This window comes from Kitasatospora sp. NPDC001309, assembly GCF_042896295.1.
Lineage (GTDB): Bacteria > Actinomycetota > Actinomycetes > Streptomycetales > Streptomycetaceae > Kitasatospora.
This window is the reverse complement of sequence record NZ_JBIAXC010000012.1, coordinates 1-112,200: the sequence shown is the minus strand read 5'-3', so window position 1 is coordinate 112,200 and position 112,200 is coordinate 1. Positions and strand designations below refer to the sequence as shown.

Here is a 112,200-nt window from a genome sequence, read left to right as displayed (position 1 = left end):
TCGGCGAGCACCACCACCGCCCGGCGGCAGGCTCCGGTGCGGTGGTACTCGGCGGCCAGCCGCAGGGCGGTGAAGGCCGCGGCGCTGCCCTGGTCGCAGACCGCGAAGGCCAGCGGCCCGCCGGGGACGGACCGGCTGAGCGCGAGCGAGGACGGTGCGCCGGGGCGCACGTCCGGGGTGTCGAAGGCGAGGATCAGGAGGTCCACCGGCTCGTCCTCGCCCACCGCCTCGCGCAGCAGCCCGGCGGCCAGTTCCTCGTAGGAGTGGCCGACGCCCTCGCGCAGCAGGTCCTCGCGCAGCGGCAGGCCGTACGGGCGGACCAGGTCGGAGACGAAGACCCGCAGGTCGGGGTCGAGCGAGGCCTCCGAACGGCCGTCGGAGCACCGGGCGAGGACCCGGGTGATCCGCAGTCCGGCCGGGGCGGGCGCACCGGTCGGAGCGGCAGGGCCGACAGGGGAACCGGGGGGACCGACGGGCACCCGGTCAGTCCTCGGCGATGAGGTGCCCGGCGACGTAGTCGGCCAGCTTGGTGACCGACCGCAGGTCGTCCTCGGTGATCTGCTCCACGTCCACCTGGATGTCGAGCGACTCCTCCAGCTCCAGGATGAGCTCGATGGTGCCGGCCGAGGTGAGGCCGAGGTCGTCGAACAGGCAGGCGTCCGCGGGGATCTCGGGCAGCTCGCGCTTGAGCACGCGTGGCAGGAGTTCGCCGATGCCGTGCAGGATCCGCTCGCGCAGCTCGGGGTCAGTGGTCTGGACCAGTGATTCTGACATGGGTGTCCCGTCCCGTCGTGCGTGGGAAGTGTGCTCTGGATTGACAACGTGGGAAACGCGCCCGGTGGTTCGAGCGGTCGACTGACGGAGCGTCAGTACTGCATCACCATCGCGGAGAAGGTGGCCCCGATACCGGCGGCGGCGATCAGGTAGTGGTCGCCGCGGCGGATCAGCCCCCGCGTGGTGGCGGTGTGAAGATTGATGAGGCTGTCCGCAGCGAAACTGTGCCCGACCGACAGCACGTTGTCCAGCACCACCTGGTCGAGCGGATAGCCGATCCGCCGCGCTATCATCCGCCACGACGCCTGGTTGACGTTGTGCGGAAGCACCGCGGCCAGGTCGGAGAGGTCCAGACCGGCCTGCTGGAGGGCAGCCTCGATCGCCTCCACCATGACGTTCGGGTACTCCCGCTGGTAGCGGGCGAGCAGCTCCGCGTCCTCGGCCAGCCGGCCGTCGAACTCCGGGCGCTGGCGCACCGCGAAGGAGCGCACCCGGTGCTGCGGCCCGTCCGCGCTGACCAGGCAGGCGGCCGCGCCCTCGGCGAAGATCCCGGTCTCCGGCACGACCTGGGCGTCCTTGGTGAAGGTCTTCTCCCCCGCCAGCACCAGGGCGAGGGCCTGCGGGTCGGGATCGCCGGCCAGCAGTCGGCCCGCCAGGTCGATGGCCAACAGGCCCACCGCGCAGGCGTGGTGGGTCACCGTGAAAGCGCTCGCGTGCGCCAGCCCACGGCCGGCGAGCACCTCGTGCAGGGGGTTGAGCGGGTAGGGCACGGCCACCGGCATGCTGCGGGCGTGGATCACGAAGCGGACGTGCTGTTCGCGTCCGCGCAGCTCCGGCAGGTCGTCGAGGGTTGCGTCGAGCAGGTCGGGCAGCGTCCCGCCCCGATCCAGCCGCAGCTGGTCCAGGCCGTGGAAGCGGCGGAAGAGACGGAGTTGACGTGGGGTCAGGCCGATGCGCTCGCCCACCGCCTCGATGGGCACGGCGTGTGGGGGGAGGTGAACGGCCACTGCCTCCAGTGCGGTCACCCGGGCTAGTATTCCGACGCCCGCCTGGTCGCACAAGTGATCTCGGGCGCTTCTCCTGCGCGACCGCCTCCTCGGGCGCCCTCGGAGCCGCCCTCCCCGGCCCCCCGCGCCACGCGCGGGCCGCTCCACCGGGGCCGCCGCGCCACCCCACTCCGCACCGCCCTTGCGCACGTCACCCCGCACGCCACTCCGCACCGTCGACCGGACGGGAGAACCTCCCATGTCAGACCGTGAACCAGCCCTCCCCGCGCAGCCGTTGAACCGGGTGTTGGCCGCCCTGCTGGCCGAGGTGGCCGGCGCGCCGCCCGCCTGGGCGGACCGGCTGGCCCCGGACGCCCGCCTGGACGGCGACCTGCTGCTGGACGAGTGCGAACTCGCCGCGCTGGCCGTCCGGCTGCCCGCACGCTTCGGCCCCGCCGCCGACCTGGCCGCTCTGCGGGCCGGACTGGACCTGGCCGCCCTGGAGGCGCTGACCGTCGCCGACCTCCAGGCCCTGCTCCCCGAGGAGGACCGCCGATGACCCGGTTCCTGCTGGTGATGCCGCCGCTCACCGGACACGTCAACCCGGCCGCGGGCATCGCCGCCGAACTGACCGCACGCGGTCACGAAGTCGCCTGGACCGGCACGGAGTCGGTGCTGCGCCCGCTGCTCGGCCCGGACGCGCGGGTGCTCGGCACCGGCACCCGGGCCTTCCGGGCCCAGGGCGGGCACGGCCTGGCGGCGCTGCGCTCGCTCTGGGAGGGCTTCATCGTCCCGTACGCCCGGTTCACCGCGAAGCCGCTGGACACCCTCGTGCGGGAGTACCGGCCGGACGTGCTGCTGGTCGACCAGCACACCCCGGCGGGCGCCCTGGTCGCGCACCGGCACGGCCTGCCGTGGGCGTCCTTCGCGCCCGGGGCGATGGAACTGGGCCACCCCTACCGGGCGTTGCCGCAGGTCGAGGCCTGGATGACCGGGCTGCTGCGCGGCCTGTGGGAGCGGGCCGGGCTGCCCGCCGAGGAGTACCTGGACCCGCGCTTCTCCCCCGCCCTGGTGCTGGCCACCACCGGGCCGGCGCTGACCGGGAGCGCCGCGCCGCCGCACCACGCGCAGGTCGGGCCGGTGCTCGCGCCGCGCCCGCACGATCCGGACTTCCCCTGGCAGCGGCTGCTGCCCGGGCGGCGGCGGGTGCTGGTCACCATGGGCACGCTGGCGGGAGAGCTGGGCGCCGACTTCCTCGCCCGGGCCGTCCGGGCGCTGGAGCTGTGCGGCCCGCAGGTGCAGCCGGTGTTCGCGGCGCCGCGCGAGCTGCTGCCCCCGCCGTCCGAACTCCCCCCGCACGCGGTGGCGGTGGACCGGGCGCCGGTGCTGGAGCTGCTGGCACGCGGCGAGCTGGACGCGGTGCTCTGCCACGGGGGGATGAACACCGTGGGCGAGGCGCTGGCGCACGGGGTACCGCTGGTGACCGCGCCGATCCGGCACGACCAGCCCTTCGTCGCCGCGCAGGTAGCGGCGGCCGGGGCGGGCCTGCGGGTGCCGTTCGCCCGGGTCACGCCCGAGCGGCTGGCGGCGGCGCTCACCGCCGTACTCGACTCCACGGAGCACCGGGACCGCGCGGTTCAGGTCGGCCGGGACCTGCTGGCGGGCGGCGGCGCGACGGCGGCCGCGGACCGGCTGGAGGCGCTGGGCCCTCGGCCTCAGCCCCCGGCGACCGCCCCGTGACCGCCCCTTAGCAGAACAGGTGATCACACGTCCATTGGTCTAGGCCATTGTCTCCGGGCCTGGTCCGCCTCTAGGGTGTCGCAGCAACACCGCCTTTCCCAGGCGCCGAGCCCGCCCTTTCCCGGGTGCCGTGGCAGCCCATCCCCGTACGGGAGTTCCGGTTGATCGAGACCGCGGGACTGCGCAAGTCCTACCGCAAGAAGACCTCCCGCCGAAGCGGCGAGGACTCCACCGTCGACGCCGTGCGCGGCATCGACCTGTCCGTCGCCGCCGGCGAGATCTACGGCTTCCTTGGCCCCAACGGCGCCGGGAAGACCACCACCCTGCGCATGCTGGCCACCCTGATCCGCCCCGACGGCGGACGGGCCACCATCGCCGGGGCCGACCTGTTCACCGACCCCGCCGGGGTCCGCCGCCGGATCGGCTACGTCGCCCAGGGCGGCGGCACCACCGACACCGTCAGCGCCCGCGAGGAACTGGTGCTCCAGTCCCGCCTGTACGGCGCGGGCAAGGCCCGGGCCGTACAGGCCGCCGAGGACGCCCTCAAGGCCTTCGACCTGGGCGACTTCGGCGACCGGCCGTGCGCCACCTACTCCGGCGGCCAGCGCCGCCGGGTGGACATCGCCCTCGGGGTCATCCACCAGCCGCAGGTGCTGTTCCTGGACGAGCCCACGGTCGGGCTGGACCCGGCCAGCCGGGCGTACGTCTGGGAGGAGATCCGCCGGCTGCGCACCGAGGGCATGACCGTGGTCGTCACCACCCACTACCTGGACGAGGCCGACGCGCTCTGCGACCGCGTCGCCATCGTCGACCACGGCCAGGTGGTGGTCGAGGGCACGCCCCAGGCGCTCAAGCGGGAGATCTCCGGCGACGTCGTGCTGCTCGGGCTCCTCCCGGGCGAGGACGTCGCCGAACGCGCCGCGGCGGTGCTCCGCCCGCAGCCGTACCTGCACCGGCTGGAGGCCAACGGCGACGAGGGGCTGCGGCTCTACCTGGAGGACGGCGCGGCCGCCATCCCGCGGCTGCTGCGCGCCCTGGAGGCGGCAGGCGTCACCCCCGGCACCGTGCAGCTCCAACGGCCCAGCCTGGACGACGTGTTCCTGGCCCGCACCGGCCGCTCGCTGCAGCAGTCCTGATCCAGCCCCACCGCCCTGCCTGCCCGACCCCCTGGGGAGACCGTGAAGCTCGCCCGCGACACCTGGCTGATCCTCCAGCGCCAGCTGCTGCTCATGATCCGCACCCCGATCTGGATCGCCGTCGGCATCATCCAGCCGCTGTTCTACCTGGTGCTGTTCGCCCCGCTGTTGAAGAAGGTGCTCACCCCGGACGGCTCCGGCAGCTACGCCGACACCTACCAGGTCTACGTACCGGGCCTGTTGGCCGTGCTGTGCATCTTCGGCGGGCTGTTCACCGGTTTCAGCCTGCTGGGCGAACTGCGGGCCGGGATCATCGAGCGCTCCCGGGTCACCCCGGTCAGCCGACTGGCGCTGCTGCTCGGCCGGGCCCTGCGCGAGATGGTGGCGCTGCTGGTGCAGGCCGTGCTGATCACCCTGATCGCGCTGCCGTTCGGCCTGCGGGTCAGCCCGCTGAACCTGCTGCTCGCCTACGTCCTGCTGGCCCTGCTGGCCCTGATGACCTCCGCGATCTCCTACGGGATCGCGCTGATGGTGCCCACCGACGCCGCCATGTCGCCGGTGGTGAACACCATCGCCCAGCCGATCGCGCTGCTCTCCGGGGTGCTGCTGCCGCTCACCCTGGCGCCGCAGTGGCAACAGCAGCTCGCCCGGTGGAACCCCTTCTACTGGGCGGTGGAGGGCATGCGCGCGCTGTTCTCGGGGCACGCCGGGGACCCCGCGGTCTGGCAGGGCCTGCTGGTGGTCGTGCTGATGACCGTCCTGGCGGTGTACTGGTCGGCCCGGCTGTTCTCCACCCGGGTGCGCTGACGCGGGTACGCCGACCGGAGGTACGGAAGGGGCCCGGCTCGCACCCGCGAGCCGGGCCCCGCTGCTGTCTCCGCCCCGCTCAGGAGCGGATGAACTCCGCCAACTTGGCGACACCGTCGATGATCTGGGCCTGCGTCAGCGAGCTGATCGAGAGCCGGAGCCGGTGCTCGCCGCCGCCCGCCGGGTAGAACGGCGCCATCGGCGTCCAGAGCACCCCGAACTCCCGGGCGCAGCGCTCCATGGCCGCGTCGTCGGCCCGGAACGGCACCGTCAGCACGGCGAAGAAGCCGCCCTCGGGCCGGTTCCAGTCCACCCCCAGCCGGCGCCGCTCGGAGGCCGGGAAGTGCCGGTCCAGCTCCCGCAGCAGGGTGTCCATCCCGGCCGCGTAGTGGGCCGTGGCACGGGCGTTGGCGGCCCGCAGGCTGCAGTCGTGGGCCAGCAGCATGCCGCCGATGACGGCCTGGCTGAGCGCGGGGGTGTTGACCGTCGTCATGCTCTTCACCTTGGCCAGTTCGTCGGCCAGCAGACTGCGGCGCCCGCCCGGGCCGGCCACCCGCTGGTCCGCGACCACGTAGCCGACCCGCGCCCCGGGGAAGCAGGTCTTGGCGAAGGAACCCAGGTAGACGACCTGGCGGCGGCGGTCCAGCGCCTTGAGGGTGGGCCGCGGGCCCGGGGTGCGGGCGAAGAAGCCGTACGGGTTGTCCTCGACGACCAGCAGGCCCTCCTCGGCGGCGGCGTCCAGCAGCCGGGTGCGGGCGGCGACCGGCATGCTGGTGCCCGAGGGGTTGGCGAAGTCCGGGACGACGTACAGAGCGCGCGGGCGGCGGCCCTCGGCCCGCACCTCCCGGGCGGCGGCGCGGACGGCCGCCGGGTCGGGGCCGCCGTCGGGGCCCTCGGGGACCGGCCGGGTGGTCAGGTCGAGCAGCCGGGCCGCCCCGGTCACGCCGACGTAGCAGGGCGAGCTGACCAGCAGCACGTCCTGCGGGCCGGCGCACAGGGCGCGCAGGGCCAGCAGCATGCCCTCCTGGGCGCCGACGGTGAGCACCACGGCCGCGGGGTCGACGGTGAGGCCCTCGTCGTTGGCGAGGGTGCGGGCGACCAGGTCGGCGATGATGCCCTTGGTGGGGCCGTACTGGAACAGCGCGGTGCGCACGGCGTCGCGGTCGAGGCCGCGGTCGGCCAGGTGGTCGAGGTAGCCGTCCAGGTAGGCGGGGACGTCCTCGGGCTCGAAGAAGCCCTCGTAGGGGCGGCCCGGGGCGAAGGAGACGGCGCCGGGGTAGCGGGTGGTGACTTCGTTGAGGAAGGTCATCGCGTCCAGCAGCGGGTCGGCGAGCGAGCCGTGCAGGTCGGCGAGGGCCAGGTCGGTCGGGTCGTCGGCGATCGTGCCGTCGGCGCTCCGGTCGACGCCGGTCGGGTCGTGGTCGGTCGGGTCGTGGTCGGTCACCGCAGGGCCTCCCGGAGGCGGGCGGCCGCGTGGGCCTGGGCCTCGGCGGCGGCGTCCAGGGTGCCGGTCATGGCGAAGAAGCCGTGCGGCATGCCCTGGTAGCGGCGCAGGTCCACCGGGACCCCGGCCGCGCGGAGCGCCTCGGCGTACCGCTCGCCCTCGTCGCGCAGCGGGTCGTACTCGGCGGTGAGGACGGTCGCGGGCGGCAGGCCGGACAGGTCGGCGGCGCGCAGCGGGGAGGCGTACGAGGAGGCGCCGTCGGCCGGGTCGGCCAGGTAGTGGCCCCAGTACCAGGCGGCCGAGCGGCGGTTGAACAGCAGCGGGTCGTCGTGCTCGCGCAGCGAGGGGGTGTCGGCGGCGTGGTCGGTGTTGGGGTAGACCAGCAGCTGGTGGCGCAGCGTCGGGCCGCCCTCGGCGCGCAGCAGCAGGGTCAGGGCGGCGGCGAGGTTGCCGCCGGCGCTGTCGCCGCCGACCGCGAGGCGGTCCGGGTCGATGCCGAAGTCCGCGGCCCCGGCAGCCAGTTGCTCCAGGGCGGCACGGCAGTCGTGCAGGGCGGCGGGGAAGGGGTGCTCGGGGGCCGAGCGGTAGCCGACGGAGGCGGTGACGCAGCCGACGGCGTTGGTGAGGCGGCGGCAGATCGCGTCGCTGGTGTCGACCGAGCCGAGCGTCCAGCCGCCGCCGAACAGGTAGAGCAGGGCGGGCAGCGGGCGGCCGGGCGGCTCGGGCCGGTAGAGCCGCAGGGCGAGTTCGCCGCCGGGGCCGGGGATGCGGTGCTCCTCGACGGCGGCGACCGGCTCGGGGGTACCGGACGCGGCGCGGATGTCGGCGAGGTCGGCGGCGCGGGCCTCGGCGAGGGTGAGGGTGTAGAGCGGCGGTGCGCCGCTGCGCGCGCGGTGGGCGCGGTAGGCCTCGGCCTGGGGGTGCAGGGGCATGGGTGGCGGTCCGTTCGGTGGCCCGGCCGGGGCCGGGCGGCGGCTCGGCGGGGGTTCAGCGGGGTTGCGGCGGGGTTGCGGCGGGCTGTGGTCGGCCAGGGGTTCGGCCCCGGTTCAGCGGTCGGCCTCGACGTAGACGGTCTCGTCGGTGCGGAAGGCCGTGTCGAGGTCGGCGACGTCCGAACGGAGGCCCTGGCGGTAGGCGCAGTGCCGGATCTGGTCGGGGGTGAACCCGGCCAGGGTCAGCACGTGCCGCAGTTCGTCCAGGTCGTAGATCCACTGGTGGCCGTAGTACCGGAAGATCTGGTTGACCAGGAAGGCCGGCCGGGCGGGCATCGGCGGGCCGAAGCCCAGGGTGCCGAGCCGGCGGCGGTGCTTGCCGAGGAAGCCGTCGCCGGTGGCGTAGCCGACCAGGTAGCGGGCGAGGTCGGGGGTGGTGAGGCGCAGGACGCCGCCGGGGCGCAGGATCCGGCGGGCCTCGCGCAGCCAGCCGACCGCGACGGGCAGGGTGACGTGCTCGATCAGGTGCTCGGCGTAGACCCAGTCGACGCTGGCGTCGGCGAAGGGCAGCGGGCGGGAGACGTCCAGTTGGGTGAACCAGCGGTCGCCGTCGACCCGGTAGAGGGTGCCGGGCTCGGTGGCGGGGCCGGGCCCGCCGTCGGCCGCGGCACCGCGCAGGGTGGCCAGGTCGGTGCCGAGGCCTTCCGGGTGGGCGGTCCGGAAGGCGGCGAACTCGATGCCGGTGAGGCCGAGTTCGCGGAAGTCGTGGTGGTCGTGCGGCAGGGCGCCGGGGCGGGCTTCGAGGGTCTTGCAGGTGGCGACCTGGGCGCTGAAGGCGTCCAGGCGGGTCTCCAGCCCGTCCGGGTCGTCCCAGTCCCAGCCGGGGAAGCGGTCGTCGGTCCTGCTCGTCGGTTCGGTCATCGGTTCTCCTTCTGGAGGAACGGGCTGCGGGTACGGCGCGGTTCAGCCGACCGGGCGGGGCCAGCGCGCGAGGGCGTCGCGGCCCAGGTCGGCGAGCCGGGGGCGGCCCAACAGGGCCAGGGTGTGGTCGAGTTCCTCGTGCAGCAGGCGGAGCACCCGGTGCACCCCGGCCTCGCCGTCGACGGCGAGGCCCCACAGGGCGGGGCGGCCGATCAGCACGGCCCGGGCGCCGAGGGCGAGGGCGACGGCGATGTCGGTGCCGGTGCGCACGCCGCCGTCCAGGAGTACCGGGAGCTCGGCGGGCACCGCGTCGACCACCTCGGGGAGGGCGGCCAGGGCGGGCAGCGCGCCGTCGAGCTGGCGGCCGCCGTGGTTGGACACCAGGAGGGCGTCCACGCCGTGCTCGACGGCCAGCCGGGCGTCCTCGGCGGTCAGCACGCCCTTGAGGACCAGCGGCAGCCGGGTGCGCTCGCGCAGCCAGGCCAGGTCGGACCAGCTCAGGGTGGGGTCGAACTGCTCGCGGGCGTGCTCGGCGATGCCGGAACCGCCGTCGGTGGCGCGGTGACTGGCGGACATCAGGGTCTCGTCCAGGTTGACCGCGCGGACGGTGGGCGGGACGGCGAAACCGTTGCGCAGGTCGCGCAGCCGGCGGCCGATCCTGGGCGCGTCCACGGTCAGCACCAGGGCCCGGAAGCCGGCCGCCTCGGCGCGTTCGACCAGGGCGGCCAGGGCGTCGCGGCGGCGCAGCCAGTAGAGCTGGAGCCAGAGCGGGCCGGTGGCGGCCCCGGCGATCTCCTCCAGGGTGCGGCTGGCGAACATCCCGGCGACCAGCAGGGCGCCGGCCGCCCCGGCGGCGCGCGCGGTGGCGGTCTCGCCCTCCGGGTCGACCAGCCGGTGGTAGGCCATCGGGGCGATGCCCAGCGGGATCCGCAGCGGGGCGCCGAGCAGGGTCAGCGCGGGGTCGCAGGCCGAGACGTCGACCAGGGTGCGCGGGCGCAGTGCATAGTGCCCGAACACCTCCCGGTTCGCCGTCAGAGTGCGTTCCGCACCGCTGCCGCCTTCGATGAAGTCCCAGATTTCCGGGGGGAGTCGGTCGCGTGCGGCGTGCTCGATCCCGGCCAGCGTGAGTGCTCCCACGGGCATCCTCGTTTCCCGGACGGCCACGCGCGGGCCGGTCCCGGTTCGGCAGCGTAGGAGCAACGAGCACATTGGTATAGACCTTGATTTGACCAAACGTCTGTGCCAAGGTCTGGCAACGGAATTGACCGTATTGGTTGAGAACGACGCCCATTGCGTCCATGTCAAATCCCCTCACTTGTTGTGGAGCCGCGTTGACCGGCTTTTCCCGCTTTTCCCTTCCGCTTTCCGCCCCGCCGCACGCCGACGCCCCGCAGGACTGGGTCGAACGGTCGCTGCTGGCCGGGCCGGGCGGCGAGGAGTGCCTGCACTTCGGCGCACCCCTCGACCGGGACGCCCTGCGCGCCCTGGTCGAGGACCAGTGCGACCGACTGACCGCCGCCGGGCTCGGCCCGGGCGGCACCGCCGCGCTGCGGCTGCCGCCCTCGGTGGCCTTCGTCGCCGTACTGCTGGCCTGCTGGCGGCTCGGCGCCCAAGTCGCACTGCTCGACCACCGGTTGACCGACCACGAAGTGGACGCGGCGGTGGCCCGGCTGGCTCCGCAGGTGCTGGTAGGCTCCGCCCACCGGCCCGCCGCGGCGCTGCGCGGCTTCTCCGAGGTCGAGCCGGTCGCCGTCCCGCTGCCGGACGGGCTCCCGGCCCGCACCGGGCACGCCCTGATCCAGCTCAGCTCCGGGTCCACCGGCCCGGCCAAGGTCATCGCCCGCACCGCCACCGACCTGCTGCGCGAACTCGACTGCTACCGCCGGCTGGTGGAGTTCCCCGGCGAGGGCGAGCGGGTCGTCCTGCTGTCCTCGGTGGTGCACGTGCTCGGGCTGGTCGGCGGGCTGCTCAACGCCCTGCACGCCCGGGCCGTGCTCACCGTCCCGGAGCGGATGACGGCGGCCGGCATCCTCGCCGCGGTCGCCGCCGACCAGCGGCCGACCACCGTCGTCGGAGTGCCCTTCCACGCCGAGCTGCTGGCGGGGACGGTCACTCCCCCGGCGCTGCCGCAGCTGCGCCGGATGGTCGTCGCGGGCGAACTGGTCCGCCCCGGCCTGCCCGCGCTGTTCACCGAACGGTACGGCGTACCGCTCGGCACCATGTACGGCATGACCGAGACCGGGGTCATCGCCACCGACCTCGACGGAACGCTGCACCCCGCCAAACGCCCCGTCCACGGCATGCGGATGCGGCTCGTCGCCGGCGAGCTGCAGCTCGGCGCCGCCACCTCCCCGTACCCGGGGCTGGACGACCCGGGCCGCTGGTCGGACGGCTGGCTGCACACCCGCGACGCCGCCGCCCTGGACGAGGCGACCGGCCTGGTCACCGTGCACGGCCGGCTCGACTCCCAGGTCTCGATCGGCGGGTTGAAGGTCGACCTCACCGAGGTCGAGCAGACCCTCGCCGCGCTGCCCGAGGTCCGCGAGGCGGTCGTCGTCTTCGACGACGGGGCGATCGAGGCGTACCTGTCCGTCGAGGCCGGGGCCGAACCCGCCCTCGTCCAGGACGGGCTGGCTCGCCGGCTCGCCGCCTACAAGCGGCCGCGCCGCCTCGTCCTGCTGCCCGCCCTCCCCCGCACCGCCACCGGAAAGCTGCTGCGCGACCCGGCCGCCCTGCGCGACACCGCCGCGGCCGCCGTGCGCTGACCGGACGCACCACCCGCCGGACACCCTCCGGACAACCCCGACAAGGAGCCCACTCATGCAGGACCGCATCCGCGCGTTCGTTCTGGCCGCCCTCACCGAGATGCAGTACGACGTCTCCGAGGTCACCGGGGACACCGACCTCGGCCCGGCCGGACTGGACCTCGAATCGCTCGCCCTGGCCGAACTCTCGGTGCAGGTCGAGGACGAGTTCGGGATCAAGTTCGACCTGGACGAGATGGAGACCACCGCGATGATGACCCTGGACGAGTTCACCGCCGACGTGGTCAAGCGGATCGACGCCCTCCCCGCCGCCACCGGCAGCGCGGCGTGAACGACTCCGCCCGCCCCGCGGACTCCGCCCCCGGGGCGCTCCCCGACCGGGCCGAGGTCCTGACGATGCTGGCGGCGTTCGGGCAGCGCGCCGCCGACACCGTGCCCGAGGAACTCGGCTCGCTCGAACTGACCTGGCTGATCGCCGAGTTCGAGCAGCGCTACGGAATCCAGCTGGACCTGGACGACGAGCACTTCGGCGCCGTGCGGACGGTCGACGACGCCACCGAGCTGCTGCGCTCGACGGTGCTGGCCGCCCGCGCCGGAGCGCGGCCGTGACCGGCACCGACACTGACACCGGCATGCCCGACCCGCCGCCCCGGCCCGCCGCGCCCGGGCCCGTGGCGGTCGCCGCCCGCCCGGTCGTCACCGGCGTCGGGGTGCTCAGCGCCGCCGGACGCGGGCTCACCGCGCTGACCGAGGCCGCCGCCCACGGCAAGGCCGCGTTCACCGAGGTGACCCGCTTCGACGTGACCGGCCGGCGCACCACCCGGGCCGCTCTGCTGCCCGGGACGGTACCGCTGGCCAGCACCTTCCCGCTGGCCAGGGCCGTGCTGGAGGCGATCGGACAGGCCGGCCGGCAGGCCGGGCTGACCGCCGCCGAGGGCGCCGCGCTGCCCGTCCTGCTCGCCCTGCACAGCGACGGGCGCACCCGCGCCACCGCCGACGCGGTGGCCGCCGGGGTCCGGGCGCACTGGGGCGCGCCGGGCGTCACCCGGGTGTACACCGGCGCCTGCGTGGCGGCCGCCACCGCGGTCGCCGACGCCGCCGCCCTGGTCGCCGCCGGTCGGCACGAACGGGTCCTGGTCGCGGCCGGCCACCTGGTCGAGCCCGGGGTGTTCGCCGTCTTCGACGCCGGACGCGCCCTGGCCCGGGACGGCGAACTGCGCCCGTTCAGCGCCGGCCGCACCGGCACCCTGCTCGGCGACGCGGCCGTCGCCGTCCTGGTCGAGTCCGCCCCGGCCGCCGAACGGCGCTCGGCTCCCGCACTCGCCCGGCTGGCCGGCTGGGGCCGGACCGGGGACGCCCACCACGTCTGCCGACCGGAGCCGGACGGCACCGGGGTCGCCCGGGCGATCGAGGCCGCACTGGGCCGCGCGGGCATCACCCCGGACCAGGTCGGCTACGTCAACGCCAACGGCACCGGTTCCGAGCTCGCCGACCGGGCCGAGGCCACCGCCCTGCACACGGTGTTCGGCCCGCACACCGACCGACTGCCGGTCAGCTCCAGCAAATCGGTGCACGGCCACGCGCTGGAGGCCTCCGCCCTGCTCGAACTCGCCGTCACGGTCGGCGCGTTGGAGAGCGGACTGACCCCGGTCAACGCCGGTTGGCTGGGCCCCGACCCCGACGTCCGGCTGGGCCTCGTGCTGGACGGCCCGCACACCACCCGCCCCGACTACGCGCTCACCCTCAACTCGGCCTTCGGCGGGGCCAACACCGCCCTGCTGCTGGCCGCCGCCTGACCCGGACACCCACACACCATGACCACCCCTGCCGCCGCCCCGCGCGTCCTCGCCGAGGCCCGCCGCCCCGGCCCGGACCTCCCCGGGCCCCCGCCACCGCTGCCCGGCTTCACCCCCGCCGGCCTGGCCCCGCTGATCGCCGACACCGCCGACCACTGCCTGCGGGCCCACCACGGCCCGCCGCCCGCCCCCGGGCGCACCGCCCTGCTGCTGGCCAGCGCCGGCGGCGACCTCGCCACCGCGCGCGCCATCGACCGGAGCGCGGAGCCCGGACACCGCCCGGCCCCGCTGCTGTTCTTCCAGTCCAACCCCAACGCCGTCCTCGGGCACATCGCCGCCCGCTGGGGCCTGACCGGCCCCGTCGTGGCGATCAGCCCGGTCGAGGCCGTACCCGGCACCGTCCCCGCGGACGCCTACGAGCTGGCCGCGCTGCTGCTGGCCGACGGGGACGCCGACCACGTCCTGGTGATCGCCGCCGAGCAGGGCCCCGACGGTGACCACGCCGTGGCCGTGCTGCTCGCCGGGCCCGCCGACTGAACCCGCGGGCCGGCGGCGCCCGTAGCCATCGATGAGGCCCGCCGCCTGACGCAGCCGTACCCGGCACACCAGCGACCCGCCCGGCCCACCCTCGCACCGCCGACGCCCCGCCACGGCCGACGCCCCACCCCCGCCCGGCCGCCGTCCGCGCCGGCCGCACCCCGACACCCGATCAGCCGCCCGGGCCGCCCCGGCCCCGAGGGAGGGATCCACCCCCGTGACCATCCGCAGTCTCCGCACCCAGCTCGCGGACGACCCCGACGTGGGCGCCGGCAACGTGCTGACCGCCCGGATCGCCCTCGGCCAGGGGCTCGACGAGCCGCTGCTCACCTTCGACACCCCGGTGGACGGCCACCCCGCCTGGCAGCCGCTCACCCTGCGCGAGCTCGACCGTGCCGTCCGGGCCCGCGCCGCCGCCCTGCACGGCCTCGGCATCACCCGGCGCGACCCGGTCGTGGTGCACGCGAGCGACGCCGCCGAGCACGTGCTCGCCTTCCTCGCCCTGGCCCGGCTCGGCGCCGTCCCCGCGCTGCTCAACCCCAACCTGGACGCCGAGCGCGCCGCCCGCTACATCGCCCGGCTCGGCGCCGTCGGGGTGCTCGCCGACCCGGCCCACCTGGCCGCCCTGGCCGAGTACGACCCGGGCGCACCGCTGCTGCCGGAGATCTCCACCCTCGGCGCGGGCGACCCGGACGCCGCCCCGGAGCCCTACCGGCACTGGTCCGGCGACCCGGTGGCGATCACCCACTCCTCCGGCACCACCGGCATGCCGAAGGCCGTCGTGCACTCCCACGCCGGCCTGTACGCGGCGATCCGCCACCGGCTGCGGCTGCCCCGCCCGCAGGGCCAGGACCGGATGCTCAGCGCCCTGCCCGCCCCGCACGCCGCGACCCTGATCGCGCTCAACCTCGCGCTCAGCTCGCACACCGAACTGGCCTGCCTGTCCGGCCAGTCCGGCGCCGGCGTGCTGGACGCGATCGAGCAGTGGCACCCCACCGGGGTGATCGGCTTCGCCGCCACCTGGGCGGACCTCGCCCACCACGACCTGGCCGCACGGGACCTGGCCTCCGTCGCACTCTGGTGGAACACCGGCGACTGCGCCCACGAGGTGCACATCCGCCGACTGATCGCCACCGGCAGCCGGGAGACCGTCACCCGGCAGGGCCGCACCCGGCAGCCCGGCTCGCTGTTCGTGGACGGCCTCGGCTCCACCGAGATGGGCCACTCGCACTTCTTCATCACCCACGGCCCCGGCACCGACCGCTACGGCCGCTGCGTCGGCCGCCCGCACGCCTTCGTCGACTGCGAAGTGGTCGGCCCGGACGGCGAACCGCTCGGCCCCGGCGAGGTCGGCGAACTCGCCACCGCCTCACCGACCCTGGCCCTCGGCTACTGGAACGACTCGGCCACCACCTTCCGCACCCGGCTGCGCGGCCGCTTCCTCACCGGGGACCTGATGTACCGGGACGAGGAGGGCTACTACTACCACGTCGACCGGGCCGTGGACTCGCTCGAACTCGCCGACGGCAAGCGGCTGTTCACCGCGATGTCGGAGGAACGGGTACTGGCCGCCCGCCCGGACGTGCTGGACTGCACGGTGGTCGCCGTCCGGGACGGCGAGCAGGTGGTCACCGACGTGCTGCTGCTCCTCGGCGAGGACGCCGACCGGGACGCCGCAGCCGAGGCCGACCGCGCCGAGGCCGTCGTCGCCGCCCTGGACGAGGCCACCGCCGCGACCGTCCGCAAGGTCCTGGTGGTCACCGGCGACGACATCCCGCTCGGCCCGACCGGCAAGGTCCGCAAGGTCCTGCTGCGTGAGCGCCACCTGGCGGCGGTGAGCGCCCGATGACCGACCGCGAAGCCGCCGTCATCACCGGCATCGGCCTGGTCTCCCCGCTCGGCCGGGGGCCCGCCGAGGTGTTCGAGGCGCTGGCCGCCGGCCGCTCCGGCCTGCGGGCCGTCCCCGAGGACCACCCCGCGCACGGCTGGCTGCCCGCCGCCGGGATCGCCCCCGCCGTGGACGGCCGCGAGGTGCTGCCGCCCACCGAGACCCGCTGCGTGGACCGCTTCGTGCTGCTCGCCCTGGCCGCGGCCGACGACGCGCTCGCCGACGCCGCCCTGGTGGTCGGCCGTGACGCCGACCCGCACCGCACCGCCGTGGTGCTGGCCACCGGGGGCGGCGGCCTGGAGACCTTCGAGCAGCAGTCGCACCGCCGGCTGGAGCGCGGCCGCCCCGGCGTCAGCCCGTACCTGCTGCCCGGCATGCTCTCCAACATGGCCGCCGCCCGGATCGCCATCAAGTACGGCATCCGGGGCTACAGTTCGGCCGTGGTGACGGCCTGCGCGGCCGGCGCCCAGGCGATCGCGGAGGGGCTGCGGCTGATCCGCGCGGGCGACGCCGACGTGGTGGTGTGCGGCGGCACCGAGTCCTCGCTGCACCCGACCATCGCCGCCGCCTTCACCAACGCCCGTGCCCTGGCGCAGGGCTGGGAGGATCCGGAGCAGTCCAGCCGGCCCTTCGACAGCCGCCGCAACGGCTTCGTGCTGGGCGAGGGCAGCGCCGTCCTCGTCCTGGAGAGCGCGAGCCACGCCGCCGCGCGCGGCGCCACCGGCTACGCGGACGTGCTCGGCTGGGGCGCCTCCACCGACGCCCACCACCCGACCATGCCCCGCCCGGACGGCGCCGGCGCCGCCGACGCGATGCGCGCCGCGCTCGCCAACGCGGGCCTGGCCCCGGAGGACATCGACTACGTGAACGCCCACGGCACCGGCACCAAGCTCGGTGACGTGGCGGAGACCGCCGCCCTGCACGCCGTCTTCGGCGCGCACCGGCCTGCGGTCAGCTCCACCAAGGGCTCCACCGGCCATCTCCTGGGCGCCGCAGGCGCGTTGGAGGCAGCGGTGACGGCCCTGGCGGTGGCGAGGGGGACGCTGCCGCCGACGCTCAACCTGGTCGACCCGGACCCGGCCTGCGACCTGGACCACGTCCGGGGCGCCGCCCGGTCCACCCCGGTGCGCGCCGCGCTGAGCAACGCCTTCGCCTTCGGCGGCCACAACCTCAGCCTGATCCTCGGCCCGGCCTCCGTCCGCCCCGTCGACGCCACGCGCTAGCTCCCGCGGGTCCTCGCCGGGCAGCGCCGCCCGGCAGCGCGCCGCTCCTCGAACCACCATCCCTCCGGGGGGAGATCCCGTTGTCCATCCAGACCATCGCCCGCGTCGAGTTCCACTGCGCGGACGCCGACAAGACCGCCGCCGAACTGCACGCCGACTACGACTTCACCGCCGCACCCCCGACCACCTCGGCGGACGGCACCCGCACCATCGACCTCGCCCAGGGCTCGATCCGGCTGCGCCTGACCGCCGCCGCCGACCCCGGCCACCCGGTGTCCGCCTACGTCGCCCGGCACGGCGACGGCGTCGCCGCGCTCGCCCTCGGCTGCACCGACCCGCGGGCCGCCCTGGAGCGGGCCGAACGGCACGGCGCCCGGGTGCTGGACCGGGAGGCCTGCCTGATCGCCGGATTCGGCGACACCGCCCTGCGGTTCACCTCGATGCACGCGGCCGGGGCGGACCGGGCCGACGGGGCGACCGGGAGCACCGGCCCCGGGCTGCTGGAGGCCCTCGACCACGTCGCGATCTGCCTGCCCGGCGGCGAACTCGCCGACGCCGTACGGTTCTGCGAGGCCGCGCTCGGCTTCCACGCGATCTTCGAGGAGTACATCGAGGTCGGCGAGCAGGCCATGGACTCCACCGTGGTGCAGAGCTCCTCCGGCCTGGTCACCTTCACCCTGATCGAGCCCGACACCGCCCGCCGCCCGGGCCAGATCGACGAGTTCCTGTCCGCCCACGGCGGCGCCGGGGTGCAGCACCTGGCGTTCAGCACCCACGACATCGCCACCGCCGTGCGCACCGCCCGCTCCCGCGGCGTGGAGTTCCTGACCACCCCGGGCGCCTACTTCGACGCGCTCACCGAGCGGCTCGGCGGGACGGCCATCCCGGTGGAGACCCTGCGCGACCTGCACGTCCTGGTGGACCAGGACCACGGCGGCCAGCTGTTCCAGATCTTCGCCCGCTCGACCCACCCGCGGCGCACCTCCTTCCTGGAACTGATCGAGCGCCAGGGCGCGGGCACGTTCGGCACCGCGAACATCAAGGCGCTCTACGAGGCGGTCGAGCGACAGACCTCCGCCGCCGCCCGCTGACCGCCCCCAGAAGGGAAGCACCACCGATGACCACCGCCACCGAGTTCCGCCTCACCGACGCCGAGCACGCCCTGCTGCCCACCCCCGAGGAGGTGGCGCACTACCGCGAGCACGGCTGGTACCTCTCCCGCCGGCTGTTCACCGACGAGGAGCTGGACACCCTCCAGGCCGCCACCGAGCTGTACTACGCGGGCCACCGGGACCGTGAACTGCCCGTCCGCCCGCCCCGGTTGGCCGCCTGGGAGCCCTCGCACGGGCCGGTCCAGCGGCACAACGACTACGTCCACCACGAGAGCGACGCGATCGGCGCGATCCTGCGCAAGCCGCTGGTCGGCGCGGTCGCCGCACTGCTCGCCGGGGCCGAGGAGATCCGGATCTTCCAGGCCACCCTGATCTACAAGCCCCCGGTGCCCGGGGAGCCCAGCAACCACGTGCCCTGGCACTTCGACAAGCACTACTGGCAGACCTCGACCTCCCAGTCCATGCTCACCGCCTTCATCCCGTTCCACGACTGCCGGGAGGAGAACGGCACCATCACCATGGTCGACGGCAGCCACCGCTGGCGGGAGATGCCCTCCGGCGAGGACTCCACCCGGCACTTCGCCGACCGCGACAACTCCGAGCTGGACGCCATCCTGGACGCCAACGCCGCGTTCAACGGGCAGCGGGTGCGGAAGGTCCCGATGCTGATCCCGCGCGGCCACATGTCCTTCCACCACTGCCGCACCTACCACGGCAGCGGCCCCAACCTGGCCTCCTTCCCCCGCCGGGCCGTCTCGCTGCACCTCCAGGACGGCGCCAACGAGTACCGGCGGCACGAAGGGCCGGACGGCGGCCCGGTGGTGTACAACCACGACGTGCTGGTGCGCCGCACCGCCGACGGCCGACCGGACTACGCCGACCCGGCGTTCTGCCCGACGGTCTGGCGGGGAACGCTGTGACGGCACCGCCCGCGGCCGCGATCGCCCCGCTGGCCGCCCCGGCCGAGCGCTACCGGATGCTGCGGCTGATCCGCGGCTTCGAGGAGCTGGCGCTCGGCCTGGTGAAGTCCGGCGCGATCCCCGGCGGCATCCACCCGTACATCGGGCAGGAGGCCGTCGCGGTCGGCGTCTGCTCGGCGCTCGGCCCGGCCGACCGGCTGACCAGCACCCACCGCGGCCACGGCCACGTGCTCGCCCGGGGCGCCGCCCCGGACCGGCTGCTCGCCGAACTCGCGGGCCGGGTCGACGGGTTGAACGGCGGCCGGGGCGGCTCGATGCACGCCGCCGACCTCTCGCTGGGCATCCTCGGCGCCAACGGCATCGTCGGCGCCGGGGCGCCGATCGCGGTGGGCGCCGCCTGGGCCGCCAAGCACAGCACGCACGCCACGCACGCCACGCACGCCGAGAGCGGGACCGAGGGCAGCCCGGTCGCGGTGTCCTTCTTCGGCGACGGCGCGCTCAACCAGGGCGTGCTGCTGGAGTCGCTCAACCTCGCGGCGATGTGGCGGCTGCCGGTGCTCTTCGTCTGCGAGAACAACGGCTACGCCACCACCCTGCCCGCCGCGACCGCCGTCGCGGGCACCGCCACCGGCCGGGCCGCCGCCTTCGGCATCCCCGCCGAGCAGGTGGACGGCATGGACACCGAGGCCGTCCGGGCCGCCGCCCTGCGCGCGGTCGAGCGGGCCCGCGCGGGCGGCGGCCCCGGCTTCCTGGAGTGCCGCACCTACCGCTACGAAGGCCACCACACCATGGAACGCCGGATGAAACTGCGCTACCGCACCCCCGAGGAGGTCGCGGCCTGGCGCGAGCGTGACCCGCTGGCCCGGGCCGCCGCCCCGCTGGACCGGGCCGCGGTCGCCGAACTGGACCGCTCGGTGGCCGAACAGCTCGCCGCCGCCGAGGAGTTCGCCCTGGCCTCGGCCCACCCGGACCCGGCCGGCGCGCTGGACCACCTGTACGCCGACGGCCTTCGGCCCCGGGCGGGGGTGTCGGCGTGACCAGGCTCTCGTACACCAAGGCGCTCAACCGGGCCCTGGCCGACGAACTCGCCGAGGACCCGGCGGTCTGCGTGTTCGGCGAGGACATCGGCGCCGGTCTGGCCGGCCCCACCCTGGGCCTGCTGGACCGCTTCGGCCCGGAGCGGATCGTGGACACCCCGCTCTCCGAACAGGCCTTCACCGCGATGGCGATGGGCGCCGCCCTGGCCGGGCGGCGGCCGGTGCTGGAGTTCCAGATCCCCTCGCTGCTCTTCCTGGTCTTCGAGCAACTCGTCAACCAGGCCCACAAGTTCTCGCTGATGACCGGCGGCCAGGCGGCCGTCCCGCTGACCTGCCTGGTGCCCGGCTCGGGCTCCCGGGACGGCTGGGCCGGGCAGCACTCCGACCACCCGTACAGCCTGTTCGCGCACGCCGGGGTGAAGACCGTGGTGCCCGCCACCCCGACCGACGCCTACGGGCTGCTGCGCTCGGCGATCCGCGACCCGGACCCGGTGGTGGTGTTCGCCCCGGCGGCCGCCCTGGCGGTGCGCGAGACGGTGACCTGGGAACTCGCCCCGGTGCCGCTCGGCCGGGCCCGGATCCACCGACCCGGCACGGACGTCACCCTGGTCGCCCTCGGACACCTGGTGCACGACGCCCTGGCCGTCGCCGAGGAGCTGGCACCGGAGCTCTCGGTCGAGGTGCTCGACCCGCGCACCGTCCACCCCTTCGACTGGCCGGCGCTCGCCGAGTCGCTGGAGCGCACCGGCCGGCTGGTCGTCGTGGACGACTCCAACCGCAGCTGCGGCTTCGGCGCCGAGGTGCTCGCCACCGCCGCCGAGGAGATGCGGCTGATCGCCCCGCCGCGCCGGATCACCCGCCCGGACGGCGCGGTGCTGCCCTTCGCCCCCGCCCTCGACCGGGCCGTCCAGCCCGGCCGCGAGCAGCTGCGGCACGCACTGCGGTCCGTCGTGAAGGCCCGCTGACCGCCGCCCCCGACACCCGCGGCCCCACGGCCACGACACCCCCGACCCGCCGTCACGGCTCCCCCGGCCACCACCGTGACGGCGGGTCGAGGGCATGCGCCGGGCGGGTGCCGACCCCCGCCCAGTGGCGGACCTCCTGGCGCCGCCGGGCGATCGAGCAGGCCTTCCGGGCCGCACCGGAGGGGCTCACAGCACCTTCGGCAGCACCGCCGCCGGGGCGGGCGGCTCGTCGCCCGCCAGCCGGAACCGGTGCAGCGCCGCCCGGCCGTCCGCCCCGCGGACCCGGGCGGCGAGCCGGGCGGGCAGCACCACGGTGCTGAGCCACCCCTCGCCGCGGTACCCCTCGATGGTCCAACTCACCCAGGGGAGCGGGTAGTTCGCGGCCGGACTGACGAACACCGGGGAGCGGCCCTGGAAGCTCACCCGATAGGTGCCGAAGCGGCTCCAGTTGGAGAAGCTGAACCGGCGCTGCTGCGGGTCGAAGCCCAGCGGCACGCACTCCCCCATCCGTGAACGGCCCAGCCCCGCCAGGAAGTCCAGGTTGGAGCGCAGGTTGAGGTGGGCGGTCGGGAACTCCTCGACCGCCGTCCGCAGCGCGGCCGCCAGCACCGCCGGGCCGTCCTTCGGCCGGTGCGGCACGTGCACCTCGCTCAGCAGGTTGCCCACCAGGGCGGGCGAAAGGCCCAGCCAGCGGCGGGCGTTGACCGGCACGGTGAGCATCCGCTCGGCCTGGTCACCGTCCAACTCCCGCAGGGTGGCGAGCACATGGGCGCAGAGCGCGTCCCCGGCGGAGAGCCGGCGCCCGGCGGCCGCCCCGAACTCCTCGCGCATCCGGTCGACCTCGGCCTCGGTGAAGGCGATCTGGACGGTCCGGTTGGCGCGCGGTCCGACCGCGACCTCGCGGGCCAGCTGCTCCGCCTCCGCCGGTTCCGGCAGCCGGAAGCCGGGGCGTCCGCAGTCCTCGGCCGGCAGTACGGCGGCCAGCAACGCGTCCTGGTCGTCGACGAGTTCGGCCTCCGGCAGCGGCTCGCCCTCGACCGCCGCGGACCAGATCCGCAGCAGCAGCACGAAGCTGTGCAGGTCCCCGATCGCGTGGTGCCAGGAGCAGCCGAGCACCGTCCCGCCGTCGGCGGTCCGGGTGATCCGCACGGTGAACAGCGGGGCACCGCCGGTGCGCGCGGCGACGGCGTCCACCGGGTCGACCAGTTCGGAGCCGGCCGCCACCACCCGGCCCATCGCCTCGGCGAGGGTGCCGTCCACGGTGTAGACCGCGAGCGGCACCCCGGAGTCGTCGCAGACCGCCCGGAGCGCGCCGTCCTCGGTGCGCAGCCGTCCGGCGAACACCGGCACCCGCTCCAGGGCGAGGGCGAGGCCTGCGGCGAGCCGGTCCTCGTCCAGCGGCCGGTCGAAGCAGAGCACGACGGAGACGGCGAGGTCGGCGAGCATGGTGTCCATCAGGCCCAGGCGCAGCACCCGGCCGTCGGCCCGGCCGGCGCGGACGGTCCGGGAGCTGCGCGGATGCGGCCAGATCGTCATGGGTTCCCATCCGGTGGTCCGGCCGGTGGTCCGGCCTGCGGGCACGCCGAACGATAGTGCTGCGCCGAGGCAGTGGTCCAGTCCAATGTCAGGATCCGGAAAGGCCGTTCGGGCCCGCCGACGATAGAATGCCGAGCATGGGACAGCGCCCCGGCGCACCCACCGCGCCGCCCCTCGTCCTGGTCACCGACCACGAATCCCGGCTGATCGACCCCACCCGGGCCTACCACCTGGGCCGGGACCCGACCAGCGAGATCGTGCTGGACGACCCCCGGGTCTCCTGGCACCACGCGGTGCTGCGCGCCACCGACGGCCACTGGCTGCTGGAGGACGTCGGCAGCACCAACGGCACCTACGACCAGGGCCACCGGATCGACCACGAGGACGTCGGCCCGGGCACCCGGCTGCGCTTCGGCGACCCGGCCACCGGCCCGTCCGCGACCTTCGCCGGCCTGCCCGGCCCCGCCCCCGGCGAGCGCACGGTGCTGCTCGCCCCGCGCAGCTCCGGCACCTTCCGCAGCCCGAGCGCCGTGCTGGAACTGCCCGGCCGCGCCCTGCGGATCGGCCGCGCCCCCGACAACGACCTGGTCCTGGACGACCTGGTGGTCTCCCGCCACCACGCCGAGCTGCGCGAACTGCCCGACGGCGGGCACGAGATCGTCGACCTGGACAGCCACAACGGCACCTACCTCAACGGCCGCCCGGTCCGCCGCGCCCCGGTCGGCCCGGCCGACCTGGTCGGCATCGGCCACTCCTCGCTCTGCCTGGCCGACGGCCGGCTGGTCGAGTACACCGACACCGGCGAGGTCTCGCTGGACGTCCAGCACCTGGTCGTCCGGGTCGGCCCGGACCACCGGGTGCTGCTGGACGACGTCGGCTTCCCGCTCGCCGAGAAGGCCCTGCTCGCGGTGGCCGGCCCGAGCGGCGCCGGCAAGTCCACCCTGCTCAACGCCCTCACCGGGCTGCGCCCCGCCGACGAGGGCACCGTGCTGTACGACGGGCGCGACCTCTACCGCGACTACGCGGAGCTGCGCCGCCGGATCGGCCTCGTCCCCCAGGACGACATCCTGCACACCCAGCTGACCGTCCGCCGCGCCCTGTCGTACGCCGCCGAACTGCGCTTCCCCGGGGACACCGCGAAGGAGGAGCGGGAGGGCAGGGTCTCCGAGGTGATCGGCGAACTGGGCCTGGAGGCGCGGGAGCAGCAGGTGATCGCCAGCCTCTCCGGCGGCCAGCGCAAGCGGGTCAGCATCGCGCTGGAGCTGCTCACCAAGCCCTCGCTGCTCTTCCTGGACGAGCCGACCTCCGGCCTGGACCCGGGCATGGAGCGCTCGGTGATGCAGTTGCTGCGCGGGCTGGCCGACGACGGCCGCACGGTGGTCGTGGTGACGCACAGCGTGCTGAGCCTCAACGTGTGCGACCGCCTGCTGGTGCTCGCCCCCGGCGGGCGGACCGCCTACTACGGGCCGCCGACCGAGGCGCTGGCGTACTTCGGCGAGGCGGAGTGGCCGGAGGCCTTCGAGGCCTTCGAGAACGACGCCGAGGGGCTCTGCCGGCAGCGCTTCCGCGCCTCGCCGCAGTACCAGCGGTACGTGGCGGCCGAGGCGGCGCACCCGGTGCCCCCGGCCCGCCCGCCGGAGTCGGCCGGGGCGGCCAGGGCGGCTGGGGCGGCCGCGCGGCCCGTCGGCCGGGAGAAGCCGCAGGGCTGGTTCTCCCAGCTGGGCACGCTGGTGCGCCGCTACGCCGCGGTGCTCGCCGCCGACCGGCTGTTCCTGACCGTGATGATCGTGCTGCCGTTCGTCATCGGCCTGATGTGCCGGGCGATGGCCGGCAGCCGCCTCACCGACGAGAACGCCATCAACTGCCTGCTCACGCTCTGTCTCGGCGGGGTGCTCACCGGCTCGGCCAACGCGGTGCGCGAGGTGGTCAAGGAGCGCGCGATCTACCGGCGGGAGCGGGTGGTCGGCCTGTCCCGGTCGGCGTACCTGGTGTCGAAGGTGGTGGTGCTCGGCGCGGTCACGGTGGCGCAGGCCGCGGTGCTGACGGTGGTCGGCCTGGCCGGGGTCGCGCTCACCGCGCAGCCCCGCCCGAACGCCCCGCCGCCGGTGACCACCGGTGTGCTGATGCCCCAGCTGCCGGAGCTGATCATCGCGGTCGCGCTGCTGGCGTTCACCTCGATGATGCTCGGCCTGGTGGTGTCCGCGCTGGTCGCCAAGGAGGAGACCACCATGCCGCTGCTGGTGCTCCTCGCGATCGTCCAGGTCGTGTTCAGCGGCCTGATGCTCCGGCTGCACGGCGTGCCCGGCCTGGAGCAGTTCGCCTGGCTGGTGCCGTCCCGGTGGGGCCTGTCGGCGATGGCCCGCACCGTCGACCTGAACCGGCTCACCGTACCGAGCCCGATCACCGCGGACCCGATGTTCCGCCCCGAGCGCACCGGCTGGCTGGTCTCCATGGGCGCGCTGGCCGCCCTCGCGGCGGCGTACGGGCTGGCGGTGCTCGCCCTGCTGCGGCGGCACGAGCCGAGCGTCATGCGCAAGTAGCCGCCCCCGGCCCCGCCGGTAGAGTGGGAGACGAACTGCGGTGCGAATGCCGCTCGCGACCCCTGCCCCCCGGCACCGGTCGGCGCGGCGGAGGGAATGTACCCGCCCATGGACGAGTTCGCGTTCCGCCCCACCCACGTCGCCCCGCCGGACGGCCTGGCGACCTGGACGGCGCCGGACCCGGCACGGCCCTCCGCCCGGCTCGACCCGCTGCTCCCGGTCCGGCTGATCGCCCGGCAGGGCGACTGGGCCCAGGTGCTCTGCTCCAACGGCTGGACCGCCTGGGTGGACGCCCGGCTGCTGGTCGTGCTCCCCCAGCCGCCCCCCGCCGCGGACGGACCGCCCGCCCGCACCGCCGACCCCCGGCCCGCCCTCGCCGAGGCCGGGGCCGCACTCGCCCGGCACCGCGCCCTGCTGGAGGACCTCGCCACGGGCGCCCTGGACCTTGAGTCCTTCCGGGAGCGGACCCGCGGCCTGCGGATCGGCCTGGTCGCGGACGGCGAGGCGCTCTGGGTGTTCGACCCGGTGCACGACCGCTGGTGCTACTGCGACGGGCTCCAGTTGCAGACGTACGCGGCCATCGACCGGCCACCGGCCACCGACCGGCAGGCAGCCGTCGGGTCCGCGGGCGCGCCGGGAGCGGCACCGGTGCCCGACCCGCAGACGCAGGGCCCGTACGCGCCCACCCGGACGGGTGAGCCGTGACCCCGGCCGAGCCACCCCCGGCCTCCGACCCGTCCTCGCCCTCGACCGTCGGGCTGCCCGCCGGCCTGGTCGGGCGGAGGGTGGCGGGCTACCGGCTGGAGCAGGAGATCGGGCGCGGCGGGATGGCCGTGGTCTACCGGGCCAAGGACCTGCGGCTCGGCCGGACCGTCGCGGTCAAGCTGCTGGCCCCCGAGCTGGCCCGCAACGAGGTGTTCCGGCAGCGCTTCATGCACGAGTCCGAGGCCGCCGCCGGCATCGACCACCCGCACATCGTCCCGGTGTTCGAGGCCGGGGAGCACGACGGCATCCTCTACCTGGCGATGCGCTACGTCGAGGGCGGCGACCTGCGCGCGCTGATCAACCGGGACGCCCCGCTCCCGATCGAGCGCGCCACCCGGCTGGCCCTGCAGATCGCCTCCGCCCTGGACGCCGCGCACGACCACGACCTGGTGCACCGGGACGTCAAGCCCGGCAACGTCCTGGTCGCCGCCGGCACCGACAGCGAGCACCCCGAGCACCTCTACCTGGCGGACTTCGGCCTCACCAAGAAGTCCCTCTCGCTCAGCGGGCTGACCAGCGTCGGCCAGATCGTCGGCACCCTCGACTACGCCGCGCCCGAGCAGATCTCCGGCCGGCCGCTGGACGGGCGCTGCGACCAGTACGCGCTCGGCTGCGTGGTCTTCGAGATGCTCGCGGGCACCCCGCCGTTCCGCCGGGAGAGCGACCTCGCGCTGCTCTGGGCCCACCTCAACGACCCGCCGCCCGAACTGCGCCGGCACCGCCCGGACCTCCCCGAGGCGGTCGACGCCGTGGTGGCCCGCTCGCTCGCCAAGACGCCCGGGGAGCGGTACGACAGCTGCCTGCAGTTCGTCGCCGAGCTGCGCGCGTCCACCGGGCCCGCGCCCTGGACGGCGGACGGCCCGCCCACCCGGGTCGTCCCGGCGGTCGCCCGCGCCTCCGGCCCCACCCCGGTGCCGGACCCGCCCGCCTGGGCCGGCCCGGTCGTCCACCCGCCGTACCGGGACCGTCAGGGCCCGTCCCAGGAAGCTCTGGAGAGCCGTCGACCATGAACGCCGTGAGCCAGGTCTTCGCCATGCTCGCCGCCGCGATCCACCTCGTGGTGTGGCCGCTGGAGAGCTACCTGTACGGGCACCCGAGGGTGCGCTACCTGCTCACCGGCAGCACGGCGGACGCCCCGGAGGTCCGGCTGTGGCGGTTCAACGTCGGTTTCTACAACCTGTTCCTGGCCCTCGGGCTGGTCGCCGGGCTGGTCCTGCTGCACACCGGGCACTCCGGGGCGGGGCGGCCGGTGATCCTCTACATCGCGGCCTTCCTGGTGGCCGGCGGGACCACCCTGTTCGTCTCGGAGCCGAAGCTGTGGCGCGGCGCGCTCGCCCAGGCCGTCCCGGCGGCGGCCGTCCTGCTCGCCGAACTGCCCTGAGGCCGGGGCGGGTACGGGTGTCCGCTCCGGGTTCAGCCGCCGGTGCCCGCTCCGGTACTCTCCGCGCCCTCCCCGGCGAGCTCCCCGGTGACCTCCCCGGGGTGCCGCACCCGGGCCGCCAACAGCGCCCCGAGCAGTCCGGTCAGCAGTCCCCAACCGGCCGCCAGCGGCACCGCCGTCCACAGCTCCGGGCGCAGCGTCAGGCTGCCGCTGCCCAGCGCCGACACCGGGTTGTCCCCGCCGAGCACCGCGCCGAGCAGGTCCCCCAGTCCGCCCTGGCCGAGGCCGACACCCAGCACGGACAGCCCGTAGTCGGCGTCCATCCGGGTCCACAGGCCCACCAGCAGCACGGTGACGGCGGTGGCCAGCGCGAAGCGGACGGAGTGCTGCCAGAGCCGGACGCGGCGCGGTGAGCGGCGGGCGGCGAGGAAGGCGGCGGCGGTCAGCAGCACGGCGGCCACCGGCAGCAGCCACCAGCTGCGCGCGTCGTGCTCGGCCAGGGTGCCGAGGTCGATGGTCGCCGACCCCCCACCGGGGGCGCGCAGCACCGCGCTGAGCGGTTGGGGCACGGGCAGGCCGAGCGCGCCGACCAGCCGGCCGTGCCAGACGGCCCCGAGGCCGAGGCCGAAGGCCAGCCAGACCAGGTCGGGCAGGGCCAGCAGCAGCACCGCCATGGTCGAGCGGGCGTTGCCGTGCACGAGCGCGGTGACGACCCCGGCCACCGCGCCGATCGCGACGTACCCGAGCAGGACCGTCCAGAGCGCGAACGCGGCCGGGCGGACGGCGAGTTGGTAGCGCAACAGGCCGCGCGGCAGCGGCGCCCGGCGGGAGACCGCGAAGACCGCGGCGAACACCAGCAGCAGCCAGGCCAGCCCGACGCCGATGGTGGTGGCGCCGTCCGCGTGGAAGCCGACCTCCGGGGTGAGCCCGAGCGCGCCGCCGATGGTCTCCACCAGGCTGCCGCCGAGCTGGATCACGAAGGTGTGCTTGGCGGTGACGGTGATCACCACCAGGGCGATCAGCCAGAGCACCACCGTCCGGGCGATCCGGCCCAGCAGTTCACCGCCTCCCGCGACCGCGCGGAAGCGCAGTTGACGCAGGAACACCTCGGCGATCACCACCGCGCCGACCAGCGAGACGCTCAGCGGCATCGCGCTGACCCCGGCGTCCACCGCCGCGAAACTGCCCGCGCCGCCGTCGAGTTGGACCGAGCCGCCGACGGCCAGCGCCAGCGTCGCGGCGAGCACCGGCGGGAAGCCGCCCTCCGGGAGGTCGCTCGCCCCGGCCAGCCAGAGGCCCAGCGCGGCCACCGCCGCCATCGCGACGAGTCCGGCCAGCACCACGGCGAGCGCGTCCAGCCAGCCGCGGACGGCTCCGGGCGGGCCGGCGGCCCCGGTGGTGGGCTGCTGCATGCCGCCTCCCTCTGCTCGAACGGGCCTGGTCCGTTCCCAGGGTGACCGACCGCCGCGGGGCACGCTCGGCGACGGCGGGGCCACCTGCTGTTGCGGCGAACGGGGCACCGGGGGAGAAATGGAACCCAGTGGCAGGAGCTTCCCGTGCCGACCGTTCCTGTCGGCCGCCTGCGAAACGGAGCCTCGATGAGTTCCCAACCGCCCCCGTCCGGCCCGCCGAGCGAGCCGCCCTACGGCCCGCCCTCCGGTCCCCCGTCCGGCCCGCTGGCCGGCCCCCCGTCGGGTGGCGGCACGGGCGGTGCGTCGTCCGTGCCGCCACCGCCCTCGGGCCCGTCGGGGCCCTCAGGACCGTCGGGGCCGTCCGGGGGCGGTGCGGGTGGCTCCAGCGCGGGCAGCGGGCGGGGTCCGCGCAGGCCGTGGTGGCGTTCCCGGACGGGGCTGTCGGTCGCGGCCGGCGTGGTGGCGGCGGCCGTGGTGGCGACGGTGCTGATCGTCAACAACCAGGGCGGCAGGAACGAGGCCGTCCCGACCGCCAACGAGGTCGCCCTCCAGGCCCCGGCCGACCCCGGACCGGCGCCGTTCACCCCATCGGTGGAAACCCAGGGCATGAGCGCCCCGGCCCCCGCTCCCACCAGCACGGCGGCACAGCCGGGCGGCACCCCCAGAACCAGCTCCCCGGCCGTCCTGCACAGCGTGCAGGGCAACTCGGCGGGCCTGTACGGCGGGACGATGAGCCGGTCCAGCTGCGACACCGAACGGCTGATCGGCATGGTGTCCAGCGGTGACGCCGGACGGGCCTGGGCCTCGGCCGCGGGCATCGAACAGTCCGCGATCCCGTCCTACCTGCGCTCGCTGACCTCGGCCTACCTGCGGGTGGACACCCGGGTGACCAACCACAGCTACAAGAGCGGCGCCGTGGTGGAGTACCAGTCCGTGCTGCAGGCGGGCACGGCCGTCCTGGTGGACGCCCAGGGCGTGCCCCGGGTGCGCTGCGCCTGCGGCAACCCGTTGAAGCCGGCGGTGCTGGTGAGCAACGCCAAGTACACCGGGAAGGCCTGGACGGGCTTCGAGCCGACCACGCTGATCGTGGTGGTGCCGGCCCCGCAGCCGGTGACCGAGATCATCCTGGTGAACGTCGAGACGGGCGGCTGGTTCTCCCGGCTGACCGGTCGGATCGAGGTGGTGGACAAGCGCGTCGAGCCGCCGAAGCAACTGGTGCCGGGCGTTCCGCCGCCCGTGCCGTGGAAGCCCACGTCGCCGACGGCGACGGCCTCGACCTCGGGCACGACCTCTTCGGGCGCGACGTCCAGCGGGGCGACCTCGTCCGGTGCCACCTCCTCCGGCGCCACCAGCTCGGGTGCCACCACCTCCGGAGCGACCTCGTCCGGCGCGACGGCCTCGACCTCGGGCGCCACCAGCTCCGGTGCGACGTCCTCCGGCGCCACCTCCTCCGGAGCGACGTCCGGCGGTACGACGTCCTCCGGCGCCTCCACCGGTACGGGCTCAGCCGCGGCCACCTCGTCGACCACGTCGGGCAGGCCGTCCGAGAGCACCGCGACGACGCACTCCTCGTCCGCCTCGACGCTCAGCGAGGCACCGACCAGCAAGACCAGCACGACCGGGGCCGGCGCGACGGGCGAGGGCACCACGACCTCGGCCGGTGCCACCTCGGCCGGCGCCCAGACGGCGACGCCGATCTGCAAGCAGCCGGGACCGACGGGCACGGTCACGCCCTGCCCGCCCGCGACCCCCTGATCCCACCGCCCCGCCGCCCACTGCCCCACCGCCCCGCCGCCACCGGCCGTCTCGAACGCCGGTGGCGGTGGCACGTCTCAGGGCAGCAGCACCTTCGCGTCGTCCGGGCCGAGCGGCCGCCCGTCCGCCGAGCGCACCTCCACCGGGGCGACCGGGGCGCCCGAGGCGCGGTCGACCAGCCGGGCCCGGGGCTCGCCCTCGGCGAAGAACCAGTCGTCACCCCACTGCCGCAGCGCGGTGATCACCGGGAACAGCGCGCGGCCCTTCTCGGTGAGCAGGTACTCCTGGTAGGGGCTGCCGTCGGCGGCCGGGGCGAGTTCGAAGACGCCATTGGCGACCAGGTTGGTGAGCCGCGCCGACAGGATGTTCTTGGCCAGCCCCAGGTTCTTCTGGAACTGCCCGAAGCGGCGCAGCCCGTCGAAGGCGTCCCGGACGATCAGCAGCGTCCAGCCGTCGCCGACCACGTCGAGCGGGCGGGCGACCGGGCAGGTCGACTCCTCGTGCGTGGTGCGTTTCGGCACTCTTCCCACCTCTCGACCGGTCGGCGGCCAGCGTACCGCCGAACGTGTGGTTGCTTATTGAAACCAGGATATGCCAGGGTGACGCGGTAGCACTTTGAAACCACTGCTGCCCGTCGAGGGGTTCCCGCTCATGACCTCCCCCGCTCCCACCGGCCCACCCACCACCGACGCGACGCGCGCGGCCACGCCGCCGCGCGGCCTGTCACCGGCCGCGGCCTGGCTGCTCTCCGTCGCGTGCGGCCTGGCCGTCGCCAACGTCTACTACTCCCAGCCGCTGCTGGACCTGATCGCCCGGGACTACGGCATCGACCCGGCCACCATCGGCCTGGTCGGCACCCTCACCCAGGTCGGTTACGGGCTCGGCCTGCTGCTGCTCGTCCCGCTCGGCGACCACGTCGACCGCCGCGCCCTGACCACCGCCCAACTCGGCCTGTCCGTCCTCGCCCTGCTCGCCGTCGCCGTCGCACCCTCCGCTCCGCTGCTGCTGGCCGCGATGGCGGCCGTCGGGGTGCTGGCCGTCGTCGCCCAGGTCGTCGTCGCCCACTCCGCCTCGCTCGCCGCGCCCGGCGACCGGGGCCGGGTGGTCGGTACCGTCACCAGCGGCATCGTGGTCGGCATCCTGCTCGCGCGCACCGTCGCCGGGGCGGTCGGCGACCTGGCCGGCTGGCGCGCCGTCTACCTCGCCTCCGCCGTCGCGACCGGCGCCATGGCCTTCGCCGTCGCGGCCGTCCTCCCGCCCGACCGCCGCGGCCCGACCGGGCGGATCCGCTACCTGCGGCTGGTCGGCTCGGTGTTCACGCTCTTCGCCGAGGAGCGCGTGCTGCGCGTGCGTGCCGTGCTCGCCCTGCTCACCTTCACCTCCGTCACCGTCCTGCTCACCCCGATGGTCCTCCCGCTCGCCGCGCCGCCCTTCGAACTCAGCCACACCCGGATCGGCCTGTTCGGACTGGCCGGAGCCGCCGGGGCACTCGGCGCCGGGCGCGCGGGACGCCAGGCCGACCGCGGCCGCCGTCACGCCGAACGCACCGCCGGCCTCGGCCTGGTGGCCATGCTCGCCGCCTGGCTCCCGGCCGCGCTGCTGCCGCACTCGGTGTGGTGGCTGGTGCTCGCCGTGGTCGTCATCGACTACGGCCTCCAGTCCGTGCACGTGGTCAACCAGCACCTCCTCTACCAAGTCCGCCCCGAGGCCAGGAGCCGCCTGACCGCGGGCTACATGCTGCTGTACTCCGTTGGCTGCGGAGCGGGCGCGATCGCCTCCACCGTGGTGTACGACCACGGCGGCTGGCACGCCGTCTGCGCGCTCGGGGCCGCCACCAGCCTCGCCGCGCTCGCCTACTGGCGTGCCGGCAAGAACGGTTGACGATCGCTCACAGCCCGGGCAGCGACGCCTACGTCACCGGCGGCACCGGCTCCAGGACCTCGCGCAGGGCGCGGATCCCCCGGCGCCACTCCCCGTCGGAGTCCGACTCGTCCCACAGCTCGGCCAGTTCGGACTCCTCCGCGACCACCCGGTCCAGCGCCGCCACCGCCAGCGCGCGCAGCTCGACGGGCAGCTCGGGTATCGGCTCGGCCGGGCCGTAGGCGGTCGTCACCGCCCCGCCGCCGGAGCATTGGGCGGCGACCAGCGCCGCCGCCGCGACGGCCTCCACGCCCTCGTCGTCGTCCAGGTACTCCGGCCCGCGGGCGGCGCGCTCCAGCGCCGCCCGGACGAGGCCCGCGCGCTCGCCCGGCGCGGCGTCGTCGAGGCCACCGGCGAAATCCGCCGCCGTGTCGTTGTCGAAAGGGCCGATGTCCCAGGTGCCCATGAGAATTCCCTCCGTGTTCGTGTGCAATGGATGCTGGCACGCCCCACTGACAATTCGCCCGGGCCCCGGAAATCCGCTGGTCAACCACGTGACGGTGCGGCAGGGTTCGCCCATGGACATTCAGGGACTGGACGAGGACGGGTACATCGCGCGGGAGGGCTCGCTGGAGCGCGTCCGGCCGGAGTTCGCGCCGGTGGTCGACGACGCGCGGGAGCGGATCGCCGCCGCCTTCGGCCCGGACCGCCTGCACGGCGCCTACCTGTACGGCAGCATCCCGCGCGGCACCGCGCTCCCCGGCGTCTCCGACCTCGACCTGCTGCTCGCCCTGCACCGGGAGCCCACGCCCGACGACCGACGGGCGGCCGACGCCCTCGAGGCCGCCCTCGACGCGGACTTCCCGCAGGTCGACGGCGTCGGCGTGCTCCTGTTCGGCACCGGCACGCTGCTCAGCGAGCTGGAACGGCACGACCTGGGCTGGTTCGTCGCCTGCCTGTGCACCCCGCTGCTCGGCGAGGACCTCGCGGGGCGACTCCCCCGCTACCGTCCGGACTCCCTGCTCGCCCGCGAGACCAACGGCGACCTCGCGCTCGCCCTCCCCCGCTGGCGCGAGCGACTGGCCGCCGCCGATTCGGACGCCGAGCTCACCGCGCTGAGCCGCGCGGTCTCCCGTCGGCTCGTCCGCACCGGCTTCACCCTGGTCATGCCCCGTTGGGGCGGCTGGACCAGCGACCTCAGCGTCTCCGCCGAGGCCTTCGCCGCCCACTACCCCGACCACGCGGACCGGATGCGCCTGGCCGCCGCCGTGGCCCGCACCCCCACCACCGACCGCGCGGTCCTGGCCGCCCTCATCGACGGGCTGGCCCCCTGGCTGGCCGCCGAGTACACCGCCGTCCACGGCGAGAAGGCCCCGCGCCCCTGACCGCCGTGCCGCCCGCACCCGGGCCATGATGCGCGGAGCAGCCCAAGGCAGGACACCACCGGACACGGAGCGAGCAGTGCTGAACCACCAGGACCACACGAACGGGGCGGAGCCGCGTGCCCTGCTGATCACCGGCACCGTCGGAGTCGGCAAGACCTCGGCCGCCGACGCGGTGGGCGGCCTCCTCCAGGAGGCCGGTGTGCCGCCCGCGGTCATGGACCTCGACCGGCTCTGCCAGGCGTGGCCCGCCCCCGAGGGCGACCCGTTCAACCTCGGTCTGCTGCTGCGCAACCTGCGCGCCCTGACCGCCAACTACCGGGACGCCGGGGTGCGCCGGTTCGTCCTGGCCGGGGTGGCCGAGAGCATCGCCGAGCGCGACGGCTACCGGGCCGCCCTCGGCATGCCGCTCCAGGTCTGCCGCCTGACGGCGGACCTCCCCGTCGTCCACGGCCGGCTCAGGCGCCGGCACGAGGCCGACAACGACCGCGGGTCCCTGCCCTGGCACCTGGAGCGCGCCGACGGGCTCCACCGGATCCTCGACCAGGCCGGCGTCGCGGACTTCACCGTCGACACCACCCGCCTGCCGCTCCCGGCCGTCGCCTCCACCGTGCTCAGGACGGCCGGTTGGGCCTGACCGCTCGGGCCTGACCCGAAGCACGACCCGACCCGACGCACGGTCCGACCCGACGCACGGTCCGACCAGACACCTGGCGCGTCCGGCGGGCGGCCCCGCCGGACGCTCGTACCGCGGGTCAGTCCACGCAGGGGATCCCGCCGGCCTTCACCGCCGGCCCCTGCATCGGCAGCCCGGCGGCCGGGTCGGCGGAGCCGTCGGCCGGCGCGGGGGCGGGGGCGCCCGAGGCGGTCGCGGCCGGGGTGGGGGTCGCGGTCCGGGTGCCGGCGAGGGTGACCAGGACGTGGCCCGCCGGGACGGCCGAGGACGGGACGGCGGTGACGCCGTACCGGGCAGCGACCGCCTGGGCGTCGGCCTTGGCGCCGGTGCCGTAGCTCACGGTGGTGGTGCGGATCCGCGCGGGCGCGTCACCGATCCGGCCGGCCTGGTAGCCGAGGTCGACCAGCGCCTTGGACTCGGTGGCGGCGGCGCCCGCGCCCGCCGTCGCGTTGACGTCGACCACCGACTTGGGCGCGGCGCTGGGCGAGGGCGCGGGCGGGGCCGTCTCGCCCGGGGCGCCGCCGGGCGCCGCGGCCGGGGCGGCGGGCGCCGGTTCGCGGTTGAAGAGCTGCCGGACGATCTTCTTGATCAGCTCCGGGTTGACGGTGTTGACCTCCTGCCCGCCGACGGTCTTGAACCCGGTGATGGGCAGGGTGTTGAACTCGACGTTGCCACCGGTGAGGTTGGGCGCCTGCTGGGCGAAATCGAGGATGTTCCACTCGTTGTCGATCACGACGTCCTTCTTCACCACCCCGAACAGCTTCTGCATCTGTCCGAAGTCGTTGAGGATGCCCTGCTGCTTGAGCTTGTACTCGACGGAGGAGATGAACGCCTGCTGCCGGTGGGTGCGGTCGAGGTCGCCGTTGGTGAGGTGGTGGCGCTGGCGGACGAAGGACAGTGCCTGGGCGGCGTTCAACGAGCTGATCCCGGCGGGCAGTTTGAGGCCGGTGCCGCCGCCCTCGTGCGCGGCGGTCCGGGCGATGATCGGATCGTCGACCGGGTGGTTGAGGCAGACCTGGATCGGTTCCACGGCCTTGGCGATGTCGTAGAAGCCGATCAGGTTGACCTCGGCGAAGTGGTCGATCGGGACGTCCAGGAAGCTCTGCACCGTCTGGATCGTGGCCGAGCGGCCGGCCTCCCGGCTCTGCCGTTCCAGATCCGCCTTGGAGAGGCCCTTGCCCGCGAGCTTCGACTCGGCGGCCTCCTTGGCGATGCCGTAGGCCTCCTTGATCTTGTGCATCTTGCCGTCGGCGCCGACGGTCTGCACGTAGTCGTCACGCGGGACGGACAGCGCGGTGACCTTCCCGCCGTTGGCCGGGATGTGCAGCACGATCAGGGCGTTGGTGTTGTAGCCGCCGATCTCGCTGGAGCCGGCGTGCAGTTCGTCCTCGACGAACTGCTTGGGCAGGTCGTTGCCGTCCATGTCCTTGCGGCTGTCGAGGCCGATCAGCAGCAGGTTGACGGACTTGTCCAGGTGCGGCGGGGCGTTCTTCTTCGCCTCGTTCAACGCACCGGACTTGATCATGCCGTCGTCCAGGCTGCGGTACTCGTACCAGGTGAAGCCGCTGGCGCCGAGCACGGCGACCGAGACGGCGCAGGCCAGGGTGCGGCCGGCCACGGTCAGCGGGGCGGGCCCCCGACGGGCGGCGGAGCCACGACGCGGGGCCCGGCCGCGCGGGCGCTCGGTGTGGTCGGTGCGGTTCGTGCGGTTGGTGCGGTCAGCCACGGCGGCCCCGTCCGCTCGGGGCTCCGGCCCTGGGGGGCCGGCGGCGGTCCAGCACCGCGCGCACCACGATCACCAGCAGCGCGACCGCCAGCGCCGTCGCCATCACCGGGAACGCCTCGACCACCCAGCGCACCGCGCCGGTGCCCAGGCCCTTGCCCCGGTACTTGTCGGGATCGGCCCCGTACTCGACGGCCGAGGCCGTCAGCAGCACCACCAGGGGGGTCCCGGTCAGCACCCACCAGCGGCCGCTCCGACTGCACAGCACGGCCGCGACGCCGGTGCCGAGCACCGCGCCGACCGCGAACAGGATGCCGACGCCGGGGCCGCCGAGTTCGTCGCCGATCCCGCCGAGCAGCGGCAGCCCGACCGCGGCGAGCGCCGCGACCGGTCCGCCGCGCCGACGGGCCTGCTGCCTGCGGCGCGAGGCCCCGGCACGCTGGCCGCGGGCCTGCCGCGACGGGTCGGGGTCACCGCCGGCCGCGCGGGAGCGCTGGGCGGGCACGGCGGGGTCCTCGATGCGAGGTCCCGCGTCCTGGTACGGCGTTCTCGCCCGCTGGCCGGCCATGCGCACTTCCCTCGATCGTTTCGGCTGCGGCGGCGAGACCACGCCGCCCCTCGTGCCGGGACGCCATCCGTCCGCTGGCAATTCCCGCCGTCTACAGGCCTGTAGAGGCTGGTCTGGAGCATACAAACCCATTTCAGCAAAGTCACTCGCCGCCTTTCCGCAGCGGCGGACCGCCCGGCCGGCCCTCGTTAGGATGACCATGATCCCCGCCACGTCGGCACACCAACAGGAACGCACCAGAGGAGTAGAGCGTCACCATGTTTGAAAGTCTTAAGAACATCGCGGACAAGGCCACCGACCTCGCCCGCGAGCACAGCGACGTGCTCGGGCAAGGCCTGGAGAAGGTCGGCGACGTGATCGACGACCGCACGGACGGCAAGTACAGCGGGCAGATCGACACCGGCGTCGAGAAGGCGAAGGACTTCCTGCGCAACCTCGACGGCGACGCGAAGTCCGCCGAGTAGGACCGGCCGGGCCTCCCGCGGGGCACGAGCGACCGTACGACGGTCGAACTGGATGACGGGCGAACGGGGAGGGCCGACGGCGGTGAGCGAGGAGCAGAAAGGTCCGCGCTGGGGGCGCTGGATCGTGATCGGCGTCCTGGCGGCGGCCGGGTGGGGCATCGTCCGCAGCGGCGGCCACGAGCCCGGAGCCGCTTCGGCGGCGCCCTCGTCCTCCGCCGCCGCCCCGTCGTCCGGCGCCTCCGGTTCGGCGGGTGCCGACGCGGGAACCGGGTCGGGTGCCGGCGCGGGTGCCGGGTCGGGCGGGTCGTGGGCGGCCCCGTCGAAGCCCTCCGGCCGCTACGAGCCCGCCGACTACGCGGCGCCGGTGCGCCAGTACGCGGCCGAGGCCGGGGTCAACCCCCAGCTGCTGATGGCGATCCTCTACAACGAGGCGTACAAGCCGCACGACCCGGACTTCGAGCGGGCCTGGCAGCGCGGCAAGCCGGACGCCGCCTTCGGCATCGCCAACATGCACCGCGCCGCCTTCGACGACACCAAGCCGGGCCGCCCGTTCGCCTCCCGCCGCTGGGAGGAGCTGCCGGACGACCGCAACCTGGCCGTCCAGGCAGCCGCCTGGCACCTCCACGACCTCGCCGAACAGCTCCCCGCCAAGGTGGGCGCCCCGCTGAACAAGGACGAGCTGCTCGCCCTCGGCTACAACGCCGGGGCGGGCAACATGCTCGCCTTCGCCCGGGGCGTCAAGATCGGCCCGCAGGCACAGTCCTACCTGGACCGCCTGCACGACAACTGGGCGAAGTCCGGCGAGGCCGTGAAGTAGCGGTTGCGGCCGGTCAGTTCGCGCCGAGCTGGGTGGCCCACTTGGCGCGCCAGGCGAGCGCGTCGGCGACGCCCTCGGCCAGGGTGCGCCGCGGCGACCAGTCGAGCAGCTCGCGGGCGGCGTCGACGGAGGCGTAGCAGCCGATCACGTCGCCCGGGCGCGGGCCGGCCTCACGGACGTCGAGCTTGCCGCCGACGGCCTGCTCGAAGGCGGCGACCAGCTCACGGACGGTGGTGCCCTCGCCCGTCCCGACGTTGATCGCCCGGAAGCGGTCGGCGGCGTCGGGGGCGATCACCTCGTCGAACCGGAGCAGCGCCGCGACGTGGGCCTCCGCCAGGTCCTGCACGTGGACGTAGTCGCGGATGCCGGAGCCGTCCCGGGTCGGCCAGTCGACGCCGGTGACGGTGAACGGGGTGCCCTCGGTGTGGGCCTCGATCAGCTTGCCGAGGGCGTGGCTGGGGTTGAGGTTCTGCAGGCCGGTGCGCAGCCGGGAGTCGGCGCCGACCGGGTTGAAGTACCGCAGGGTGATGACCCGCTGCCGCTCGGCGCCCTCGCCCCGGGTCCAGTCCTGGAGCACCTGCTCCATCATCAGCTTGGTGCGCGCGTACGGGCTGTTCGCCTCCAGCGCGGAGTCCTCGTCGACCCGGCCGTCCGGAGTGGGCGCGTAGATCGAGGCGGAGCTGCTGAACACCACCCGGGTGCAGCCGTGGCGCTGGAGGGCGTCGAGCAACTCGACGGTCTTGGCGACGTTCTCCCGGTAGTAGAACAGCGGCTTGGCCACCGACTCCGGGACGACGATCCTGGCCGCGCAGTGCACGGTGGCGTCGATGTCCGGGTGTTCGGTGAAGATCCGGTCCAGCAGGGCGGCGTCGGCGATGTCACCCCCGTAGAAGACGCGGTTCTCCACGAACTCGGCGCGGCCCTTGGACAGGTCGTCCAGGACGACCGGGGTGATGCCCCGGTCGAGCAGGACCGAGGCCACCGTGCTGCCGATGAAGCCGGCACCGCCGGTGATCAGGACCTTCCTCATGCGCGGATGCTCCCTTGCGATCGGCCGGGCGTCCGGTGACGCCCGGTGATCGCTCAGACGTGCTTCGTGCGCCGCCGGTTCCCGGTTTGCCGGGGTGGCACGGATCACGGGTCGCCGACGGCCGGCCGGGGCGGCGCCGCGCTCCGGCCCGTCAGCGGCGGGCGCGTCCGCGCAGCCAGAAGCCGGTGCCGACCAGCAGCACGGCCGCGGTGGCGGTGCCGATGGCGGCCCAGGTGGTGGCGTCGTCGGTGGTCTCGTGGGCGGGCGCGGCGGTGGTGGCCGCCGCGGCCACCACGGTCGGGCCCGCGGTGGGCGTGGCGCCGGAGGCCGTGGCGGAGGGTCCGGTGGAGGCCGCGGCAGAGGGCGCGGCGGAGGCCGAGGAGTGGGCGGAGGCGGCCGCGTCCAGCGGCACCGGGTCGCTGATCGCCGCCGCCTCGACGTCGAGTTCGCGCTCGCCGTGGCCCAAGGAGGGGAAGGCGCAGTCGACGGAGATCTTCCAGTGCCCGGCGGGCAGCAGCTCCCGGGTGGTGTACGTACCCGGGCGGCCCGGCACGGCGACCAGCCGCCAGGGGCCGACGGTCCGGCCGTCGGCGGCGGTCGCGGAGAGCGTGCCGGCGAACTCCTCGGTGACCGGGTCGTGGTCGTTCTCCCAGGTGGCGACGGTGCTGACCCGGCCGTTCTGCTGGCCGGTCACGTCCAGGTGGACGGTGTCACCGTGGGCGGCGGCGGGTGCGGCGGCGGGCAGGACGGAGACGGCGGCGAGGGCGAGGGAGGCGAGCAGCGGGCGAGTGCGGGTTCGCATGTCGGGCGGTCCTCGGCGGTGGGGGTGAGGGTAGGTGGAGCAGCGGTGCCGGGTGCGGCCGCCATCCGGTGGTGGCGGCCGCACCCGCTGTGCGGGATCGTTCGGGGCCGTACGGGTAGTACGGGGTGGTACGGGTAGTCCGGGGTGATACGGGATCGTGCGGTCGTACCGGGCTACGAGGTCTTCAGCAGCGACCAGTTCTGGTACGGCCGGCCGTTCGGCTGCTGCAACTCCAGCAGCCAACCACCGTAGTACCAACGGTCGCTGAGCCCGAGCACCAGGCCGGTCCCGTCGGCGGTGAAGGTGAACCCTCCCTCGGCGGCGTTGAGTTGCCACTTCTGCTCGGCGGTGTCGGAGCACGGCTGCTGCGCCACGTACTGCCCGGCCACCGGGGTGCCGCCGAGCTGCAGGCACTTGCCCGAGCGCGTGGACTTGATCCGCAGCGCACCGTTGCCGGCGTCCTCGAACTGCCACTTCTGGTTGGCGTAGCCGGTGCGCTGGTAGCCGATCGCCACGGTGCCGTCGTTCATCGAGCTGCCCCACAGGTCGGCGGCCTGGCCGGTGAGGCCGTTGACCATGCTGTAGTGGGTGCCGGGCTGCGGGCGGCCGGTGTCGGCGAGGGTGCGGAAGTTCGCCGCGCGGCCGGGCTTGCCGACCGTTCCGGCGGCGTCGCGGACGGCGACGGCCACGGTGTAGCCGGTCCCGGGGGCCAACCGGACCACGCCGACCACGGTCGTGCGGACGGTACCGATGGTCCGGCCGTTCAGCTGGACGTCGTAACCGGCGGCGCCGGGAACGGGGCTCCAGCTCAGCACGACCGAGTTCTGGGTGATCTGACTGGTCGTCACATCGGGACCGGCGCCACCCGGGGCCGGGGTCCTGGTCGGCGACGGGGAGCCGGTGGGCGTGGCGGTGGGGCCGCCGGTCGGCGTCGGGGACGGCGAGGGCGTGCGGGTGGGCGTGCCCGTGGGGGTCGGACCCGTGCCGGTCGGGGTCGGGGTCGGCCCGGTGGCGGTCGGGGTCGGCGTGGGGTTCGGCCCGGTCCCGCCGCCGTTGCCCGCGATGAGGAAGCGGTTGTTCGCGACGTTCCAGTGCGTGGCCAGGTAACTGCCGGGTGCCGGCGAGGTGTTGTAGTAGTCGTCGTGGTTGCAGTCGAGCCGGTCGTCGTGCGCGCGGTCCGGGCAGGCGATCCGCATCTGCGGGTAGTACGGGGCGTCCGAGTAGCACATGATGTCCCACTCGTCCGTGCAGTGACCGGCCTTGCTGGAGTTGGGCGCGCTGTTGTTCACCGCGCCCAGGTTGTGGCCGAGTTCGTGCGCGGCGGTGGTTCCGCTCCAGCAGCCGGAGTCGGTCCGGCCGTACGAGGGGCCGAAGTTGCTGAGGTTGTCCTGGCCCGGGCGCTCGTCACCGGCGAAGGTGCCGATCCCGCAGTACACCTTGGCGTCGGTGAACATCATGTACTTGCGGTCCTTGCGGTTGAACCCCTGCGCGGCCAGGGCGCGGTTGCTCGCGTTGAAGTCCTGGATCTCGGAGTCGGAGATCTGCACGTTCAACACCGAGGCGGTGCAGTCGGGCTCGGTGACGAAGCGGACGTGCCGCACGCCGCCGGTCTCGGCGGCGCTGGCGTCGTAGATGACGTCGACGTCCGCGGCCCACTTCTTGAAGGAGGACAGGTACTGGGCGAACCGGTCGTTGCCGGGGGTGTGCACGTACACCACCTGGACGCGGTTGCCGCTGCTGCCGTCACCCTCGCAGACCAGGCCCGCTCCGGCGGCCGGGGCGGCCGCGGGCGGGGCGGCGTCCTGCGCTGCGGAGCCCTGGCCGGCCTCGCCGAGCAGCGCCTTCTGGGTGGCGTCGAGGACGGGCGCGCCGCCCTTCAACAGATCGGCCGTGGAGGGCGGTTGGGCGCTGGCGGGCGGAGTGAGCGCGGGTACCCGGGCGGCCTGGGCGGCGACCGGCGGAACGTCCTTGCGGATGTCCACGTCCTTGGGCGGCGCGTCCGGGCCGTGGCTGCACTGGGCGCTGCCGGTGACCTCCAGCATGTTGCCGCAGCGGTCACTGGTCGGCAGGGTCAACCCCGCGTAGACCAGGCCGCGGTCGGGCTGGTCCTTGGGTATCGCCTTGGGCGGGGCGGCCTTCTCGTCCCGCTTCGGGGCGGGCGCCCTGGTGGCGCCCTCGGCGGTGCCCGTCTCGCCCGGGCCACCGTCGTCCGCGACCGCGTCGAGCGGCGCGTCCGCCGCCGTGACGGTGCTGCGCATCGCCCCGGGCTCCAGCGCGGTGCGCAGGCCCAGGGTGCCCGCGACCAGTCCGGCCGCGACCGCCACGGCGACCAGGGCGCTCCTGCGGGTGAACCTGCGGCGCCTGCGCCGGCGGAGTTCGCTGCTCCGGTGTCCCATCGCGTTCCTTTCCTCGTGCGACGGCCCGGACCCTGTGGTGAGGGGTCCGAACCTTCCGACACGAGGGAGAGCCGGTGGGACGGCGGGGAATAACAGAAACCTCTTGCGAAAGTCCCCGGCCCGTTCGAGGCGAGGCCGAGCGGACGGGGAACGGCAGGCGGGGCCCGGCGGCCCGGGCGGCGAAGTGCCGGGGAGCGCACTCGGGGGGTACGCGCTCCCCGGCACGGGGTGGTGGCGGCCACCCGGCCGGAACCCTCGGGGTCTGCGCCCCGGCGGGCCGTGTCGAATGCTAGACCTCCCGCCGGGAGCTGGCCAGCGCCCCGAACGGGGAAGTTTCCGCCCCGGACATGCCATCGCCATACGGGATATGACGATCCGTCACTTGACTCACTACAGACCCCGGGCCGGCCCTCACCCCGGCCCTCACCCCGGCCCTCAGGCCGCGACCCCGACCCGGGCCGGACCACCGACCGCCGGTCCGCTCGCCACCCCCACCGCACCGCAACCGCCGTGCAACCGGGCCAGCCCGGCGGCGAGCACGGCCCGGTCCCCGGCGAGCCACACCCGCAGCGCGGCGGAGAGCGCGGCACTGGCCGGGCCCGCCGACGGGCCGCCGGTGCGCACCAGCCGCTCGCCGAGCAACGGCAGCAGGTCCGCGACCGGCGCGGGCAGCCAGAGGGTGACCGCACAGGGCGCGGGCCGGGCCAGGACCCGCAGCAGCGGCAGCACCGAACCGTCGTCGTGCAGCGAGGGGATGACCTCCAGGAGCCCGTCGACCGCGACACCGGAGACGTCGCCGCCGTGGCCGCGCGCGAGGTCCCGCAGCAGCGCCCGCTCGGCGGCGGTGATCCGGACGGTCAGCATGACCTCGTCATCGCAGTCCATGGTCCCGTTCCCCTGTCGTGGAGTTGGTGGCGTCTGGAGGGTGGTGGAGCCCGGCGGGAGGTGCGGTCCGACGGGCGGTCCGGCCCGGCGGGCGGCCGAACCTCGCGGATCAATCGCGCGCCGAGGGCATTCCTGCCCCGCGACCGCCCTCCGCTACCGGCGTTATCAGGCCGTAGTGCCCGTCGTAGCGGCGGTAGAGCACCCGGGCGCGGCCGTCCTCGGGGCCGGTGTGGCAGACGAACGGGCGCCCGGTGAGCCAGAGCCGGCGGGCCGCCTCGGCGAGGTCGAGCACCGGCAGCGCGTCGCCGCCGGCGGGCCAGGGCTCGACCGCGCCGCTCAGCGGGCAGCGGTGGACCAGGCCGTCCCGTCCGGTGTCGGCGTCCAGGAACAGGTGGAACCGCCGGTCCAGGAGCAGCAGTTCGCGGGCCGCCTGCGCCTGGGTGCGGCGGGCGGGCACGACCGCCTTGTGCCGGGCGATCCGCCGCCGGGCGAGCGGCCGGTCGGCCCACTGCGGCCGGTAGGCGCACTCGTGCACGGCGGCCAGACCGATGTCGCCCAGTTCGCGCAGCCGGGACACCCGGCCGGCCAGGGTGCCGAGCACCAGGTCGACGGCCTCCCGGGCGGTGCCGGTGGCCAGCTGGACCCGGACCGGGCCGGTGCCGTCCAGCTCGACGTCGGCCTGGGCGAGCGCGGGCCGGGTGAGCATGCGGTCGCGGGCCCGGGTGAGCCGCAGCCGCAGTCCGTGGACGTCGGGGCCCAGGAGCACCGCGGTGTCCTGCGCCCGGCTCCGGGCGTACTCGGCGTCCTCGCGCGGCAGCTCGCCGCGGATCTCCACCCGGACGTCGAGGGCGGGCCGGTGGCGCAGACGGGTCATCAGGTTCCTCCTTCTCCACCCACCATGCTGGCGTCCCCGCGACCGTGCGGCGAGGGTCCAAAGACCCTCCCGCCGGGGCCCGGTACGGGCCGCCGCGTGGACGGCATCGACGCAGGTCAGGGCGACGGAAGCGGGCCGCTTCGACGCCGGGCGGAGGACCGGGCCGAGGGTCGGACGAAGGACCGGGCAAGGGCCGGGCGAGGGCCGGATGACGGACCGGGCCGAGGGCCGCCCCGGGGGCCGGGCGGCAGGCCTGACGGACGGACGGGCGCAGCGCCGACACGATGATCGTCCGTTGGAGTGATCCGGGCGCGTTCGGCGCAACGCCCGTCGCACCGGCGCGTTTCCCATGGCGTGCGCCCTCCGCCCCTGGCGCACGCGGGTTCCGCGCTCGTCGGCCCCCGCCACCCGGCCGGCCGGCCGGTGCCTTCCTCCGGTACCGCCCGCACCGGCCCCTCTGGTGAGAGGAAGTGTCATGACCCTGCCGACCAACGCCCTGCTGGCAGAGACACGGAAACGGATCGTCCCCCCGAGAACCACGCCACCCCCCGCACCCGCCACCCGAGCCGCCGTCCCGCCGCTCGCCCCCGGCGCCCTGCCCGGCCTCGGCCACGCGGCCGCCCTGCTGCGCGACCCGCTCGGCTTCCTCGGTTCGCTGGCCCGCCACGGCGGCGTGGTCCGGATCCGGCTCGGGCCCCGCACCGTCTGCGTGGTGACCGACGCCCGGCTGGTCCACACCCTGCTCGTCGCCCTCGCCCACGACTGCCCGCGCGGCGCCGTCCAGGACACCCTCAGGACCGCCTTCGGCGACGGCCTGCTGATGTCCGAGGGACAGGCGCACCGCGACCGCCGCCGGATCATCCAACCCGCCTTCGCCCCCGACCGGACGGCCGGCTACCTGGCCGTGATGCACCAGGTCACCGAGGAGCGGGCCGGCCGCTGGCGCGCCGGCCAAGTCCTCGACGTGGCCAAGGAGATGAACCACCTCGCGCTGGAGATCGTCACCCGCTCGCTGTTCGACGCCCGGCTCAGCGAGGACGCCACCCTCGCCTTCCACCGGGCGCTGCCCGACCTGGTGAAGGGCCAGATCGTCCAGTCCCTCTACCCTCACCCCGCCCTCGCCCGGCTCCCGCTGCCCGTCAACCGGCGCTTCGACGCCGCCGTCCGGGTGCTCAACCGGGTGGTCGACCAGGCCGTCAACGGCCGCCCCGGACGCGCCCGGCCCGACCAGCGCGGCGGCACCCTGCCGGCCCTGCTGCGCGCCGCCACCGACCCGGCCACCGGCCGTCCGCTCACCGAGGCCGACGTCCGCTCCGAGGCCATCACCATGTTCGGCGCCGGCACCGAGACCGTCTCCACCACGCTCACCTGGCTGCTCGACGAACTCCTGCGCCACCCCGAGGTGGAGGCCCGGGTCCTGGCCGAACTGGACGAGCACCTGCCCGCCGGCACCACCCCCACCCCCGAGGCGCTCGCCCGGCTCACGTACACCCGCGGCGTCACCCAGGAGGTGGTGCGGCTGCACGCCCCCAACGCCTTCCTGATGCGCACCGCCCGGGTGCCCGTCGACCTCGGCCCGTACCGGATCCCGGCCGGGACCGAGCTGCTGTACAGCCTCACCGCGCTGCACCGCGACCCGCTGAGCTACGACGACCCGTCGAGCTTCCGGCCCGAGCGCTGGCAGGACGGCGGCGGGCTCGGGCGACCGTCCTTCCTGCCCTTCGGGGCGGGCAAGCACAAGTGCATCGGCGAGGCCTTCGCCTGGGCCGAGCTGACCGTCGCGGCCGCCGCGATCCTGCGCCGCTGGCGGCCGGTGGCGGTGCCGGGGTCGCGGGCCCGGGAGGTGGTGTGGACCACCGTCCAGGCCCACGGCCTGCGGGTCCGGCTGGTGCCGCGCGGCTCCGCCGTGCCGAGCGCCGCCGCCTCCGCCCCGGCAGGGCGGGACGTGGCGGCGGACGCTGCGGTCACCGCAAGCACCACAGGCCTCGCACCGGCCGGGGCCGGCACGGAGCGGCCGCACTCCGCCGGCTGTCCGCTCACCGGCACCGCGGCCCGCCCCGGCGCGCCCGCCGCCGTACCCCTCCCCCGGCCGCCCGCCGAACTGCGCGCCGCCGCCGACCGGCACGCCGACTGGGCGGTCCGCCACGGCCTGCTCGCCCCCACCGAGCTCCCCGACTACCGGGCCTACGCCCTGCACGAGCTGATCGGCCACGCCTTCCCCCGCGCCCGGGGCACCGACCTGGACCTGCTGGTGGACATGCTGGGCTGGTTCACCGTCCTGGACGACCGCTTCGACGGCCCGCCCGGGCGCCGACCCGCCGAGGCCCACGCGCTGGTCGACCCGCTGATCTCCGCCCTCGACGACGACGCCCGCCCCGCGGCACCGGGCGACCTGCTCCTCACCGCCTGGCAGGAGCTCTGGGACCGTCAGCGCCGGTCCACCTCCCCCGACTGGCGCGCCCGGGCGGCCCGCGAGTGGCGCGCCTGCCTGGCCACCTTCCCCGCCGAGGCCGAGCACCGCGCCCGCGGCACCGTTCCCGCCCTGGGCCTCGGCCTGGCCGACACCATGCGGCTGCGCCGCCACGGCAGCTGCGTCTACCCGTTCATGAACATACTGGAACGGGTCCACGGCGCCGACGCCCCCGCCGCCCTGCACGCGGAACCCGCACTGCACCGCCTGCGCGCCAACACCGCCGACGCCGCGACGCTGATCAACGACCTCTACTCGCTGGAGCGGGAGGAACGGCAGAGCGCCGCCGCGTTCAACACCGTCCTCACCCTCCAGCGGGTCCGCGGCTGCACCCGCAGCCGGGCCGTGCGCGCGGTGCGCACCCGGGTCGGCACCCTGCACCGGGAGAACGAGCGGCTGCGCCGCGACCTGGGCCGCCGCCACCCGGCGGGGCGCTGGTACCTGGACGGCACCCGGGAGTTGGTGGCCGGCGTCCAGGCCTGGACCAGCACCAGCGACCGCTACCTGGTACCGGGCGACCGCGCTCGCTGACGGGCGTCGCGGCCGGGCGTCGCAGCCGGGCGTCGCAGCCGGGCGTCGCAGCCGGGCCGGACGGCTACTTGCGGTCGCCGAGGGCGAACAGCAGCAGGACGAAGCCCGCGAACAGGTGGGTGGCGAAGATGTAGATGCCGGCGCGGATCAGCATCGCCTTGCGGCGGCGCTTCTCCTCGCCGGTGCTGTCGGCACTGTTGGCGCTGTCGCCCATCGGGCTGTTCTCCTCGGGTCGGTCACGGTCACGGTCGCCCGCCGGTGGGCGCAAAGCTGCCGGCTGCGGACTCAGCGGGGCGACCGGCCACCGGCGGCGCGCAGCTCGGTGAGCAGCGCCCCCTGGTCGGTGATCAGCTCGGTCAGGATCCGCCGCGCCGCGCTGAGCAGCTCGGCGACGTCCGGGGTGCTGAGCGCGTACACCACCGTGTTGCCCTCGCGGGTGGCCGTGACCAGCTGGGTGCGGCGCAGCACCGCGAGCTGCTGGGAGAGGTTGGACGGCTCGATACCGATCTCCGCCAGCAGCTCGCGCACCGGCCGGGGGCCGTCCTGGAGCAGTTCCAGGACCCGGATCCGGACGGGGTGGCCGAGGGTGCGGAAGAACTCCGCCTTCGCCTGGTACAGCGGGACCGGCATGGCCCGTTCCCTCCCTCGATCCGGCTCGGTGGCGGCCTGGTCGCCCGGCCGGGCGGGGTCCGTGCCACGGCCGGTAGGCATCATCGCCACAGATGAAGATTTCTTCAAGTCGTCACAGTGGAAGGTGACCTCTCCCACATCGACGGCCGGATCGGGACGGCGAAGGGCCGGACCCGGGACGCTGCCAACTCCCGGGCCCGGCAGTCTGGGTGACGAGCCGTCAGCAGCCTACAGGCACATCGACGGTGACCGGGGCCGGTCCCCGCAAGCTCCCCTCCACCGCGAAGGAGGCGTGCACGACCGACCCGCAGGGCACGGTGGCACCGACCCCGTCCACCCGGACCGTGCTGACCCTGAACTCGGTGCGCCCGGCCACCGCACCGAGCGGGCCGACGCCGGCCAGATCGGCCGACAGTCGGGTGACCAGCGCCTGCGGCGCCGGCGGCCACGGCGTTCCCGGCGAGGGCGGGCCGGCCAGCCCGATCAGGCCGTACAGCACGACGGCGTCATCGGTGACGTCCGCGCAGACCCTGGTGGACAGTCCGGCCTGGAGGCCGGAGTGGCCGCAGGTGGTGACGGTGGCGGACTCCTGCCCGGCGGCGGCCGCCGGCAGCGGCGCGCCCAGCAGCGCGACGGCACCGGCCGCGCCTGCCGCGATCCGGGTGATGCGGGTGATGCGGGTAGCGCGGGTGATGCGGTTCATGGCTCCTCCTTCGGAGGGTGTAAGGAATGAACGCGTGGGACGGGGATCGAGCAGTGTGTCATGGCACATGTGACATTTCATGCGTGCCTTGACTGCAACTCTGCCATGCGATTCAAACCCCCAAGTGCCACTTCCCCTTCGAACCAATGCCTCCGACCGAAAGCACGCCTACGATGGCGTGTTCCCATCCGGCAAGGCGAACCCCCGCACCTCGCCGGGCGTCGGCCCGTTGAACCCGGGATGAACCGTTGGCCCGGCGGCCGGACCGAGCAGCGGGGCCGCCCGGTCGGCCGCCCTGGCCGCCCTGGCTGCCCTGGCTGCCCTGGCCGCCCTGGCCGCGCGGGCCGCCGTCAGCCGAGGTCCTCCCGCAGCGCGTCCACCCGGGCGACGGCCTCCGTGAAGGCCGCGCGGTCGAGGCCGCCGGAGTCCAGGGCGGCCGCCAGGGCGGTGGTGGCGTCCTCGCCCTGCTGGGGGTCGCGGGCGGAGCAGAGGATCAGGTCCATCCCGGCCGCCGCGGCGGCGACGGCACGCGGGCCGGTCGGACCGTACGGCGTGAGGGCGTCGGCCTCCAGGGCGTCGGTGACGGTGACGCCGTCGAAGCCCAGGCGCTCACGGAGTTCGCCCTGGACCACGATGGGCGACAGCCCGGCCGGGCGGTCCGGGTCCAGCGCCGGGTAGACCGCCCAGGAGGCCATCACCATCCGCACGCCCGCGGCGATGGCGGCCCGGTACGGGGCCTCGTCGCGGGAGCGCAGCCGGTCCAGCGGGACGGGGAGGGTGACGGGGCGGGCGTCGGTGTTCTCGTCCCGGGCCGCCGCGCCCAGGCCGGGGAAGTGCTTGGCGGTGGCCGCCACGCCCCGGCTCTGCTGCTCGGCGAGGAAGGCGCTGCCCAACGCGCCCACCGTGGAAGGGTCCTGGCCGTAGGAGCGCTCGTAGCGGTCGATGAAGTTGCCCGGGGTGTCGTAGACGTCGAGCACCGGAGCGAGGTTGACGTTCAACCCGGCGTCGCCGAGCGTTCCGGCAGCCCCGGCGCCGGAGTCCACGGCGGCGGCGAACGGATCCGGGGCCGTCCCGGTGCGGCGGGCGGAGAGCTCCGGCGCCCCCGGCAGCCGGCGCACCTTGCCGCCCTCCTGGTCGGTCATCAGCAGCAGCGGGCGCGCGTCCGGGGCCTCGGCGGCGGCCTGCTTCAACGCGGCCACCGCCTCGGCCAGTTGCTCCGGACCGGTGATGTTCTCACCGAACAGGATGACCCCGGCCGCCCGGCCCTCCCGGATCGCCCGCAGCACCCCGGGCGGCGGGGTCGGGCCGGGGTAGGAGAGCACGATGCGCCGACCCGCGAGTTGACGCGCGTCCTGGTGCCGTCCGGTCATCGCCGGGTTCCTCTCGTCGGGGAGCCCTCTCCCGCGCGTCACCGACCCGGCGGGGACGGGGCCGAGCACGGCCGCCACCACCAGCACCACCGACGTCAACCGGGCGATCCGCCGTAACGGGGCCATCCGTCCCTCCAGGGTCAGCATCGGCATACGGTCCGTCAGCGTACCCAGGAACCCGCCGGACGGCAGCCCGCACACCACCGGCCCCGCCACCGGCACCGGCACCGGGGCCGGGCCCCCGTTGGCCCCCGGCCGCGTGCGGTGGGCCTCAGACGGCGTGCTCGACGAACTCGCCGCAGTCGTGGAAGCCCAGACGGCGGTAGACCGGCCGGCCTTCCGCCGAGGCCTGGAGGACGGCGATCCGGTGCCCGTGGGCGCGGGCCGTCGCCAGGGCGGCGAGGGTGAGGGCGCCGCCGTAGCCGCGTCGGCGGTGGGCGGCCAGCGTGGCGATGTTGTAGATCCCGGCGACCCCCGCGTGCAGGAGGACCTCGGCCGAGCAGACCGGCCGGTCGTCGACGTAGCCGACCAGGTAGCGGGCCGGACAGTCGTCGGCGAGTGCCGACTCCGCCGCACGGGTGAAGAACCGCCGCACGGTGGCGGCCGGCGGGTCCCAGTTCGCGGCCACGACCGAGGCGTGGTCGGCGAGGCCTTCGGGTGTGGTCACGGCGCGGATGTCGAGCCCGGTGACGTGCTCGGGCGGTGGGGCGTCGTCCAGGAGCGCCCACATGGCCGTCTCCCGCTCGGACGCCTCCAGGCCTGCGGCGCTCAGGCGGGCGGACAGGTCCGCCGGGGTCGAGGCCGGGCCGACCCACCACGAGAACGGGCGCCCCCTGGCGGCCAGGTCCCGGACGGTGTCGGCGATCCGCGCGTCGGCGGTGTCCGGGCGGAAGCGGGCCAGGGCGACGATGTTGAAGGTGTCGTCGTCGAGGCCGCTGTCGGCGACCGTCAGGTCGTCCGCGTCGGCGACGGTCATGCCCGCGGTACGGCGGTGCAGGTGACAGGCGTGCTCGGCCAGGTTCCGCTCCATCCTGGCCAGCAGGTCGGCTCGCTCCGGTGCAGCGGGTTTCGTCGTCCTCATGGTGGTCGATTCGATCACGCAGGAGCCGGGCGGGCACCCGAATTGCGGCCGGCCGAGGCCCGGCGGACCAACTCCCCCAGGACGGCGATGCCTTCGGCGATGTCGCCCGGCGGGCCGGCCGCGTAGCCGAGCACCAGACCGGGCGGGAACGGCAGGCGGGCGTGCCAGGACAGGGGCTGGACCTTGACGCCGCGGGCGAGCGCCGCGGTGGCCAACTCCACGTCACTGCATCCGAGTTGCTCCGGCAGGGTGAGCATCAGGTGCAGCCCGGCGGCCGCGCCGTGCACGGTCGCGGCGGGGAGGTGGGTACGGACGGCGGCGATCATCGCGTCCCGGCGGCGACGGTGGCGGCGCCGCAACAGCCGCAGGTGGCGCTCCAGTTCACCGGATTCCATCAGCCGGGCGAGCACCAGTTGGGGCAGCACCGGGTTGCCGAGGTCCGCGAAGCGCTTGGCGTCGAGGACGGCCGCACGCAGCGGCGGCGGCACCAGCAGCCAGCCGGTGCGCAGCGCCGGGGCGAGCAGTTTGGAGGTGCTGCCCGCGTAGCAGACCCGGTCGGGCAGTTCGGCCCGCAGTGCGGGGACGGGCGGGCGGTCGTAACGGTGCTCGGCGTCGTAGTCGTCCTCGACGACCAGACCGCCCTCGCCCGCCCAGCGCAGGAGTTCACGACGCCGCTCGCCGCCGAGGACGACACCGGTCGGGTACTGGTGGGCGGGGGTGAGCAGCACGGCGGGGGCGCCGGTGGCGCGCAGCGCGTCGACCCGGATGCCCTCGGCGTCCACCGGGACGGGCGGGGTGGCGGCGAGCCAGTGGGCGAGGTGCTGGCGGGCGCCGAGGGAGCCCGGATCCTCGACCGCGACCTCGGTGATGCCCATCCGGCCGAAGGCCCGGCCGAGCAGTGCGAGCGACTGGGCCGTCCCGGCGACCACGAGCACCTCCTCCGGGTCGGCGCGGATGCCCCGGTTGCGGGCGAGCCAGTGGGCGACGGCCTGCCGCAGGGCGGGGGTGCCGCGGACGTCCCCGTAGCCGAGGTCGGCCGCGGCGAGGCCGTCGAGGACGGCCCGTTCGGCCCGCAGCCAGGCGGCGCGGGGGAACGCGGCGAGGTCGGGCACGCCGGGGGTGAGGTCGATCCGGGCGGGGGTGGCGCGCAGGTGGTCGAACACCTCGGGGTCGGGGTCGTCCCGGAACAGCGCGGGTGCCGGGCGGGCCGGCACAGCGGCGGAAAGCGCGCTGGGAACCTCGGTGGGAACCGCGGCCGGCGGCAACGCGACCACGACCGTCCCGCCCCGGCCCCGCCCGGCGAGCTGCCCCGCCTCGGCGAGCCGCCGGTAGGCATCGGTCACCACGCCCCGGGAGACGCCGAGTTCGGCCGCGAGCACCCGACTGGCGGGCAGTCGGGTGCCGGCGGGCAGCAGCCCGTCGGCGACGGCCTCGCGCAACCGGCGGGCCAGCCAGTCGGTGAGGCCGCCCGGCGGGGCCTCGGCGGCATCGAGCTGGAGGAAGTCGACACCGGTCTCCCCGACCTCCCCGGCCGGTCCGGCCTCTTTGGACCTGTCGTTCGCGGCGGCTTTGGACCTGTTCACCGGTCCATACTGACGCGAGGGTTGAGCCATGACCACCGAGACGACCCCGCTCCCCGCCACCCCGTACGTCCACGGCTACTCCGACACCGAGGCGCAGCGCCTCGGCGACCAGGCCGACACCCTCGCCGAGCTGCTGCACTCGGGCACCGCCTACCCGGCGGGCAGCCGGGTGCTGGAGGCGGGCTGCGGGGTGGGGGCGCAGACGGCGCACCTGCTCGCCACCAGCCCGGGCGTGCTGCTCACGGCGGCGGACGTCTCCGCGCGGTCGCTGGACCAGGCCCGGGCCCGGATCGCCGCCGCGGCGCCGGCCGCCCAGGTCACCTGGCACCACGGCGACCTCCACCGACTGCCCTTCCCGGACGGCGCGTTCGACCACGTCTTCCTGTGCTTCGTACTGGAGCACCTGCCCGACCCGACGGCCGGGCTGGCCGCGCTGCGGCGGGTGCTGCGGCCGGGCGGCACGATCACGGTGATCGAGGGCGACCACGGCTCGGCCTTCTTCCACCCGGAGACCCCGGCGGCCCGCCGCACCGTCGACCACCTGGTCCGGCTCCAGGCCGGGGCGGGCGGCGACGCCCTGGTGGGGCGCCGGCTGCACCCGCTGCTGACGGCGGCCGGGTTCGCGGACGTGACGGTCCGCCCGCGGACGGTCTACGCCGACGACGGCCGCCCGGCCCTGGTGGAGGGCTTCACCCGGCGGACCTTCGTCCCGATGGTCGAGGCCGTCCGACCGGAGGCCCTGGCCGCCGGGCTCACCACCCCGGAGGCCTTCGACCGCGGCATCGCCGACCTGCGCCGGGCGGCCGAACCGGGCGGGACCTTCCACTACACCTTCTTCAAGGCGGTCGCGGTCAACCCCTGACGCGTACGGGGTCGGCGCCTACCACCAGCCGCCACAGCCGCTGGAGTCGTCGGAACGATCTCCTTCCGGACATGTCTCGCCTTCGGTGCAATGGTCCCGGAACAGCTCCCGGGAGCGTCACTCCGAAATCGGCCAGTTCGCGTCAACCACCGTGGCGGGGAGAGCCGTTCGGGGCGGACGGCGGGGTCGGACCGTTCTCCGAGGGATCGGGCTCAGGACCGAGTTCCGCCATCCGGTCGGCGATCAGGTCGACGCACTCACGGATGCCGGGCACGGGCTCCGGCGACGCGTCGCGGATCGCCTTGATCGCGTGGACGTGGCGCCGTACGGCGAGGTGTTCGTCGACCGTGCGACGGACGTCGGCGGGGAGTGCGGTCCAGAGGGGGTGGTCCATGGCCGCCATCCAAGGCGGGGCGGCCCGCCCCGGCAATCGATTAACGGCCGGTCGAACCTCCGGCCGACCCGCGGGTCAGCCGGCCGGGTCGTCCCCGAGGTCGGCGAGCAGCGCGCGCATGGCGTCGACGAGCGCGGCCCTGCGGGCCTCGTCGAGTCCGGTGAGCATGCGGTGCTCGGTGGCGATGTGGTCGGGGAGGGCGCGGTCGATCAGGGCGTGGCCCTCGGGGGTGAGTTCGACGTCGCGGCTGCGGCGGTCCTGGTCGCTGCGGGTCCGGGTGACCAGACCGCGGGCTTCCAGGCGGTCGAGGCGCTGGGTGATGGCACCGGAGGTGACCATGGCGGACTGCATCAGGCCGGTGGGGGTGAGGCGGTAGGGCGGGCCGCTGCGTTTGAGGGTGGCGAGGACGTCGAACGAGGGCGCGTCCAGGCCGTGTTCGGCGAAGGTGCGGTTGAGTTCGGCGTCGACGAGGCGGTAGAGGCGCTTGAGCCGTCCGAACACCTCCATCGGGGAGACGTCCAGGTCGGGGCGCTCGGCGCCCCATTGCGCGACGACGCGGTCGAGATGATCTGCCACGGGTTCAGGGTAAGCGATGCCCGTCGGATTCCTTAGCGATGAGGTAACTGTGAGCCACATCACCGGTGGGATCCGCCGAAGAATGCCTTAGCGCTGAGATACATTGGCTTAGTGCTAAGTAATCGCCTCGCCGTCCTGCTGACGACGGCCCTCGCACCCGCGGTCTGGGGGACGACCTACCTCGTCACCACCGAACTGCTCCCGCCCCACCGCCCGCTCCTCGCCGCCGTCATCCGCTGCCTGCCCGCCGGACTGCTGCTGATCGCCCTCACCCGCGCCCTGCCCAAGGGCGACTGGTGGTGGCGCGCCCTCGTCCTCGGCGCCCTCAACATCGGCGCCTTCCAGGCCCTGCTGTTCATCGCCGCCTACCGCCTCCCGGGCGGGATCGCCGCCACCGTCGGCGCCGTCCAGCCCCTGGTCACCGCCGGGCTCTCGGCCGCCCTGCTCGGCGACCGGCTCACCCTGCGCACCGTGCTCTCCGGCATCGCCGGCGTGGCGGGCGTCAGCCTGCTGGTGCTGCGCGCCGACGCCCGGCTGGACGCGGCCGGGGTGGCCGCCGCGCTCGGCGGCGCGGTGGTGATGGCCTTCGGCGTCGTGCTCTCCAAGCGCTGGCTCTCCCCCGCACCGCTGCTCGCCACCACCGGCTGGCAACTCACCGCCGGCGGCCTGCTGCTGGTGCCGGCCACCCTGCTGAGCGAGGGCGCCCCGCCCACCCACTACACCGCCGACAACCTGCTCGGCTACGCCTACCTCTGCCTGATCGGCGCGGCCCTCACCTACGCCGTCTGGTTCCGCGGGCTGCGCTCGCTGCCGCCGACCTCGCTGTCCTTCCTCTCCCTGCTCAGCCCGGTGGTCGCCACCCTGGCCGGCTGGCTGGTGCTCGGACAGGACCTGAGCCCGCTGCAGGCGCTCGGCGCGCTGGTGGTCCTCGGCTCGCTGATCGTCGCCCAGACCCAGCGGCCCCGCCGGGCCGCCCCGCCGTCCACCGGACCGGGACCGGACCTCCGGCCGGACCCGGTGCGCGAGAACGCCTGACCCGGCACCTCGCACCTCGCACCTCGCACACGGCACACCGCACACCGCACACCGCACGACACCCCACCCCTGCCCCGTCCCAGTCCCGTTCAGAGGAACCGAGGAGAGACCTTCATGCGCATCACCGTGTTCGGCGCCACCGGCAACGTCGGCCGACGGGTCGTGACCGAGGCGCTCGCCCGCGGCCACGAGGTGACGGCCGTCGTCCGCGACCCCGCCAAGCCGCACGGCCTGCCGACCACCGTCACGCTCGCCGTCGGCGATGCCGGCGAGCCCGCCGACGTCGCCCGGATCGTCGCCGGCCAGGACCTGGCGGTCACCGCCACCCGCCCGGCGCCCGGCCGTGAGCACGAGCTGGCCGCCACCACCCGGGGTCTGCTGGCCGGCCTCGCCGGGACCGGCGTGCGCCTGCTCGCCGTCGGCGGGGCCGGCAGCCTGACCGTGCCGGGCACCGACGGCACGATCCTGGTGGAGTCGCCCGGCTTCCCCGCGGAGATCCGACCGATCGCCCTGGCCTGCGGCGAGCAGCTGGAGCTCTACCGCGCGGACGGGGAGGTCGACTGGACGTACCTGAGCCCGGCCGCCCTGCTCGAACCCGGGGTGCGCACCGGCCGGTTCCGGCTCGGCCGGGACGAGCTGCTGGTCGACGCCGACGGCAACTCGGCGATCTCCATGGAGGACCTCGCCGTCGCGCTGCTGGACGAGGCGGAGCAGCCCGTGCACCGACGTGCCCGGTTCACCGCCGCCTACTGAGCCGCCCTCCGGAACCGCACCCGCCCGAACCACCCGCCGGAACCGCTGCTGAAATGCCCCCGCCGGGCCCGTGGTGCTGGATACCCCCGCCCGGGGGTGTATCCAGCACCACCCCGAAGGCGGTCTCCTGCCTCATCGTGCGTCAGCCGTCCGGCGGGACATGATCGTTCCCGTGAACACCACCGCATCCCACGGCCGCCGCGCCGCCGCCGCCCTCGCCGCCGCGCTCCTCGCCGGCCTCGCCCTGCCCGCCACCGCGAACGCCGACTCCGGCCGCAACCCGGGGGACGCCGACCGCGTCCCCGCCCGCTACGCCCGGCAGGCGCTCGACTGGCAGCCCTGCGCGGGCCAACCGGCCCTGGAGTGCGCCACCATGGCCGTCCCGCGCGACTGGCACCACCCCGGCGCAGGCGCCGACCTGAGCATCGCCGTCTCCCGGCACCGCGCCACCGACCAGGCCCACCGCAAGGGCGCGCTGATGGAGACGGCCGGCGGCCCGGGCGGGCAGGGCCTGCTGCGCCCGATGGACCTCGCCCAGGGCGCCCCCGCGGTGGCCGCCGCGTACGACATCGTCAGCTTCGACCAGCGCGGCGTCGGCCGCAGCACCCACGTCGCGTGCCAGACCCCGGAGGAGTTCCAGGAGTTCCTGGCCGGGGACTACCGCGACCGGTCCCCGGAGGCGGTCGACCGGGTCATCGCCAACTCCCGCAAGCTGGTGGAGGGTTGCGAGAAGAACAGCGGCGACCTGCTGCCCTACCTGACCACCGAGCAGACCGCCCGCGACATGGACCTGTACCGCTCGCTGCTGGGCGAGAAGAAGATCAGCTACTACGGCGCCTCCTACGCCACCATGATCGGCGCCTACTACGGGACGCTCTTCCCGCACCGGGTCGAGCGGATGGTACTGGACAGCAACATCGGCTTCGACGGCACCTGGGAGCAGTACGAACTGGGCCAGCCGATGAGCTTCCAGCGCCGCTTCGAGGAGGACTTCCTGCCCTGGATGGCCGCCCGGGATGCCACCTACCACTGGGGCTCGACCCCGGCGGAGGTCGGAGCCCACTGGGAGCAGCGGCGCGCCGCGCTGCACGACGCGCCGATCACCGACGGGTCGTTGACGCTCGGCCCCAACCAGCTGGACAACGGCACGATCAACGCGATCTACAGCGAGAAGGCCTTCCCCCTGCTGGCGAGCGGACTGACCGCGCTGGACGACTGGCAGCAGGCCGATCCGGCCGCCAAGGAGACCGCCCGCCGGCTGTTCGGCCAGTACCTCAGCCCGGAGTTCCTCGCCGAGTACTTCTCGGTGACGTGCGGCGACACCCCGTGGACGAAGGACCTGGACACCTGGATCGAGCGCGGCGCGGAGAACACCGCGCGCTACCCGCTGATCGGTGCCCGCACGCTCGCGTTCAGCTCGGTCTGCGCGCTCTGGCCGACCGCCCCGGCGCCCGAGGTCAAGGTCACCGGCGCCCACCTGCCGCCGGTGCTGATGCTCAACTCGCTGCACGACCCGGCGACGTACTACGAGGCGGCGCTCGGCGCGCACCGGGCGCTGCGCGGCTCCCGGCTGGTGACGGTCACCAGCAACGGCAACCACGGCCAGTACCCGGGCTCCGACCCGTGCGTCACGGACACCGTCGAGCGCTACCTGCTGGACGGCCGCGCGCCCGAGCACGACCTCACCTGCCCGGCACCGCAGGCCGGTTGAGCCCCGGGGCACCGCGGCCGACCGGCCCGGCCGGGCCGGTCAGGAGCGGGACTGTCAGGAGCGGGCCGGTCAGGAGCGGGACTTCGGCCGGAGCTTGCCGCGCAGGTGCTCGGCGGCCACGGCCAGGACGAGGAAGCCGCCCATCGACAGCTTGATCCCGGCCTTGGCGACGATCCAGCCGATGCCCGGGACGGTCCAGCCCAACCAGTGGAGCCCGGCCAGCATCGCCGCGCAGCCGCAGACGATCGCCAGCACGGTGGCACCGACGGCGGCGGCCCGCGAGAGTTCGCGCGGGCCGTCGTCGCCGTGCACGCCGGCCTCCGAAGTGGCCTCCACCGCAGTCCCGTTGGCGGTGTCGTCCGCCGCCGCTCCGGCCGTCCCGTTCGTACCCCGATCACCCATGCAGGTGATCATACGGCCTCACCGGTGGGAGTGGTGGGTGTCCCCGAGGTGCTCCCCGGTCTCGTCGTCGGGGAAGCTGACGGCCATGGTGACCCGGTACTCGAAGACGTCGTGCCGGTGCCCGGGCACCCGCGCCCAGGCGAGCGAGTGCACCTCGGCCTCCGGGGCCTGCCGGCACCAGGCGGCGGCCTCCTCCAGGGCGCGCGCGGCCGAACGCCCGGTGCACACCACGGCGGTGTAGGCGGCGACCGCGACGTCCCCGCCGGTGGTGCGGCCGCTGCGCGACACCGCCCGGACGGCGGCGGCGGCCTGGGTCAGGTCACGGGCCAGGTCGTCCACCACCCGAGGGGGTGCCGGCAGGACCACCGCCCCCTCGGCGACGGTCTCCGGCAGGTTCGCGCTCACGGCTTCGGCCTCCATCCACATGGTCACGCGGCACAGCATGCCGGACCGGGATTCCTGGCATGCCCACTTTCACCTGAACGTCATCCGTCCAGGGCCGAGTTGGGGACGCCCCCTGGCGCCCGACCGTCCGTCCTGCTAGGGAAGGCCGCCCACGGGGGCGGGCATCGGGCCAGGTCAGCGGGGTTCGCGACGGGCGCCGCCGGGGAGCCCGAAACGACGCCCACGCACCACCCCCGCGCTTCGAACCGCCCGTCCGACCACCGGGGCGCCCGGCCGACCGGCGTTGGCCCCACGGCCAACTCCCGTTACCGGCAGCGGAGATGAAGCGCGGAGCGGGCGCCGCGCGACGGCTCCGGGCCGACCGGCCCTCGGCCGGGACACCGCGTTCACCCGTCGTCGGGTTCGCGGCCGCCTCCCGTCCATCCTGGACCTGTCAGATCGTCGTGATACTAATCGTTGCGGCGGCGGGCGCCGCCGATTCGGCGGGCGGGCACGATGACGAAGGCTCAACCGTTCCGGGAGGGTCCGGACGGCGACGGGGAGGGGCAGCAGATGGCGGCGAGGATCGGCAGTGCCAAGGGCGGGCGGAAGGTACGGATCGGCAAGCGGGTCACCGGCACGGCGGCCGCGTTCGCCGCGCTGGCCGCACTGACCGGCTCTCAGGTGTCGGGCCTCGGGCTCGCCCCGGCCGCCGCCGCCGACACCGGGCAGTCGCAGGACGCCGCCGCACAGTCCGCGAGCGGCTCCACCACCCCCTTCGGCGGTCCGGCCGCCGGAGTCCCGGGCACCGCGGCCGACGGCGGCAGCGCCGTCCAGCTGCCGCAGCCGCCCGGCACCCAGCCCGGTCTGCCCGCGGCCGGCCCGTTCACCGCCAACGGGCCCTCGCTGCCCGCCACCGTCTTCGCCGCGTACCAGAAGGCCGAGGCCTCACTCGCGCAGCGTTCGCCGGGCTGCCACCTGCCCTGGCAGCTGCTGGCGGCGATCGGCCAGGTCGAGTCCGGCCAGGCGAACGGCGGCAAGGTGGACGCCGCCGGCACCACGCTCACCCCGATCCTCGGCCCGGTGCTGGACGGCAACGGCTTCGCCGCGATACCCGACACCGACGGTGGCCGCTACGACGGCGACTCCCGTTGGGACCGCGCGGTCGGCCCGATGCAGTTCATCCCCTCCACCTGGGCCTCCTGGGGCGTGGACACCACCGGCAAGGGCACGGCCGACCCGAACAACATCTTCGACGCGGCCGAGGCCGCCGGGCGCTACCTGTGCGCGGGCGGCCGGGACCTCTCCGACCCGGCCCAGCTGGACCGGGCGATCCTCAGCTACAACAACTCCACCGAGTACCTGCGCACCGTCCGCAACTGGATGGCGCACTTCGGCAGCGGCCAGGTGACCACGGTCGCGGACCGCCCGGGCGTCCCGACCCTGCCCGGCTCGACGCCCTCGCCCTTCCTCCGGCCGTCCGGCAGCACCGGCACCCCGGGCACCACCCCGACCGGCGGCACCGGCACCGGCCCGACGCCGGGCGGCCAGCCGACGGTGCCTCCGGTGACGCCGACTCCGACGCCGTCCGCGCAGCCCACCGGCACGCCGACGCCGAGCGGTTCGCCCTCGCCCTCCGCCAGCCCGACGGCCACCCCGAGCGGCACGCCGACGACGACTCCGAGCACCACGCCGACCGGCAGCGCCTCCCCGACGGCCACGCCGTCCGGCACCCCGACCGGCACGCCGACGTCCTGCCCGAGCCCGACCGCGACCGCGACGCCCACCGGAACGGCCACGCCGAGCGGTTCGCCCTCGCCCACCGCCGGCCCGACGTCCACCCCCACCGGCACCCCGTCGGCCGCCCCGACCACCGCCCCGAACTGCGCGACGCCCACCCCCAGCGGCAGCCCGAGCGCCACCGCGACCCCCAGCGCCCCCACCTCCGCCGCGTCGACCAGCACGCCGACCGGCACGCCGAGCGCCTCGCTCTCGCCCTCCCCCTCGGCGAGCGCGAAGAAGTAGCACCCGCGGACGCACCGCACCCAACCGCCGACGGCGGCAGAACGGCCCGACCGGCCGGACTGCCGCCGTCCGCACCTCCGGGACGCGAACGCCGCCGGGGCCGAGCTCCTACAGCTCCAGGTGCCGCGCCGCCCGGTGCACGCGCCAGCGGCCGAGCATCCCGTGCAGCTCGTCGATCATGAACTCGAAGAAGGCCGCGCTCTCCGCGAGCCGCTCCCCCGCGACCGTGCCCCTGCCGACGGTCACCTCCCCCTCCTTCAACACCCCGATCCAGCGCAGCAGCAGTTCGTCGCGCCGGGTCAGCGACTCGAACCAGACGTCGTTGAGCACCCGGTAGCGGTCGCGGCGGGAGCCCGGCTCGCGTTCCTTGGCGACCAGACCGACCTGGATCAGGTAGCGCATCCCGCCGGAAACGGCCGCCGGGCTGATCTGCAGCCGCTCGGAGAGCTCGGCGGAGGTCAGCACACCGCTCTCCTCGGCCATCAGGCAGGAGAAGATCCGGGCGGGCATCCGACCCATGCCGGCGACCACCAGCTCGGCCGCGAACCGCTCCACGAAGTCGGCCACGGCCTGGTACTCGTGCCACCTGCCCGGCACCGGCGCCGCCCCCTGCTCCACGCCCTGCTCCGCACTCCGCTCCGGTTCCCGTTCCACCGCTCTCCCCTTTCCCGGAGATCATCCGCCCACTGACCGAACTTTAACGCCTTCCCAATATTCACGTTTTTCTGAAACTACGGTAGCTTCGAAAGCATGACCAAGGCCATCATCCTGTCCGGCCTGCGCAAGACCTTCGGCCGGACCACCGCGCTGGACGGCCTCGACCTCACCGTCGAGACCGGCGAGGTCCACGGCTTCCTCGGCCCCAACGGCGCCGGGAAGTCCACCACCCTCCGCGTCCTGCTCGGCCTGCTGCGCGCCGACGGCGGCAGCGCCCGACTGCTCGGCAAGGACCCGTGGCGCGACGCCGTCGAGTTGCACCGCCGCCTCGCCTACGTCCCCGGGGACGTCGAGCTGTGGCCCAACCTCACCGGCGGCGAGGCGATCGACCTGCTCTGCCGACTGCGCGGCCGGCCCGACCCCCGCCGCCGGGACGAACTGGTCGAGCGCTTCGACCTCGACCCGACCAAGAAGGGCCGCAGCTACTCCAAGGGCAACCGGCAGAAGGTCGCCATCGTCGCCGCACTCGCCTCCGACGCCGAACTCCTGCTGCTGGACGAGCCGACCTCCGGCCTGGACCCGCTGATGGAGGTGGTCTTCCAGGACGTCGTCCGGCAGGCCAAGGACCAGGGCCGCACCGTCCTGCTCTCCAGCCACGTCCTGGACGAGGTGGAGAAGCTGGGCGACCGGGTCAGCATCATCCGCCGGGGCCGGGTGGTGCAGAGCGGCACCCTGTCCGAACTGCGCCACCTCACCCGCACCACCGTGGAGGCGGAGACCGACCGGCCCGTCACCGGACTGGACGCGCTGCCCGGGGTGCACGCCCTGCGCACCGAGGGGCGCCGGGTCCGCTTCGCCGTGGACGGCACCCGGCTCGACGCCGCGGTACGGATGCTGAGCGAGGCCGGACTGCGCACCCTCGTCAGCCACCCGCCCACCCTGGAGGAGCTCATGCTGCGCCACTACGGCGACGAGCTGGCCGCCAACGGGCACCGCCCCGACCCCGAGGCCGTCCGATGACCGCCACCACCGCCCCCACCGCCCGGGGCGCCGCCCCGGTCCGCCCCGGCGGGCCCGCCGCCCTGGCCGGCGCCGCCACCCTGCTGCGCTTCGCGCTGCGCCGCGACCGGGTGCGGCTGGGCGCCTGGGTGCTCGGCCTCGGGCTGCTCACCCTGGCCACCGCCGACAGCGTCCACTCCGTCTACCCGACCGCCGCCGACCGGGCCTCGATCGCGCACGCCTCGGCCAGTCCCGCCGTACTCGCCATGACCGGCCCGGCCCGTTACCTGGCCGACTACACCTGGGGGGCGATGCTCGGCCACCGGCTGCTGGGCCTGCTGGTCGTCCTCGCCGGTCTGCTGAACGTGCTGACCGTCATCCGGCACACCCGGGCCGAGGAGGAGGGCGGCCGCGCCGAGCTGGTCCGCTCGGCCGCCGTCGGCCGGCACGCCCAGCTCGCCGCCGCGCTGGCCGCCGCCGCGGTCGCCGACCTCGCCCTCGGCCTGCTGCTCGCCCTGGGCCTGCCCGCCCTCGGCATCCCCGGACTGGGCGCCGGCGGCGCGCTGCTCTACGGCGCCGCCACGGCCGTCGGCGGGCTGCTGTTCGGGGCCGTCGCCGCCGTCACCGCGCAGGTCTCCGCGCACGCCCGGACGGCCTCCGGGCTCGCCCTCGCCGTACTCGGCGCCGCCTACGCGCTGCGCGCCGCCGGGGACACCGGCCGGACCGGCCTCTCCTGGGCCTCCCCGATCGGCTGGCTCCAGCGCGGCTACCCCTTCGTCGAGGACCGCTGGTGGCCGCTGCTGCCCGCACTGGCGCTGGCCGCCGGCACGGCCGTGGCGGGGTTCGCGCTGAGCACCCGCCGCGACTTCGGCGCCGGGCTGCGCGCGGCCCGCCCCGGCCCGGCCACCGGCAGCGCCTTCCTGGGCACCCCGTTCGGCCTGGCGCTGCGGCTGCACCGCGGGCTGATCGGCGGCTTCGCGGCGGCCCTGCTGCTGCTCGGCGCGATGTACGGCTCGCTGCTCGGCGAGGCCGACTCGATGCTCCGGGACGTCGACCGGATCAAGGAGGCGCTGGCCCGGCTGGGCGGCCACTCCCTCGCCGACTCCTTCGCGGCGCTGACGATGCTGGTCGTCGCGGTGGTCGGCGGCGTCTACGCGGTGCTGGCGGCGCAGCGTGCGCGCGCCGAGGAGAGCGCCGGGCGGGTGGTGCCCGTGCTGGCCGCGGGGGTGTCGCGCTCCGGCTGGCTGGGCGGGCACCTGGCGGCGGCGCTGCTGGGCTCCGTCGTGGTGATGGTGGCGGCGGGCACGGGTTTCGGCCTGGCCGGGGCGCTGTCGACCGGCGACGGTGCCGTGTTCCTGCGGCTGCTGGGTGCGGCGCTGGTTTTCGTGCCCGCGCTGTGGGTGACGGTGGGCTTCGCGGCCGCCGTCCACGGTTGGCTGCCCCGGGCCACGGCGCTGGCCTGGGCCGTCCCGGCGTACGCGTTCGTGATCGGCTACCTGGGCCCGTTGCTGCAACTGCCCCGGGGGCTGGACGGGTTGTCCCCGTTCGGCCGGGTGCCCCGGCTCCCGGCGGCCCGGATGGACTGGGCGCCGCCGATCGTGCTGACCCTGGTCGCGGCCGCGCTGATCGCGCTGGCCCTGGCCGGGTTCCGGCGCCGCGACCTCGACTGAGGCGCCGGAGCCCGGGCCCGGGTCACAGGTGCTTGACCAGCTCCGGCATGAGGTCCTGGAAGGTGCGCCCGCTGGCGGGCTGGCCGATCGCGGCCATCTGCCAACCGCCCGGTGTGCGCTGCACCTTGGCCATGATCTGGGCGGTGTAGGGGCCGCCGCCGGTGAGGGTGTAGCGAGCCAGTTCGACGCCGGTGGTCTCGTCGACCAGGCGGCAGAAGGCGGCCTCGACCTCCTGGAAGGTCTGCCCGGTGAAGGAGTTCACGGTGAAGAGGATCTGGTCGACCTCGGCGGACACCTTGGTCAGGTCGACGGTGATCGACTCGTCGTCGGTCGCGTCGCCCGAGCCGCCGACCAGGTTGTCCCCGCTGTGCCGGACGGAGCCGTCGTTGCTGGTGAGGTGCTGGAAGAAGACCACGTCCAGCGGCTTGCCGTGGGCGAAGAGCACCGCCGAGGCGTCCAGGTCGATCTCCTGCCCGGCGGACAGCAGTTTGGCCAGGAAGCCCTTGCGCTGCACCGCCCGCCAGCCCAGGCCCATCCGGACCACGCTCAGCTGCCCACCGCCCGGCTTCTCCAGGCTGATCTTCTGCCCCTTGGCCAGCGAAACGGCCATCGTGCCCTCCTCGTTCCCGCCGCCGTCCGTGCCGTGAACCTATCGCACACAGAGAAACTATGATCATCGGATGGCGTCCGTCCAGGTCCCCTACCCAGGCGGCGGCGCTCCCACCCACCAGCCCCACCGGCCCCGCTCGCGGCGGTGCTCCGCGCACCGGCGGATCCACCCGTCCGACGACTGGCGTAGCCATGACAGGGGACCGGCCCGACGGGCGGCGCACCGTCTAGGGTCGCCTCGGAGCCGCTCCGACCCACGCTGGGGGACCACCATGCCCGAACAGCACGACGGAACACCGCTCGCGGCCACCGCCGCCACCACCGCCCGCCTCGGCCGCCGCCGGCTGCTCCGGGCCGGCCTCGGCGCGGGCGGCGCCCTCGCCGCCGGCCGCCTGCTGCCCGCCGGCCCGGCCCGGGCCGCCACCCCGTTCGCCCCGGCCCCGCCGACCGCTCCCGCCGCCCCGACCCTGACCGCCCGAGCCGCCCGAGCCGTCCGCCCGGCCGCGCCGGGATCCACCGCGGCGCAGCCCTGGCCCGACTGGACCCGCTACGCCCGGATCGCCGACGGCACCTTCAACGAGCCCGCCGACATGCAGGGTTACGTCGACGCCCTCAAGGCGCAGAACGTCAGCGTCATCGAACTCGACACCCTGCTCTCCAACTGGCTCACCGACGCCGAGTTCGCCGCCCACATGGCCGACGTGAAGACCTTCACCGGCCTGGCCCACGCGGCCGGCCTCAAGGTCGTCATGTACTACCCGTCCCTCGAACTGATCTCCCCCGGCGGTGAGAAGGGCCGCTCCTTCTACAAGGACGACCACGGCAAGGACTGGGTCCAGCGCGACCTCGCGGGCAAGCCCAACGTGTTCTACGGCAGCGTGGTGGTCTGGGTCGACCCGGGCGACGAGAGCGTCTGGCTCAGCCCCCACTCGCCCTGGCGGGACTACTACCTCCGGCGGATCAAGGGGGTGGCCGCCACCGGCGTGGACGGCATCTGGCCGGACGTGCCGATCTACTTCGACGGCGTGCTCACCTGGTGCGACGCCTCCAGCTGGGGCGCGGCCGCCTTCAAGGCCGACACCGGGCTCGCCCTGCCCCGGGCCGCCGACTTCACCGACCCGGTGTTCCGCCGCTACGTCGAGTGGCGCCACCGCAGCCTGCTCGGCTTCCAGTTGGACATCGCCGCCGCCGGGCGCTCGGTCAACCCCGACCTGGTCACCTTCGTCGAGACGGTCTCGATGGACTACCGCTACGCCACCTCCATCGGCCTGGACGGCGGCTACCTGCGCACCGCCGAGGGCGCCGTCTCCCAGGTCTGGGAGGTGGACATCCTCGGCAACTACGACGGGATGCGGCACGCCACCGCCACCGACTGGACCTGCCTGATCTCGATGTACAAGTACGCCCGCGCGGCCAGCGGCGCCAAGCCCGCCTGGGCGTTCTCCTACGGCTGGCAGGCCGACGACGCCTCGCTGGTGATGTCCCAGCTGATCGCGGCCGGCTGCAACCCGTACGAGGTGAGGACGCCGTTCAAGAACGACACCGTGGACGCGGCCATGCGCGCCCGGATGTACGCCTTCGTCCGGGCCAACCAGGCGAAGCTCTACGACCCGGTCTCCGCGGCCCGGGTCGGGGTCTACCACTCCGCGCCGTCCCGGGACTACGTCGCGCCCGGCGAGGGCAACGGGATGTACGCCAACGCCAAGGCCCCGGCCGGGATCGCCGACTGGTGGGGCGGCGACGACCCGCAGATGAGCTGTGCCGCGCTGCCCTGGCTCGGCGAGTTCCGCGGCACGGTCAAGGCGCTGGTGTACGCCCAGGTGCCGTTCGACACCGTGCCCAGCCCCGGCCTCGTCGCCGCCGACCTGGCCCGCTTCCAGGTCCTGCTGCTGCCCAACCTCCAGGCCGTCTCGGACGCCGAGGCGACCGTGCTGCGCGGCTTCGTCGCGGCCGGCGGGACGGTCGTGATCACCGGCCCGGCCCCCACCGCGCTGGACGAACTGGGCGGCCGGCGGGCCGAGTTCGCGCTCTCCGACGTCCTCGGGCTGCGCCGGGCAGACCCGTTGCCCGCGAGCCGGCGGAACTCCTACGGCAGCGGCAGCTGCTGGTACCTCAAGGCCCTGCCCGGGCTGAGCTACCTGTCGAACACCGACCAGGCCTCGGCCGACCAACTGCTGGCGGCGGTACGGCAGTCGGCGCCGCCCGCCGTCACCCTCACCGGGGACCGGCGGATCTTCCTGGACGCCCGGCGGCTCGGCGGCGACACCGTCGTCCACCTGGTGAACTTCACCAACTTCGGCGACGCCCCGGCCGACTTCCGCACCACGCCCGTCAACTGCACCCTCTCCTACGCGCTCCCGGCCGGAGCGGTCGTCACCGCCGTGACCGTCGCCAGCCCGGACGGCACCGACCCGGCGCCCCGGCCCGTCCCGTACACGGTGACCACCGGGACGGTCGGCGTGCCGCTGACCGTCGTCCAGTACTCGGTGGTGACGATCAGCGCGTCGGCGGCCTGACCGGGGGGCGACCGGGCGGGTCAGGCGTCGCCGTCCAGCAGGTGCTGGCGCACCTCCTGGAAGGTCCAGGCCCCGCCGGCCGGCCGGGAGAACACCCAGACCAGGTCGAACCGGTCCGGCCAGGTGCCCGGCGCCCCGCTGCCGGCCGCTCCGAGCGCCTCGACGATCCGCGGGATCCGGGAGTGCTCCCAGCAGATCAGCACCGGCTGCGTTCCGGCGAGGGCGGCGGCGGCCAGCTGGGACTCCTGGGACTCGGCGTAGGTGGTGTCCACGGTCAGTCCGAGCCCGCCGGCCAGCGGGGTGACGGTCTGCCGCATCCGGTGGGCTCCGGCCAGCGGGCCCTGGTCGGTGGCGGCGTAGATCCGGGCGGGGGTGCGCAGGCCGGTCGCGGGCGGGGTGGTGAACAGGGTGGGCAGTGCCTTGGCCCGGTCCCAGCCGCGCTGGGTGAGGGACTTGCCGTCGTGCTTGCCGTTCTCGTCCAGGCCGGGCTGGTTGCCGTCGGGCTTCTCGCCGTGCCGGATGATCATCACGAAGGCGGCGCCGCCCGGGTCACTGGCCCTGGCCACCGGGCCGTTCTTGTCGGCCTTGTCCTTCTTGCCGGAGGAGCAGCCGGCGAGCACCAGCGGGGCGGCGGCCGCGAGGCCGGTGAGGAGCAGCCGGCGGGTGGGGCGGGCGGTCGTGGGCCGGGCGCTCACGCGGCACCCCGCTCCAGGCGCACCAGCGCGTCGATCGCGACGCCCGTCGCGACGCCGGTCGCTCCGCCCGTCGCACCGCCCCGGTGGCCGGGTTCGGTGTCGACCTCGCGCCGGACGCGCTCGGCCCGCACGGTGTGCAGGCCGTAGGGGGCGAGGTCGGCGAGGACGTCCTGCGGGGTGAACAGCACGGCCGGGTCCTGCGGGCCGCCGACGCCTTCGGTGAGGTTGCTCAGGTCGTGTCCGATCACCAGCAGGGTGCCGCCGGGGGCGAGTGCTTCGGCGGCGCGGTGCAGTGCGGCGCGGCGGTCGGCGGCGGGCAGGTGGAGGTAGGCGACCAGGACGAGGTCGTAGCCGACGGTGGGGGCCTCGTGGGTGCGGGCGTCGCCGTGGCGCCAGGTGAGGCGGTCGGCGACCTCGTCGGGCAGTTCGGCGGTGAGCCGTTCGGCGCGTTCGAGGGCGACGGCGGAGAAGTCGAGGCCGGTGACCTCCCAGCCCCGGGCGGCGAGCCAGATGGCGTTGCGGCCCTCGCCGGTGGCCAGGTCGAGGGCGTGGCCGGGGGCGCGGCCGGTGAGTTCGCGCACCACCCACCGGTTGGGCGCGGCGCCCCAGACCAGTTCACTCGCGGCGTAGCGGTCGTCCCAGCCCTGACTGTCCATGCGCTCCTCCGTTCGGCAGTCCTGTTCCGTCCCGGTCAACCTACCGGTCGGCCGCTGTTCGCCGCCCGGGTCGGTCCAGCGGGTGGACACCCTTGACGGCGAATATTGGTCCAGTCCAATCTGTTCAGTCGAGCACCCGTCAAGCACGTGTCACCCCGCCCGGTCGCCCCCACCGCGTCCGGGCCGGCTCCCCACGGCCCGTCCGGGCCACGCACCGCCGGAACCCCCACACATCCGGAGGACACCCCGCATGCACGACCGCGTCCTGCCCGCACGGCCCGACCTGCCCGCCGAGGGTCGAGCCGCCCGTCGGGCCGCCCGGCACAGACGGGCCACCGCACTCGCCCTGGCCGCCACGCTGACCACCAGCGGCGCCGCCCTCGCCCTCACCCTCGGCTCCGCCGCCGCCTCGCCGGTCAACCTGCTGGCCAACGGCGGCTTCGAGACCGGCACCCTGTCCGGCTGGAGCTGCTCCAACGGCTCGGTGGTCACCACCCCGGTGCACGGCGGGAGTTACGCGCTCAGCGGCGCCGCCTCCGGCTCCGACACCGCGCAGTGCCAGCAGACCGTCACCGTCCAGCCGAACACCAGCTACACCCTGGCCGGCTTCGTCCAGGGCAGCTACGTGTACCTGGGCGCCACCGGCACCGGCGTCAACGCCTCCAGCTGGACGCCCGGCGGGACGGGCTGGAACCAGCTGAGCAGCACCTTCACCACCGGCGCCACCACGACCTCCGTCACGGTCTTCACCCACGGCTGGTACGGCACCGGCACGTACTACGCGGACGACCTCACCCTGACCGGTCCGGGCGGGCCGACCTCCACCACCAGCCCGACGGCGTCCACCAGCCCGACGGCCACGGGCAGCCCCACGGCGTCCACCAGCCCGACGGCTTCGGGCAGCCCCACGGCCACCGGCTCGCCCAGCGGAAGTCCGACCGCGACGGGCTCCCCGAGCGGGAGCCCCACCGGCAGCCCCACCGGGAGTCCGACCGGGAGTCCGACCGCGACCGCCACCGCGAGCGGCCCGGCCGGGGACGGCAAGGTCACCACCCCGACCGGCGTCACGGTCAGCAAGGTCACCTCCGGCGCCGTGGTGCTCGGCTGGCAGCCGTCCACCCTGAACGGCGACGACGGCCCGGTGGCCTACAAGGTGTGGTCCAACGGCCAGTTGGTCGCCACCTCGATGGGCACCTCGGTCGCCGTCAGCTCGCTGCGGCCCGGCCAGGCCTACACGTTCAGCGTCCAGGGCTACTCGGGGAGCCACGCCTCCGCCCAGTCCGCCCCGGTGAGCACCACGACCGCCGCGGCGCCCGCCCAACAGCCGGTCCGCGCGGCCTACTTCGACCAGTGGGGCATCTACGAGAACGCCTACTACCCGAAGAACGTCGACACCAGCGGCGCCGCGAACAAGCTGGACGTCGTTTACTACGCCTTCGCCAACATCGACCCCTCGAAGTTCACCTGCTTCCAGGCGGTGAAGGCCTCCGACTCGGCCAACGACTCCGACCCCAACGCCGGTGACGGCGCGGGCGACGCCTACGCCGACTACCAGGACGGCTACACCTCCGCCACCAGCGTGGACGGCAGCACCGACGGCTGGGACCAGCCGCTCAAGGGCAACTTCAACCAGCTGCGCCAGCTCAAGGCCAAGTACCCGAACCTGCGCTTCACCATCTCGATCGGCGGCTGGACGTACTCCAAGTACTTCTCGGACGCGGCCGCCACCGACGCCTCCCGGAAGGCCTTCGTCTCCTCCTGCGTCGACATGTTCCTCAAGGGGAACCTGCCGACCGGGGTCGCCGGTGACGCCTCCGGCGGCGCGGCCTCGGCGGCCGGCATCTTCGACGGCATCGACATCGACTGGGAGTACCCGGGCTCGGCCGGCGGCCACACGGGCAACCACTACTCCCCCGCCGACAAGCAGAACTACACCCTGCTGCTCAAGGAGTTCCGCACCCAGCTGGACGCCCTCGGCGCCGCCCAGGGCAAGCGCTACCTGCTGAGCGCCGCGCTGCCCAGCGGCCAGGACAAGATCGCCCAGCTGGAGACCGACAAGATCGGCGCCTACCTGGACTACGCCGACGTGATGTCCTACGACATGCACGGCTCCTGGGACGCCAAGGGTCCGACCAACCACCAGGACCCGCTGCACGACAGCCCGGCGGACCCGACCACACCGATCACCCCCGGCACCCGCAAGTACAACGTGGACACCACCCTCACCGCGTACACCGCCGGCCTGCCCGAGTACGGCATCCCCGGCGGCTTCCCGGCGAACAAGATCGTGCTCGGCATCCCGTTCTACTGGCGCGGCTGGACCGGCGTCCCGGCCGGCGCGAACTACGGCCTGTACCAGAGCGCGACCGGCCCGACGGCCGCCAAGCCGCTCAGCCAGGAGGCCGGTCTGGCCGCCTGGAAGGAGCTCAACCCGACCGCCGCGCAGACCCATTGGGACCCGGTGACGGAGAGCAGCTGGGTCTACGACGGCACCAACTTCTGGACGGGTGACACCCCGCAGGCCGTCCAGGCCCGCGGCGCCTACGCCAAGGGCAAGGGCCTGGGCGGCCTGTTCGCCTTCTCGCTGGAGAACGACGACGCCTCCGGCACCATGCTCAACTCGATGGACAACAGCCTGCGCTGACGTCGAGCCGGTCGAACGACCGGCGCCGGTGGCCCCGTTCGGGACCACCGGCGCCGGCATCGGTCTCGGCCCCGGTTCAACTCTTGAGGTTGAGCGAGGGGAAGAGGTCCGTGAAGGGCTGGGTGGTGACCGAGACGCTCCGGGCGAACGGATCGTCGAAGTCCCAGATCATGAACAGCAGGAAGGCGATCAGCACGCTGAAACAGGCCGCCAGGATCAACTCCCTTGGGGTGCGCTGGATCTGCAGCGCGAACAGCATGCCGATGGTCACCACCGCCCCGCCGATCAGCCCGAACCACACCACGCCCGGCATGGTCGGCCCGGCGTTCTGGCCGCGCTGGTTGCGGGAGTCGGAGGCCTGGCTGATCCGGTCGGTGATCGGCTGGTAGGCCTGGGCCTCCAGCTCCGAGGCCGGCGCCCGGGAGACCACCTCGTTCTGGATCTTGTCCAGCAACTCGGTTCCCTTGTCGGTGATCTCACCGTTCTTGCCCATGTAGTCCCACTCGACGGTCACCACGTAGGTGACGTACGCGTCGACGTCGGCCCGGACCTGGTCGCGGAACTCGACCGGGTAGACCACCGCCCGGTCGCTGACCTCCCGCAGCGACTGGGCCTCACGGAACAGGTCGTCCTGGGCGGCGCCGCGCGCCTCCCAGACACCCGCGATGGCGAGGCCGAGGACGATCGCGTAGACCACTCCGATCATCATCGTGATGTACTCGATGACGTCCGGCGTCTCGTCGGTGTTCTCGACGACGCCGGTGCCGCGGCGCCGCAGCACCACCACCGCCAACACAACGGCACAGGCCGCCGCCAAGGCGATGATCAGCGCCACCCACTCGGACATGGGAACTCCCTTCTCTGGCTTGGCTCGTGACGTGAAAGGCGAAGCCCCGGGCCCGCTCGACAGGACTCGACAGGAGGAGCCGGGGGAAGGTCGGGACGGGAGGCCGTCAGGACCCGGAACCACCGCGGCCGCGGCCACGCCCCGGGCGCAGCGAGGCCGCCGCGAGCACCGCGGGGACGGTGATCAGCAGCATCGTGGTGGTGGTCGAGGCGCCGTGGTGCGGCGGCGCGACGGGCCCCGGTTTGGCGGCCCGCACCACCTTGAAGGAGGGATGCGCCGACGGCGTGGGCCGGGCCGGGCTCGGACGGGCCGGGCTCGGCAGCACGGGGCTGGGCGCCACCACGGCGGGGACCGTCGGGTCGGGCACCGCCGGAACCGGCACCACCGGTGGCGGTGGCGGAGCGGGGGCGGCGGGCGCCGGGGCCGCGGGCACGGCGGGCACCGCCGGGGGCGGTGGCGCCGGTGCGGGGGCGGGCGGCGGCGGAGACGCCGGGGCCGGGGCCGGGGGCGACGCCGGCGGGCTGGGGGCCGGGGGCGACGGGACCGCGGTCGGGGACGGCGTGGGGGTGGCGCTCGGGGTGGGCGTCGGCGTCGGGGTGTGGGTAGGGGTGGGGGTCGGCGTCGATGTGTGCGTAGGTGTCGGCGTCGGGGTCGGGGTGGGCGTCGGGGTGGGGCTCGGGCAGGGGTGCGGATGGTGGTGGTGATGGTGGTGCCCCCCGTGGCCCCAGTGCCACCAGCCGTCCCCGTGCTCCCCCTGCCCGTCGTCACCGGACCATTCGCCGCCGCCCCCGTGGCCGCCGGACCCGTGGCCGTCGGTCGGTCGCCCCGGCGCCGGCCGGAGCCCGGCCGTGCCGGAGGGCGAGGGCACCGCGGGCACCGTGCCGGCCGTCAGCGGCCGGTGGCAGTGGTGGTGGTCGTGCGGCGGCCGGGGCCCGTGGTGGCGGCCGACGTCGGGGGCGACGGTGACGCCGACCTCGACGTCCACGTCCACTCCGACGTCCACGCTGCCGCCCGGGCCCACCGTGGTGGACACGTCCGTCCCGGTGCACACGCAGGTGTCGACGGCCGCGCCGTTCGCGTGCCCGCCGGGGCGTTCGGCCCCCGAGGCGCTGGCCCCGCCGACCAGTGCGCACATCGCCACCACGCCGACCGCAGCGCCGATCAGCCGCGCCCGCCGACCGGGGACCGCGCCCCCGCCGCCGTGCCGCGGTATCCGTCGGTACTGCCGGCGCTGCGGCATGGGCTCCACACACCTCTCGGGTCGTCCGGGCAGGACGGAAGGGATTTGGCTGATCAGCCGACAGGAACGGACGGCAGTGGTCGGATCCGGATCAGAGCCGATCGGGTACGACCATGCGCATTCAGACGTGATCAGGCGGACGGCCCGCCTCCGGGGCGGGCCGTCCGCCATCAGGTGAAACGATCTTCGCGCCGACCGGTTACGGCCCGCGCCCGCCGTTCCGCGCGCTCAGTGGCGGCGGTGCGCGATCTCGACGTTCTCCAGCACGCCGACCGCGTCCGGCACCAGGATCGCGCAGGAGTAGTAGGCGCTGACCAGGTAGGAGATGATCGCCTTCTCGTCGATCCCCATGAAGCGGACCGAGAGCGAGGGCTGGTACTCGTCCGGCAGCCCGGTCTGGTGCAGGCCGATGACGCCCTGGTTGTCCTCACCGGTACGGATCACCAGGATCGAGCTGGTGTTCTCCTTGGTGATCGGGATCTTGCTGCACGGCAGGATCGGAACCCCGCGCCAGGCCGGCACCTGCTGCCCGCCGAGGTCGACGTGGTGCGGGTAGATGCCCCGGGCGTTGAACTCACGGCCGATCGCGGCGATGGCCTTGGGGTGGGCCAGCAGGTAGTCCGGGTCGCGGCGGCGGTTGAGCAGCTCGTCCAGGTCGTCCGGGGTGGGCGGGCCGGAGTGGGTCTGGATCCGCTGGTCGAAGTCGGCGTTGTTGAGCAGGCCGAACTCCGGGTTGTTGATCATCTCGTGCTCCTGCCGCTCGCGCAGGGCCTCGATGGTCAGCCGGAGCTGGTGCTCGGTCTGGTTCATCGGCTGGTTGTACAGGTCCGCGACGCGGGTGTGGATCTTGAGGATGGTCTGGGCGACGCTCAGCTCGTACTCGCGCGGCTTGAGCTCGTAGTCCACGAAGGCGCCGGGGAGTTCGTACTCGCCGCGGTGGCCGGCCGACATGGCGATCTCGGCCTCGCCGCGCTCGTTCTGGGCCTGCAGCGGCAGGGACAGGAACGTCGTCAGGTGCTCCTGGAGGCTCGGCGCGTTGTCCCGGATGCGGGCGAAGTCGTCCCGGCTCAGGGTGAGGGCGACCCCGGAGGTGGTGGTCTTCGCCGTGTACTCCCAGACCGCGTCCGGGTTCAGCAGCGAGTCGTCGCCAAAGCGGTCGCCGTCGGCGGCCACGCCGACCACGGTCTCGTCACCGTACTTGCCGGTGCCGATCTTGTTGATCTTGCCGTGCGCGATCAGGAAGATCCGGTCGGCCGCCTCGCCCTGGGTGGTGAGCACCTCGCCGGGGCCGAAGTCGCGCTGCTGGCAGCGGTCGGCGAGGGCGGTCAGCACCTCCTCGTCCTCGTAGCCGCGCAGCAGGGCGAGTTCGCCCAGCTCGGCCGGGATCACGCGGACCTGGGATCCGGTCTTGATGAACTCCACCACGCCGTTGCCGACGGTGTAGGTGAGCCGTCGGTTGACCCGGTACGCACCACCGTGGGCCTCGACCCACGGGAGCACCTTGAGCAGCCAGCGGGAGGTGATCTCCTGCATCTGCGGGGCGGACTTGGTCGTGGTGGCAAGGTTGCGGGCAGCGGCCGTCGCGAGGCTCTGCTGCCGGTCCTGCTGTGTCTCCGGGCTCGTCGTGTCCACGGACATCGGCAGGGGTCTCCATTCGTGTGGTCGGATCACGCAGCCGGGGCCGGTACCGCTCCGGTTCCGGGGCATGCTCCGCGACGGATCATCAGATCCGCGAGCTGGTGGGGAAGTTGGCGAGTATCGAGAGGACGACCGCCATCGCCCGGCGGCCCATCCGGAACCCTAGATCACCAGAACCCGACGGAGCCCGTACGGCGGCCCACTACCCCCCGATAGGGTGAATCTCCGGTGATCCGCCCCCACGGGCCGCTATCGTCACCGGAACACCCGTTCGCGGGCGCTCACCCCGTACCCCGGGCGCCCCGCCGACCCGCCCCCACCCCGCGCGCCCTCCTGCCGCGCAACCCCCCTGCCGTCAACCCGGCACACCGCTCAGGCGACCTCCAGGCCCTGCCGCACCCGGTCGAGGCGGCCTGCGGCCAGGTCCTCCTCGGTGATCCAGAACGAGACGTTGACGAGTTCGCCCCACCGCGCGTCCACCGCCGAGCCCTCGACCTGGAGCAGCGGCCGGTGCCCGTCGGGGCGGGTGGTGTTGTCGCTGTCGCACCACCCCAGGAGCCGGACGTCGGCGCCGCCGAGGTGCTCGCGGCAGGCGTCCGAGACGCCCATGGCCACCAGGTAGTCACCCGCGAGCAGCGCCCGCAGCTCGTCCTCCAGGTAGGAGGGCGCCGACAGGGCCCAGCGCGCCCGGACCGACCGAGCGGGCAGCGGCTCCAGGCCGTCCGGGTCCGGCGGGGCCGGACGTTCCGGGCTCCCGGCCGGGACGTGCAGCACCTGGCAGCTCTCCCCGTCGAGGTCGGCGGGCATCGGGTCGTGGAAGAACAGCAGCAGGCCCTCGACCGGCAACGGCCAGCGACCGCCGCCACCGGCCCGGAAGGCCTCCGCCAGCCGGGCGCAGTCGAGTCGGGCGAGCAGTTCCATCGGGTGGCCGTCGCCCTCGGGCCAGTCGACGCCGGGCGGCAGCGCCGCCGATCCGCCGGTCCGCCCGACGGACGTCCAGCCGGGCTCCTCCTCGGCGACGTCCGTGCGCAGTTCCAGCGAGGGGCGCAGCAGCCCGCCGACCCGGGAGGTGTGCTCGGGGCCCACCTGCTCCCGCAGGGCGGCGTACAGCCCGTAGGGCAGGGGCAGGGGCAGGTCGTCGTCCGGTCCGGGGCGGTACGGCATCCATGCGTAGTCGGGCATGGCCCGAATCCTGTCACCCGGCTCCGACACCGAGCCCGGCACCGACTCCACCTCCGGCACCGGCACCGACGCATGCGGAAGGCCCGTCAGGTGCCGGTACGGGGGTGGCCGGCACCTGACGGGTGTACGGGGGGTGCGGCCGCGAGGGCCGCGCCGGGGGGAGGGGGTGGATCAGCAGGCGACCTGGGTACCGGGGATGCCCAGGATGCCGGAGTTGTTGGCCAGACCGCCCTGGTACTCGTAGTACAGGTACGAGTAGAAGTCGATCCGGACGCCCTGGCCGCAGGCCGAGTCCGGGGCCACGGCGTAGGTGACCGTGAAGGTGCTGCTGGCGCCGGGGGCGAGCGGGACGTCGTAGCGGGCGATGCCGCCGTGCACGTTGTCGCTGCACCCGTTGGTCTGGGTGCCGCAGGCCGTGGCGGTGTACTTGAGCCCCTTCACCAGACTGGTGTCGTACGTCTCCTGGACGCTCTGGTAGACGAACTGGATCGGGGTGTCGTACGGGTTGGTGAGCGTCAGGGTCAGTGTGAACTCACCTCCCCGGCCGGTCGTCTGGTGGTCGGAGACGGCCGTCAGGGGCAGCGGGCTGTCGGCGGCCCGGGCGGGTGCCGCCAGCAGCAGTCCGGCGGCGAGGGCCGGGCCCACGGCGAGCGCGGCACGGCTCAGATGTGTTCTGCGCATGTCCAAGGAGCGTAGGGGGCGGCGCCGTCGGGGCCGCCCTCCTCGGCCCGAACCCGTACTCGCGTACGAGCGGCGGGCGGACGCCGGGGACCGACCGTCCGCGTTCCGGCCCGGCGGAACCGCCGGTGCCCTATCCTTCGCCGCGCACCCGGACGGCCTGCTCGGGCCGGTGTGCCCAGGCCGGGCCGGCGCATTGAGGCCGGTGCGCTGAGGCAGGTGCGCTGAGGCCGACAGGTGCTCCGGCCGGTAGGTGCTCAGGCCGGCGCCGGCAGGACGTCGCACAGTGTCCGGAGCGCGGCCGGCCAGGCGTGGTCCGGCGGCGTGGCGTAGCCGACCACCAGGCCGTCGACGGCGGGCGTCGCCGCCGGATCGGCCGCCGGGTGCCGGTACTCGGCGAGCCCCTCGACCGCCAGGCCGCGATGGGCGGCGGCCTGGAGAACGGACCGTTCGGTGCCGGGGGCGAGCCGCAGCACGGCGTGCAGGCCGGCCGCGATGCCGGACACCTCGATGTGCGGGGCGTGGGCGGCCAGCGCGGCCACCAGCTGGTCGCGGCGGTCCCGGTAGCGGCGGCGCATCCGGCGCAGGTGGCGGTCGTAGCCGCCGGAGTCGATGAACTCGGCGAGCGTCAGCTGGTCCAACGCACTGGCCCAGGCCTCGCGTTCGCCCTTCGCGGCGAGCACCCGGTCGACCAGGTGGTCCGGCAGGACCATCCAGCCGAGGCGCAGCGCCGGGCTCAGGCTCTTGCTGGCGCTGCCGAGGTAGACGACCCGTTCGGGGTCGAGCCCCTGGACGGCGCCGACCGGCTGGCGGTCGTAGCGGAACTCCCCGTCGTAGTCGTCCTCCAGGACGAGCCCGCCGCGTCCGCGCGCCCAGTCGATCACGGCGGCGCGGCGCCCGGCGTGCAGCGGGCCGCCGGTCGGGAACTGGTGGGCGGGGGTGAGCAGGACCGTCCGGACCTCCGGGCACCGGGCCAACTCCCCTATCCGGGCGCCCTGTTCGTCGATCGACAGCGGGACGGCGGTGACGCCGGCGGCGGCCAGCAGCCCGCGGTGGAAGCCCAGCCCGTACGCCTCGACGGCCAGCGGCCCCTGGTCGGCGGGCGGCAGGGCGGGCGCGGCACCGTCGAAGAGCAGGCGCAGCGCGTGGGCGAAGCCGGAGCAGACCACGATCCGGTCGGGGTCGGTGCGCACGCCGCGGGCGCGGGCGAGGTAGTCGGCGAGGACGGCGCGCAGTTCGGGCCGGCCCTGGGGGTCGCCCGGCCCGAAGGCCTCGTTCGGGGCGGCGGTGAGGGCCCGGCGGGCGGCGGCCAGCCAGGCGGCGCGGGGGAAGGAGGCGGCGTCGGGCTGGCCCTGGCGCAGGTCGTGCGCCGGTCCGGAGCGGAGTGCGGGGCGGCGGGCCCGGGTGGGCGGGACGGGTGCGGCGCGGTCGGCGACGGTGGTGCCGGAGCCCTGGCGGGCGGTGAGCCAGCCCTCGGCGACGAGCTCGGCGTAGGCCTCGGCGGCGGTGTTGCGGGCCAGGCCGAGGTCGGTGGCCAGGGCCCGGTAGGGCGGCAGTCGGGTGCCGGGGGCCAGTCTGCCGCTGCGGATCGCCTCGCGCAGCGCGGCCATCAGTGCGGCGCGGCGGCCGCCGGTGGCGGGCAGGTCCAGATGCAGGTCGTTACCGGTCGGGTGGGCCGGCTCGGTGGGGTGCGCGCCCGACGTCTCCGTCATGGTCACGCACCCTACCCGCCGCTCCGGCGCCGCCCGGCGGGCGGTCCGGGCCCGTACCACTGCGGCCACCCCTCCGACGGCCACCCCCCCTATTACGGCTACAGCTACAGCTACGGCTACGGCTACGGCTACGGCTACGGCACGACGGTGACCGGCCAGCGGCCGGCCTTGACCAGCCGGACCGCGACCGAGCCGATCACCTTGTGCCCGGCCTGCTCCGAGACGCCGACCACCACGGCGTCGGCGCGCAGCTCGTCGGCGAGCTTGGCGAGGCCGGCGTAGGGGTCGCCACGCAGGGTGAGGAAGCTCCACTCCACCCGCCAGACCTCGCTCACCCGCTGCTCGGCCTCGCGCAGCGCGGCCAGCAGCTCGTCGGCGACCTCCTGGGTGGTCTCCTCCACGGCGGCCCCGGCCAGGGCGGTGGCGGCGCCGAGTATCGGCTGGACGTAGGCGACGGCCAGCTGGGCGCCCTGCCGGCGGGCCAGTCCGGCGGCGTAGGCGGTGGCGCGCCAGGAGGAGTCGGAGCCGTCCAGGCCCGCCAGGATCACCTTGGGTCCGTCGGTCCCCAGCTCGAAGCCGCTCGGTGCGACGGCCGGCTGGTGCTCCCCGTGCTCGGCGCCGGCCGGTCGGCCCGCGCCCTCGACGGCCCCGGTGTCGGCCGCATCGCTGTCATTGCTCATGGGCGGAAGGCTATGCCCGCCACCGTGGGTGGCCGGCGGGGGCACTCCGGGTGAGGGCTGTGGCGCGGGCCACCCGGGCGGGCCCGCGGCGGCGCCGCGCCGGTACCGGGGGCGGGCGGGCCGTCACGCGCTGTCGACGGTGTGCGCGGCCTCACACGGCCTTCGCGGTGACCGGGGCCACTTCCGGGGGTGGTTTGATCTTGGAAATAGCCGCAAATCGGTCTGAATCACCTTATTTTCGTGATCGCTACCTGCGGTAACAGGCCTCTGACGTGCTCGAACCTGCGATTCCTTGAAACCGCCACGACCACCCCCGTACCTTCGAACTCGTTGCACCGAGCGATTCCGCTCCGGCCGGGCCCCACGGCCCCCGGGCAGGAACGGTGCCGGACCGCGCGAGCGATGCGTCCCCGCAACCGACGGCCTTCCGAAGGCCTGGTTCCGCACGCCCGCACACCCCCTCCGAAAGGAAACGCATGACCTTCCGTAACGAGACTGCCGCTGCCACCACCACTGCCACCCCGAAGCGCCGCAACCGCGTCCGGATGGCTCTGATGGCCGGGGCGCTCACCGCGCTGCCGGTGGCCGGCCTCGTCACGGCCACCAGCGCCTCCGCCGCGCCGGCGTCGGTCTGGGACAAGGTCGCCTCCTGCGAGGCCACCGGCAACTGGGCCATCAACAACGGCAACGGCTTCTACGGCGGCCTGCAGTTCACCTCCAGCACCTGGGCGGCCTTCGGCGGCACCGCGTACGCCCCGCAGGCCCACATGGCCTCCAAGGCCCAGCAGATCGCGATCGGCGAGAAGGTCCTCGCCGCCCAGGGCCCCGGCGCCTGGCCGATCTGCTCCGTCAAGGCCGGCCTGGGCAAGTAAGCCCGCCGCCCCACGCACCCACGAAGCCGCCGCACCCCCCGGGGTACGGCGGCTTCGCCATGTCACCGTCCGCCCCGCCCGTCCGGCCCGCAGACCCCTCAGGCCGGCTGGGTCGACGGGGTCGGGCGGGCGGGGAGTGGGAGGGGGAGGGCGGGCAGGCCGTCGATGCTGGTGGCGACGAGGGGCTTGCGCTCGCAGTAGGCGCCGAACTCGTCCTCGTCCTTGCGGTCGAAGTACTGCGCGTGCAGGTCGCGGTCGGCGCGGTAGTCCATGAACGGCACGGCGTACCCGCAGGAGTCGCTGACCCGTTCGGCCCGGACCAGCACGATGGCCCGCAGGCCCGAGCCGTCCACCCCGGGTTCGAAGCGGGCGAGGAGGTCCGCGAAGCGCGGGTCGTCCCGGAAGACCGGCTCGCCGTGGCCGTGCACCCGCACCACGGTGGGCGGGCCGTCGAAGGCGCACCACATCAGGGTGATCCGGCCGTTCTCCCGCAGGTGGGCGATGGTCTCGGCCTGCGAGCCGCCGAAGTCCAGGTAGGCGAGGGTGAGTTCGTCGATGATCGCGAGAGTGCCGGAGCGGCCCTTGGGCGAGAGGTTGACGTGCCCGTCACCGGCCAGCGGTGCCGTCGCGACGAAGTAGACGGGCTGGCGTTCGATGAACTGCCGCAGCCGGCCGTCGATGCATTCGTACTGCTTTCCCATGTGCGCGATTGTGCCCGCATCTCGCCTTGCGAGAAAGGAAAATCCAGCCCATGAGACGGCGAGCGGCCCCGCCGCGGGCACGGCGGGGCCGTCGTTCAAGGTGGGCGCGTCAGCGCTTCGAGTAGACGCTGTCCATGAATTCGATGATCTGCTGGTCCGTCAGCCGGTGGCCCTCGCGGTGACCCATCGCCAGGTCGGCCTCGCTGATCATGCCGACCAGCCGGTCGCCGTCGATCACCGGGATGCGCCGGATCTGGTGCTGCTCCATCTTCTTGAGCACCGTGTCCATGCTGTCGTCGGCCCGCACGCAGTGCAGGTGCCCGGCCAGTTCGATGGCCGTCATGGCGGCCGGGTCCTTGCCCTCGGCGAGACAGCGCACCACGATGTCGCGGTCGGTGATGATGCCGTGGAGCTTCTGGTCGTCGCCGCAGATCGGCAGCGCGCCGACGTTCTTGTCGCGCATCATCTTCGCGGCCTCGTCCAGCGTCTGGTGGGCGCCGATGCACTGGGCGCCGGTGTGCATGATGTCTCGGGCAGTGGTCACGGGGACTCCTTCGTCGGTGTTGCCCCCCGGCGGCCATCCCCCGGCGGCGCACCGCGCCCCTCACAGGGTGACCGTGCCCTCACCGTAGGCGACCGCGCTCCCGCCCGCGACCGCGGGCGCCGATACTGGAACCCGTGACCACGCAAGCCACCGACCCGGTCGACGAGGCCGTCCGCGCCCGGCCCGCGACGGCGCTGCGCCCGTACGTGGCCTGGTACTCGGGCTACCGCCAGCGCGGCCTGGCCCCGGCCGTGCACCGCGGCCTGCCCTCCCCGTACCTGACCTTCATCCTCACCCTGGACGAGCCGCTGGTGATCGCCGGCCACCCCGATCCGGCGCAGCCGCCCGGCAGCTACCCGACGCTGCTCGGCGGGCTGCACACCTCCCCCGCCCTGATCACCCACGAGGGCGCCCAGTCCGGGGTGCAGATCGCCGTGCACCCGCTCGCCGCCCGGGCGCTGTTCGGTCTGCCCGCAGGGGAGTTGGCCGGGATCGACGTCCCGGCGGAGGACGTGCTCGGCCGGCTCGGCCCGCAGTTGCAGGAGCGGCTGCGGGCGGCCGACGGCTGGGCGGAGCGGTTCGCCGCACTGGACGGGGCGCTGCTGCGGGCCGCCCGGCCGTCCGGCCTGGTGCCGCCGGAGGTGGGCTGGGCCTGGCGGGCGCTGCGGCGCAGCGGCGGGGCGCTGCCGGTGGCCGAGCTGGCCCGGGAGACCGGGTGGAGCGCCCGGCACCTCCAGGAGCGGTTCCGCCGGGAGACCGGGCTGACCCCGAAGGCCGCCGCCCGGGTGATCCGCTTCGACCGGGCCCGGCACCTGCTGGCGACCGGCGCGCCGCCGCCCCGGTTGGCGGAACTGGCGCTCCGCTGCGGCTACTTCGACCAGGCGCACCTGGCCCGGGAGTTCCGCGCGCTGGCGGGGTCGCCGCCGAGTGCCTGGCTGGCGGCGGAGGGGCCGGAGGAGGGCAAGTTCCGAAACGTCCAAGGCGGGGCGGCGGGGGCGGCCGCAGAGTGGGAGGCGTAACCACCGCACCCGAGGAGTGAGATTCATGGACACCGAGACCCCTGCCCCGCAGGTCTGGCCCACCTTGCGCGCGACCGACGCCCGCGCCCTGATCCGCTTCCTGGTGGAGGCCTTCGGCTTCCAGGAGGTGGCCAGTTACGGCGAGGGCGAGTTCGTGGCGCACGCCGAACTGGCCTGGCCGGAGGGCGGCGGCGTGATGCTCGGCTCGGTGCGCGAGACCGCGCCGGGCCAGTGGCGGGGCGAGCCGGGCACGTTCAGCGCGTACGTGGTCACCGCCGACCCGGACGGCGTGCACGCCCGGGCCGTGGCCGCCGGGGCCCGGATCACCACCGGCCTGACCGAGACCGACTACGGCTCGCGCGACTTCGCCGCGGCCGACCCGGAGGGCAACCACTGGTACTTCGGCACCTACCCGGGCGCGCCCCGGCCCGCCCCGGCGCCGTGAGCCGGACCCCGGCGCCGTGAGCCGGACCCCGGTGGAGCAGCCGCGGGCTCCGGTCGCCGGGCCCGGGCGGCGGGGGCGGGGCAGACTGGCTGAGGGGGCCACCGCAGCACTCCCGGAGAGCGCCGATGCCGCAGATGACGGTCGACGGGCACACCCTCGCCCTGTCCCACCTCGACAAGGTGTACTACCCGAGCATCGGCACCCCCAAGGGCGAGGTGCTGCGCTACTACGCCGCGGTGCACACCGCCCTGCTGCCCCACCTGCGGGACCGCCCGGTCTCCTTCCTGCGCTGCCCGGACGGCGTCGAGGCGGAGGTGTTCGTCGCCAAGAACCCGCCGCCGGGCACCCCGGACTGGGTGCGCACGGTGGACGTGCCGAGCACCGCCGGGGAGCTGCGCCAGGTGGTGCTGGAGAACGGCGCGGCGCTGCTGGCGGTCGCCAACCTGGGCTGCCTGGAGCTGCACGTCCCGCAGTGGCACGCCGCCGCGCCCGGGCTGGCCGACCGGCTGGTCCTGGACCTCGACCCGGGCGAGGGCGCCGACGTGCTCACCTGCCGGGCGGTCGCGCTGCTGCTGCGCGAGCGGCTGGCCGCGGACGGCCTGTCGGCCTGGGTGAAGACCTCCGGTTCCAAGGGCCTGCACCTGCTGGTGCCGATCGAGCCCACGCCCAGCGCCGAGGTCTCCGGGTACGCCAAGGCGCTGGCCGCCGCCCTGGAGGCGGAGCACCCGGAGCTGGTGGTGCACACCATGGCCAAGGCCCGGCGGCGCGGCCGGGTGCTGGTCGACTGGTCGCAAAACAACGCCAAGAAGACCACCGCCGCCCCGTACACCCTGCGGGCCCGGCCGCTGCCGACGGTCTCCGCGCCGCTGGCCTGGGCCGAGTTGGAGCGGGCCCGCGGGGAGGCGGAGCTGGTGTTCACCCTCGCCGAGCTGCCGGGCCGGCTGGCGGCGCACGGCGACCTGTTCGCGCCGCTGCTGGACCCGGAGCAGGCCCGGCCGCTGCCCGCGGCACCCGCCGCCGGTGCCGCACCCTCGGCCCCCACGGCCACCTCGGCCCCGGCGCGGCCCTCCCAGCCGCGGCAGGCGCTCCACCCGCCGGTCGAGGTGATGCGCCCCGCCGCCGTCACCGCCGTGCCGCCCGCCGACGGGCTGGGCGGGGGCGGCGTGCAGTACGAGCTGAAACTGGACGGCTTCCGCTGTGTCGCCTTCGCCCGCGGCGACCGGCCGGCCTTCCTGCAGTCCCGCAGCGGCCGCGACCTCGCCCCCGAGTTCCCGCCGATCGCCGCCGCCGTCGCCCGGCTGCCCGAGGGGCTGGTGCTGGACGCCGAACTGGTCGCCTGGCGGGCCGGGCGGTTCGCCTTCGAGGAGCTGCTGCACACCCGGCAGGCCCGGGCCGCCGCCCCGGACGTCGCGCTCGGGCTGATCGCCTTCGACCTGCTGGCCCTGCCCGGCCGGGACGTCCGGCGCCTGCCGCTCACCGACCGGCGCCGGCTGCTGCTGGCCGCGCTGGCCGACGTCCCGCCGCCGATCCAGCCGGTGCTGGCCACCACCGACCGGGCGGAGGCCGTGGCGTGGATCACCCAGCTGGCCGACACCGGCGTGGAGGGCCTGGTGTGCAAGGCCGCCGCCTCCCCGTACCGGGCGCGCGGCGCGGGCCGGGCCTGGGTCAAGTACCGGCGCAGCGACACCGAGGACGCCACCGTCCGCGCCCTGACCGGCCCGGCCGACCGGCCGCACGCCCTGGTGCTCGAACTCGGCGACGGCCGCGTGCTGTTGACCACCCCACGGCTCACCCCGGTGCAGGCCCGGGAGGTCGCCCGGGCGGCCGGCCCGCTGCTCGGCCCGCCCGCCGCCGACCCCGACCACGGCCGGGTGCACCCGCTCACCGCCCCGCTGCGCGCCGAGGTCACCCTCACCGGCCGCCCGCCCACCGCCACCTTCGTCCGCCTGCGCGGGGACTGACCCCGGCGCGGTCACGCTCCTCCGCCCCGAACGTGCACCCACGGACGAATCCTCTGACCCCGCGTCACTTCCGTCGCCCGGCCGCCGCGTGGGCGAACTCGGTGACGAAGGTGTCCTCGAACACCGGCAGGTCGCCCGGCGCGCGGCTGGTCACCAGCGGGCCCGGGCCGTCTCGACAGACGTGCACCTCCCGGTCGACCCACTGGGCGCCCGCGTTGACCAGGTCGGTCCGCAGGCTGGGCCAGGAGGTGAGGGTGCGGCCGCGGACGGCGTCGGCCTCGATCAGGGTCCAGGCGGCGTGGCAGATCGCCGCGACCGGGCGGCCGGCGGCGCAGCAGGCCCGGACGAAGGCGACCGCTGCCGGGTCGAGCCGCAGCGCGTCCGGACCGGCGACGCCGCCGGGCAGCACCAGCCCGGCGTAGTCCGCCGGGTCCGCCTCGGCCACCGGGACGTCCACCGCGAAGGTGTCCCCGGGCGCGCGGTGCCGGACGGCCTGGACCCGGCCGGGCGCGGTGGAGAGCAGGCGCGGGCGCCCGCCGGCTTCGAGCACCGCCTGCCAGGGCGAGGCCAGTTCCTCCTGTTCGGTGCCGTACGGGGCGACCAGGAAGGCGATCGTCCGGCCGGTCAGGGTGGTGGCGGGCCAGCCCATGGTCAGCGGTCCACGGCTCAGCGCCGACGGGCGGTGGTGAGGTGCTCGGCGGGCGGCGGGACGGTGCCCAGCCGGGCGCGCGGGCAGTCCAGGTGGACGGCGCGGTCCAGGTGGTCGATCCGGGCGACCAGACCGACCGGGACGAGCACCCTCGCACCCGGCACCCAGGCGCCGGCGTCGACGGCCAGGTGGTCGCCGGCGTCCTGGTCGACCCGGCCGAGGGGTCCGTCGGTCGCCTGGGCCTCGTACCCGACCAGGCTGAGGTCGGCGGCGGGGTGGGAGCCCGGGCGGTACTCCCACAGGTCGGTACTCATGCGCACCTCTCGATGGTTCGGCCCCCCGTCGCGTCACGCCTCCGGGCGGTCCCAGGGCCTTCGTTCACGTCCGTCCCGGCCGTCCCCGCGCTCTCGTCCCTCCCCGCGGTCCCGGCGTTCCCGGCGGTCCCGCCCGTCCTCGCGGTCCGGGGCTGCACCGCCGACGACGCCGTCGCCCCGGCCCGGCGCCCGTCGCCGCCGCAGCAGCGCCGTGGCGGCCACCGAGGCCGCCACCGAGGCGGCCCAGACCACCCCGAGGGCGGTCAGCACCGCAGTGGTCGGAGTGCGCACGCCGATGCCCACGCAGATCGACGTCATCACCAGTACGGTCAACAGGACCCCGACCGAGATCCGGCGCCCGACGCCGCGCAGGGCGTCCAGGAACCGGTTCGGCCGCTTGGCCCCCATCGTGCTCAACTTCCGGTCGAGGCGCGTGTCCTGGCGCAGATCGGACTCGATCTCCTCGAGGAGCCGCCGCTCCCATCCGCTCAACGCGGGTCCGTCCATCTCGGTCACCTCCGACACTTCCGGTGACGTGCTCGCACCCGGGCGGTTGCCCGGTACGGGCCGGCGTTAACCGTTCCGGGGGCCGCCGGTTGCGGCGGCCACGCGCCCGAAGGCCCGGGGACGGGCGAGCAGGCTGTCGTCCAGGACGCGCAGCAGGGCGGCGGCGTCGCGGTGGACCTCGTCCGCGCCGGCCGCCCGCAGCTCGGGACCGGCGTCCCCGCCGGCCTCCAGGGCGACGCAGGGCACCCCGGCCCGGCGCGCCGCCAGCACCTCGCGCACGCTCCCGGCGACGGCCACCGCGTGCGAGGGCCCGCCGCCCACCAGCGCCAGTGCGGCCCGCACGGCATCGCCACCGGGTGCGGTCACGGTCAGTGCCCGCACCCCGGCCGGGCCGGGGCCGGTCAGCACCACCGTCCAGCCCCGCACGGCGCACTCGCGCAACAGCTCGGCGCCGCCGGGCAGCCGGGGCCGCCAGTCGGTGCCGATCAGGGCCGCCGAGATCACCGTCATGGCCACCTCTCCCGTGCTCCGGGCCCTGCGTCGGGGCTTCCCCCGCGCAGGTCACGCACCGCGCGCCCTTCCAGGTTAGGACGCTCCCCGGCCCGGCGCGCAGCCTGCCCGGAACGGCCGCCCCGGGCACCGGAAAACCGCTTGGCGGGCGCCGCACGGGCCGGAATACTCCGGAGGTCCGTCGACGGGGAGGGGAGCGGGTGGCGGTGTTCGCGTGCGCCGGGTGCGGTACGGAGCTGACGGTGCCGGTGGCGGAGGTGGCGCTGCCGCCGCACGCCCACCGGGAGGGCGGGGACCGGTACCTGCCGCCGCTGCTGGAGCCCGGCACCTTCGCCCTCGACCCGGAGCCGACCGAACGGCCCTGGCGCCCGTGGTCCGCGATCACGGCGGCGGAGGCCGCCGAACACGGCCTGTACGCGCCGGTCGACGGCCTGTGGAGCGGCCCCGGCGGCGCGGTGCTGCTGGCCCCGGGCGACACCCGGGCCACCGTGCTGCTCCCCGAGCGCTGCGAGGGCTGCTGCGCGGCGGCCGGCGGCCCGAACCTGGCCTGCGCGGGCTGTGGGCGCGAGGTGGGCGCCCGGATCGACGACTGCTACCGCTGGCAGGCGGTGTGGCTCCATCCGTGGGCCGTGCGGCGCCTCCCGGTGGAGGGCCCGGCCCGGCCGGCCGGGGACGGCTGGACGGTGCCGCCGGCGCCCCCGGTCGAGCCGGGCGGCTGGTGGAACGAGCGCTGGAGCGCCGCCGTGGGGTCGGCCCTGGCCGGGCTGCTGGCGGCCTCCGGCGGCGAGCCGGTGGCCACGGCCCCCGGCCTGCTGACCGAGACCTTCGGCCGCGCCCTGCGGCGGCTGCTCCCCGGCGGCCCCCCGGCCCGCGCCCTGCGCCTGACCGGGCCCGGCCTGGCCGCCGTCCCGGCACCGGACATCGCCCTCGTCCCCCGCCACCCGTGGACCGGCGCCGCCTGGCCGGCGCCCTCCGGCACCGTGGCCGTCCCGCTGGACGCCGGGGTGTGGACGTACCTGGCCTTCCCGCCGCCCCGTCTCGCCACCAGGCTGCCCGCCGGGGAGGAGCGGGACGACCCGCTGCCGCTGCGCCCCGCCTTCCTGTTCGAACCCGACCGGTACCTGCTGCGCCACCACCTCGCCCGGCTGCCCGCCGTCCGCGAGCCCTGGCTGCGGGCGATCTACGATCGGCTCGGCGACGGCCGCCACCACCCGGGCGCGTAGGAGGGCACCCCATGAGGATCAACCTGACCACCGTGTTCGTCGACGACCAGGACAAGGCGTTGCGCTTCTACACCGAGGTGCTGGGCTTCGTGAAGAAGGCGGAGGTCCCGCTCGGCGCGTACCGCTGGCTCACCGTGGTCTCCCCCGAGCAGCCGGACGGCACCCAGCTGCTGCTGGAGCCCGACGCCCACCGCGCCGTCGGGCCGTACAAGACCGCGCTGGTCGAGGACGGCATCCCGGCCGCCCAGTTCGCGGTGGACGACGTGCACGCCGAGTACGACCGCCTGCACCGGCTCGGGGTGCGGTTCACCCAGCAGCCCACGGCGATGGGCCCGGTCACCGTCGCGGTGCTGGACGACACCTGCGGCAACCTCATCCAGCTCGCCCAGTTCACCCAGCTCCCCGGCTGACCGGCTGACCGGGGCCCCGGCCGGGGGTGTCCAGGTCCTCGGTCGTCATTACCCGAGTCCCGGCACCCCCCGGTCGGGGTCCGAGGCGGTCAGGGGGTGGGGCCGAGCTTCTGCCAGGCGTCGCTCCTGCCGGGCTCGTCCGTGGCCTTGTTCCACCACTTGGCCCGCCAGTAGGAGCCGTTCCACGACACCGTCGAGGCCCAGGCCCCCTCGGTGTCCCCCGCGATGATCTTCGTGCTGGAGGCGGTGGCGCTGTTGGCGGGTGCGGCGAGGTAGGCCGGCACCTTCCACCAGTCGTCGTTCCCGCCGACGAAGCCGCCCAGGGCGTAGGCGGCGCCGTGCACGGGGCCGCCGGGGGCCGCCGAGTCCAGCAGCGGCTTGCCCGCGGTGGCCTGGTCCGTGCTGAGCCGTACCAGGCGCCACCACTGGTCGACCTTGCCGTCACAGTCCCGCACGGTGAGGGTGCCCCTGGCCGTGGTGGCGCCGAGGCACTGGTCGTGGCCGCTGGTACCGGACTTGATGTGGTACCACCCCGGGGAGTCCTCGCTCACCGTCCACAGCTGGTTGGCGTTGCCGGCCTGCTTCATCGACAGGTGGGCGTCGGCCCAACTCCCGGGGTGGTCGAGGACGTTGCCGCTGTTGCGGTCCTCGATGATCCACTTGTCGCCGGTCTGCCAGAACGCGAACGACGGGTTCGGGTTGTAGGCGTGCGCCTGCCACGGCGCGGCCTGGCACTGGGAGCCGGACGCCGGGGCGGGCGGGTCGACCGTCGTCACGGCGCGGCGCCGGTCACCCGTCGAACCGAACTCCGTCCCGCCGATCCTGAACGTCACGTTCGCCGGCCCGGTGACGGGCAGGTAGTACTTGACGTCGATGTCCTTCGACCTGCCGGCCGGAACGTCCTCGCAGTAACCGAGCTTGATCGTCACCCGGTGGAAGTCGCCCTTCAAGCCCCCCGCGTTCGGACCGCTGTGGCCGGGGGTGATGCCGCCCATCACCTTCCAGGCGCCGTCCTTCACCACCGGCGTGGTGGAGGTGGGGAGGTCGAAGGAGATCTCCGTGCCCTGGGCGAGGGCGACCTTGGAGCTGTTGGTGATCCGCAGTTTCGGCTGGATCGGCCACATGTCCGCCACTGCCGTGGGGAAGTCCACCAGCTCGGCCTTGACGTCGATCACCTGGGCGGGGAGCGACTTGCCGCCGCCGGTGGCGTTGCCCGAGGCCCCCGCGCCCTTGAGGGCGTTGTCGAGCCGGGTGGTCAGGTCGTAGCCCATCCCCCACTCGCCGTTCGCGCGCTTGGTGTAGTCACCGGCGAGCTCCCAGATCATCGCCCCGCCGATGCCCTTGTCCGTGATGTACTTCGCCTTCGCGTCGACGGACTTCTCGTTCTCCGTCGACAGGAACACCTTCTTGGCGTCGTTCCACAGCCACGACGACTGGAGCGGGTCGGAGTACTTCTCCGCGTACGTGCCGGTCGGCTTCCCGGCGTCGGTGCCGGGGTCGACGCCGTAGGCCTTCAGGTAGCCGGGGGTACGGCCGTCCTGGAGGTTCCTGGTGTGCCACAGCGGGTTCGACCCGGCCCCGACCTCACGGCCGTCCTCCGTGTCGTGCCACACGTTGTCGATGCCGGTCGCGCCCAGTCCGCAGTCCTGGCCCTTGGCCGGCCCCCGGCCGCCCACGCCTCGCGGGCACTTGGACTGGTCGGGCATGGCGGAGGTGCCCCACAGGCCGTCCGTACCGCCCTGCACGTTCTGCCAGCCGCGTGAGTAGAAGGGGATGCCGAGGTTGATCCGCCCGGGCGGCAGGGCACCGCGGTAGTAGTGGTAGGCCCAGTCGACGTTGAAGTACCCGTTCTTCCCGTACTCCTTGGTGTCGGCGCGCTGGTCGTCGTAGATCCCGGCGTCCGCCAGCTCGTTGTCGCGGCCGTCGTCGTACAGCGGGGCCTGCGGGCCGACGTACGACGTTGACGAAGTCCTGGTACTGGAGCGCCTGGCCGGCGTCCAGCCCGCGCACGAGGTAGCCGGAGGCGGACCCGGCCGAGGTCAGCAGGTAGTAGCGGCCCTTGTCCGCACCGGCCCGGTCCAGCTTCGCCCGCAAGGTCTTCATCAGCGCGGTGTAGCCCTGTTGCAGCCCCTTGCGCCGCGGATCGGACACGTCCCAGTCCAGCGGGTTGCCCGTACTGGGCAGGGCGCCGGGGTACTCGTAGTCGATGTCGACACCGTTGAACCCGTAGCGGTCCAGGAACTCCGTCACGGAGTCGGCGAACGTGTCGATCCCCGCCTGGTTGACCGAGCCGTCCGCGTTGGTCGCCATCGCGTAGAAGCCGCGCGTGTCCGCCCAGCCGCCGACCGAGATCAGCGTCTTCACCGCCGGGTGCTTCTTCTTGTACGTGTTCAGCAGGTTGAAGTGCCCCTTGTACGGCAGGGCGGGGTCCATCGCGTTCCGGTCCCCGTCCCAGGTCATGCCCGTGGCCGGGTTCTCCGGGTCGTTCACGTCGCCGACGCTGATGCGGTTCCCGTCCACCTTGGCGAAGGCGTAGTTGACGTGCGTCACCTTCGACCAGGGGATGTTCGACACCAGGTAGGCCGGATCGCCCTTCGCCCCGGAGCGCCACCCGGTGAAGTAGCCCACCGTGCGCCGGGAACGGCCGTTGCCGACCCACTCCCGGCCGCTGCCGTCGTAGACGTCGCAGTAGCGGGCCGACACACCGTCCGTGGGCGTCATCCCCTCCGGCCGGCAGTCACCGGCGGACGCGGGTTTCGTCCCCCGGTCGTCCGCGGAGTCGTCGAAGGGGGAACCCGCGGAGCCCCGCCCCCCGGGATCACCGGTGCTGGTGCCGCCCTCCAGGTGCCACCGCTGCTCGAAGGCCCCGGTGCACCTCCAGAAGGCCAGGGCCTTGTCCTCGCCCTGGTCGGTCAGGCAGCCGCCGTCCGAGGTGACGAGCTGGTACGTCTGCCCGCCCAGCGCGTCGAGCCGCCAGCGCTGGTTCGCACCACCGCCGTCCCGCTGCAGCGCGGTGTAGTAGCTGGTGCCGTCCACGCTCTGCGACCGGTTGCCGTTGGCCTCCAGGACCTGGCCGGGGTCGAGGGCCGTGCGGATCGCGAACCGGCCGTCGTCCTGGCGGTCCAGGTTCCACTTCTGCGCCTGGTTCCCCTTCCGCCCAGGGCCTTGACCTTGGTGCCGCTGGCGGGGTTCGCCTGGTCGACGTCGGCGACCCGGCCGGTGCTGTCGTTGACCAGCGAGACGCCGGCCGCCGAGGGCGGGGGCGTGCTCGTCGGGCCGCCCTTGTCGTCCGCCCGCGGGATCTTCGTCATGCCGGTGGTGTCGCCTGCGGCGAAGATCGTGCCCGCCAGGACGCCCCAGCGCAGCGCATCGGCGGTGAAGACGAGGTCGCTGTCCGGGCCGCCGGCCGCGACGAATCCCCTGGTCCACTGGTTCCCGCGGAAGAAGGCGGCGAAGGCCCGGTCGAAGGTCTGCACCCCCGGCCAGCGGACGGCCGCGTTGAACCCGTCGGTCCAGCCGGCCTTGGCCAGGGCCCTGAAGTTGTCGCCGATGGGCTTGGGCCCGTTGAGCACGCGGTCGGTGGAGCTGCCGATGTTGACTTCCAGCGACACGTAGGTGTCGCCCTTGAAGAGGAAGACCTGGTTCTCCATCACCGACAGGGCCGAGTCGACCCCCTGGGTGAAGGGCCTGGTGCCGTCACTGCCGGCCAGGCTGTGCCACCCGTCCGCGATCGTCGTCGGCGCCTTGGTGACCTTGGCGTTCCCGTCGGAGTCCAACCGCATCCGCATGTACTGGTCCCCGCGGAACAGCATCACCTCGTCCGGGTCCTCCGGCAGCGTGAAGGCCGCGTCGAAGCCGTTCGCGAAGGGCGTGCCCGCCAGGACCGGCCACAGGTGGGAGACGGTGTCCTCCGTGCCTCCGGCCAGGACGGCGTTCTGCGAAGCGTCCTTGATGCGGGCGACGAACGGCCCCTGGAGGAGGTACACGTCGCGGCCGGTGCTGAAACTCGCGTTCACCAGCGGGCGGCCGCACCCGGGCGCGCCGTCGCTCGACCGCGGGATCCGGCAGATCGGACCCCCCGTCCGGACCTGGAGGACGGCCAGCCCGACGGCGGCCGCTCGGGCGGCGAACCAGGAGTTGCCCGGGTCCTGGTTGGCCTCCCACAGGTCGCTGCTCCGCGCGTTCCAGGTCTGGATCTGGGGTTCGAACTGCGCGATGCGGGCCGGGATCCCGCTGCGCAGCGCCGCCCCGATGGCGTCCCTGATGTTGCGGAACCGGGTGCCCTCGGCCAGGGCTTCGACGAGGACCATCAGAGCGCTGCGCAACCACGGTGTCTGCTGAGCGACGTTCGCCGCATTCCGCCGATGGAAGGTGACGCCCTCCAGGATTCCGACGGCGCGCGTCAGCGCATCGGCGTCGATGTTCACCCAACGGTTCTCGAAGGTGAAGGGGTTGTCCCGGTTGGCGCTCTCGTTCCTGAGGTCGCCGTAGTCCACACCGATGTCGTTGAGGTAGACGTACCTGCCGTCACCCAGAGTTAGCTGCTGCTGGTTGAACCACGTGTTGCGGGCGACCCTGGACGAGCCGATGCCGTCGTCGCGCATGCGGTAGACCGTCCGCACTCCGTCCCGGATGGTGTAGAAGCCGCAGATGTAGAGGTCGTTCGGCGCGATGATCAGCCCGGTCTCCATGTTCGCCGGCTGATCCCGGTTCGGGTGGACCAGATCGAAGAGGTTGACCGTCACGGGGGTGGCATTGTCGAGCGTGATGTTGTAGTCGCCGCGGTACGGGCGGGTGAAGTTGCGCTGGAGGTCCCCGATGAAGTTCAGGTAGCGCTGGGACGGGTCGTCCTGGGCCGCGTGCGCCGGCCCGTTCGCCCCGAACGGCAGGAGGAGGATCGCCAGCAGGACCAGCAGGACCCGGCGCAGCCCCTCGGCCCGGCGTCGGGGCGGCGATCCCCCCGCCGCCGGGCCTGGGACGGTCGTTCGCAACCGCAACATGTCTCTCCAGAGGATCGGTGACATTACTGCGGCGGAACCTACGGAGCACCGGTAGACAGGCGATGGACGGCCCGGGCGGAGGCGGGGGCGGGCGCGGGTCGGCGGAGACCGGGGCGGGCCGTGACCCGGTTGTCCGGCCCCGGGTTCAGCCGAGGGTGACCGGCGGGTCGGTGGCCAGGCGGGCGTGGAGGTGCTCGTCGTTGTAGGGGCCGTCGCCGTAGCGGTAGGAGCCGCGCAGGGTGCCCTCGTACGGGAAGCCGGCCCGGGCGGCGACCCGGCAGGAGGAGTCGTTGCCGACGGCGTGGTAGAGCTCGATGCGGCGCACCCCGGCGGTGCGCACGCCCCAGTCGGTGATGGCGGTGGTGGCGAGGGTGGCCAGGCCGCGGCCGCGGGCGGCGGCGAGCAGCCAGTAGCCGACCATGGCGACACCCTCGCCCTGGTCCGTCCAGAGCAGCACGACGTTGCCGCACAGCCGGCCGTCGGCGCGGTCGGTGACGGCGAAGCAGGCGGTGCTGCCGTCGGCCCAGCGCTGGTCGGCGCGGTCGAGGTAGGCCTCGGCGCCGGCCGGGTGGGTGGCGTCGTGCAGGGGGTTCCAGCGGGCGATCTCCGCGTCGGCGGCGGCCGCCGTCACGGCGGCGACGGTGCCGCCGGGCAGGTCGAGGGCGCGGCCCCAGGGGCGCAGCTGGAAGGCGCCCAGGTCGAGGACCTCGGGCTGGAAGGGGCGCCGGTCGGTCGCCAGGTCACTGGTGGTCACCCCGCCTTCCTACCTCCCGCCGCGCCGCGCCCGCCAGTGATTAATCCGGCGGCGGCCGGTCCGGCGGCGACCGGTCCGGCCGGAGTCCGGTCAGATCCGGGCGAGGTAGCCGTTCTCCACGAGCCAGAGCACGTTCAGCTTCGCCGGGCCGCTGGGGACGAGGGCGGCGTCGAGCTGGTACTGGAGGCCCCAGCCGGGCTGGTTGAACCAGGGGGCGATCGGGCCGGCGTGCACCTTGAACGGCTTGACGACCTTGTAGTCGTGGTAGTTGCAGCCGGCCGCCGGGACGCTGTCGAGGCTCTGCGGGGGGATCGCGCGGTTGGCGTAGGGCAGGCCCTCGGGGGCGAGGAAGGAGCCGTACTCGCTGCCGTAGCGGTCGATGTTCTGGTTCGGGTACAGGGTGAGGTCGAACTCGACCGGGCTGCCGTCGGGGAGGGTGACGTAGCCGTCGGACGGCGGGTAGATCCAGCCGCCCTTGCCGCCGTTGGCGGTCGGGTCGTAGTACTTGGTCAGGAAGTCCTGCTCGCCGGCGCCGCCGGTGCGCTGGTAGCCGGCGAGTTGGCGGCCGACCGGGCCGGTGGTCGGGAGGTCCTCGGGGCCGAGGCGGGAGTCGCCGTCGAAGAACGCCGCGGAGCACTGGTCGGACGGGGTGGCCGCCCTGGTGTCGGCGGCGGCGGCGGGAATGCTCACGGCGGTCAGGGCGGCGGCCGCGGCGAGGGGCGCGACGAGCAGGCGAAGGCGCACGGTGTCTCCGTCGAACGAGGATCGGTGGGAGAGCAGCCGCGGAGGGCATTGCGCTCACCCTCCGTGGCCGGTTCGCCACCAGGCAAGCGGATTCACTGATCATTCGTCAACACGACTTGGCCGAAGACCGACCGGATTCCCCGGTTTCGGCCACGCCCGGGATGCCGGGCCGCTCACTCGGACGGAGGGGCGGCCCGGCCGCCGGCCTCACCGCCCCGGGGCGACCCGCCCGAGCAGGTGGAGCAGCCGGTCCAGGGCGTCCTTGGAATCGGGCTCGGTCAGGTTGACCATCAGCCGGAAGGCCACCTTCAACAGCGCCGGGTGGCCCAGCCCGGCGGCTCCGGCCGCACCGAGCAGCCGGGGCCGCCCGAGCAGGTCGGCGGCCAGCCGGCCCAGCGCGAAGTAGCCCGCGTAGGCGGAGCGGAGCTTCTGCGGGTAGGCGCGCAGGGCGAGTTCACGGCCGCGGTCGGTGCGGCGGGCGTGCGCCTGGACGACGGTCTCGGCGGCGTAGCGGCCGGACTCCATCGCGTAGGCGATGCCCTCCCCGGTGCCGGGGCTGACCGTGCCGCCGGCGTCGCCGATCAGCAACAGGCCGTCGGCGTAGTGGGGTTGGCGGTTGAGGCCCATCGGCAGGGCGGAGCCGCGGATCGGCTCGGTGACGGCCTCGGGGTGGTAGCCGTAGTCGGGCGGCAGGTCGGCGCACCAGCGCCGCAGCAGCTCGCGCCAGTCCAGGTCGGTCTTCGCGGTGTCGAGGACGCCGAGGCCGACGTTGGCGGTGCCGTCGCCCATGCCGAACACCCAGGCGTAGCCTGGCAGCAGCCGGTGGGCCGGGTCGTCGGGGTGGCGCAGGTCGAGCCAGGCCTCCAGGTAACGGTCCTGGTGGCGCGGGGTGGTGAAGTAGGTGCGGTAGGCCACGCCCATCGCGCGGTCGGTGCGCCGGTAGCGCTTCATCGCGACGGACAGCCGGGTGGAGTTGCCGTCGGCGGCGACCACGAGCGGGGCGCGGTACTCGACGGGCCTGCGCTCCTCGCCCACCTTGGCGCTGACGCCGGTGATCCGGCCGGACCGCTGGTCCGTCAACGGCCCGGCCACGTTGGCCCGTTCGATCAGCCGGGCACCGGCCGCGGCGGCCCGGCGGGCGAGCAGCTCGTCGAAGTCGGCCCGGCGGCGCACGAGTCCGTGGCCGGGGAAGGCGGAGAGGTCGGGCCAGTCGAACTCCAGCGAGCGGTGCCCGGAGATCAGCCGCAGGCCCTTGTTGTGCAGCCAGCCGGCCTCCTCGGAGACGTCGACGCCCATGTCGACCAGCTGTTTGACGGCGCGCGGGGTGAGGCCGTCGCCGCAGACCTTCTCGCGCGGGAAGGCGGACTTCTCCAGCAGCAGGACGTCCAGGCCGGTGCGGGCGAGGTGGTAGGCGGCGGTGGAGCCGGCCGGTCCGGCGCCGACCACGATGACGTCGGCACTGTCCTCGGTCGGAGCGGGCTGCTGCCGCTCCGCTCGCAGCTGCTGCTCTGGGCCGGGCATCGAGCACTCCCCCTGGGGTCGGATCGGCTGCTGGCTCGACCGGTGGCTGACGCGATCGGCCGCACGCGCAACGGAATCGGCGGGCTGGGCGGTTCCAGACGGACGATAGAGAACCAGGCCCACCGCCCGCCGCCATGACACGCGGACCCGGCCCGCGAACCGGCCATTACCGGCCACCCGCCACCCGTCCCGTCGTCGCCCCGCGGGCCGTCCTCGCGGCCCGGCGAGCCGGGTCCCGATCGGCACATCACCACGTCAGAGGCCTGCGCTGCACATGAATTCACCACAACCGGGTGATCGGATCGTTGTGGGGAACTAGTCGGATAAATCGCCCTCAGCGCTGCATTTCTGCCAAATCCCCCTTGCGTCACCTTTCGTCCTGCGGGAACTTTTGTGCCCCTCACGTCGTACCCAGCCGGCCCCCGCCCGGCGGGCGACCGAAGGCCCCCACCCACCGCGCGGACTCGTCCGGCCCGCCGTACCCGATGGAACACCCATGCACCTCCGCTCCACCGCCGCCCGCTCCCTGGTGGCCGTCCCCACCGCCGCCGCCCTGCTCCTGCTCGCCCCCGCCGCGCACGCCGCCGCCGGCGGCAACGGGAAGGGCGCCCCCGGCAACAACGGCACCGTGAAGATCCACAACGCCGGCACCGGTCAGGAGGACGTGCGCAACGAGCCCAAGGTCTGCACCTTCTACCTGGACTCCTTCGGCTTCGACGCGAACCAGGACGTGCTCTGGGCGATCTTCGACATGAACGGCGACATGACCGAGCCGGTCGTGTACGGCGACCTCCCGGTCGACTCCGAGGGCCACATCCGCACCGAGGACATCAAGCTCCCGGACGGCCACTACAAGCTGTTCTGGGCGGCCGTGCCGCTGGTCGACGGCGAGCTGCCGGAGAACCCGGACGTCAGCAACCCCAAGCAGAAGGTCTTCAAGGTCGACTGCGGCGGGCAGACCCCGGCCCCGACCGGCAAGCCGACCGCCGTGCCGAGCACCAGCCCGTCGCACACCCCGGCGCCCTCGCACTCGGCCACGCCGTCGCACACCCCGGAGCCCAGCCACACCCCCGCGCCCTCGCACTCGGCCACGCCGTCCACCACCCCGCTGCCGCCGGTGCCGACCACCCCCGCGCCGACCACCCCGGCCGCCGAGGTCCCGAGCGGCACCCCGACCGGCGGCCCGAGCACCGTGCCGAGCGCCGGCCCGTCCACCCCGCCGACCGCCACCGTCCCGGTGCACCCCGGGGACGGCACCAAGGTCAGCCCGAGCCGGCCGCTGGTCGTGCCGGCCAAGGTCAGCGTCCAGACCCCGATCCCGGGCGCGGCCGCCGACGGCAAGAAGCTGGCCACCACCGGTAGCGACGGCACCCTGCTGTATGCGGGCGCCGGCACCGCCCTGCTGGTCGCCGGTGCGGGCGCGGTGGTCTACACCCGCCGTCGCCGCACCTCCGCCTGAGGCACCCCGGTACGCCGGCCCCCGGGGGTCTGAGCCCTCCGGGGGCCGCGGTGCCGCGTCTGAGCCGCGGCACCGAAGCGCCCGGCCCGTCGACGTCCGTCGGCGGGCCGGGGTTCGTCCCTGATCAGGGGCGGAGACGACGGAAGCCCCTGACCGCACGGGGGGACGTGCCAGGGGCTTCCGTTCATCTCCACGGCCCCAGGGGCCTCAGTGGTTCACTCCCGTCACGGATTCACCGCCAGCACCACGAACTCCGCCAGCACCCCCAGGTGCAGCGCGCCCTGGAGCAGGGTCGCCCGGCGCGGGATGACGGTCAGGGTGCCGAGCACGACCGTCAGGGTCAGCAGCACCAGGTGCGAGGGTTCGAGGCCGAGGACGAGCGGGCCGGAGAGCCAGACCGAGGCGATCGCGACCGCCGGGATGGTCAGGCCGATGCTGGCGAGCGCCGAGCCGAGGGCCAGGTTGAGGCTGGTCTGCACCCGGTTGCGCACGGCCGAGCGGAGCGCCGCGATGGTCTCCGGCAGCAGCACCATCAGGGCGATCACCACGCCGACCACGGCGTGCGGCAGTCCGGCGCTCTCCACCGCGGACTCGATGGTCGGCGAGACGCCCTTGGCCAGGCCGACCACCGAGACCAGTGCGACGGCGAGCAGCAGCATGCTCGTCCCGGCGGCGCGGACGGTGGGCGGGGTCGCGTGGTCCTCCTCGTCCTCCTCCCGGCGGACCTTGCCCTCCGGGGTGACGGGCAGGAAGTAGTCCCGGTGCCGCAGGGTCTGGGTGGTCACGAACAGCCCGTACACCACCAGCGAGGCGATGGCCGCGTAGGTCAGCTGGGTGGTGGAGAACTGCGGGCCCGGGGTGCTGGTGGTGAAGGTCGGCAGCACCATGCTGAGCGTGGCCAGGGTGGCGATGCAGGCGAGCGCGGTGCCGGTGCCCTCGGCGTTGAAGACGGCGGTGCGGTACTTGACCGCGGCCACGATGATGGACAGGCCCATGATCCCGTTGCAGGTGATCATCACGGCGGCGAACACGGTGTCCCGGGCGAGGGTCGAGGACTTGTCCCCGCCGTCGGCCATCAGCGTCACGATCAGCGCGACCTCGATCACCGTGACGGCGACCGCGAGCACCAGCGATCCGAACGGCTCCCCGGTCCAGTGCGCGATCACCTCGGCGTGGTGCACGGCGGCCAGCACCGCCCCCACCAGGAACACGGCGACGACGCCGACCACCCAGCCGGGCAGGTCCTCGTGCCAGGTGAGGGCGAGGACGACGAACGCCGCCACCGGGACGACGACGGTCCATTGCGCGGAGGCCGCGCGGAGCTTCGTGATCATGCGCCCGAGGATCCCAGACCGGGGGCCGGTCGCCCGGGTGCCCGCGCCGGGATACGGGTGGATGTGGCACAACTCATCCCGATACGTCCGCTCACCCGCCGTAGTCGGCGAGGTACCGGAGCACCTTGTCGACGTGCGGCCGGACCCGCTCCGGGACGCCCCCGGCGGCCGTCACGGTCTTGTCGCTGGTCCGGTACGCGGCGGCGACCAGCGCGGGCAGGTCGCGGGTGAAGCCCTGCCGCTTGAGCTGCTGGTCGAGCCAGCAGACGTAGTTGCCCATCGCGGCGATCGCGTCGCCCGGGTCCAGGTAGGACTTCGGCCCGGGGTGGCTGGCGGCCTTGGCCCAGGCCTCGAAGACCGCGGGCGTCCACATCGCGATGCCGTACTCGCCGGTCTCCGGGCGGGCCGCGTTCGGGTCGAAGCCGCTCTCCGCCTTGAGCATGGCGGCCAGCAGGACGGGGGTGACCTCCGGTTCCGGGCAGCGCCGGGCGGCGTCCTCGACCATGCCCCGGTAGGCGGGCGGGACGTCGGATCCGGCCGGGATCTGCCCGGGCAGCGGTGCGGCGCGGTGACCGCCCGGCCCGGCCCGGCCGACCGGCTCGGGGCCGCCGGTGAGCGCGAGCAGGACGGCCGTGCAGGCCAGCATCCCGAGGCCGGCCCGCAGCACCCGGCGGCGGGCGGCCGGGCGGGCGCCGGCCCGGGCCACCAGGGCGGCCAGGTCGGTGCGGGCGCGCTCCTCCCGGTCCGGGGCCAGGCAGGCCGCCACCACGGGCCGCCAGCGGGCGGGCAGTGCCTGGTCCGGCCGCAGCGGGGCCGCGCCGCGCGCGTACGCCTGGGCGGCGAGCGAGCGGGCCCGGGCGGTGGCACCGAGGAAGGGGTGCAGCCCTCCGGTGAGCAGCTGGTGGGCGATCACCCCGAAGGCCCAGACGTCGGCGCTGGGGCGCACCGCGACCCCGCGCGCGCCGGTGCGCTGGGACCACCACTCGGGCGGGACGTGGTCGGGGGAGCCGAGCGGCGGGGCGTAGGCGTGGGTGCCCTCCAGCTCGGCGGTCAGGCCGAAGTCGGCGATCTTGGCGGTGCCGTCGGGCATCAGCAGGATGTTGGCCGGTTTGAGGTCCCCGTGCACCCAGCCGGCCCGGTGCATGTGGGTCAGTCCGGCGCACACCTCGGCGAGGATCCGCTCGGCGCCGGGGACGGCCCGGCCGGGGCGCGCGGTGGCGAGCAGGTCCTGGAGGCTGCGGGCGGCGCGTTCCATCACCAGCGCGACGGCGCCGTCCAGTTCGGGGCGGCCGGGGTCGTCGACGGTGACCACGGCGAGGGTGCGGATCAGGTGGGGGTGGTCGGCGCGGCGGCTGAACCGCAGTTCCCCGGCGGCCATCTGGGCCGCCGTGCGGCGCTGGCCGGGGCTGGAGCGGGCCGGTCCGAGCAGCTTGACGGCGGCCGGGGAGCCGTCCGGGCCCTCGGCGGCGTAGACGCTGCCCCAGGCGCCCGCGCCGAGGAAGGCGCCGGTGCGGTAGCCGGCCAGGAGGTAGCCCGGGGGCACCTCGAAGGGCGGCCGTGAACCGGGTGGCGGCCCCGGCGGGTCGGCCGGGGTCACGGCCGGGTGGCCGGGCGCCGGGGCGGCAGCAGCGCGAGGTGCTCCTCCCGGACGAGGTCGAAGCGCAGGGCCAGGGCGACCAGTTCCTCGCGTTTGCCCCCGGCCGGGCCCTCCTCGTACGGCTCGCGCAGCCGCAGTTTGGCGCCGACCAGGTAGTCGATGTGGTAGTTCACCGCCGAGCGGGTCAGCCCGTGGCAGGCGGGCAGGGCGCGCAGCCGGGCCAGCACCTCGGTCGCCCCGGGGACGGCGGCGGCGGAGGGCGAGCGCAGCCGGGGTTCGCAGAGCGCGAGCAGCACCAGGAAGTACTTGGCGGTCGGGTCCAGGGCGAAGGGGCTGACGGTGCGTTCGCCGTCCGCGCCGGCGGAGTGGCCGTCCAGGTAGGAGTGCTGCGGGGCGAAGACCTTGAAGGCGGCGGGCTCGCCGAGGGCGGGCAGCAGGACCCGGGAGAGTTCGAAGGGGACGGGTGCGCCGAGCCGGCCGGGGGCGACCTTGACGTGCTCCCCCGCCCCTTCGAGGTTCTCCACCACGTAGGTGGCGGTGGTGGAGAAGTTGGACAGCAGCCAGTAGTCCTCGGCGGCGACCACTTCGCCGGCCCGGCGGGAGACGCCCTGGTCGGGCAGTGGGATGGGGACGGGCCGGGCGGGCTCGCCGCGGCCGAACACCGCGGTCTCGCCGGGGCCCATCCGCAGCAGTGCGGGCGCCGTGCCGGGCGCCGACTCCGGCCTCTGGTTGGGTAGTTGCACGATGACCGTGGCCACGCCGCCACCTCCGTGGGATCGGTTCGATGGTATCCGTCCGATTCGCCCCGGAGGCAAGGCGCTTACCCGGACGGGTGAAGGAGTCCGGACGAAGGGCGGGGCGGGCCGGGGCCCGGACGATCGCTTTCGACAAAAGGGTGGTTCAAGGCCTGGTCAAACGGGCGGACCCGGAGTACGTGGAACCGGGCCCCGGGCCGCTCCGACCCTCCCCGGCCGCACGGACGGGACTCCTCCCGGCCTCCCGCCACTCCTCGCGGGACCCCGGCCGCGGGCGCGATCGGCCACGAACCCTTGCAGGTCGGGAACTTGGCGAACGCCCTGGGCGCTGCGGACCTACTGATCATCCGTCAGGCCGCGACTTGTCCGTGCGCTGAACATCCGGCGAACGATTGCAGCCAGTAGTTGAACCGTCACCATGGGTGTGACGCAACGCACACTTGCCGATCTCATGATGTGTGCAAGACTCATCTCAAGAAGTGAGATTCCCTTTATTTCCAAGGAGGTTCGTATCATGCGCACTCGGATTGCAGCCGTGATGATGACGGTGGCAGGGATCGCCGGGCTGTCGGCCGCCCCCGCCGTGGCCGCCACGGCGACGTCCGAGGCCGGCACCGCGGCCTGCGCCACGGTGCTCAACCGCCCCTGCATCACGCACCAGGCCGACGGTGAAGGCATCGTCGGCATCGCCCAGGTCAGCGCGGACCCCACCCAGTTGACGATGGTTCAGGTAGAGGTGCGCACCCAGCAGGCCTGGGGCAGCCCGTGGGAGACGGTCGCCAGTGCGACGACCGTCCGACTCGGCTCCGCCCAGGCCGTCACCCCCAAGGTCACCGCCACCGCCCCCCGCATCATCTGCGCCACCGCCGGCCCGGCGCTGGACGCCGCCAAGCAGGTGACCACCTGTACCAACCCGTTCTGATCCGGCGCGCTCCGCTCCGGTGGGCCGGACCCCGATCGGCCGCCGGAGGGGCGCCGTCCGGAAGGACACCTCCGTAAGACAGGGAAGCCCGGACCTCCGGGCACCGGGAGCCGGGGCCTTCGGGCCCCGGCTCCTCGGGCGTCCCGGCCTCCCCGGCCTCCCCCGCCTTCTCGGGCGGCCCGGGCGGCCCGGGCGGCCCGGGTGGCCCGGGCACCGGAAAGCCCTCACCAGGCAGAACATCCGGCCCGGAGACCGGCCCCGGGTGGACCTGGGGGCCCCGTTCACGGCAAACTGGTCTAGACCTCGGAGGTCTAGACCTCAGCCTCGCCTCAGAACGGTGGACCCAGTATGGAAATCGTGATCGTCCCTGACGCCCCAGCGGCCGGCGAACTCATCGCCGCGGCGATCACCGATCTGCTGACCGGCAAGCCCGAGGCCCTGCTCGGCGTCGCGACCGGCTCGACCCCGCTGCCGATCTACCAGGCCCTCGCCGAGCGGGTCCGCGACGGCCGCCTGGACGCCTCCCGGGCGCGCATCTGCCAGCTGGACGAGTACGTCGGCCTGCCGGCCGGCCACCCGGAGTCCTACCGCTCGGTGGTCTTGAAGGAGGTCGTGGAGCCGCTCGGCCTGACCGAGGAGTCCTTCCTGGGCCCGGACGGCAACGCCGCCGACATCGCCGCGGCCGCCACCGCCTACGACCGCGCGCTGGCCGAGGCCGGCGGCGTGGACCTGCAGATCCTCGGCATCGGCACGGACGGCCACATCGGCTTCAACGAGCCCTGCTCCTCGCTCTCCTCCCGGACCAGGATCAAGACCCTGACCCGGCAGACCCGGGTCGACAACGCCCGGTTCTTCGACAGCATCGACGAGGTCCCGCACCACGTCATCACCCAGGGCATCGGCACCATCCTGGAGGCCCGCCACCTGGTGCTGCTGGCCACCGGCGAGGCCAAGGCCGAGGCCGTCGCGCTGGCCGTCGAGGGCCCGCTGGCCGCCGTCGTCCCCGCCTCGGCGCTGCAGCTGCACCCGCACGCCACCGTGGTGGTGGACGAGGCCGCCGCCTCCCGCCTCAAGCTCGCCGACTACTTCCGCGACACCTACGCGGCCAAGCCGGCCTGGCAGCAGCTCTGACCCCTGCGGTCGCCTGCGGCGGGGGGGGGGGGGGGGGGCGCGCGGGGGGGCCCGCCCCCCGGGCGGCCCCCCCCCCCCCCCCCCCCCCCCCCCCCCCCCCCCCCCCCCCCCCCCCCCCACGTACGTNNGCGCCCAGGGGGGCGGGCCCCCGGCCCCCCCCCGGGGGGGCGCGGGGGGGGGGGGGCGGCCCCCCCCCCGGGGCCCCCCCCCCCCGCGCCGTGTCCACCCGGCCGCCCCCGTCCGGATGCCTCCCGCCCGCCCGCCTCCCGCCCGGGCCGTCGCCGGCGGGGCAGGACGGCTCAGCGCTTGCGCAGCCAGTCGGCGAAGGCCTCCAGCGCCGGGCCCGGGTCGCGGCGGCCGACGCCGATCCGGAAGCGGTCGGCCGGGGTGGGGGTGAGCTCGGAGCGGAACATGCTCGCGGGCATCAGCAGCACGCCGGCCTGCTCGACCAGCGCGGTGCAGAAGTCCTCCACGCCGTCCGGTCCGAGGTAGCGCGGGTAGGCCACGCAGCCGCCGTCCGGGGCGCGCCAGTCGAAGAGTTCGGGGAACTCGGCGAAGAAGGCGTCGAAGTGCGGCAGGTTCGCCGCGATGACCGCCCGGTTGCGGGCGAGGATCCCCTCCCGGGCGGTGATCGCGATCCGGGCCAGCACCTCGCTCGGGGCGGAGTTGCAGATGGTGGTGTAGTGCTTGGCCCGCTCCAGCCGGGTGCGCAGCTCGCGGTCCCGGCAGGCGATCCAGCCGATCCGCAGGCCGGGCAGGCCGAGCGACTTGGAGGTCACGTTGAGCGAGAGCGCGGTGGCCGAGAGGTCGGCGGCCTGCGGCAGGATGCGGGCCGGGTCGCGTTCCAGGCCGCGGTAGACCTCGTCGGAGAACAGCCGGATGCCGCGCTCCTCGCAGAGTCCGGCGAGCCGGGCGAGGTCGGCGGCGTCGATCAGGGTGCCGGTCGGGTTGTTGGGGAAGTTGACCGAGAGCACCTTGGTGTTCGGCCGCAGCGCCGCCTCGACCGCGTCCAGGTCGAGCGCCCAGTCCTGCCGCTCGTCCAGGGCGACGCCGGTGACCTCGCAGAGCGAGAGCGGAACGGTCTCCGCCGACTGGTAGTTGGGGGTCACCACCACCGCGTGGTCGCCCGGCTCCAGCAGCACCTGCATGGCGAGGTTGATCCCCTCCTGGGCGCCGCCGAAGCAGATCACGTCGTCCGCGTCGACCCGCTCGTACATCCCGGCGATCGCCCGCCGCAGGCCCGGGTCGCCGAAGGTCTCGGTGTAGCCGAGCGCCAGGGTGTCCCAGGCCTCGCGGTCCTCCGGGCCGGCCAGGGCGAGGAGTTCGGCCATCGTCATGGTCTGGGCGTCGGAGGCGGTGAGGTGGTGTCGGGCGGTGAACTCCCAACGGGTGAAGTAGGTTTCGAGCCGGAAGTCGGGCAGCTGGGTCATCGGGTGCTCCTCAGTTCTTCCTGGGCATGGCGGGGTGCTTGAGCTCGGCGAGCAGGGCGTAGGCGGTGGAGCGGGAGATCCGCAGCGCCACGGCCACGGCGGGGACGGCGCGGCGGACGGCGAACACCCCGGCCGCGTCCAGTTCGCGCAGCACGGCGAGCCGGTCCTCGCGGGTGAAGCGCTCCAGCGGGCGGCCCTGGGCGCGGACGTGGCCGCCGACCACCTCGTTGATCCGCTCCGTCCAGTCGCGTTCGAACAGCGGCTCGGGGCGGGGGGCGGTGGGGGCCGCGAAGTTGGCCAGCAGGGCGGCGGCCTGGTCCAGCGGGCCGCGGTCCAGGTTGACGCAGAGCACCGCCGAGGGCCGGCCGGCGTCGTCCCGCAGCACCGCGCTCACCGAGGAGAGCCGCCGGCCGTCCGGCAGCAGCTTCTCGTACGGCCCGTAGACGTCCGGGGCCGAGGGGTCCAGTTCGTCCAGCTCGCCGAGCAGGGACGGGTCGCCGGGCGCGCGCGGGGTCAGCGGGTTCCAGATGGCCAGCACCCGGTCGGTGGCGGTGTCGTGCAGGACCACCTCGGCGTACGGCCCCAGCAGCTGGGCGACCGCGCGGCAGACCGGCGACCAGGTCCGCACGCGTGGGTCGGGGGTTTCGGCAGGCATGGCTGGACTGTACGTCCGATCCGGACACATAGTCCAGGAGGAAGGGCGGGAGCGGGCACGGAGAGGCCCCGCCCGGCGGTCCGGACGGGGCCTCCGAGGGGGCGCCCAGCAACAGGTGGTCAGCTGCGGGTGATCAGCGGCAGGTGATCAGCAGGCCGAGGACGGAGGTGCAGTTGCGGGTCGCCTTGCTGGTGGCGGGCGAGGGGTCGGCGGGGGCGCCGGCGGTGCGGGCCACGGTGACGTCCCAGGAGGTGACCAGGCTCAGCGCGCCGACCCGGACGGAGAAGTGCCGGGTGGTACTGGCGCCCTTGGCGAGCGGGGCGGCCAGCGTGCAGGTGAGCTTGCCCGCCGCGACCGTGCAGTCGGCCGAGGTGCTGGTCAGCCCGGTGGGCAGGGCCGCGGCGACGGTGGCCGCCGTGATCGGGTCCGGGCCCTGGTTGGTGAGGGTGACGGTGTAGTCGACCCGGCCGGAGAGCAGGTCGGTGACCGGGGTCGCGGTGAGCGCGACGGCCAGGTGGGCGCTGGGCGCGGTGTAGCCGAAGCGGTCGGCGGCGACGGCGGCGCTGGTGCCGCCGGGCGTGGTGACCTGGACGTCGACCGGGCCGGTCACGGTGGTGGCGGGGGCGGTCGCGGTGCAGCTGGTCTTCGTGCAGCTGAACGAGGTGGCCGGGCCGGCCGCGCCGAAGGTGACGGCGGTGGCGCCGTTGAGGTCGGTGCCGGCGATGGTCACCGTGGTGCCGCCGACCCCGGAGCCGCCGTTCGGGCTGATCCCGGTCACCACGGGCACCGGCAGCGGGAAGTTCAGCACGTCGACGGCGTCGCCGGTGAAGTCGGCGAGGTAGCCGCGCCGCCCGTCGGCGCTCAGCGCCAGGGTGTACGGACTGGCACCCACCGGGACGGTCGCGGTGACGGTCCGGCTGGCCGCGTCGATGACGCTCAGCGTGTTGTCGGCGTAGTTGGAGACGTAGGCGGTGGAGCCGTCCGGAGCGAGGGCCACCGCGTAGGGGCCGTTGCCGACCGTGACGGTGCCGACCAGGGTGTTGGCGCCGGTGTCGAGCACGGCGGCCGTGGTGTCGTCCCCGTCGGCGGCCCACAGCCGGCTGCCGTCGGGGCTGAGCGCCAGGCCGAAGGCGCTGTGGCCGACCGCGACGGTGGCGCTCACCGCGTTGCTCGCGGTGTCGACCACGTTCACCGCCTTGGCGCCGGAGGCGGCGACGTACAGCCGCTTGCCGTCGGGCGAGACGGCGAGCCCGTGCGGCTCGGCCCCGACCGGGACGGTGGCGGTGACGGTGCCGCTCGCGGTGTCCAGCACGCTGACGGTGCCGGCCCCGGCGTTGCTGACGTAGGCGCGGGCGCCGTCCGGCGAGAGCGCCAGGCCCCAGGGCTGGACGCCGACCGGGACGGTCGCGGTGACGGTGCCGCTCGCGGTGTCCACGACGCTGACCGCGTTGTCCAGGTGGTGGGTCAGGTAGGCGTGCTTGCCGTCGGGCGAGACGGCGACCGCGTACGAGCCGGTGCCGGCGGTGAAGCTGCCGGTCACCGTCCGGCTCGCGGTGTCGAGCACGCTGACCGTGCCGGTGCTCTGGCTGGTCACGTAGGCCCGGGCGCCGTCCGGAGTGAGCGCCACACCGGCCGGGTAGGGCGCCACCGGCACGTGGGCCGCCACGGTCGGCGGGGGCGCGGCGGCCTCGGCGGTGGCGGGCTGGGAGAGCAGCGCGGCCGTGGCTGCGGATATCGCCGCCACGGCCGTCCAGGTGCGCCGGGGTGCGCGCGGTGATCTCACGGATTCTCCAGGGGAGGTCGAACCAGGGGGAGGTGGTGAAGGGTGGTGCCGAAGGGATCTGGCTCCGGAGCCGCTGCGAAGCGTAGATCGGGTGGTGACGGCACGTCAGGAGTTGATCGGTAATGTCGCCAACTGTTCAGATTCGACCGGGATGCGCTCGGATCGCAGTCGGGATCGCGGTCGGGATCACCGCCGGGATCGCAGTCGGGGTCGCGGTCGGGGTCACCGCCGGATCGCCTCGTGCGGGAAATTGGAGTTCTGGAGTCGTATTCGATAGCGTTTCGAACGTGAGGCTGACCAAGAGCACCGACATCGCCCTCCGCATCGCCATGCGGCTCGCCGTGATCGGCGAGGGCGAGAACCCGACCACCCGCGAGGTGGCCGAGTCGGTCGGCGTGCCGTACACCCACGCGGCCAAGGTGGTCAGCAGGCTGCAGCACCTCGGGGTGGTGGAGGCCCGGCGCGGACGCGGCGGCGGGCTGATGATCACCTTCGCCGGGCGGACCGGCTCGCTCGGCCTGCTGCTGCGCGAACTGGAGGGCGTCGGCGACGTGGTCGGCTGCGAGGACGACCCGCCGTGCCCGCTGCGGGCCGCCTGCCGGCTGCGCGGGGCGCTGCGCACCGCCCAGGAGGCGTTCTTCGCCGCGCTCGACCCGCTCAGCATCGACCAGCTGGTGGCCTCCCCCACCGGACCGGTCCTGCTCGGCCTCACCGCCCGACCCGCCGACTGACCCCGCCCCCGAGGGGTCGGCCGGCGCCCACGGCATTAAATAAGAGTCTCAGATACCAGTTCTCAGCTACCGTCAGGAGCTCCTCCGATGCTGTCCGCGAAGTCCGCCGAGGTCGTCGAGGCCACCCTGCCCGTCGTGGGCGGCGCGATCGGTGACATCACCCCGCGCTTCTACGACCGGCTGTTCGCCGCCCACCCCGAGTTGCTGCGCGACCTCTTCAACCGGGGCAACCAGGCCAACGGCACCCAGCGCGAGGCGCTGGCCGGCTCGATAGCCGCCTTCGCCTCCGCGCTGATCGGCCACCCCGACCAGCGGCCGGACGCGATGCTCGCCCGGATCGCCCACAAGCACGTCTCGGTCGGCATCGAGAGCGCCCAGTACAAGATCGTCCGCGAGCACCTGTTCGCGGCGATCGTCGAGGTGCTCGGCGAGGCCGTCACCCCGGAGGTCGCCGCCGCCTGGGACGAGGTGTACTGGCTGATGGCCAACGCGCTGACCGCGATCGAGGACCGGCTGCGCGCCGAGGCCGCGGCCGGCGGCGACCCGGCCGACCTGTGGCGCCCGTACACGGTGGTCGCCCGCCACCAGGAGACCTCGACCGTCACCAGCTACCTGGTCCGCCCGGCCGACGGCCGCCCCGCCCCCGCCTCCCGCCCCGGCCAGTACGTCTCGGTGCGCACCCGCCTCGCCGACGGCGCCCACCAGATCCGCCAGTACAGCCTGTCCGGCGGAGCCGACGGCGCCCTGCGGTTCAGCGTCAAGCGCGAGCCCGGCGGCGAGGTCTCCGGACACCTGCACGACCACCTGCACGCCGGCGACACCGTCGAACTGGCGCCCCCGCTCGGCGACATCAGCCTCGCCGACGGCGACGGCCCGGTGCTGCTCGCCTCCGCCGGCATCGGCAACACCCCGATGACGGCGATGCTCGACCACCTCGCCGCCACCGGCTCCACCCGGCGGATCGTCTCGGTGCACGGCGACCGCGACCAGCTCAGCCACGCCTTCCGCGCCGACCTGGAGCAGCTGACCGCCCGGCTCGCCGACGCCGACGCCCACGTCTTCTACGAGCAGCCGCTCGGCGACTGGCCGGCCGAGCGCACCGGCCTGGTCGACCTGTCGACCGTCGAGGTCCCGGCCGGCACCACCGCCTACCTGTGCGGACCGCTGCCCTTCCTGCGCGCCGTACGCGGCCAGCTGCTCGCGGCGGGCGTCCCGGCGGCGGACATCCACTACGAGGTGTTCGGGCCGGACCTCTGGCTGGGCGCCTGACGTCCCACGGTTCGGCGGCCCGCTCGGTACGGCCACGGGCGGGCCGCCGCCGCTTCCGGCGTCCGGGTGCGGTCAGAGCCTGAGCTCCAGGGTGCAGCACTTCGCCCCGCCGCCGCCCTTGAGCAGCTCGGAGACGTCCACCGGGATCGGCTCGTAGCCCTCCTCGGCGAGCCGGCCGGCCAGGTTCTTGGCCGTGTCCGGGAGCAGCACCCGGCGGCCGTCCGAGACCGCGTTCAGTCCGAACACCTCGGCGTCGGCCCGGTCGGCGAGGATCGCGTCCGGGTAGAGGGTGCGCAGCACGGAGCGGCTGTGGGCGTCGAAGGCCTCCGGGTAGTACATGACGTGGTCGTCGGAGAGCACGGCCAGTGCGGTGTCCAGGTGGTAGAAGCGCGGGTCGACCAGGGTCAGGCTGACCACGGGGACGCCGAACAGTTCCTCCGCCTCGGCGTGGGCGGCCCGCGAGGTGCGGAAGCCGGTACCGGCGAGCACCCGGCGCCCGACCACCAGGTGGTCTCCCTCGCCCTCGTTGACGTACCCGGCGCGGCGCACCGCGCGGTAGCCGTGCAGCCGGAACCAGGACTGGTAGGCCTCGGACTCGGCGGCCCGCTCCTGGTGGCGGAAGGTCGCCACCAGGGCCCGGCCGTCCAGGACGGTCGCCCCGTTGGCGGCGTAGACCATGTCGGGCAGGCCGGGCACCGGGTCGATCAGCTCGACGGTGTGGCCGAGGCGGCGGAAGGTGCGGTGCAGGCGCTCCCACTGGCGGACGGCGAGCGCGGTGTCGGTGGGCTGCGCCGGGTCCATCCACGGGTTGATCGCGTAGTCCACCGTGAAGTACGTCGGCCGGCACATCAGGTAGCGCCGGGGCCGCGCCGTACGTGCCGGGGTGTGCGTGGGCATTGCTCAACCGTCCTAGGATCGCGGGGAGTTCGGGTGCGGAGCTGCGGGTCGCTGCTCAGGCGGCTGCCTCGCGATCCCCGCTCGCACACCCGCGCGGGCGCCCCCGGCGGGCGCAACCCCCCGCGCACCCGGCGCGAGCCCCGGCGCACGGACCGGCGGGCCGCACCGGTCGCCGACGGCCCGGAGTCGGCTCAGCGGCGGGCCGGGCCGGATCGGTTCACCGGCGGGCCGCACCGGTCACCAGCGCACCGCGGCGAAGTCCACCGGCTCGGTCCGCAGTGCGCGGGCCCGGACGGCGAGGGCGCGCAGCCGGCGGTCCGCTTCCTCGGCGGGCATCCGGTGCTTGTCGCCGTGGCCGGGCAGCAGCCACTCGAAGCGCAGCGCGTCCAGGCTCCGCTCCAGCGAGGCCGCCTGCTCCTCGATCGAGTACCAGGTCACCGCCTCCTGCACCTCGATGTCCCGGTTGGTGCGGGACCAGTACAGGCTGTCGCCGGTGAAGCAGTACCGCTCGTCGGCGACGTACAGCACGCTGCCGCGGGTGTGGCCGGGGAAGGGGTGGGCGACCAGGCCGGGCGAGACCTCCACCGGGGCGGTGCCGCGCAGCACCCGGTCGGCGTCCGGGGCGGCGGCGAGGTCGCCCTCGTGGATCCAGAGCCGGGCGCCCAGCCGGTCGGCGTAGGCGCGGCCGTGCGCCGCGTGGTCGCGGTGGGTGAGCAGGACGTCGGTGACCGGGCCGAGCGCCTCGTAGCGGGCCGCGAGGGCCTCGCTCCAGCGGGGCGTGTCGATCATCGCCCAGCCGTGGGGGCGGCGGCAGAGGTAGGCGGTGGCCCCCGCGGTCCGCCGGGAGTTGTGGCCCAGCAGCAGCACCTCGCCGGCCTCGTCGAGGGCCAGCGGGAAGGGGTCGGTGGCCCGGTCGAGCGGGCCGTTGCCGGGGCGGATGGAACGGGTCGGGCAGGCGTGGGCGGCGGCGAGCAGTTGGCGGCGCTCGGCCTCGTCGCGCGGCTGGCGGACCAGTTCGGACTTGCGGTCGCGCTCCCGGATCAGGTCGGGCGCGAGCTGCCGGGCGACGTCGCAGTTGGTGCAGCGGTCGTCGACGGTCCAGTGCTCGGAGCTGTTCATGGCCGGTGCTCCCCCAGGGAAGGTACGGCGGCCGGAGCGGCGCGCCGTCCTTCGAGCATCGTCCGGGCGCGCCGGAAAGCGGAAGGGGGAGCGGACCTTGTGCTTTGCCGGAGCGGCCGCTCTGCCGCCCGGGCGGGGCCGTAGAGCGTACGTGGCCCATCTCACGTTCCGCCAGGCTCACCTACGGTGGCGTAGGTCACTTGAATGGGTGAACTATCTCTTTCATGCCGAACCTCCAGGAGACCCTTGACCTCAGTTCGTACGCCGCCCTCGGGGACAGCTTCACCGAGGGCCTGAACGACCCCGGTGCCGACGGCGCGTTCGCCGGCTGGGCCGACCGCCTGGCCGGGCTGCTCTCCGACGGGCGGCCGCCGGGCGGGTTCCGCTACGCCAACCTGGCGGTGCGGGGGCGGCTGTTGGACCAGATCGTGGCCGAGCAGGTGCCGCAGGTCCGCCGGCTCCAGCCCGACCTGGTCACCTTCTGCGCCGGCGGCAACGACATCCTCCGGCCCGGCAGCGACCCGGACGAGGTGGCCGTCCGCTTCGAGGCCGCCGTCGCCCAACTCGCCGAGAACGCCGGGACGGTGCTGATCTGCACCGGCTTCGACACCCGCGAGGTGCCGCTGATCAAGCACCTGCGCGGCAAGATCGCCACCTACAACGGCCACATGCGGGCCGTCGCCGACCGCTACGACTGCAAGGTCGCCGACCTGTGGTCGCTGCGCGCGGTGCAGGACCGCCGGGCCTGGAGCGAGGACCGGCTGCACCTCTCCCCCGAGGGCCACCAGCGGGTCGCCCTGCTGGCCGCCCGCTCGCTCGGCCTGCGCACCCAGGACGACCCGGAGGCCCCGTGGCCGACCGCCCGCGCGCTCACCCCGGCCGACCAGCGGCGGGAGAACCTCCAGTGGGCGCGGGAGTTCCTGATCCCCTGGGTCGGCCGGCGCCTGCGCGGGGAGTCCTCGGGCGACCACGTGGAGGCCAAGCGGCCCGATCTGCTGCCGCTCTGACCGCTCGTCAGGAATGACGGACCGTCAATACTGATGCCCTGTCAGGCGTCGGGGGGGGGGGGGCGGGCCGGGCGGGCCCGCCCCCCCCCCCCCGGCGGCGGGGGGGCGGGCCCCGCGGGGGCGCGCCCCCCGGGCCAGGGCCAAGACCAGGAAAG

The 112,200-nt window shown here is 74.7% G+C and carries 104 protein-coding genes and 3 pseudogenes (1 of these 107 only partly in view); 48 read left to right on the top strand and 59 right to left on the bottom strand.

The window, feature by feature from the left end; translation table 11 throughout:
• The 3 genes from ACFY2K_RS15215 to ACFY2K_RS15205 form a co-directional block, all read right to left on the bottom strand.
• Positions 1-479 carry the 5' portion of a hypothetical protein gene (locus ACFY2K_RS15215; RefSeq protein WP_380639652.1) on the bottom strand. 352 nt of this gene lie to the left of the window's left edge, so 479 of the gene's 831 nt are visible here — the first part of the coding sequence; it begins with the start codon at positions 477-479; its stop codon lies beyond the left edge, outside the window.
• Between the two features lie 4 nt (positions 480-483).
• The gene (locus ACFY2K_RS15210) at positions 484-774 is read right to left on the bottom strand and encodes a phosphopantetheine-binding protein (protein ID WP_375886946.1); all 291 of its coding nucleotides are present in this window, start codon (positions 772-774) and stop codon (positions 484-486) included.
• Positions 775-866: 92 nt separating this feature from the next.
• Positions 867-1,799 (bottom strand): 3-oxoacyl-[acyl-carrier-protein] synthase III C-terminal domain-containing protein, encoded by a 933-nt coding sequence (locus ACFY2K_RS15205; protein ID WP_387711698.1) that lies wholly within the window; start codon positions 1,797-1,799, stop codon positions 867-869.
• A gap of 220 nt (positions 1,800-2,019) precedes the next feature.
• Between ACFY2K_RS15205 and ACFY2K_RS15200 the strand changes: the two genes are divergently transcribed.
• From ACFY2K_RS15200 to ACFY2K_RS15185, 4 genes are all read left to right on the top strand, one after another.
• Positions 2,020-2,319: a hypothetical protein gene (locus tag ACFY2K_RS15200; RefSeq protein ID WP_387711696.1), complete on the top strand. Its 300-nt coding sequence runs from the start codon at positions 2,020-2,022 to the stop codon at positions 2,317-2,319.
• Complete coding sequence (locus tag ACFY2K_RS15195) at positions 2,316-3,500, top strand: glycosyltransferase (RefSeq protein WP_380592052.1); 1,185 nt, start codon at positions 2,316-2,318, stop codon at positions 3,498-3,500. Before ACFY2K_RS15200 ends, ACFY2K_RS15195 begins: the two co-directional genes overlap by 4 nt.
• Positions 3,501-3,661: 161 nt before the next feature.
• Complete coding sequence (locus ACFY2K_RS15190) at positions 3,662-4,636, top strand: ATP-binding cassette domain-containing protein (protein ID WP_387711694.1); 975 nt, start codon at positions 3,662-3,664, stop codon at positions 4,634-4,636.
• A 42-nt stretch (positions 4,637-4,678) separates the two neighbouring features.
• Complete coding sequence (locus ACFY2K_RS15185) at positions 4,679-5,443, top strand: ABC transporter permease (protein WP_375886935.1); 765 nt, start codon at positions 4,679-4,681, stop codon at positions 5,441-5,443.
• 79 nt (positions 5,444-5,522) lie between these two features.
• Here ACFY2K_RS15185 and ACFY2K_RS15180 read toward each other — a convergent pair whose 3' ends face one another.
• The 4 genes from ACFY2K_RS15180 to ACFY2K_RS15165 all read right to left on the bottom strand — a co-directional run bounded on the left by ACFY2K_RS15180 (position 5,523) and on the right by ACFY2K_RS15165 (position 9,883).
• Entirely contained in the window at positions 5,523-6,824 is a 1,302-nt protein-coding gene (locus tag ACFY2K_RS15180) for a PLP-dependent aminotransferase family protein (RefSeq protein WP_380526476.1), read from the bottom strand.
• A gap of 59 nt (positions 6,825-6,883) precedes the next feature.
• The gene (locus ACFY2K_RS15175; protein WP_387711691.1) at positions 6,884-7,819 is read right to left on the bottom strand and encodes an alpha/beta hydrolase; all 936 of its coding nucleotides are present in this window, start codon (positions 7,817-7,819) and stop codon (positions 6,884-6,886) included.
• A gap of 114 nt (positions 7,820-7,933) precedes the next feature.
• A complete protein-coding gene (locus tag ACFY2K_RS15170; protein ID WP_380526447.1) occupies positions 7,934-8,740 on the bottom strand; it encodes a class I SAM-dependent methyltransferase in 807 nt (268 codons plus the stop codon).
• A 42-nt stretch (positions 8,741-8,782) separates the two neighbouring features.
• The gene (locus tag ACFY2K_RS15165; protein WP_380526445.1) at positions 8,783-9,883 is read right to left on the bottom strand and encodes an alpha-hydroxy acid oxidase; all 1,101 of its coding nucleotides are present in this window, start codon (positions 9,881-9,883) and stop codon (positions 8,783-8,785) included.
• Between the two features lie 188 nt (positions 9,884-10,071).
• Here ACFY2K_RS15165 and ACFY2K_RS15160 point away from each other — a divergent pair, with 188 nt between their 5' ends.
• From ACFY2K_RS15160 to ACFY2K_RS15110, 11 genes are all read left to right on the top strand, one after another.
• On the top strand, positions 10,072-11,505 hold the full coding sequence (locus ACFY2K_RS15160; RefSeq protein WP_380526443.1) for a class I adenylate-forming enzyme family protein: 1,434 nt from the start codon (positions 10,072-10,074) through the stop codon (positions 11,503-11,505).
• 55 nt (positions 11,506-11,560) lie between these two features.
• Entirely contained in the window at positions 11,561-11,836 is a 276-nt protein-coding gene (locus ACFY2K_RS15155; RefSeq protein WP_360243150.1) for an acyl carrier protein, read from the top strand.
• Entirely contained in the window at positions 11,833-12,114 is a 282-nt protein-coding gene (locus tag ACFY2K_RS15150; protein ID WP_387711688.1) for an acyl carrier protein, read from the top strand. The genes ACFY2K_RS15155 and ACFY2K_RS15150 overlap by 4 nt, the downstream gene beginning before the upstream one ends.
• On the top strand, positions 12,111-13,301 hold the full coding sequence (locus tag ACFY2K_RS15145; RefSeq protein WP_387711686.1) for a beta-ketoacyl synthase N-terminal-like domain-containing protein: 1,191 nt from the start codon (positions 12,111-12,113) through the stop codon (positions 13,299-13,301). The genes ACFY2K_RS15150 and ACFY2K_RS15145 overlap by 4 nt, the downstream gene beginning before the upstream one ends.
• 18 nt (positions 13,302-13,319) lie before the next feature.
• Positions 13,320-13,838, top strand: coding sequence for a hypothetical protein (locus ACFY2K_RS15140; RefSeq protein ID WP_380639638.1), 519 nt, complete (start codon positions 13,320-13,322; stop codon positions 13,836-13,838).
• A gap of 217 nt (positions 13,839-14,055) precedes the next feature.
• Positions 14,056-15,687, top strand: coding sequence for a class I adenylate-forming enzyme family protein (locus ACFY2K_RS15135; RefSeq protein WP_380639636.1), 1,632 nt, complete (start codon positions 14,056-14,058; stop codon positions 15,685-15,687).
• A complete protein-coding gene (locus ACFY2K_RS15130) occupies positions 15,684-16,949 on the top strand; it encodes a beta-ketoacyl-[acyl-carrier-protein] synthase family protein (protein WP_380592042.1) in 1,266 nt (421 codons plus the stop codon). Before ACFY2K_RS15135 ends, ACFY2K_RS15130 begins: the two co-directional genes overlap by 4 nt.
• Positions 16,950-17,029: 80 nt before the next feature.
• On the top strand, positions 17,030-18,040 hold the full coding sequence (gene hppD, locus ACFY2K_RS15125; protein WP_380526430.1) for a 4-hydroxyphenylpyruvate dioxygenase: 1,011 nt from the start codon (positions 17,030-17,032) through the stop codon (positions 18,038-18,040).
• Positions 18,041-18,066: 26 nt separating this feature from the next.
• Positions 18,067-18,981: a phytanoyl-CoA dioxygenase family protein gene (locus tag ACFY2K_RS15120; protein WP_375886906.1), complete on the top strand. Its 915-nt coding sequence runs from the start codon at positions 18,067-18,069 to the stop codon at positions 18,979-18,981.
• The gene (locus ACFY2K_RS15115; RefSeq protein ID WP_380526428.1) at positions 18,978-20,018 is read left to right on the top strand and encodes a thiamine pyrophosphate-dependent dehydrogenase E1 component subunit alpha; all 1,041 of its coding nucleotides are present in this window, start codon (positions 18,978-18,980) and stop codon (positions 20,016-20,018) included. The genes ACFY2K_RS15120 and ACFY2K_RS15115 overlap by 4 nt, the downstream gene beginning before the upstream one ends.
• Positions 20,015-20,983, top strand: coding sequence for an alpha-ketoacid dehydrogenase subunit beta (locus ACFY2K_RS15110; RefSeq protein WP_375886904.1), 969 nt, complete (start codon positions 20,015-20,017; stop codon positions 20,981-20,983). Before ACFY2K_RS15115 ends, ACFY2K_RS15110 begins: the two co-directional genes overlap by 4 nt.
• 186 nt (positions 20,984-21,169) lie before the next feature.
• Here the strand turns inward: ACFY2K_RS15110 and ACFY2K_RS15105 are convergent, their stop codons facing one another.
• The gene (locus ACFY2K_RS15105; RefSeq protein ID WP_387711682.1) at positions 21,170-22,519 is read right to left on the bottom strand and encodes an acyltransferase; all 1,350 of its coding nucleotides are present in this window, start codon (positions 22,517-22,519) and stop codon (positions 21,170-21,172) included.
• 137 nt (positions 22,520-22,656) lie between these two features.
• On the opposite strand from ACFY2K_RS15105, the gene ACFY2K_RS15100 reads away from it, so the two are divergent.
• The 4 genes from ACFY2K_RS15100 (at position 22,657) to ACFY2K_RS15085 (ending at position 27,205) form a co-directional block, all read left to right on the top strand.
• Positions 22,657-25,059 (top strand): FHA domain-containing protein, encoded by a 2,403-nt coding sequence (locus ACFY2K_RS15100; RefSeq protein WP_387711680.1) that lies wholly within the window; start codon positions 22,657-22,659, stop codon positions 25,057-25,059.
• Between the two features lie 108 nt (positions 25,060-25,167).
• Positions 25,168-25,764 (top strand): hypothetical protein, encoded by a 597-nt coding sequence (locus ACFY2K_RS15095; RefSeq protein WP_387711678.1) that lies wholly within the window; start codon positions 25,168-25,170, stop codon positions 25,762-25,764.
• Positions 25,761-26,834: a serine/threonine-protein kinase gene (locus tag ACFY2K_RS15090; RefSeq protein ID WP_380592037.1), complete on the top strand. Its 1,074-nt coding sequence runs from the start codon at positions 25,761-25,763 to the stop codon at positions 26,832-26,834. The genes ACFY2K_RS15095 and ACFY2K_RS15090 overlap by 4 nt, the downstream gene beginning before the upstream one ends.
• The gene (locus ACFY2K_RS15085) at positions 26,831-27,205 is read left to right on the top strand and encodes a DUF1304 family protein (protein ID WP_387711676.1); all 375 of its coding nucleotides are present in this window, start codon (positions 26,831-26,833) and stop codon (positions 27,203-27,205) included. The genes ACFY2K_RS15090 and ACFY2K_RS15085 overlap by 4 nt, the downstream gene beginning before the upstream one ends.
• Before the next feature lie 32 nt (positions 27,206-27,237).
• On the opposite strand, the gene ACFY2K_RS15080 is transcribed toward ACFY2K_RS15085, so the two are convergent.
• A complete protein-coding gene (locus ACFY2K_RS15080; protein WP_375886888.1) occupies positions 27,238-28,617 on the bottom strand; it encodes a streptophobe family protein in 1,380 nt (459 codons plus the stop codon).
• A 471-nt stretch (positions 28,618-29,088) separates the two neighbouring features.
• Between ACFY2K_RS15080 and ACFY2K_RS15075 the strand changes: the two genes are divergently transcribed.
• The gene (locus ACFY2K_RS15075) at positions 29,089-30,372 is read left to right on the top strand and encodes a DUF6777 domain-containing protein (RefSeq protein ID WP_387711674.1); all 1,284 of its coding nucleotides are present in this window, start codon (positions 29,089-29,091) and stop codon (positions 30,370-30,372) included.
• 77 nt (positions 30,373-30,449) lie between these two features.
• Here the strand turns inward: ACFY2K_RS15075 and ACFY2K_RS15070 are convergent, their stop codons facing one another.
• Complete coding sequence (locus tag ACFY2K_RS15070) at positions 30,450-30,893, bottom strand: winged helix-turn-helix transcriptional regulator (RefSeq protein WP_380526412.1); 444 nt, start codon at positions 30,891-30,893, stop codon at positions 30,450-30,452.
• Between the two features lie 130 nt (positions 30,894-31,023).
• Here ACFY2K_RS15070 and ACFY2K_RS15065 point away from each other — a divergent pair, with 130 nt between their 5' ends.
• Positions 31,024-32,253, top strand: a complete 1,230-nt coding sequence (locus ACFY2K_RS15065) for an MFS transporter (RefSeq protein WP_387711673.1) — start codon at positions 31,024-31,026, stop codon at positions 32,251-32,253.
• A 28-nt stretch (positions 32,254-32,281) separates the two neighbouring features.
• On the opposite strand, the gene ACFY2K_RS15060 is transcribed toward ACFY2K_RS15065, so the two are convergent.
• A complete protein-coding gene (locus tag ACFY2K_RS15060; RefSeq protein WP_387711672.1) occupies positions 32,282-32,698 on the bottom strand; it encodes a DUF4259 domain-containing protein in 417 nt (138 codons plus the stop codon).
• Between the two features lie 112 nt (positions 32,699-32,810).
• Between ACFY2K_RS15060 and ACFY2K_RS15055 the strand changes: the two genes are divergently transcribed.
• Together ACFY2K_RS15055 and ACFY2K_RS15050 are read left to right on the top strand one after the other, a co-directional pair.
• Positions 32,811-33,617 carry a nucleotidyltransferase domain-containing protein gene (locus ACFY2K_RS15055; protein WP_387711670.1) on the top strand — a complete coding sequence of 269 codons (807 nt, stop codon included), beginning with the start codon at positions 32,811-32,813 and terminating at the stop codon, positions 33,615-33,617.
• Between the two features lie 76 nt (positions 33,618-33,693).
• Positions 33,694-34,251, top strand: a complete 558-nt coding sequence (locus tag ACFY2K_RS15050) for a hypothetical protein (RefSeq protein ID WP_387711668.1) — start codon at positions 33,694-33,696, stop codon at positions 34,249-34,251.
• A 118-nt stretch (positions 34,252-34,369) separates the two neighbouring features.
• On the opposite strand, the gene ACFY2K_RS15045 is transcribed toward ACFY2K_RS15050, so the two are convergent.
• Both ACFY2K_RS15045 and ACFY2K_RS15040 read right to left on the bottom strand, forming a co-directional pair.
• A complete protein-coding gene (locus ACFY2K_RS15045; RefSeq protein ID WP_387711666.1) occupies positions 34,370-36,016 on the bottom strand; it encodes an LCP family protein in 1,647 nt (548 codons plus the stop codon).
• Entirely contained in the window at positions 36,009-36,581 is a 573-nt protein-coding gene (locus ACFY2K_RS15040) for a DUF6542 domain-containing protein (protein WP_387711664.1), read from the bottom strand. The genes ACFY2K_RS15045 and ACFY2K_RS15040 overlap by 8 nt, the downstream gene beginning before the upstream one ends.
• A gap of 257 nt (positions 36,582-36,838) precedes the next feature.
• On the opposite strand from ACFY2K_RS15040, the gene ACFY2K_RS15035 reads away from it, so the two are divergent.
• Together ACFY2K_RS15035 and ACFY2K_RS15030 are read left to right on the top strand one after the other, a co-directional pair.
• Positions 36,839-37,045: an antitoxin gene (locus tag ACFY2K_RS15035; RefSeq protein WP_360240392.1), complete on the top strand. Its 207-nt coding sequence runs from the start codon at positions 36,839-36,841 to the stop codon at positions 37,043-37,045.
• A gap of 82 nt (positions 37,046-37,127) precedes the next feature.
• On the top strand, positions 37,128-37,862 hold the full coding sequence (locus ACFY2K_RS15030; protein ID WP_387711662.1) for a lytic transglycosylase domain-containing protein: 735 nt from the start codon (positions 37,128-37,130) through the stop codon (positions 37,860-37,862).
• Between the two features lie 13 nt (positions 37,863-37,875).
• Here ACFY2K_RS15030 and galE read toward each other — a convergent pair whose 3' ends face one another.
• The 5 genes from galE to ACFY2K_RS15005 all read right to left on the bottom strand — a co-directional run bounded on the left by galE (position 37,876) and on the right by ACFY2K_RS15005 (position 43,849).
• Positions 37,876-38,892 carry a UDP-glucose 4-epimerase GalE gene (gene galE / locus ACFY2K_RS15025; protein ID WP_380526398.1) on the bottom strand — a complete coding sequence of 339 codons (1,017 nt, stop codon included), beginning with the start codon at positions 38,890-38,892 and terminating at the stop codon, positions 37,876-37,878.
• A gap of 151 nt (positions 38,893-39,043) precedes the next feature.
• A complete protein-coding gene (locus ACFY2K_RS15020; RefSeq protein ID WP_380591043.1) occupies positions 39,044-39,694 on the bottom strand; it encodes a hypothetical protein in 651 nt (216 codons plus the stop codon).
• A 173-nt stretch (positions 39,695-39,867) separates the two neighbouring features.
• Positions 39,868-42,090, bottom strand: coding sequence for an RICIN domain-containing protein (locus ACFY2K_RS15015; protein WP_387711660.1), 2,223 nt, complete (start codon positions 42,088-42,090; stop codon positions 39,868-39,870).
• A 435-nt stretch (positions 42,091-42,525) separates the two neighbouring features.
• Positions 42,526-42,975 (bottom strand): hypothetical protein, encoded by a 450-nt coding sequence (locus ACFY2K_RS15010; RefSeq protein ID WP_375886857.1) that lies wholly within the window; start codon positions 42,973-42,975, stop codon positions 42,526-42,528.
• A 109-nt stretch (positions 42,976-43,084) separates the two neighbouring features.
• On the bottom strand, positions 43,085-43,849 hold the full coding sequence (locus ACFY2K_RS15005) for a sigma 54 modulation/S30EA ribosomal C-terminal domain-containing protein (RefSeq protein WP_387711658.1): 765 nt from the start codon (positions 43,847-43,849) through the stop codon (positions 43,085-43,087).
• A 475-nt stretch (positions 43,850-44,324) separates the two neighbouring features.
• On the opposite strand from ACFY2K_RS15005, the gene ACFY2K_RS15000 reads away from it, so the two are divergent.
• The gene (locus ACFY2K_RS15000) at positions 44,325-46,850 is read left to right on the top strand and encodes a cytochrome P450 (RefSeq protein ID WP_380591052.1); all 2,526 of its coding nucleotides are present in this window, start codon (positions 44,325-44,327) and stop codon (positions 46,848-46,850) included.
• 64 nt (positions 46,851-46,914) lie between these two features.
• Here the strand turns inward: ACFY2K_RS15000 and ACFY2K_RS14995 are convergent, their stop codons facing one another.
• The 6 genes from ACFY2K_RS14995 to ACFY2K_RS14970 all read right to left on the bottom strand — a co-directional run bounded on the left by ACFY2K_RS14995 (position 46,915) and on the right by ACFY2K_RS14970 (position 52,217).
• A complete protein-coding gene (locus tag ACFY2K_RS14995) occupies positions 46,915-47,064 on the bottom strand; it encodes a DUF6126 family protein (protein ID WP_375886849.1) in 150 nt (49 codons plus the stop codon).
• A gap of 71 nt (positions 47,065-47,135) precedes the next feature.
• Positions 47,136-47,480, bottom strand: a complete 345-nt coding sequence (locus ACFY2K_RS14990) for an ArsR/SmtB family transcription factor (protein ID WP_375886846.1) — start codon at positions 47,478-47,480, stop codon at positions 47,136-47,138.
• A gap of 220 nt (positions 47,481-47,700) precedes the next feature.
• Complete coding sequence (locus ACFY2K_RS14985; RefSeq protein WP_387711655.1) at positions 47,701-48,183, bottom strand: hypothetical protein; 483 nt, start codon at positions 48,181-48,183, stop codon at positions 47,701-47,703.
• Positions 48,184-48,533: 350 nt separating this feature from the next.
• A complete protein-coding gene (locus ACFY2K_RS14980; protein ID WP_387711653.1) occupies positions 48,534-49,706 on the bottom strand; it encodes a glycoside hydrolase family 3 N-terminal domain-containing protein in 1,173 nt (390 codons plus the stop codon).
• A 118-nt stretch (positions 49,707-49,824) separates the two neighbouring features.
• Positions 49,825-50,583 (bottom strand): GNAT family N-acetyltransferase, encoded by a 759-nt coding sequence (locus tag ACFY2K_RS14975; protein WP_387711777.1) that lies wholly within the window; start codon positions 50,581-50,583, stop codon positions 49,825-49,827.
• A gap of 65 nt (positions 50,584-50,648) precedes the next feature.
• Positions 50,649-52,217, bottom strand: coding sequence for a PLP-dependent aminotransferase family protein (locus ACFY2K_RS14970; protein ID WP_387711651.1), 1,569 nt, complete (start codon positions 52,215-52,217; stop codon positions 50,649-50,651).
• 28 nt (positions 52,218-52,245) lie between these two features.
• Between ACFY2K_RS14970 and ACFY2K_RS14965 the strand changes: the two genes are divergently transcribed.
• The gene (locus ACFY2K_RS14965) at positions 52,246-53,079 is read left to right on the top strand and encodes a methyltransferase domain-containing protein (protein ID WP_387711649.1); all 834 of its coding nucleotides are present in this window, start codon (positions 52,246-52,248) and stop codon (positions 53,077-53,079) included.
• 142 nt (positions 53,080-53,221) lie between these two features.
• Here ACFY2K_RS14965 and ACFY2K_RS14960 read toward each other — a convergent pair whose 3' ends face one another.
• Positions 53,222-53,473: a hypothetical protein gene (locus ACFY2K_RS14960; RefSeq protein WP_380529987.1), complete on the bottom strand. Its 252-nt coding sequence runs from the start codon at positions 53,471-53,473 to the stop codon at positions 53,222-53,224.
• Between the two features lie 75 nt (positions 53,474-53,548).
• A complete protein-coding gene (locus ACFY2K_RS14955) occupies positions 53,549-54,049 on the bottom strand; it encodes a MarR family winged helix-turn-helix transcriptional regulator (protein ID WP_375886828.1) in 501 nt (166 codons plus the stop codon).
• Positions 54,050-54,160: 111 nt separating this feature from the next.
• Here ACFY2K_RS14955 and ACFY2K_RS14950 point away from each other — a divergent pair, with 111 nt between their 5' ends.
• The 3 genes from ACFY2K_RS14950 to ACFY2K_RS14940 all read left to right on the top strand — a co-directional run bounded on the left by ACFY2K_RS14950 (position 54,161) and on the right by ACFY2K_RS14940 (position 57,548).
• Positions 54,161-55,084, top strand: coding sequence for an EamA family transporter (locus ACFY2K_RS14950; RefSeq protein WP_380591065.1), 924 nt, complete (start codon positions 54,161-54,163; stop codon positions 55,082-55,084).
• 114 nt (positions 55,085-55,198) lie between these two features.
• Complete coding sequence (locus ACFY2K_RS14945; RefSeq protein ID WP_387711647.1) at positions 55,199-55,837, top strand: NAD(P)-dependent oxidoreductase; 639 nt, start codon at positions 55,199-55,201, stop codon at positions 55,835-55,837.
• Positions 55,838-56,009: 172 nt separating this feature from the next.
• Positions 56,010-57,548, top strand: coding sequence for an alpha/beta hydrolase (locus ACFY2K_RS14940; protein WP_387711645.1), 1,539 nt, complete (start codon positions 56,010-56,012; stop codon positions 57,546-57,548).
• A 69-nt stretch (positions 57,549-57,617) separates the two neighbouring features.
• Here the strand turns inward: ACFY2K_RS14940 and ACFY2K_RS14935 are convergent, their stop codons facing one another.
• Positions 57,618-57,950: a hypothetical protein gene (locus tag ACFY2K_RS14935; protein ID WP_387711643.1), complete on the bottom strand. Its 333-nt coding sequence runs from the start codon at positions 57,948-57,950 to the stop codon at positions 57,618-57,620.
• Positions 57,951-57,968: 18 nt separating this feature from the next.
• Positions 57,969-58,382, bottom strand: a complete 414-nt coding sequence (locus ACFY2K_RS14930) for a hypothetical protein (protein ID WP_375886815.1) — start codon at positions 58,380-58,382, stop codon at positions 57,969-57,971.
• A 525-nt stretch (positions 58,383-58,907) separates the two neighbouring features.
• Here ACFY2K_RS14930 and ACFY2K_RS14925 point away from each other — a divergent pair.
• Complete coding sequence (locus tag ACFY2K_RS14925; RefSeq protein WP_387711641.1) at positions 58,908-60,359, top strand: hypothetical protein; 1,452 nt, start codon at positions 58,908-58,910, stop codon at positions 60,357-60,359.
• A gap of 108 nt (positions 60,360-60,467) precedes the next feature.
• On the opposite strand, the gene ACFY2K_RS14920 is transcribed toward ACFY2K_RS14925, so the two are convergent.
• Positions 60,468-61,013 carry a GbsR/MarR family transcriptional regulator gene (locus tag ACFY2K_RS14920; RefSeq protein ID WP_375886811.1) on the bottom strand — a complete coding sequence of 182 codons (546 nt, stop codon included), beginning with the start codon at positions 61,011-61,013 and terminating at the stop codon, positions 60,468-60,470.
• Between the two features lie 96 nt (positions 61,014-61,109).
• Between ACFY2K_RS14920 and ACFY2K_RS14915 the strand changes: the two genes are divergently transcribed.
• Both ACFY2K_RS14915 and ACFY2K_RS14910 read left to right on the top strand, forming a co-directional pair.
• Positions 61,110-62,036, top strand: a complete 927-nt coding sequence (locus ACFY2K_RS14915) for an ABC transporter ATP-binding protein (protein WP_380591080.1) — start codon at positions 61,110-61,112, stop codon at positions 62,034-62,036.
• Positions 62,033-63,685: an ABC transporter permease gene (locus tag ACFY2K_RS14910; protein ID WP_380591083.1), complete on the top strand. Its 1,653-nt coding sequence runs from the start codon at positions 62,033-62,035 to the stop codon at positions 63,683-63,685. The genes ACFY2K_RS14915 and ACFY2K_RS14910 overlap by 4 nt, the downstream gene beginning before the upstream one ends.
• 22 nt (positions 63,686-63,707) lie before the next feature.
• Here the strand turns inward: ACFY2K_RS14910 and ACFY2K_RS14905 are convergent, their stop codons facing one another.
• Positions 63,708-64,295, bottom strand: coding sequence for a TerD family protein (locus ACFY2K_RS14905; protein ID WP_375886802.1), 588 nt, complete (start codon positions 64,293-64,295; stop codon positions 63,708-63,710).
• Between the two features lie 271 nt (positions 64,296-64,566).
• Here ACFY2K_RS14905 and ACFY2K_RS14900 point away from each other — a divergent pair, with 271 nt between their 5' ends.
• Positions 64,567-66,810, top strand: a complete 2,244-nt coding sequence (locus ACFY2K_RS14900) for a hypothetical protein (RefSeq protein WP_387711639.1) — start codon at positions 64,567-64,569, stop codon at positions 66,808-66,810.
• A gap of 20 nt (positions 66,811-66,830) precedes the next feature.
• Here the strand turns inward: ACFY2K_RS14900 and ACFY2K_RS14895 are convergent, their stop codons facing one another.
• Both ACFY2K_RS14895 and ACFY2K_RS14890 read right to left on the bottom strand, forming a co-directional pair.
• Positions 66,831-67,505, bottom strand: a complete 675-nt coding sequence (locus ACFY2K_RS14895; protein ID WP_380527870.1) for a hypothetical protein — start codon at positions 67,503-67,505, stop codon at positions 66,831-66,833.
• Entirely contained in the window at positions 67,502-68,161 is a 660-nt protein-coding gene (locus tag ACFY2K_RS14890) for a methyltransferase domain-containing protein (RefSeq protein WP_380527873.1), read from the bottom strand. Before ACFY2K_RS14890 ends, ACFY2K_RS14895 begins: the two co-directional genes overlap by 4 nt.
• A gap of 250 nt (positions 68,162-68,411) precedes the next feature.
• On the opposite strand from ACFY2K_RS14890, the gene ACFY2K_RS14885 reads away from it, so the two are divergent.
• Entirely contained in the window at positions 68,412-70,805 is a 2,394-nt protein-coding gene (locus ACFY2K_RS14885) for a glycosyl hydrolase family 18 protein (RefSeq protein ID WP_387711636.1), read from the top strand.
• Positions 70,806-70,881: 76 nt separating this feature from the next.
• Here the strand turns inward: ACFY2K_RS14885 and ACFY2K_RS14880 are convergent, their stop codons facing one another.
• The 7 genes from ACFY2K_RS14880 to ACFY2K_RS14850 all read right to left on the bottom strand — a co-directional run bounded on the left by ACFY2K_RS14880 (position 70,882) and on the right by ACFY2K_RS14850 (position 78,782).
• Positions 70,882-71,652 carry a hypothetical protein gene (locus ACFY2K_RS14880; protein WP_380527879.1) on the bottom strand — a complete coding sequence of 257 codons (771 nt, stop codon included), beginning with the start codon at positions 71,650-71,652 and terminating at the stop codon, positions 70,882-70,884.
• Between the two features lie 106 nt (positions 71,653-71,758).
• Positions 71,759-72,892, bottom strand: coding sequence for a hypothetical protein (locus ACFY2K_RS14875; RefSeq protein ID WP_387711633.1), 1,134 nt, complete (start codon positions 72,890-72,892; stop codon positions 71,759-71,761).
• A 228-nt stretch (positions 72,893-73,120) separates the two neighbouring features.
• The gene (locus ACFY2K_RS14870; RefSeq protein ID WP_375886785.1) at positions 73,121-74,530 is read right to left on the bottom strand and encodes a family 2B encapsulin nanocompartment shell protein; all 1,410 of its coding nucleotides are present in this window, start codon (positions 74,528-74,530) and stop codon (positions 73,121-73,123) included.
• A gap of 372 nt (positions 74,531-74,902) precedes the next feature.
• A complete protein-coding gene (locus ACFY2K_RS14865; RefSeq protein WP_387711631.1) occupies positions 74,903-75,712 on the bottom strand; it encodes a DUF1963 domain-containing protein in 810 nt (269 codons plus the stop codon).
• Positions 75,713-75,883: 171 nt separating this feature from the next.
• Positions 75,884-76,393: a hypothetical protein gene (locus tag ACFY2K_RS14860; protein WP_375886782.1), complete on the bottom strand. Its 510-nt coding sequence runs from the start codon at positions 76,391-76,393 to the stop codon at positions 75,884-75,886.
• Between the two features lie 254 nt (positions 76,394-76,647).
• Positions 76,648-78,102 (bottom strand): PLP-dependent aminotransferase family protein, encoded by a 1,455-nt coding sequence (locus ACFY2K_RS14855; protein WP_387711629.1) that lies wholly within the window; start codon positions 78,100-78,102, stop codon positions 76,648-76,650.
• A gap of 134 nt (positions 78,103-78,236) precedes the next feature.
• Positions 78,237-78,782, bottom strand: a complete 546-nt coding sequence (locus ACFY2K_RS14850; RefSeq protein ID WP_380591096.1) for a universal stress protein — start codon at positions 78,780-78,782, stop codon at positions 78,237-78,239.
• 476 nt (positions 78,783-79,258) lie between these two features.
• On the opposite strand from ACFY2K_RS14850, the gene ACFY2K_RS14845 reads away from it, so the two are divergent.
• Complete coding sequence (locus ACFY2K_RS14845) at positions 79,259-79,654, top strand: transglycosylase family protein (protein WP_375886773.1); 396 nt, start codon at positions 79,259-79,261, stop codon at positions 79,652-79,654.
• Positions 79,655-79,752: 98 nt separating this feature from the next.
• Here the strand turns inward: ACFY2K_RS14845 and ACFY2K_RS14840 are convergent, their stop codons facing one another.
• Both ACFY2K_RS14840 and ACFY2K_RS14835 read right to left on the bottom strand, forming a co-directional pair.
• A complete protein-coding gene (locus ACFY2K_RS14840; RefSeq protein ID WP_387711626.1) occupies positions 79,753-80,355 on the bottom strand; it encodes a pyridoxamine 5'-phosphate oxidase family protein in 603 nt (200 codons plus the stop codon).
• A gap of 109 nt (positions 80,356-80,464) precedes the next feature.
• A complete protein-coding gene (locus tag ACFY2K_RS14835) occupies positions 80,465-80,899 on the bottom strand; it encodes a CBS domain-containing protein (protein WP_375886767.1) in 435 nt (144 codons plus the stop codon).
• A 134-nt stretch (positions 80,900-81,033) separates the two neighbouring features.
• Between ACFY2K_RS14835 and ACFY2K_RS14830 the strand changes: the two genes are divergently transcribed.
• The 4 genes and pseudogenes from ACFY2K_RS14830 (at position 81,034) to ACFY2K_RS14815 (ending at position 84,324) form a co-directional block, all read left to right on the top strand.
• The gene (locus tag ACFY2K_RS14830) at positions 81,034-81,918 is read left to right on the top strand and encodes a helix-turn-helix domain-containing protein (RefSeq protein ID WP_380591105.1); all 885 of its coding nucleotides are present in this window, start codon (positions 81,034-81,036) and stop codon (positions 81,916-81,918) included.
• Between the two features lie 25 nt (positions 81,919-81,943).
• A complete protein-coding gene (locus tag ACFY2K_RS14825) occupies positions 81,944-82,363 on the top strand; it encodes a VOC family protein (protein ID WP_375886761.1) in 420 nt (139 codons plus the stop codon).
• Between the two features lie 125 nt (positions 82,364-82,488).
• A pseudogene (gene ligD, locus ACFY2K_RS14820) lies at positions 82,489-83,367 on the top strand (non-homologous end-joining DNA ligase); the annotation flags it as partial.
• Between the two features lie 102 nt (positions 83,368-83,469).
• On the top strand, positions 83,470-84,324 hold the full coding sequence (locus tag ACFY2K_RS14815) for a DNA ligase (RefSeq protein WP_375887044.1): 855 nt from the start codon (positions 83,470-83,472) through the stop codon (positions 84,322-84,324).
• A gap of 64 nt (positions 84,325-84,388) precedes the next feature.
• Here the strand turns inward: ACFY2K_RS14815 and ACFY2K_RS14810 are convergent, their stop codons facing one another.
• From ACFY2K_RS14810 to ACFY2K_RS14795, 4 genes are all read right to left on the bottom strand, one after another.
• Positions 84,389-84,973 carry a type 1 glutamine amidotransferase domain-containing protein gene (locus tag ACFY2K_RS14810; RefSeq protein ID WP_375886759.1) on the bottom strand — a complete coding sequence of 195 codons (585 nt, stop codon included), beginning with the start codon at positions 84,971-84,973 and terminating at the stop codon, positions 84,389-84,391.
• 17 nt (positions 84,974-84,990) lie between these two features.
• A complete protein-coding gene (locus ACFY2K_RS14805) occupies positions 84,991-85,287 on the bottom strand; it encodes a PRC-barrel domain containing protein (RefSeq protein ID WP_380527900.1) in 297 nt (98 codons plus the stop codon).
• A gap of 33 nt (positions 85,288-85,320) precedes the next feature.
• Positions 85,321-85,794, bottom strand: coding sequence for a hypothetical protein (locus ACFY2K_RS14800; protein ID WP_387711623.1), 474 nt, complete (start codon positions 85,792-85,794; stop codon positions 85,321-85,323).
• A 66-nt stretch (positions 85,795-85,860) separates the two neighbouring features.
• A complete protein-coding gene (locus tag ACFY2K_RS14795; RefSeq protein WP_380527905.1) occupies positions 85,861-86,304 on the bottom strand; it encodes an HAD family hydrolase in 444 nt (147 codons plus the stop codon).
• Between the two features lie 200 nt (positions 86,305-86,504).
• Here ACFY2K_RS14795 and ACFY2K_RS14790 point away from each other — a divergent pair, with 200 nt between their 5' ends.
• Together ACFY2K_RS14790 and ACFY2K_RS14785 are read left to right on the top strand one after the other, a co-directional pair.
• The gene (locus tag ACFY2K_RS14790; RefSeq protein WP_387711621.1) at positions 86,505-87,527 is read left to right on the top strand and encodes a hypothetical protein; all 1,023 of its coding nucleotides are present in this window, start codon (positions 86,505-86,507) and stop codon (positions 87,525-87,527) included.
• 11 nt (positions 87,528-87,538) lie between these two features.
• Positions 87,539-87,937 carry a VOC family protein gene (locus tag ACFY2K_RS14785; protein ID WP_380527911.1) on the top strand — a complete coding sequence of 133 codons (399 nt, stop codon included), beginning with the start codon at positions 87,539-87,541 and terminating at the stop codon, positions 87,935-87,937.
• An 89-nt stretch (positions 87,938-88,026) separates the two neighbouring features.
• On the opposite strand, the gene ACFY2K_RS14780 is transcribed toward ACFY2K_RS14785, so the two are convergent.
• The 6 genes and pseudogenes from ACFY2K_RS14780 to ACFY2K_RS14755 form a co-directional block, all read right to left on the bottom strand.
• Entirely contained in the window at positions 88,027-89,844 is a 1,818-nt protein-coding gene (locus ACFY2K_RS14780) for a chitinase C-terminal domain-containing protein (protein ID WP_387711775.1), read from the bottom strand.
• Between the two features lie 109 nt (positions 89,845-89,953).
• A pseudogene (locus ACFY2K_RS14775) lies at positions 89,954-91,366 on the bottom strand (glycosyl hydrolase family 18 protein); the annotation flags it as partial.
• Between the two features lie 800 nt (positions 91,367-92,166).
• A pseudogene (locus tag ACFY2K_RS14770) lies at positions 92,167-92,937 on the bottom strand (ribosome-inactivating family protein); the annotation flags it as partial.
• Between the two features lie 145 nt (positions 92,938-93,082).
• A complete protein-coding gene (locus ACFY2K_RS14765; protein ID WP_375886741.1) occupies positions 93,083-93,691 on the bottom strand; it encodes a GNAT family N-acetyltransferase in 609 nt (202 codons plus the stop codon).
• A gap of 90 nt (positions 93,692-93,781) precedes the next feature.
• Positions 93,782-94,435, bottom strand: coding sequence for a TNT domain-containing protein (locus ACFY2K_RS14760; protein WP_375886738.1), 654 nt, complete (start codon positions 94,433-94,435; stop codon positions 93,782-93,784).
• Positions 94,436-94,642: 207 nt separating this feature from the next.
• A complete protein-coding gene (locus tag ACFY2K_RS14755; RefSeq protein ID WP_387711618.1) occupies positions 94,643-95,956 on the bottom strand; it encodes a geranylgeranyl reductase family protein in 1,314 nt (437 codons plus the stop codon).
• A gap of 496 nt (positions 95,957-96,452) precedes the next feature.
• On the opposite strand from ACFY2K_RS14755, the gene ACFY2K_RS14750 reads away from it, so the two are divergent.
• Positions 96,453-97,415 carry an LPXTG cell wall anchor domain-containing protein gene (locus ACFY2K_RS14750; protein WP_387711616.1) on the top strand — a complete coding sequence of 321 codons (963 nt, stop codon included), beginning with the start codon at positions 96,453-96,455 and terminating at the stop codon, positions 97,413-97,415.
• 224 nt (positions 97,416-97,639) lie between these two features.
• Here the strand turns inward: ACFY2K_RS14750 and ACFY2K_RS14745 are convergent, their stop codons facing one another.
• The 3 genes from ACFY2K_RS14745 to ACFY2K_RS14735 form a co-directional block, all read right to left on the bottom strand.
• Positions 97,640-98,749 carry a calcium:proton antiporter gene (locus ACFY2K_RS14745; RefSeq protein ID WP_375886733.1) on the bottom strand — a complete coding sequence of 370 codons (1,110 nt, stop codon included), beginning with the start codon at positions 98,747-98,749 and terminating at the stop codon, positions 97,640-97,642.
• 91 nt (positions 98,750-98,840) lie between these two features.
• Positions 98,841-100,346: a serine/threonine-protein kinase gene (locus ACFY2K_RS14740; protein ID WP_387711614.1), complete on the bottom strand. Its 1,506-nt coding sequence runs from the start codon at positions 100,344-100,346 to the stop codon at positions 98,841-98,843.
• Complete coding sequence (locus ACFY2K_RS14735; protein WP_380527929.1) at positions 100,343-101,104, bottom strand: serine/threonine protein kinase; 762 nt, start codon at positions 101,102-101,104, stop codon at positions 100,343-100,345. Before ACFY2K_RS14735 ends, ACFY2K_RS14740 begins: the two co-directional genes overlap by 4 nt.
• A 511-nt stretch (positions 101,105-101,615) precedes the next feature.
• Here ACFY2K_RS14735 and ACFY2K_RS14730 point away from each other — a divergent pair.
• Positions 101,616-102,023, top strand: a complete 408-nt coding sequence (locus tag ACFY2K_RS14730) for a hypothetical protein (RefSeq protein WP_380527932.1) — start codon at positions 101,616-101,618, stop codon at positions 102,021-102,023.
• Between the two features lie 348 nt (positions 102,024-102,371).
• The gene (nagB, locus tag ACFY2K_RS14725) at positions 102,372-103,154 is read left to right on the top strand and encodes a glucosamine-6-phosphate deaminase (protein WP_380527935.1); all 783 of its coding nucleotides are present in this window, start codon (positions 102,372-102,374) and stop codon (positions 103,152-103,154) included.
• 299 nt (positions 103,155-103,453) lie between these two features.
• Here the strand turns inward: nagB and ACFY2K_RS14720 are convergent, their stop codons facing one another.
• The 3 genes from ACFY2K_RS14720 to ACFY2K_RS14710 form a co-directional block, all read right to left on the bottom strand.
• A complete protein-coding gene (locus ACFY2K_RS14720) occupies positions 103,454-104,584 on the bottom strand; it encodes an aminotransferase class I/II-fold pyridoxal phosphate-dependent enzyme (protein ID WP_380591136.1) in 1,131 nt (376 codons plus the stop codon).
• A 10-nt stretch (positions 104,585-104,594) separates the two neighbouring features.
• Positions 104,595-105,239 (bottom strand): transcriptional regulator, encoded by a 645-nt coding sequence (locus ACFY2K_RS14715; RefSeq protein ID WP_387711611.1) that lies wholly within the window; start codon positions 105,237-105,239, stop codon positions 104,595-104,597.
• A gap of 133 nt (positions 105,240-105,372) precedes the next feature.
• Positions 105,373-107,022, bottom strand: coding sequence for a beta-propeller fold lactonase family protein (locus ACFY2K_RS14710; RefSeq protein ID WP_387711609.1), 1,650 nt, complete (start codon positions 107,020-107,022; stop codon positions 105,373-105,375).
• Positions 107,023-107,309: 287 nt separating this feature from the next.
• Between ACFY2K_RS14710 and ACFY2K_RS14705 the strand changes: the two genes are divergently transcribed.
• Positions 107,310-107,753, top strand: coding sequence for an RrF2 family transcriptional regulator (locus tag ACFY2K_RS14705; protein WP_375886713.1), 444 nt, complete (start codon positions 107,310-107,312; stop codon positions 107,751-107,753).
• Positions 107,754-107,840: 87 nt separating this feature from the next.
• Positions 107,841-109,022, top strand: a complete 1,182-nt coding sequence (locus tag ACFY2K_RS14700; protein WP_387711607.1) for a globin domain-containing protein — start codon at positions 107,841-107,843, stop codon at positions 109,020-109,022.
• Positions 109,023-109,094: 72 nt separating this feature from the next.
• Here the strand turns inward: ACFY2K_RS14700 and ddaH are convergent, their stop codons facing one another.
• Both ddaH and ACFY2K_RS14690 read right to left on the bottom strand, forming a co-directional pair.
• Entirely contained in the window at positions 109,095-109,919 is an 825-nt protein-coding gene (gene ddaH, locus ACFY2K_RS14695) for a dimethylargininase (protein ID WP_375886707.1), read from the bottom strand.
• Between the two features lie 237 nt (positions 109,920-110,156).
• Positions 110,157-111,038, bottom strand: coding sequence for an MBL fold metallo-hydrolase (locus tag ACFY2K_RS14690; RefSeq protein WP_375886704.1), 882 nt, complete (start codon positions 111,036-111,038; stop codon positions 110,157-110,159).
• A gap of 224 nt (positions 111,039-111,262) precedes the next feature.
• Between ACFY2K_RS14690 and ACFY2K_RS14685 the strand changes: the two genes are divergently transcribed.
• Positions 111,263-112,045, top strand: a complete 783-nt coding sequence (locus ACFY2K_RS14685; RefSeq protein ID WP_375886702.1) for an SGNH/GDSL hydrolase family protein — start codon at positions 111,263-111,265, stop codon at positions 112,043-112,045.
• The last annotated feature ends 155 nt before the right edge of the window (positions 112,046-112,200 follow it).

Bases quoted from the DNA above. Each gene is read 5' to 3' on its own strand.
- ACFY2K_RS15210 (WP_375886946.1), bottom strand. From the start codon at position 774: ATGTCAGAATCACTGGTCCAGACCACTGACCCCGAGCTGCGCGAGCGG.
- ACFY2K_RS15200 (WP_387711696.1), top strand. From the start codon at position 2,020: ATGTCAGACCGTGAACCAGCCCTCCCCGCGCAGCCGTTGAACCGGGTG.
- ACFY2K_RS15195 (WP_380592052.1), top strand. From the start codon at position 2,316: ATGACCCGGTTCCTGCTGGTGATGCCGCCGCTCACCGGACACGTCAAC.
- ACFY2K_RS15175 (WP_387711691.1), bottom strand. From the start codon at position 7,819: ATGCCCCTGCACCCCCAGGCCGAGGCCTACCGCGCCCACCGCGCGCGC.
- ACFY2K_RS15170 (WP_380526447.1), bottom strand. From the start codon at position 8,740: ATGACCGAACCGACGAGCAGGACCGACGACCGCTTCCCCGGCTGGGAC.
- ACFY2K_RS15165 (WP_380526445.1), bottom strand. From the start codon at position 9,883: ATGCCCGTGGGAGCACTCACGCTGGCCGGGATCGAGCACGCCGCACGC.
- ACFY2K_RS15155 (WP_360243150.1), top strand. From the start codon at position 11,561: ATGCAGGACCGCATCCGCGCGTTCGTTCTGGCCGCCCTCACCGAGATG.
- ACFY2K_RS15140 (WP_380639638.1), top strand. From the start codon at position 13,320: ATGACCACCCCTGCCGCCGCCCCGCGCGTCCTCGCCGAGGCCCGCCGC.
- ACFY2K_RS15130 (WP_380592042.1), top strand. From the start codon at position 15,684: ATGACCGACCGCGAAGCCGCCGTCATCACCGGCATCGGCCTGGTCTCC.
- ACFY2K_RS15120 (WP_375886906.1), top strand. From the start codon at position 18,067: ATGACCACCGCCACCGAGTTCCGCCTCACCGACGCCGAGCACGCCCTG.
- ACFY2K_RS15105 (WP_387711682.1), bottom strand. From the start codon at position 22,519: ATGACGATCTGGCCGCATCCGCGCAGCTCCCGGACCGTCCGCGCCGGC.
- ACFY2K_RS15100 (WP_387711680.1), top strand. From the start codon at position 22,657: ATGGGACAGCGCCCCGGCGCACCCACCGCGCCGCCCCTCGTCCTGGTC.
- ACFY2K_RS15095 (WP_387711678.1), top strand. From the start codon at position 25,168: ATGGACGAGTTCGCGTTCCGCCCCACCCACGTCGCCCCGCCGGACGGC.
- ACFY2K_RS15085 (WP_387711676.1), top strand. From the start codon at position 26,831: ATGAACGCCGTGAGCCAGGTCTTCGCCATGCTCGCCGCCGCGATCCAC.
- ACFY2K_RS15080 (WP_375886888.1), bottom strand. From the start codon at position 28,617: ATGCAGCAGCCCACCACCGGGGCCGCCGGCCCGCCCGGAGCCGTCCGC.
- ACFY2K_RS15065 (WP_387711673.1), top strand. From the start codon at position 31,024: ATGACCTCCCCCGCTCCCACCGGCCCACCCACCACCGACGCGACGCGC.
- ACFY2K_RS15060 (WP_387711672.1), bottom strand. From the start codon at position 32,698: ATGGGCACCTGGGACATCGGCCCTTTCGACAACGACACGGCGGCGGAT.
- ACFY2K_RS15055 (WP_387711670.1), top strand. From the start codon at position 32,811: ATGGACATTCAGGGACTGGACGAGGACGGGTACATCGCGCGGGAGGGC.
- ACFY2K_RS15040 (WP_387711664.1), bottom strand. From the start codon at position 36,581: ATGGCCGGCCAGCGGGCGAGAACGCCGTACCAGGACGCGGGACCTCGC.
- ACFY2K_RS15035 (WP_360240392.1), top strand. From the start codon at position 36,839: ATGTTTGAAAGTCTTAAGAACATCGCGGACAAGGCCACCGACCTCGCC.
- galE (WP_380526398.1), bottom strand. From the start codon at position 38,892: ATGAGGAAGGTCCTGATCACCGGCGGTGCCGGCTTCATCGGCAGCACG.
- ACFY2K_RS15020 (WP_380591043.1), bottom strand. From the start codon at position 39,694: ATGCGAACCCGCACTCGCCCGCTGCTCGCCTCCCTCGCCCTCGCCGCC.
- ACFY2K_RS15015 (WP_387711660.1), bottom strand. From the start codon at position 42,090: ATGGGACACCGGAGCAGCGAACTCCGCCGGCGCAGGCGCCGCAGGTTC.
- ACFY2K_RS15010 (WP_375886857.1), bottom strand. From the start codon at position 42,975: ATGGACTGCGATGACGAGGTCATGCTGACCGTCCGGATCACCGCCGCC.
- ACFY2K_RS15005 (WP_387711658.1), bottom strand. From the start codon at position 43,849: ATGACCCGTCTGCGCCACCGGCCCGCCCTCGACGTCCGGGTGGAGATC.
- ACFY2K_RS15000 (WP_380591052.1), top strand. From the start codon at position 44,325: ATGACCCTGCCGACCAACGCCCTGCTGGCAGAGACACGGAAACGGATC.
- ACFY2K_RS14995 (WP_375886849.1), bottom strand. From the start codon at position 47,064: ATGGGCGACAGCGCCAACAGTGCCGACAGCACCGGCGAGGAGAAGCGC.
- ACFY2K_RS14990 (WP_375886846.1), bottom strand. From the start codon at position 47,480: ATGCCGGTCCCGCTGTACCAGGCGAAGGCGGAGTTCTTCCGCACCCTC.
- ACFY2K_RS14985 (WP_387711655.1), bottom strand. From the start codon at position 48,183: ATGAACCGCATCACCCGCGCTACCCGCATCACCCGCATCACCCGGATC.
- ACFY2K_RS14980 (WP_387711653.1), bottom strand. From the start codon at position 49,706: ATGCCGATGCTGACCCTGGAGGGACGGATGGCCCCGTTACGGCGGATC.
- ACFY2K_RS14975 (WP_387711777.1), bottom strand. From the start codon at position 50,583: ATGGAGCGGAACCTGGCCGAGCACGCCTGTCACCTGCACCGCCGTACC.
- ACFY2K_RS14965 (WP_387711649.1), top strand. From the start codon at position 52,246: ATGACCACCGAGACGACCCCGCTCCCCGCCACCCCGTACGTCCACGGC.
- ACFY2K_RS14960 (WP_380529987.1), bottom strand. From the start codon at position 53,473: ATGGACCACCCCCTCTGGACCGCACTCCCCGCCGACGTCCGTCGCACG.
- ACFY2K_RS14945 (WP_387711647.1), top strand. From the start codon at position 55,199: ATGCGCATCACCGTGTTCGGCGCCACCGGCAACGTCGGCCGACGGGTC.
- ACFY2K_RS14935 (WP_387711643.1), bottom strand. From the start codon at position 57,950: ATGGGTGATCGGGGTACGAACGGGACGGCCGGAGCGGCGGCGGACGAC.
- ACFY2K_RS14925 (WP_387711641.1), top strand. From the start codon at position 58,908: ATGGCGGCGAGGATCGGCAGTGCCAAGGGCGGGCGGAAGGTACGGATC.
- ACFY2K_RS14915 (WP_380591080.1), top strand. From the start codon at position 61,110: ATGACCAAGGCCATCATCCTGTCCGGCCTGCGCAAGACCTTCGGCCGG.
- ACFY2K_RS14910 (WP_380591083.1), top strand. From the start codon at position 62,033: ATGACCGCCACCACCGCCCCCACCGCCCGGGGCGCCGCCCCGGTCCGC.
- ACFY2K_RS14905 (WP_375886802.1), bottom strand. From the start codon at position 64,295: ATGGCCGTTTCGCTGGCCAAGGGGCAGAAGATCAGCCTGGAGAAGCCG.
- ACFY2K_RS14900 (WP_387711639.1), top strand. From the start codon at position 64,567: ATGCCCGAACAGCACGACGGAACACCGCTCGCGGCCACCGCCGCCACC.
- ACFY2K_RS14890 (WP_380527873.1), bottom strand. From the start codon at position 68,161: ATGGACAGTCAGGGCTGGGACGACCGCTACGCCGCGAGTGAACTGGTC.
- ACFY2K_RS14885 (WP_387711636.1), top strand. From the start codon at position 68,412: ATGCACGACCGCGTCCTGCCCGCACGGCCCGACCTGCCCGCCGAGGGT.
- ACFY2K_RS14880 (WP_380527879.1), bottom strand. From the start codon at position 71,652: ATGTCCGAGTGGGTGGCGCTGATCATCGCCTTGGCGGCGGCCTGTGCC.
- ACFY2K_RS14875 (WP_387711633.1), bottom strand. From the start codon at position 72,892: ATGCCGCAGCGCCGGCAGTACCGACGGATACCGCGGCACGGCGGCGGG.
- ACFY2K_RS14870 (WP_375886785.1), bottom strand. From the start codon at position 74,530: ATGTCCGTGGACACGACGAGCCCGGAGACACAGCAGGACCGGCAGCAG.
- ACFY2K_RS14865 (WP_387711631.1), bottom strand. From the start codon at position 75,712: ATGCCCGACTACGCATGGATGCCGTACCGCCCCGGACCGGACGACGAC.
- ACFY2K_RS14860 (WP_375886782.1), bottom strand. From the start codon at position 76,393: ATGCGCAGAACACATCTGAGCCGTGCCGCGCTCGCCGTGGGCCCGGCC.
- ACFY2K_RS14855 (WP_387711629.1), bottom strand. From the start codon at position 78,102: ATGACGGAGACGTCGGGCGCGCACCCCACCGAGCCGGCCCACCCGACC.
- ACFY2K_RS14850 (WP_380591096.1), bottom strand. From the start codon at position 78,782: ATGAGCAATGACAGCGATGCGGCCGACACCGGGGCCGTCGAGGGCGCG.
- ACFY2K_RS14845 (WP_375886773.1), top strand. From the start codon at position 79,259: ATGACCTTCCGTAACGAGACTGCCGCTGCCACCACCACTGCCACCCCG.
- ACFY2K_RS14840 (WP_387711626.1), bottom strand. From the start codon at position 80,355: ATGGGAAAGCAGTACGAATGCATCGACGGCCGGCTGCGGCAGTTCATC.
- ACFY2K_RS14825 (WP_375886761.1), top strand. From the start codon at position 81,944: ATGGACACCGAGACCCCTGCCCCGCAGGTCTGGCCCACCTTGCGCGCG.
- ACFY2K_RS14815 (WP_375887044.1), top strand. From the start codon at position 83,470: ATGCGCCCCGCCGCCGTCACCGCCGTGCCGCCCGCCGACGGGCTGGGC.
- ACFY2K_RS14810 (WP_375886759.1), bottom strand. From the start codon at position 84,973: ATGGGCTGGCCCGCCACCACCCTGACCGGCCGGACGATCGCCTTCCTG.
- ACFY2K_RS14805 (WP_380527900.1), bottom strand. From the start codon at position 85,287: ATGAGTACCGACCTGTGGGAGTACCGCCCGGGCTCCCACCCCGCCGCC.
- ACFY2K_RS14800 (WP_387711623.1), bottom strand. From the start codon at position 85,794: ATGGACGGACCCGCGTTGAGCGGATGGGAGCGGCGGCTCCTCGAGGAG.
- ACFY2K_RS14795 (WP_380527905.1), bottom strand. From the start codon at position 86,304: ATGACGGTGATCTCGGCGGCCCTGATCGGCACCGACTGGCGGCCCCGG.
- ACFY2K_RS14785 (WP_380527911.1), top strand. From the start codon at position 87,539: ATGAGGATCAACCTGACCACCGTGTTCGTCGACGACCAGGACAAGGCG.
- ACFY2K_RS14755 (WP_387711618.1), bottom strand. From the start codon at position 95,956: ATGCCCGGCCCAGAGCAGCAGCTGCGAGCGGAGCGGCAGCAGCCCGCT.
- ACFY2K_RS14750 (WP_387711616.1), top strand. From the start codon at position 96,453: ATGCACCTCCGCTCCACCGCCGCCCGCTCCCTGGTGGCCGTCCCCACC.
- ACFY2K_RS14745 (WP_375886733.1), bottom strand. From the start codon at position 98,749: ATGATCACGAAGCTCCGCGCGGCCTCCGCGCAATGGACCGTCGTCGTC.
- ACFY2K_RS14730 (WP_380527932.1), top strand. From the start codon at position 101,616: ATGCGCACTCGGATTGCAGCCGTGATGATGACGGTGGCAGGGATCGCC.
- nagB (WP_380527935.1), top strand. From the start codon at position 102,372: ATGGAAATCGTGATCGTCCCTGACGCCCCAGCGGCCGGCGAACTCATC.
- ACFY2K_RS14720 (WP_380591136.1), bottom strand. From the start codon at position 104,584: ATGACCCAGCTGCCCGACTTCCGGCTCGAAACCTACTTCACCCGTTGG.
- ACFY2K_RS14715 (WP_387711611.1), bottom strand. From the start codon at position 105,239: ATGCCTGCCGAAACCCCCGACCCACGCGTGCGGACCTGGTCGCCGGTC.
- ACFY2K_RS14700 (WP_387711607.1), top strand. From the start codon at position 107,841: ATGCTGTCCGCGAAGTCCGCCGAGGTCGTCGAGGCCACCCTGCCCGTC.
- ddaH (WP_375886707.1), bottom strand. From the start codon at position 109,919: ATGCCCACGCACACCCCGGCACGTACGGCGCGGCCCCGGCGCTACCTG.
- ACFY2K_RS14690 (WP_375886704.1), bottom strand. From the start codon at position 111,038: ATGAACAGCTCCGAGCACTGGACCGTCGACGACCGCTGCACCAACTGC.
- ACFY2K_RS14685 (WP_375886702.1), top strand. From the start codon at position 111,263: ATGCCGAACCTCCAGGAGACCCTTGACCTCAGTTCGTACGCCGCCCTC.